This is a genomic window from Rhizobium sp. A22-96 (assembly GCF_053521805.1).
Genome location: NZ_JBNWDQ010000002.1, coordinates 1,179,268 through 1,291,520, shown reverse-complemented (window position 1 = coordinate 1,291,520; position 112,253 = coordinate 1,179,268). Strand labels below are relative to the sequence as shown.

Annotated in this window: 110 protein-coding genes, 2 tRNA genes and 1 pseudogene (2 of these 113 only partly in view); 68 read left to right on the top strand and 45 right to left on the bottom strand. The window is 60.2% G+C overall.

Annotated elements, in window-relative coordinates; translation table 11 throughout:
• A protein-coding gene (locus ACQZ6F_RS12725) for an amino acid ABC transporter substrate-binding protein (RefSeq protein ID WP_449091597.1) crosses the window boundary here: on the bottom strand, positions 1-648 show its 5' portion. It extends 243 nt beyond the left edge of the window; 648 of the gene's 891 nt are visible here — the first part of the coding sequence; its start codon is at positions 646-648; its stop codon lies off the left edge, out of view.
• Between the two features lie 147 nt (positions 649-795).
• A pseudogene (locus tag ACQZ6F_RS12720) lies at positions 796-1,665 on the bottom strand (haloalkane dehalogenase); the annotation flags it as partial.
• A gap of 65 nt (positions 1,666-1,730) precedes the next feature.
• On the opposite strand from ACQZ6F_RS12720, the gene ACQZ6F_RS12715 reads away from it, so the two are divergent.
• Together ACQZ6F_RS12715 and ACQZ6F_RS12710 are read left to right on the top strand one after the other, a co-directional pair.
• Positions 1,731-2,213 carry a MarR family winged helix-turn-helix transcriptional regulator gene (locus tag ACQZ6F_RS12715; protein WP_449091598.1) on the top strand — a complete coding sequence of 161 codons (483 nt, stop codon included), beginning with the start codon at positions 1,731-1,733 and terminating at the stop codon, positions 2,211-2,213.
• Between the two features lie 171 nt (positions 2,214-2,384).
• Positions 2,385-3,050, top strand: a complete 666-nt coding sequence (locus ACQZ6F_RS12710; protein WP_449092382.1) for a cysteine hydrolase family protein — start codon at positions 2,385-2,387, stop codon at positions 3,048-3,050.
• Positions 3,051-3,109: 59 nt separating this feature from the next.
• On the opposite strand, the gene ACQZ6F_RS12705 is transcribed toward ACQZ6F_RS12710, so the two are convergent.
• The gene (locus ACQZ6F_RS12705; protein WP_449091599.1) at positions 3,110-3,844 is read right to left on the bottom strand and encodes a dienelactone hydrolase family protein; all 735 of its coding nucleotides are present in this window, start codon (positions 3,842-3,844) and stop codon (positions 3,110-3,112) included.
• 216 nt (positions 3,845-4,060) lie between these two features.
• On the opposite strand from ACQZ6F_RS12705, the gene ACQZ6F_RS12700 reads away from it, so the two are divergent.
• Positions 4,061-5,590 (top strand): S10 family peptidase, encoded by a 1,530-nt coding sequence (locus ACQZ6F_RS12700; protein WP_449091600.1) that lies wholly within the window; start codon positions 4,061-4,063, stop codon positions 5,588-5,590.
• A 33-nt stretch (positions 5,591-5,623) separates the two neighbouring features.
• On the opposite strand, the gene ACQZ6F_RS12695 is transcribed toward ACQZ6F_RS12700, so the two are convergent.
• Entirely contained in the window at positions 5,624-6,241 is a 618-nt protein-coding gene (locus ACQZ6F_RS12695) for a TetR/AcrR family transcriptional regulator (RefSeq protein ID WP_449091601.1), read from the bottom strand.
• A gap of 79 nt (positions 6,242-6,320) precedes the next feature.
• Between ACQZ6F_RS12695 and ACQZ6F_RS12690 the strand changes: the two genes are divergently transcribed.
• Positions 6,321-6,932: an NAD(P)H-dependent oxidoreductase gene (locus tag ACQZ6F_RS12690; RefSeq protein ID WP_449091602.1), complete on the top strand. Its 612-nt coding sequence runs from the start codon at positions 6,321-6,323 to the stop codon at positions 6,930-6,932.
• A 4-nt stretch (positions 6,933-6,936) separates the two neighbouring features.
• Here the strand turns inward: ACQZ6F_RS12690 and ACQZ6F_RS12685 are convergent, their stop codons facing one another.
• The gene (locus ACQZ6F_RS12685) at positions 6,937-8,451 is read right to left on the bottom strand and encodes a mechanosensitive ion channel family protein (protein WP_449091603.1); all 1,515 of its coding nucleotides are present in this window, start codon (positions 8,449-8,451) and stop codon (positions 6,937-6,939) included.
• Positions 8,452-8,701: 250 nt separating this feature from the next.
• Between ACQZ6F_RS12685 and ACQZ6F_RS12680 the strand changes: the two genes are divergently transcribed.
• Positions 8,702-10,288 (top strand): aldehyde dehydrogenase (NADP(+)), encoded by a 1,587-nt coding sequence (locus tag ACQZ6F_RS12680; RefSeq protein ID WP_449091604.1) that lies wholly within the window; start codon positions 8,702-8,704, stop codon positions 10,286-10,288.
• 64 nt (positions 10,289-10,352) lie between these two features.
• On the opposite strand, the gene ACQZ6F_RS12675 is transcribed toward ACQZ6F_RS12680, so the two are convergent.
• On the bottom strand, positions 10,353-11,513 hold the full coding sequence (locus tag ACQZ6F_RS12675) for an FAD-dependent oxidoreductase (protein ID WP_449091605.1): 1,161 nt from the start codon (positions 11,511-11,513) through the stop codon (positions 10,353-10,355).
• Between the two features lie 74 nt (positions 11,514-11,587).
• Here ACQZ6F_RS12675 and ACQZ6F_RS12670 point away from each other — a divergent pair, with 74 nt between their 5' ends.
• On the top strand, positions 11,588-12,043 hold the full coding sequence (locus tag ACQZ6F_RS12670; RefSeq protein ID WP_449091606.1) for a MarR family winged helix-turn-helix transcriptional regulator: 456 nt from the start codon (positions 11,588-11,590) through the stop codon (positions 12,041-12,043).
• 46 nt (positions 12,044-12,089) lie between these two features.
• Here the strand turns inward: ACQZ6F_RS12670 and ACQZ6F_RS12665 are convergent, their stop codons facing one another.
• Positions 12,090-13,010: a 3-hydroxyacyl-CoA dehydrogenase gene (locus tag ACQZ6F_RS12665; protein WP_449091607.1), complete on the bottom strand. Its 921-nt coding sequence runs from the start codon at positions 13,008-13,010 to the stop codon at positions 12,090-12,092.
• A 250-nt stretch (positions 13,011-13,260) separates the two neighbouring features.
• Here ACQZ6F_RS12665 and ACQZ6F_RS12660 point away from each other — a divergent pair, with 250 nt between their 5' ends.
• Positions 13,261-14,244 carry a substrate-binding domain-containing protein gene (locus ACQZ6F_RS12660; protein WP_449092383.1) on the top strand — a complete coding sequence of 328 codons (984 nt, stop codon included), beginning with the start codon at positions 13,261-13,263 and terminating at the stop codon, positions 14,242-14,244.
• A gap of 69 nt (positions 14,245-14,313) precedes the next feature.
• Here the strand turns inward: ACQZ6F_RS12660 and ACQZ6F_RS12655 are convergent, their stop codons facing one another.
• From ACQZ6F_RS12655 to ACQZ6F_RS12635, 5 genes are read right to left on the bottom strand one after another with little or no spacing between them, the layout of a single operon-like run.
• Positions 14,314-15,579, bottom strand: a complete 1,266-nt coding sequence (locus tag ACQZ6F_RS12655; protein ID WP_174072316.1) for an ABC transporter substrate-binding protein — start codon at positions 15,577-15,579, stop codon at positions 14,314-14,316.
• A 25-nt stretch (positions 15,580-15,604) separates the two neighbouring features.
• Complete coding sequence (locus ACQZ6F_RS12650) at positions 15,605-16,441, bottom strand: carbohydrate ABC transporter permease (RefSeq protein ID WP_449091608.1); 837 nt, start codon at positions 16,439-16,441, stop codon at positions 15,605-15,607.
• Positions 16,438-17,361, bottom strand: coding sequence for a carbohydrate ABC transporter permease (locus ACQZ6F_RS12645; RefSeq protein WP_449091609.1), 924 nt, complete (start codon positions 17,359-17,361; stop codon positions 16,438-16,440). The genes ACQZ6F_RS12650 and ACQZ6F_RS12645 overlap by 4 nt, the downstream gene beginning before the upstream one ends.
• A complete protein-coding gene (locus tag ACQZ6F_RS12640; protein ID WP_449091610.1) occupies positions 17,354-18,517 on the bottom strand; it encodes an ABC transporter ATP-binding protein in 1,164 nt (387 codons plus the stop codon). Before ACQZ6F_RS12640 ends, ACQZ6F_RS12645 begins: the two co-directional genes overlap by 8 nt.
• The gene (locus ACQZ6F_RS12635; protein ID WP_449091611.1) at positions 18,514-19,350 is read right to left on the bottom strand and encodes a metallophosphoesterase family protein; all 837 of its coding nucleotides are present in this window, start codon (positions 19,348-19,350) and stop codon (positions 18,514-18,516) included. Before ACQZ6F_RS12635 ends, ACQZ6F_RS12640 begins: the two co-directional genes overlap by 4 nt.
• A 232-nt stretch (positions 19,351-19,582) precedes the next feature.
• Between ACQZ6F_RS12635 and ACQZ6F_RS12630 the strand changes: the two genes are divergently transcribed.
• The 6 genes from ACQZ6F_RS12630 to ACQZ6F_RS12605 all read left to right on the top strand — a co-directional run bounded on the left by ACQZ6F_RS12630 (position 19,583) and on the right by ACQZ6F_RS12605 (position 23,815).
• Positions 19,583-19,792: a SlyX family protein gene (locus ACQZ6F_RS12630; protein ID WP_449091612.1), complete on the top strand. Its 210-nt coding sequence runs from the start codon at positions 19,583-19,585 to the stop codon at positions 19,790-19,792.
• Between the two features lie 121 nt (positions 19,793-19,913).
• Positions 19,914-20,660, top strand: a complete 747-nt coding sequence (gene msrA / locus ACQZ6F_RS12625; RefSeq protein ID WP_449091613.1) for a peptide-methionine (S)-S-oxide reductase MsrA — start codon at positions 19,914-19,916, stop codon at positions 20,658-20,660.
• Positions 20,661-20,791: 131 nt separating this feature from the next.
• A complete protein-coding gene (locus ACQZ6F_RS12620) occupies positions 20,792-21,715 on the top strand; it encodes a bestrophin family protein (protein ID WP_449091614.1) in 924 nt (307 codons plus the stop codon).
• 64 nt (positions 21,716-21,779) lie between these two features.
• Positions 21,780-22,319, top strand: coding sequence for a sigma-70 family RNA polymerase sigma factor (locus ACQZ6F_RS12615; protein ID WP_068394735.1), 540 nt, complete (start codon positions 21,780-21,782; stop codon positions 22,317-22,319).
• On the top strand, positions 22,306-23,076 hold the full coding sequence (locus ACQZ6F_RS12610) for an anti-sigma factor family protein (RefSeq protein WP_449091615.1): 771 nt from the start codon (positions 22,306-22,308) through the stop codon (positions 23,074-23,076). The genes ACQZ6F_RS12615 and ACQZ6F_RS12610 overlap by 14 nt, the downstream gene beginning before the upstream one ends.
• 22 nt (positions 23,077-23,098) lie before the next feature.
• Positions 23,099-23,815: a Bax inhibitor-1/YccA family protein gene (locus tag ACQZ6F_RS12605; RefSeq protein ID WP_068394737.1), complete on the top strand. Its 717-nt coding sequence runs from the start codon at positions 23,099-23,101 to the stop codon at positions 23,813-23,815.
• A gap of 415 nt (positions 23,816-24,230) precedes the next feature.
• Here the strand turns inward: ACQZ6F_RS12605 and dgoD are convergent, their stop codons facing one another.
• Both dgoD and ACQZ6F_RS12595 read right to left on the bottom strand, forming a co-directional pair.
• Positions 24,231-25,379, bottom strand: coding sequence for a galactonate dehydratase (dgoD, locus tag ACQZ6F_RS12600; protein WP_068394738.1), 1,149 nt, complete (start codon positions 25,377-25,379; stop codon positions 24,231-24,233).
• A 31-nt stretch (positions 25,380-25,410) separates the two neighbouring features.
• Entirely contained in the window at positions 25,411-26,205 is a 795-nt protein-coding gene (locus tag ACQZ6F_RS12595) for a FadR/GntR family transcriptional regulator (RefSeq protein ID WP_077472485.1), read from the bottom strand.
• Positions 26,206-26,569: 364 nt separating this feature from the next.
• Here ACQZ6F_RS12595 and ACQZ6F_RS12590 point away from each other — a divergent pair, with 364 nt between their 5' ends.
• From ACQZ6F_RS12590 to ACQZ6F_RS12565, 6 genes are all read left to right on the top strand, one after another.
• Complete coding sequence (locus ACQZ6F_RS12590) at positions 26,570-27,001, top strand: OsmC family protein (protein WP_449091616.1); 432 nt, start codon at positions 26,570-26,572, stop codon at positions 26,999-27,001.
• Between the two features lie 121 nt (positions 27,002-27,122).
• Positions 27,123-27,602, top strand: a complete 480-nt coding sequence (locus ACQZ6F_RS12585) for a hypothetical protein (protein ID WP_068394740.1) — start codon at positions 27,123-27,125, stop codon at positions 27,600-27,602.
• Positions 27,603-27,831: 229 nt separating this feature from the next.
• Positions 27,832-28,440 (top strand): TetR family transcriptional regulator, encoded by a 609-nt coding sequence (locus tag ACQZ6F_RS12580; RefSeq protein ID WP_068394741.1) that lies wholly within the window; start codon positions 27,832-27,834, stop codon positions 28,438-28,440.
• A 61-nt stretch (positions 28,441-28,501) separates the two neighbouring features.
• Positions 28,502-29,650, top strand: coding sequence for an efflux RND transporter periplasmic adaptor subunit (locus ACQZ6F_RS12575; RefSeq protein ID WP_449091617.1), 1,149 nt, complete (start codon positions 28,502-28,504; stop codon positions 29,648-29,650).
• Between the two features lie 22 nt (positions 29,651-29,672).
• Positions 29,673-32,831 carry an efflux RND transporter permease subunit gene (locus ACQZ6F_RS12570; protein ID WP_449091618.1) on the top strand — a complete coding sequence of 1,053 codons (3,159 nt, stop codon included), beginning with the start codon at positions 29,673-29,675 and terminating at the stop codon, positions 32,829-32,831.
• 124 nt (positions 32,832-32,955) lie between these two features.
• Positions 32,956-33,378 (top strand): ASCH domain-containing protein, encoded by a 423-nt coding sequence (locus tag ACQZ6F_RS12565; protein WP_068394744.1) that lies wholly within the window; start codon positions 32,956-32,958, stop codon positions 33,376-33,378.
• Between the two features lie 25 nt (positions 33,379-33,403).
• Here the strand turns inward: ACQZ6F_RS12565 and ACQZ6F_RS12560 are convergent, their stop codons facing one another.
• Positions 33,404-34,150, bottom strand: coding sequence for a metallophosphoesterase family protein (locus ACQZ6F_RS12560; protein ID WP_449091619.1), 747 nt, complete (start codon positions 34,148-34,150; stop codon positions 33,404-33,406).
• 376 nt (positions 34,151-34,526) lie between these two features.
• Between ACQZ6F_RS12560 and ACQZ6F_RS12555 the strand changes: the two genes are divergently transcribed.
• Entirely contained in the window at positions 34,527-34,964 is a 438-nt protein-coding gene (locus ACQZ6F_RS12555) for a VOC family protein (RefSeq protein WP_077472491.1), read from the top strand.
• A gap of 84 nt (positions 34,965-35,048) precedes the next feature.
• Here the strand turns inward: ACQZ6F_RS12555 and ACQZ6F_RS12550 are convergent, their stop codons facing one another.
• Both ACQZ6F_RS12550 and ACQZ6F_RS12545 read right to left on the bottom strand, forming a co-directional pair.
• Positions 35,049-35,522, bottom strand: coding sequence for a VOC family protein (locus tag ACQZ6F_RS12550; protein ID WP_077472492.1), 474 nt, complete (start codon positions 35,520-35,522; stop codon positions 35,049-35,051).
• A 101-nt stretch (positions 35,523-35,623) separates the two neighbouring features.
• Positions 35,624-36,370: an SDR family oxidoreductase gene (locus ACQZ6F_RS12545; RefSeq protein WP_449091620.1), complete on the bottom strand. Its 747-nt coding sequence runs from the start codon at positions 36,368-36,370 to the stop codon at positions 35,624-35,626.
• 118 nt (positions 36,371-36,488) lie between these two features.
• Between ACQZ6F_RS12545 and ACQZ6F_RS12540 the strand changes: the two genes are divergently transcribed.
• Complete coding sequence (locus ACQZ6F_RS12540) at positions 36,489-37,397, top strand: LysR substrate-binding domain-containing protein (protein ID WP_449091621.1); 909 nt, start codon at positions 36,489-36,491, stop codon at positions 37,395-37,397.
• Positions 37,398-37,402: 5 nt separating this feature from the next.
• On the opposite strand, the gene pdxA is transcribed toward ACQZ6F_RS12540, so the two are convergent.
• Entirely contained in the window at positions 37,403-38,419 is a 1,017-nt protein-coding gene (gene pdxA / locus ACQZ6F_RS12535; RefSeq protein ID WP_449091622.1) for a 4-hydroxythreonine-4-phosphate dehydrogenase PdxA, read from the bottom strand.
• Positions 38,416-39,705 carry a four-carbon acid sugar kinase family protein gene (locus tag ACQZ6F_RS12530; protein ID WP_449091623.1) on the bottom strand — a complete coding sequence of 430 codons (1,290 nt, stop codon included), beginning with the start codon at positions 39,703-39,705 and terminating at the stop codon, positions 38,416-38,418. The genes pdxA and ACQZ6F_RS12530 overlap by 4 nt, the downstream gene beginning before the upstream one ends.
• Positions 39,706-39,956: 251 nt before the next feature.
• Here ACQZ6F_RS12530 and ACQZ6F_RS12525 point away from each other — a divergent pair, with 251 nt between their 5' ends.
• Complete coding sequence (locus ACQZ6F_RS12525; protein ID WP_034483120.1) at positions 39,957-40,304, top strand: CAP-Gly domain-containing protein; 348 nt, start codon at positions 39,957-39,959, stop codon at positions 40,302-40,304.
• A gap of 99 nt (positions 40,305-40,403) precedes the next feature.
• Here ACQZ6F_RS12525 and ACQZ6F_RS12520 read toward each other — a convergent pair whose 3' ends face one another.
• On the bottom strand, positions 40,404-41,468 hold the full coding sequence (locus ACQZ6F_RS12520) for a D-alanine--D-alanine ligase family protein (RefSeq protein WP_449091624.1): 1,065 nt from the start codon (positions 41,466-41,468) through the stop codon (positions 40,404-40,406).
• Between the two features lie 185 nt (positions 41,469-41,653).
• Here ACQZ6F_RS12520 and ACQZ6F_RS12515 point away from each other — a divergent pair, with 185 nt between their 5' ends.
• A complete protein-coding gene (locus ACQZ6F_RS12515) occupies positions 41,654-41,794 on the top strand; it encodes a hypothetical protein (RefSeq protein ID WP_449091625.1) in 141 nt (46 codons plus the stop codon).
• On the opposite strand, the gene ACQZ6F_RS12510 is transcribed toward ACQZ6F_RS12515, so the two are convergent.
• The gene (locus ACQZ6F_RS12510) at positions 41,782-43,347 is read right to left on the bottom strand and encodes an ORC-CDC6 family AAA ATPase (RefSeq protein WP_449091626.1); all 1,566 of its coding nucleotides are present in this window, start codon (positions 43,345-43,347) and stop codon (positions 41,782-41,784) included. The two genes, ACQZ6F_RS12515 and ACQZ6F_RS12510, sit on opposite strands and share 13 nt — an antisense overlap.
• A 324-nt stretch (positions 43,348-43,671) precedes the next feature.
• A tRNA-Thr gene (locus ACQZ6F_RS12505) sits at positions 43,672-43,746 on the bottom strand.
• 154 nt (positions 43,747-43,900) lie between these two features.
• Between ACQZ6F_RS12505 and ACQZ6F_RS12500 the strand changes: the two genes are divergently transcribed.
• The 13 genes from ACQZ6F_RS12500 (at position 43,901) to ACQZ6F_RS12440 (ending at position 55,584) form a co-directional block, all read left to right on the top strand.
• Entirely contained in the window at positions 43,901-44,185 is a 285-nt protein-coding gene (locus ACQZ6F_RS12500) for a hypothetical protein (protein WP_449091627.1), read from the top strand.
• 141 nt (positions 44,186-44,326) lie between these two features.
• Positions 44,327-45,619, top strand: a complete 1,293-nt coding sequence (gene murA, locus ACQZ6F_RS12495; protein ID WP_449091628.1) for a UDP-N-acetylglucosamine 1-carboxyvinyltransferase — start codon at positions 44,327-44,329, stop codon at positions 45,617-45,619.
• A 132-nt stretch (positions 45,620-45,751) separates the two neighbouring features.
• Positions 45,752-46,195 (top strand): DUF2948 family protein, encoded by a 444-nt coding sequence (locus ACQZ6F_RS12490; protein WP_449091629.1) that lies wholly within the window; start codon positions 45,752-45,754, stop codon positions 46,193-46,195.
• Between the two features lie 60 nt (positions 46,196-46,255).
• A complete protein-coding gene (hisD, locus tag ACQZ6F_RS12485; protein ID WP_449091630.1) occupies positions 46,256-47,554 on the top strand; it encodes a histidinol dehydrogenase in 1,299 nt (432 codons plus the stop codon).
• 3 nt (positions 47,555-47,557) lie between these two features.
• A complete protein-coding gene (locus ACQZ6F_RS12480; protein ID WP_068394755.1) occupies positions 47,558-48,031 on the top strand; it encodes a UPF0262 family protein in 474 nt (157 codons plus the stop codon).
• A gap of 5 nt (positions 48,032-48,036) precedes the next feature.
• Positions 48,037-48,504: an arsenate-mycothiol transferase ArsC gene (locus ACQZ6F_RS12475; RefSeq protein WP_068394756.1), complete on the top strand. Its 468-nt coding sequence runs from the start codon at positions 48,037-48,039 to the stop codon at positions 48,502-48,504.
• Positions 48,505-48,646: 142 nt separating this feature from the next.
• Complete coding sequence (gene infA / locus ACQZ6F_RS12470; protein WP_004117876.1) at positions 48,647-48,865, top strand: translation initiation factor IF-1; 219 nt, start codon at positions 48,647-48,649, stop codon at positions 48,863-48,865.
• A gap of 112 nt (positions 48,866-48,977) precedes the next feature.
• Positions 48,978-49,598, top strand: a complete 621-nt coding sequence (locus ACQZ6F_RS12465; RefSeq protein WP_068394757.1) for a Maf-like protein — start codon at positions 48,978-48,980, stop codon at positions 49,596-49,598.
• A 3-nt stretch (positions 49,599-49,601) separates the two neighbouring features.
• Entirely contained in the window at positions 49,602-49,817 is a 216-nt protein-coding gene (yacG, locus tag ACQZ6F_RS12460) for a DNA gyrase inhibitor YacG (protein WP_174072290.1), read from the top strand.
• A 196-nt stretch (positions 49,818-50,013) separates the two neighbouring features.
• Positions 50,014-50,089 (top strand) — tRNA-Phe (locus ACQZ6F_RS12455).
• A gap of 1,051 nt (positions 50,090-51,140) precedes the next feature.
• Complete coding sequence (locus tag ACQZ6F_RS12450; protein WP_449091631.1) at positions 51,141-52,061, top strand: helix-turn-helix domain-containing protein; 921 nt, start codon at positions 51,141-51,143, stop codon at positions 52,059-52,061.
• Between the two features lie 108 nt (positions 52,062-52,169).
• Positions 52,170-53,576, top strand: coding sequence for an aldehyde dehydrogenase family protein (locus ACQZ6F_RS12445; RefSeq protein WP_449091632.1), 1,407 nt, complete (start codon positions 52,170-52,172; stop codon positions 53,574-53,576).
• 31 nt (positions 53,577-53,607) lie between these two features.
• Positions 53,608-55,584 carry a copper amine oxidase gene (locus ACQZ6F_RS12440; protein ID WP_449091633.1) on the top strand — a complete coding sequence of 659 codons (1,977 nt, stop codon included), beginning with the start codon at positions 53,608-53,610 and terminating at the stop codon, positions 55,582-55,584.
• Positions 55,585-55,648: 64 nt separating this feature from the next.
• On the opposite strand, the gene ACQZ6F_RS12435 is transcribed toward ACQZ6F_RS12440, so the two are convergent.
• A complete protein-coding gene (locus ACQZ6F_RS12435; protein WP_068394780.1) occupies positions 55,649-56,335 on the bottom strand; it encodes a GntR family transcriptional regulator in 687 nt (228 codons plus the stop codon).
• A gap of 113 nt (positions 56,336-56,448) precedes the next feature.
• On the opposite strand from ACQZ6F_RS12435, the gene ACQZ6F_RS12430 reads away from it, so the two are divergent.
• From ACQZ6F_RS12430 to ACQZ6F_RS12400, 7 genes are all read left to right on the top strand, one after another.
• Complete coding sequence (locus ACQZ6F_RS12430; protein ID WP_449091634.1) at positions 56,449-57,372, top strand: substrate-binding periplasmic protein; 924 nt, start codon at positions 56,449-56,451, stop codon at positions 57,370-57,372.
• A 15-nt stretch (positions 57,373-57,387) separates the two neighbouring features.
• Positions 57,388-58,128: an amino acid ABC transporter permease gene (locus ACQZ6F_RS12425; protein ID WP_449091635.1), complete on the top strand. Its 741-nt coding sequence runs from the start codon at positions 57,388-57,390 to the stop codon at positions 58,126-58,128.
• Between the two features lie 2 nt (positions 58,129-58,130).
• Positions 58,131-58,931, top strand: coding sequence for an amino acid ABC transporter ATP-binding protein (locus tag ACQZ6F_RS12420; RefSeq protein ID WP_449091636.1), 801 nt, complete (start codon positions 58,131-58,133; stop codon positions 58,929-58,931).
• 77 nt (positions 58,932-59,008) lie between these two features.
• Positions 59,009-60,202, top strand: a complete 1,194-nt coding sequence (locus ACQZ6F_RS12415; protein WP_449091637.1) for an NAD(P)/FAD-dependent oxidoreductase — start codon at positions 59,009-59,011, stop codon at positions 60,200-60,202.
• A 619-nt stretch (positions 60,203-60,821) separates the two neighbouring features.
• Complete coding sequence (locus ACQZ6F_RS12410) at positions 60,822-62,768, top strand: PrkA family serine protein kinase (RefSeq protein WP_077472510.1); 1,947 nt, start codon at positions 60,822-60,824, stop codon at positions 62,766-62,768.
• An 18-nt stretch (positions 62,769-62,786) separates the two neighbouring features.
• On the top strand, positions 62,787-64,058 hold the full coding sequence (locus tag ACQZ6F_RS12405; protein WP_449091638.1) for a YeaH/YhbH family protein: 1,272 nt from the start codon (positions 62,787-62,789) through the stop codon (positions 64,056-64,058).
• Complete coding sequence (locus tag ACQZ6F_RS12400; RefSeq protein WP_449091639.1) at positions 64,058-65,608, top strand: SpoVR family protein; 1,551 nt, start codon at positions 64,058-64,060, stop codon at positions 65,606-65,608. The genes ACQZ6F_RS12405 and ACQZ6F_RS12400 overlap by 1 nt, the downstream gene beginning before the upstream one ends.
• A gap of 20 nt (positions 65,609-65,628) precedes the next feature.
• Here the strand turns inward: ACQZ6F_RS12400 and ACQZ6F_RS12395 are convergent, their stop codons facing one another.
• From ACQZ6F_RS12395 to ACQZ6F_RS12370, 6 genes are all read right to left on the bottom strand, one after another.
• Positions 65,629-67,080 (bottom strand): DHA2 family efflux MFS transporter permease subunit, encoded by a 1,452-nt coding sequence (locus ACQZ6F_RS12395; protein WP_449091640.1) that lies wholly within the window; start codon positions 67,078-67,080, stop codon positions 65,629-65,631.
• 217 nt (positions 67,081-67,297) lie between these two features.
• Entirely contained in the window at positions 67,298-68,197 is a 900-nt protein-coding gene (locus tag ACQZ6F_RS12390; protein ID WP_449091641.1) for a DUF6030 family protein, read from the bottom strand.
• A 127-nt stretch (positions 68,198-68,324) separates the two neighbouring features.
• Positions 68,325-69,047 (bottom strand): copper homeostasis protein CutC, encoded by a 723-nt coding sequence (locus ACQZ6F_RS12385; protein WP_449091642.1) that lies wholly within the window; start codon positions 69,045-69,047, stop codon positions 68,325-68,327.
• Positions 69,037-69,963 carry an ROK family protein gene (locus tag ACQZ6F_RS12380; RefSeq protein ID WP_449091643.1) on the bottom strand — a complete coding sequence of 309 codons (927 nt, stop codon included), beginning with the start codon at positions 69,961-69,963 and terminating at the stop codon, positions 69,037-69,039. Before ACQZ6F_RS12380 ends, ACQZ6F_RS12385 begins: the two co-directional genes overlap by 11 nt.
• Positions 69,964-70,049: 86 nt before the next feature.
• Complete coding sequence (locus ACQZ6F_RS12375; RefSeq protein ID WP_449091644.1) at positions 70,050-71,402, bottom strand: ATP-binding protein; 1,353 nt, start codon at positions 71,400-71,402, stop codon at positions 70,050-70,052.
• Positions 71,399-72,058: a response regulator gene (locus tag ACQZ6F_RS12370; RefSeq protein ID WP_449091645.1), complete on the bottom strand. Its 660-nt coding sequence runs from the start codon at positions 72,056-72,058 to the stop codon at positions 71,399-71,401. The genes ACQZ6F_RS12375 and ACQZ6F_RS12370 overlap by 4 nt, the downstream gene beginning before the upstream one ends.
• 225 nt (positions 72,059-72,283) lie before the next feature.
• Here ACQZ6F_RS12370 and ACQZ6F_RS12365 point away from each other — a divergent pair, with 225 nt between their 5' ends.
• From ACQZ6F_RS12365 to ACQZ6F_RS12325, 9 genes are all read left to right on the top strand, one after another.
• Positions 72,284-72,739 carry an RbsD/FucU family protein gene (locus ACQZ6F_RS12365; protein ID WP_068399776.1) on the top strand — a complete coding sequence of 152 codons (456 nt, stop codon included), beginning with the start codon at positions 72,284-72,286 and terminating at the stop codon, positions 72,737-72,739.
• A gap of 42 nt (positions 72,740-72,781) precedes the next feature.
• The gene (locus ACQZ6F_RS12360) at positions 72,782-73,735 is read left to right on the top strand and encodes a sugar-binding transcriptional regulator (protein ID WP_068399779.1); all 954 of its coding nucleotides are present in this window, start codon (positions 72,782-72,784) and stop codon (positions 73,733-73,735) included.
• 147 nt (positions 73,736-73,882) lie between these two features.
• Positions 73,883-75,199 (top strand): ABC transporter substrate-binding protein, encoded by a 1,317-nt coding sequence (locus ACQZ6F_RS12355; RefSeq protein WP_077472517.1) that lies wholly within the window; start codon positions 73,883-73,885, stop codon positions 75,197-75,199.
• Between the two features lie 144 nt (positions 75,200-75,343).
• Positions 75,344-76,216 carry a carbohydrate ABC transporter permease gene (locus ACQZ6F_RS12350; RefSeq protein ID WP_077472518.1) on the top strand — a complete coding sequence of 291 codons (873 nt, stop codon included), beginning with the start codon at positions 75,344-75,346 and terminating at the stop codon, positions 76,214-76,216.
• Position 76,217: 1 nt separating this feature from the next.
• Positions 76,218-77,060, top strand: coding sequence for a carbohydrate ABC transporter permease (locus ACQZ6F_RS12345; RefSeq protein ID WP_449091646.1), 843 nt, complete (start codon positions 76,218-76,220; stop codon positions 77,058-77,060).
• A gap of 11 nt (positions 77,061-77,071) precedes the next feature.
• The gene (locus ACQZ6F_RS12340) at positions 77,072-78,070 is read left to right on the top strand and encodes an ABC transporter ATP-binding protein (RefSeq protein ID WP_449091647.1); all 999 of its coding nucleotides are present in this window, start codon (positions 77,072-77,074) and stop codon (positions 78,068-78,070) included.
• A gap of 153 nt (positions 78,071-78,223) precedes the next feature.
• The gene (locus tag ACQZ6F_RS12335; RefSeq protein WP_449091648.1) at positions 78,224-79,705 is read left to right on the top strand and encodes a mannitol dehydrogenase family protein; all 1,482 of its coding nucleotides are present in this window, start codon (positions 78,224-78,226) and stop codon (positions 79,703-79,705) included.
• Positions 79,706-79,803: 98 nt separating this feature from the next.
• A complete protein-coding gene (locus ACQZ6F_RS12330; protein WP_077472521.1) occupies positions 79,804-80,478 on the top strand; it encodes an HAD family hydrolase in 675 nt (224 codons plus the stop codon).
• Positions 80,479-80,597: 119 nt separating this feature from the next.
• Positions 80,598-82,181, top strand: a complete 1,584-nt coding sequence (locus tag ACQZ6F_RS12325; protein ID WP_449091649.1) for an FGGY-family carbohydrate kinase — start codon at positions 80,598-80,600, stop codon at positions 82,179-82,181.
• 19 nt (positions 82,182-82,200) lie between these two features.
• Here ACQZ6F_RS12325 and ACQZ6F_RS12320 read toward each other — a convergent pair whose 3' ends face one another.
• On the bottom strand, positions 82,201-83,052 hold the full coding sequence (locus tag ACQZ6F_RS12320; RefSeq protein WP_449092384.1) for a MurR/RpiR family transcriptional regulator: 852 nt from the start codon (positions 83,050-83,052) through the stop codon (positions 82,201-82,203).
• 252 nt (positions 83,053-83,304) lie between these two features.
• Between ACQZ6F_RS12320 and ACQZ6F_RS12315 the strand changes: the two genes are divergently transcribed.
• Positions 83,305-84,021, top strand: a complete 717-nt coding sequence (locus tag ACQZ6F_RS12315) for a sulfate transporter family protein (RefSeq protein WP_449091650.1) — start codon at positions 83,305-83,307, stop codon at positions 84,019-84,021.
• Positions 84,022-84,024: 3 nt separating this feature from the next.
• On the opposite strand, the gene nth is transcribed toward ACQZ6F_RS12315, so the two are convergent.
• The gene (gene nth, locus ACQZ6F_RS12310; RefSeq protein ID WP_449091651.1) at positions 84,025-84,804 is read right to left on the bottom strand and encodes an endonuclease III; all 780 of its coding nucleotides are present in this window, start codon (positions 84,802-84,804) and stop codon (positions 84,025-84,027) included.
• A 22-nt stretch (positions 84,805-84,826) separates the two neighbouring features.
• Here nth and ACQZ6F_RS12305 point away from each other — a divergent pair, with 22 nt between their 5' ends.
• A complete protein-coding gene (locus tag ACQZ6F_RS12305) occupies positions 84,827-85,330 on the top strand; it encodes a DUF2244 domain-containing protein (RefSeq protein ID WP_077472525.1) in 504 nt (167 codons plus the stop codon).
• A gap of 112 nt (positions 85,331-85,442) precedes the next feature.
• Positions 85,443-86,315 (top strand): methylated-DNA--[protein]-cysteine S-methyltransferase, encoded by an 873-nt coding sequence (locus ACQZ6F_RS12300; protein WP_449091652.1) that lies wholly within the window; start codon positions 85,443-85,445, stop codon positions 86,313-86,315.
• Positions 86,316-86,578: 263 nt separating this feature from the next.
• Here the strand turns inward: ACQZ6F_RS12300 and ACQZ6F_RS12295 are convergent, their stop codons facing one another.
• A complete protein-coding gene (locus ACQZ6F_RS12295; protein ID WP_449091653.1) occupies positions 86,579-87,568 on the bottom strand; it encodes a sugar-binding transcriptional regulator in 990 nt (329 codons plus the stop codon).
• 503 nt (positions 87,569-88,071) lie between these two features.
• Here ACQZ6F_RS12295 and tal point away from each other — a divergent pair.
• Positions 88,072-89,037, top strand: a complete 966-nt coding sequence (gene tal / locus ACQZ6F_RS12290; RefSeq protein WP_449091654.1) for a transaldolase — start codon at positions 88,072-88,074, stop codon at positions 89,035-89,037.
• A 337-nt stretch (positions 89,038-89,374) separates the two neighbouring features.
• Here the strand turns inward: tal and ACQZ6F_RS12285 are convergent, their stop codons facing one another.
• The 4 genes from ACQZ6F_RS12285 to ACQZ6F_RS12270 all read right to left on the bottom strand — a co-directional run bounded on the left by ACQZ6F_RS12285 (position 89,375) and on the right by ACQZ6F_RS12270 (position 92,804).
• A complete protein-coding gene (locus ACQZ6F_RS12285) occupies positions 89,375-90,532 on the bottom strand; it encodes a CaiB/BaiF CoA transferase family protein (RefSeq protein ID WP_449091655.1) in 1,158 nt (385 codons plus the stop codon).
• A 1-nt stretch (position 90,533) separates the two neighbouring features.
• Positions 90,534-91,079 carry a MaoC family dehydratase gene (locus ACQZ6F_RS12280; RefSeq protein ID WP_449091656.1) on the bottom strand — a complete coding sequence of 182 codons (546 nt, stop codon included), beginning with the start codon at positions 91,077-91,079 and terminating at the stop codon, positions 90,534-90,536.
• A 31-nt stretch (positions 91,080-91,110) separates the two neighbouring features.
• Entirely contained in the window at positions 91,111-91,947 is an 837-nt protein-coding gene (locus ACQZ6F_RS12275) for an amidohydrolase family protein (RefSeq protein ID WP_449091657.1), read from the bottom strand.
• Positions 91,948-92,012: 65 nt separating this feature from the next.
• Positions 92,013-92,804, bottom strand: coding sequence for an IclR family transcriptional regulator (locus tag ACQZ6F_RS12270; protein WP_449091658.1), 792 nt, complete (start codon positions 92,802-92,804; stop codon positions 92,013-92,015).
• Between the two features lie 212 nt (positions 92,805-93,016).
• Between ACQZ6F_RS12270 and ACQZ6F_RS12265 the strand changes: the two genes are divergently transcribed.
• The 11 genes from ACQZ6F_RS12265 to ACQZ6F_RS12215 all read left to right on the top strand — a co-directional run bounded on the left by ACQZ6F_RS12265 (position 93,017) and on the right by ACQZ6F_RS12215 (position 103,269).
• Positions 93,017-94,300 carry a type 2 periplasmic-binding domain-containing protein gene (locus ACQZ6F_RS12265; protein ID WP_405048770.1) on the top strand — a complete coding sequence of 428 codons (1,284 nt, stop codon included), beginning with the start codon at positions 93,017-93,019 and terminating at the stop codon, positions 94,298-94,300.
• Between the two features lie 176 nt (positions 94,301-94,476).
• Positions 94,477-95,370 (top strand): carbohydrate ABC transporter permease, encoded by an 894-nt coding sequence (locus ACQZ6F_RS12260; RefSeq protein ID WP_034483202.1) that lies wholly within the window; start codon positions 94,477-94,479, stop codon positions 95,368-95,370.
• 2 nt (positions 95,371-95,372) lie between these two features.
• Positions 95,373-96,239 (top strand): carbohydrate ABC transporter permease, encoded by an 867-nt coding sequence (locus ACQZ6F_RS12255; protein WP_449091659.1) that lies wholly within the window; start codon positions 95,373-95,375, stop codon positions 96,237-96,239.
• A 5-nt stretch (positions 96,240-96,244) separates the two neighbouring features.
• Positions 96,245-97,342 (top strand): ABC transporter ATP-binding protein, encoded by a 1,098-nt coding sequence (locus tag ACQZ6F_RS12250; RefSeq protein ID WP_449091660.1) that lies wholly within the window; start codon positions 96,245-96,247, stop codon positions 97,340-97,342.
• Between the two features lie 10 nt (positions 97,343-97,352).
• On the top strand, positions 97,353-98,465 hold the full coding sequence (locus ACQZ6F_RS12245) for a mandelate racemase/muconate lactonizing enzyme family protein (RefSeq protein WP_449091661.1): 1,113 nt from the start codon (positions 97,353-97,355) through the stop codon (positions 98,463-98,465).
• 13 nt (positions 98,466-98,478) lie between these two features.
• The gene (locus ACQZ6F_RS12240; protein ID WP_077472537.1) at positions 98,479-98,808 is read left to right on the top strand and encodes an L-rhamnose mutarotase; all 330 of its coding nucleotides are present in this window, start codon (positions 98,479-98,481) and stop codon (positions 98,806-98,808) included.
• 171 nt (positions 98,809-98,979) lie between these two features.
• Positions 98,980-100,053, top strand: a complete 1,074-nt coding sequence (locus ACQZ6F_RS12235; protein ID WP_449091662.1) for a Gfo/Idh/MocA family protein — start codon at positions 98,980-98,982, stop codon at positions 100,051-100,053.
• Positions 100,054-100,056: 3 nt separating this feature from the next.
• Positions 100,057-100,518, top strand: a complete 462-nt coding sequence (locus ACQZ6F_RS12230; protein ID WP_449091663.1) for a MaoC/PaaZ C-terminal domain-containing protein — start codon at positions 100,057-100,059, stop codon at positions 100,516-100,518.
• A complete protein-coding gene (locus ACQZ6F_RS12225) occupies positions 100,515-101,648 on the top strand; it encodes an extracellular solute-binding protein (RefSeq protein WP_449091664.1) in 1,134 nt (377 codons plus the stop codon). Before ACQZ6F_RS12230 ends, ACQZ6F_RS12225 begins: the two co-directional genes overlap by 4 nt.
• A 107-nt stretch (positions 101,649-101,755) precedes the next feature.
• Positions 101,756-102,487 (top strand): SDR family oxidoreductase, encoded by a 732-nt coding sequence (locus ACQZ6F_RS12220; protein WP_449091665.1) that lies wholly within the window; start codon positions 101,756-101,758, stop codon positions 102,485-102,487.
• Between the two features lie 107 nt (positions 102,488-102,594).
• The gene (locus ACQZ6F_RS12215; protein ID WP_077472542.1) at positions 102,595-103,269 is read left to right on the top strand and encodes a DUF1345 domain-containing protein; all 675 of its coding nucleotides are present in this window, start codon (positions 102,595-102,597) and stop codon (positions 103,267-103,269) included.
• A gap of 32 nt (positions 103,270-103,301) precedes the next feature.
• Here ACQZ6F_RS12215 and ACQZ6F_RS12210 read toward each other — a convergent pair whose 3' ends face one another.
• From ACQZ6F_RS12210 to ACQZ6F_RS12175, 8 genes are all read right to left on the bottom strand, one after another.
• Positions 103,302-103,475 (bottom strand): DUF1328 domain-containing protein, encoded by a 174-nt coding sequence (locus ACQZ6F_RS12210; RefSeq protein ID WP_077472543.1) that lies wholly within the window; start codon positions 103,473-103,475, stop codon positions 103,302-103,304.
• 354 nt (positions 103,476-103,829) lie between these two features.
• On the bottom strand, positions 103,830-105,257 hold the full coding sequence (locus tag ACQZ6F_RS12205) for a gamma-aminobutyraldehyde dehydrogenase (protein WP_449091666.1): 1,428 nt from the start codon (positions 105,255-105,257) through the stop codon (positions 103,830-103,832).
• Between the two features lie 13 nt (positions 105,258-105,270).
• Positions 105,271-106,086 (bottom strand): ABC transporter permease, encoded by an 816-nt coding sequence (locus ACQZ6F_RS12200; protein ID WP_068399856.1) that lies wholly within the window; start codon positions 106,084-106,086, stop codon positions 105,271-105,273.
• Positions 106,076-107,050: an ABC transporter permease gene (locus tag ACQZ6F_RS12195; RefSeq protein ID WP_449091667.1), complete on the bottom strand. Its 975-nt coding sequence runs from the start codon at positions 107,048-107,050 to the stop codon at positions 106,076-106,078. Before ACQZ6F_RS12195 ends, ACQZ6F_RS12200 begins: the two co-directional genes overlap by 11 nt.
• The gene (locus tag ACQZ6F_RS12190) at positions 107,047-108,033 is read right to left on the bottom strand and encodes an ABC transporter ATP-binding protein (protein WP_449091668.1); all 987 of its coding nucleotides are present in this window, start codon (positions 108,031-108,033) and stop codon (positions 107,047-107,049) included. Before ACQZ6F_RS12190 ends, ACQZ6F_RS12195 begins: the two co-directional genes overlap by 4 nt.
• Positions 108,034-108,221: 188 nt before the next feature.
• Positions 108,222-109,382, bottom strand: a complete 1,161-nt coding sequence (locus ACQZ6F_RS12185; protein ID WP_068399864.1) for an ABC transporter substrate-binding protein — start codon at positions 109,380-109,382, stop codon at positions 108,222-108,224.
• A 201-nt stretch (positions 109,383-109,583) separates the two neighbouring features.
• Positions 109,584-110,198: a 3'-5' exonuclease gene (locus ACQZ6F_RS12180; RefSeq protein WP_449091669.1), complete on the bottom strand. Its 615-nt coding sequence runs from the start codon at positions 110,196-110,198 to the stop codon at positions 109,584-109,586.
• 44 nt (positions 110,199-110,242) lie between these two features.
• Positions 110,243-111,151: a LysR substrate-binding domain-containing protein gene (locus ACQZ6F_RS12175; protein WP_068399869.1), complete on the bottom strand. Its 909-nt coding sequence runs from the start codon at positions 111,149-111,151 to the stop codon at positions 110,243-110,245.
• Positions 111,152-111,346: 195 nt separating this feature from the next.
• On the opposite strand from ACQZ6F_RS12175, the gene ACQZ6F_RS12170 reads away from it, so the two are divergent.
• A complete protein-coding gene (locus tag ACQZ6F_RS12170) occupies positions 111,347-112,183 on the top strand; it encodes a hypothetical protein (protein WP_077472550.1) in 837 nt (278 codons plus the stop codon).
• 41 nt (positions 112,184-112,224) lie between these two features.
• On the opposite strand, the gene ACQZ6F_RS12165 is transcribed toward ACQZ6F_RS12170, so the two are convergent.
• On the bottom strand, positions 112,225-112,253 hold the 3' portion of the coding sequence (locus tag ACQZ6F_RS12165) for a hypothetical protein (RefSeq protein WP_449091670.1). It continues 256 nt past the right edge of the window; 29 of the gene's 285 nt are visible here — the last part of the coding sequence; its start codon lies beyond the right edge, outside the window; the stop codon is at positions 112,225-112,227.

Sequence of the window (112,253 nt, the reverse complement as noted above, 5' to 3'; positions counted from 1 at the left end):
CAGCGCGCGGTCGGCAAAATAGGCGTCGATCTTATGGTCTTCGAGCGCGGTCAGGCCGTCCTGATGCGTGGCGAAATCGGCGATCCGTGTTTTGGGCATATCGGGGCCGAGTGCTTCGCGCAGCGTCGCGCCCGTCGTCGTGTCGGCGCGAACGCCGATCGTGCTCGTCGCGGGCGCCTGCCTGGCGGAAACCTGCGTCGGCATCTTGTCGAGGAAAAGCACTTTCAGATAGTCGGGCGAATCCTTGCGCAACAGGGCGCTCGCGCCAGTCAGGAAGATCGGCTGGGAAAAATCGACGTTCTGGCGCCGGCCGAGATTGATGGTGAGGGCGCCACAGAGAAGGTCGACCTGGCCGCTTTTCACTGCATCGAAGCCATCGGCGAGGGTGGTTTCGACATAATCGCGCTTCAGATTGGCGACCTTGGCCCCCACGGCATCGGCTATTTTCCCGCAGAGATCGATGGCATAGCCCGTCGGGTTGCCATCCTTCTTCTTGAAGGAGAAGGGAGCCTCGTCGCTGATATAGCCGATCCGTATCGTGCCTTTTTGCGCGATGAGGTCGAGCGTCTGCGCAGCTGCAGCCGTGTAGGCGGATATGCCGAGCACAATGCCTGCCAGAACCAATCGTCGCATGCAATTCGCCGGCATATCCTGATCTCCGAAAGAAAAATGGGCGATCGCAAAGGCTTAGGCGCAGATTATGGGCTGGCAGGTTTTTGTCAACGGCGGATTGTCTTCGGCACTTTGCTATCGAGCAAAGGTGGCGGAAACTGACCGCTCGAAAGGCCGCATGCCTCACTTCGACAGGGTGTGGCGATCCGCCCAGCCGGAGATGGCAGCGGCGATGGCCTGGGGCTGATCTTCCGGTGCGTTGTGCCGCGCCGGTCCGCAATTCTCGACCTCCAGATTGGCTATATTCGCCCGGCACCAGGCCGTCATCGTCTCTCCGATCAACAATGTTTCGGCCGGGCCGTCGAAGGTCAGGAGAAGCTTGGGAACTTCGGTGCTTTTCGCGAGCCAGGCGTCGTAAGCTTCGATGCGCTCGATCACATCGGCCGGTTCGCCTTCGATCGGCATCGAGCGCGGCCAGGCAAGTAGTGGTCGGCGGCTTTCGCGCGTCGGATAGGGGGCAGCGTAGACGGCATGGTCCGCTTCGCTGAGGCCATTGAGTACGGTGAGCTTCAGCGCCTGCTCGATGAAGAAATTCTCGTCCAATACCTTGGTTTCACCGATACCGGGTGACCGGAGCGCTTCAAAGCGCGGGCGTGCGCCCGGAAAGTCGTCCCAGGTCATCGGCCGAACGATCGCTTCTAAAAAGGCGATGCCACGCACGCGTTCGGGGTGGCGGGCCGCCCAGTCGAAGGCGAGGGCTCCGCCCCAGTCATGGCCGACCAGCACGACATCGTCGAGCGCCAGCGCATCGAACCAGGCATCGAGATAGCGGGTATGATCGGCAAAACTATAGGCGATATCGGGCTTGCCCGAGCGGCCCATGCCGATGAGATCCGGCGCAAGGCGGCGGACTGACGTGGCAATGTGAGGGGAGACATTTCGCCATATGTGCGACGAGGTGGGATTGCCGTGCAGGAACACGAAGGGCGCTCCAGTTCCCGCATCCTCGTAGAAAATTGTCGAATCCAGCACGTTGACCATGGGCATGTGGGTATCCTCTTCTGAAAAGAAATGGTAAGGTACCTGTCTATTATCATAATGGTCAGGTACCTGTCTATATGGAAAATGATGCTCCGGCCCAGCTGTCGCTTGGCCTGCTGTTGCGGCTGGTTCACCAGCACTACGCTCAGGATGTCGATGCTGCCTTGGAAGAGGCCGGCTTTGCCGATATTCGGCCGTCGCATTCCAATGTCTTCACCTTCGCGCGCCCGGAAGGAATCCAGGTGAGCGAGCTGACGCGGCTTGCTCACGTGCGCAAGCAGACGATGACGCAGGCAGTGGAGGAGCTTGAGCGCCTGGGTTATGTCGAGCGCCGGCCGGATCCGAGCGACCGGCGCGCGCGGCTGGTTTTCCTGACCGAGCGCGGCAAGGGTGTGCGGCCGGTCGCGATGGCAGCCGGCCGGCTGGTGGACCGGCGCTGGTCCGACATGGCCGGATCGGAAGAGATCGAGGCGATCAGGCAGGCTTTACAAGGCCTGCTTGAAAAGCTGCGCGGGGGCGACGGAGATGCCGGCGAGCCAGTGGACGGGGCAGGCGGCTAAACCAAATCATTGAGCCGTCCGGGGCTGCTGCTGTATCTCAGTGCGGCCCCCCGATATCACGAAGAGTTTCGTTACCCTGTCGCGGTTTCTGGCCTATCTGTTTTGCACCATCGTCAATCCATGGGAACGCTGATGCAGGAGAGAAACTTGATGCGAACGACAAATGTCAGGATGCGGAAAGCAGGCTTTGTGCTCGGTGCGGTTTTTGCAGTACTTGGCGTGACCAACAGCCCCGCACTGACATCACCGGCGGCGGCGCAGACGATCATCGACGATTGGGCCAAGGTGAAGCCACCGGCGGCACCGGAGCTGAAACCGGTCACGGTCGATCTGAAGACGACCGCCTTGCTGGTGCTCGATTTCAATGGCGCGCAGGACCCGACCAAGGGGCCGTGCAACGAGAAAACCAAGCCGCGTTGCCTGGCCTCCCTGCCGAAGGTCAAAACCTTGCTCGATCAGGCGCGTGCCAAAGATGTGCTCGTGGTTTTCAGCCTAGGTGGCGCCGGCGAGGCACAGGATATCGCAACGGTTCTGGCACCGCTGGCGAGCGAGCCGGTCGTAAAATCCGGTCCAGACAAGTTCATCGGCACCAATCTGCGCAGCATCCTGGCCGACAAGGGCATCAAGACCGTCATCGTGACAGGCACGGCCTCGGAAGGCGCCGTTCTCGATACGGCGACGGACGCAGCCTTGAACGGTATGAACATCATTCTGCCCGTCGACGGCATGTCGTCCACCGAGCCCTATGCCGAGCAATATGTGGCCTGGCACATGGTCAATGCGCCCGGTGTCTCGCAGAAGACGACGCTGACCAGTATCGACAAGATCAAGTTCTGATCCAGTAGTCGATTGGAGGAAGCATCCCGCTTTCGATCGAGAGAGCGGGATGACGATGTTTAAGCCAGTGCTTCGTCGAATAGATTGAGAAGGCGCTTCCAGTGCCTTTCGGCGCCAGTCTCGTTGTAAACGCCATGGTGGTCGGGCACTGTCCATCCATGCGCCATGCCGACATAGTTTTCGACGATGTGGTCGACGCCGCCGGTGCGAAGTGCTTCAGCAAGGCGGGCCGATTGTTCCGGCGGGAAGCTGTTGTCGACACCGGCGACGCCGACATAGACGCGTGCCTTGATATCGGCTGCAAGGCGATGCGGGCTGTCTTCCGCGTCGCTGGCGAGATTGCCGCCATGGAAACTGGCGGCTGCAGCGATGCGATCGGGATAGGCAGCAGCCGCGGTCAGGGCGCGGCCGCCGCCCATGCAATATCCGACCGCGCCGACCGCACCCTTGGCGCCGGCAGCCGATAGGGCATCAAGGAAGGCGGCGCTATCGGCTTTGGTCATTTCCTGCGTCGTGCCACGCAGCATCGTCATAACGGCTTCACGAGATGTCGGGTTGCCGAAGGCACTGCCGTCGAAGGGACCATAGGCGCCGAACCGGTAGAACAGATCCGGAAGCAGCACGATGTGGCCGGCATCGGCCAGCCGTTGCGCCATGCCGTAAAGTGAATCGCGTGGACCCATGGCATCCATGTAGAAGATCACGCCATGCTCGGCCGCAGAACCGTTATCGGGGCGGAAGAGCGCGGCCTTGACAACGCCGTCGGCTGTCTTGATGTCGATGTCCTGTTTCATCGTCGTATCCCTTGCGATGCTTGTTGTCTGATTATCTTCCCCGCGTAGCGGCCACCTTGGCAAATGGCCGGCAGGTGCTCAATAGCAGCCTTCGCTGAAAGTGATGCGACCGGCGGATCGCCGATCAACATCTCTTGAGTTTCCGTGTCCGTCTGCCGTGACATAGTATCGCCAGTAATAATGGCTATGGGCCGGACCTTTGGAGGATATGCCTTGATGTCTTTTCGCCAGACGGTTCCCGGCTTGCTTTTGGCGCTTTCCCTGATGTCGACGCCGGCTTTTGCGGCGGCGCCCGAGCAGCCACATGCCGCGCCGGGTAGCGGTGGTGTGCTCTCGCTGCTGCCGCCGGATGCGGTGAGCGACCATGTGCTGAATGCCGGTGACAAGAGCATTGCCTATACGGCGACGGCCGGCACGCTCGATCTCTTCGGGCAGGATGGCCAGCGCAGCGCGGCGATCTTCTACACCGCCTACGTGGCAAAGAACCGCGATGCCGGCCGGCCCGTCACCTTCATCTTCAATGGTGGACCGGGGGCTGCGTCGGCTTTCCTCAATCTCGGTCTTGTCGGCCCACGCATTGTCGATTTCGGTCCCGATGGCCGCGATGGCGCCAATGCGAAGCTGGTGGACAATCCGCAAAGCTGGCTCGATTTCACCGATCTCGTGTTGATCGATCCGATTGGCACGGGCTGGAGCCGGACGGTGAAGCCGGATGACCAGAATGATTTCTATGCGGTGGACAGCGATGCCGAAAGCCTTTCCAAGGCGATCGCGCTTTACGTCAGCCATAATGGCCGCGCCGTGTCGCCGAAGTATATTCTCGGCGAAAGCTATGGCGGATTTCGCTCGGTCAAGGTCGCCAACAGCCTGCGTGAGGATCAAGGCATACTGATCTCGGGCATCGTCATGCTCTCGCCCTTGCTCGAGGGCCGATATGTCTTCGGCGGCAGCGACGATGCGCTCGGCGCTGCCCTGGAGCTGCCTTCGCTGGCCGCAGCCGAGCTGGAGCGGCAAAATGCGTTTAGCGACAAAGCGGTTCGGGATGCACAGGCGTTCGCCCTGAGCGAATATCTGCCTGCCTTGGCTGGTCCGCCTCCTTCAGGCGATGCCGGTCGGGCCTTCTATGGTCGGGTGGCAAAGCTGACCGGCATCCCCGAAGATGTCGTCGCAAGGAATCAGGGCTTTCTCGGCAGCGTCTATCGGAAACAGTCCGACGGCAGTGGTGGCGAAGTGGCGAGCGCCTATGATGCGTCCTTTCTGGCGCCAGACCCCTATCCGCAGTCGGAGTCCGAGCATGGAGGCGACCCGATCCTCGATGGTTTCGTCCGCGCCTATGGCGGTGCGTTTTCGAGCTACGCGCGCGATGAACTCGGCTTCCACACCGATATGACCTACACGCTGCTGTCGTCATCGGTGAACAGACAATGGAAATGGGGCGGGCGGAACAATGGCGGCTCGCGCCTCAGCGCTGGCGTCACAGACGATCTCAAGGAATTGCTATCGCTATCGCCATCCTTCCGGCTCATGATCGGTCAGGGCTATAGCGATCTCGTGATTCCCTTCGGCGTTAACAAATATGTGCTCGACCATATGCCCCCGTCCCTTGCCGATCGGGTGGCGCTGAAGCTCTACCGTGGCGGCCACATGTTCTACACCCGGCCGACCTCGCGCGAGCAGTTCACCGGGGATGCCAAGGCGTTCTTCGCCACGCAGGCTCAGGCTCAGCCGGCGATTAAGTCGAACTAGCAGGCCTCTAGTGCAACGCCATCGGCCGTGATCTCAGGTGCTTCTCGCGACCATCCCTTTGATGGTCTCGAAGAGCTCATCCTTAGCCTGCTGCGGGGTAATGTCTCCCTTGCTCGCGGCATAGGACAAGGATTCGGCCGCACCCAGCATCGCCCAAAGGCCGGCCGTCGCGATGGAGCGGTTGCTGGCGAAGGGCGCGAGTGTGGCCCGGCACTTCTCGATGAATGCCGTCTCATATTCACGCTTGATCGCTTCGAGTTCCGGAGAGCCTGCGAGTGCGGCGATGATGCCGGGTATCTCGCGGCCCTGCAGCAGCACGCAATCGACATAGGAGGTTGCGATGACCATTGCCTTATCAATCAGGGTTGGCGCGCTCGCCTGAAGCGCTCCATCCATCACGGTATTCTGGCGCTCGTCGAACTCCCGATAGAGCGCTGCCAGCAGGCCAGGGCGGGTGGCAAAGTGGTCATAGACGACAGGCTTCGTCACGCCGGCTCGCTCTGAAAGCCTTCCCAGCGTCAGAGCTTCCGTGCCCTCTTCCCCCACGATCCGCCAGGCGACCTCTATGAGCTGTCGATACCGATCCTCGCGCGACAGGCGGCTGCGCGGCCGTGAACCGGCCGTGTAATTTTTGTCTTCTGCGGTTGACATCGCTATATACCAAAAGTAACTTACCAAAAGTATATAAGGTTAAGTAGCCTTCTGCAATTGGCTCATAGGAGTTTTTCATATGCATGCACTCATCGTTGTCGCGCATCCCGATCCGAAGTCACTCAGTCACAGCGTCGCGGCGCATGTCGCCGAGGGCGTGATCGGTTCGGGCGACACATTCGAGATCGCCGACCTTACCGCCGAAGCGTTCGATCCGAGGTTCAGTGCTGCCGATATTGCCCTTCATCTCAGGGAGGCGTCGGCGCCTGCGGATGTCGCTGCCGAACAGGCGAGGATCGACCGCGCCGATGCGCTGGTGCTCGTCTATCCCGTCTATTGGTGGTCGATGCCGGGGCTTCTTAAGGGATGGATCGATCGGGTGTTCACCAACGGCTGGGCTTATGACGAGATGCCTGGTGACAAGTCGATCAAAAAGCTGGGGCATCTTCGTGTCCATCTGATTGCCATCGGCGGAGCCACCATGCGCACCTATGCGCGCCATGGTTATTTCGGCGCCATGAAGACGCAGATCGACCATGGAATTTTCGGCTATTGCGGCGCATCTGTCGCGACGTCCGAGCTGCTTCTGACGGAAGCGCAGGATGTGGCGTCCCATCTCGATACCGCCCGCACCATCGGGCACAATCTCTTTGCCGCTGCTCAGCGGGATAAGACGGCAGACGCGGCCTAGTGCCCTAGTCGTGCTGCTGCAGCTGGAAGAGATGCTTGATGCGTGAACTCAGCGAACTGACGGGGGCGCCGTGGACCAGCAGATCGGCGTTGGAGAACAGGTGCTGCTCGGCCTCGATGCGCTTCGCCATGATGGCGCCAAGCTCCTCGGCAAGCGCCGGTCTGTCATGCAGCAGCGGCGCCAGGCACTCCTGGCCAATCTCGTAGGTGACGACGAAGGTCAGGGCGCGGACCGTCCCGACTTCGCCTGTTCCCATCAACAGCCCGTTCTCGCCGAAGTAATCGCCGGGAGCTAGACGCGTCAGTTCGATCTGGCGATGTCCTTCGTGGCGGGTGATACTGACGACGCCCGAGCGCACGATCGTCAGTGCGCGAAGCTGGGCGTCCTGTTCGGCAATGATTGCGTCCTTGCGATAGGTGTGTCGTTGCATGCGCGATGCCAGGTGCTCCTTCTCGTCTTCTGTCAACGATGAGAAGAGCGGGATGTTGCTGACCAGCCGCCACGGGGTTCCGGGAGCATGCTGCTGCTCGCCCGACGTTTCCGCCTTGTGTTCCGCCGGTAGCGTGATCGTGCCTGGAGGGCCGGCAAGTTTCAGGCCCGCCGCCTTCGAGTGGCGGTAGAGGAGATCGTAGATCTCGTTCTTTGCAGCCGTTATCAGCGATATGTCCCGCACGCGGAACGAAAGCTGCAGCTCGATTGCCTGCCCGTCGATGGAATTGATGGCGACGCTGGGCTCCGGCGTCTTCTGGATCGAGTTGCAGCTGATCAGCACGTTCTGCATGAGATCTGCGACGATCCGCGGCAGGGTGGTTGGCTGAATGCGGACGGTGACCGTAGCGCCGTGACTTTCGTCGGGAGAGGAGAGATTGGTCAGCCGGGTCTTGGCAAGCACGCTGTTCGGGATCACCACAAGATCGTTGGTGCCGTTCAGGAGCTGCGTCGCCCGCCAGTTGGTTTCCACGACACGGCCCTGGATATCGTTCTCAAGCACGATCCAGTCACCGACCGAATAGGGCCGCCCGAGATTGAGCGCGATGCCGGAGAAGACATCGCTTAACGTACTCTGCAGTGCCAGGCCGAGGATGATGGCGAAGACGCCGGAGGTGGCGATCAGCGTGCCCACCGGAACGCTGAAGACATCGCCGACGATGGAAAGGATCGCGCCGAGATAGATGATGCCGACGATCAGATCCTGCACGAGCCGGCCCTCGCGGGGCTTGCGCTCGAAAATCAGGAACAGGCGCACGCAGGCAATCAGCACCCAGGCACCATTGATCCACCAGATGATCTTGGCGAACCCCGTGAAGCTGCGCAGCGTCACCGAGTCCTGTGGTGGACTCGGCTCGTAGGGGACGATGCCGTGATAGAGCAGAAGTACGGTCAGGCTGACGAAAAAGACGACTTGCCCGATCAAACGACCGGCGCGCTGATGCCGTAGCATGATGCGGCTAACGAATGTGCCGATAACCACCAGCACGCAGAACTGGGCGATCGGGTTATCGAGAAGTGCAAGGAACATGGGGACTTGGCCGCACTCGGTCTTTCGGATGGCTGTTAAATTGGCACGAAAGAGACCACAACGCCATACGGGGATGAATTCGTTGACTTCCTTCGCAACGAGGTTGCGCTCAAGGGCCGCTGACGCTGCAATCTTGTGGATTCAGCCTTGATAATTAGATGACGATTATCATCTTACATCTGTCATCCCATCCTGCTATCTGCTTTTGCGAGTGCACCTTGCGGTGCTTCGATTTCATCAAGGAATATTCATGACACAGTCTTTCGAGATTAGCGGCGATTTGCTGATCGGCGCAGAATCCACCGGTGACAACAAAACCGCGCGTGCCATCAACCCGGCAACCGGCGCCAATCTGGAGCCGGCTTTTGCTATCGCCAGCGAGGCAGAGGTCGCACGGGCCTGCGAACTGGCCGCCGAGGCTTTCGATGTCTACCGCGCTACGAGCCCTGAAGTGCGCGCTGCATTTCTCGAAAAGATTGCCGACAATATCATTGAGATCGGCGATGCGCTGATCGAGCGGGCAACCGAGGAAACCGGTTTGCCGGTGGCCCGCCTGCAGGGCGAGCGGGGCCGCACCGTCGGGCAGCTCCGGCTGTTTGCGCAGGTGGTTCGTTCCGGCGAATGGCTGGATTTGCGTGTCGATCCGGCGTTGCCGGAGCGCAAGCCGCTGCCGCGGCCCGATCTGCGGCTGCGCCAGATCCCGCTCGGCCCGGTCGCCGTCTTCGGCGCGAGCAACTTCCCGCTCGCCTTCTCCGTTGCCGGTGGTGACACCGCATCCGCGCTTGCTGCCGGTTGCCCTGTCGTCGTCAAGGGACACCTTGCCCATCCGGGCACGGGCGAACTTGTGGGACGCGCTATCCGCGCTGCCGTTGCGGCCTGCGGCCTGCCTGAAGGCACGTTCTCGCTGCTGACCGGCGCCAACGAGACCGGCGCGGCGCTGGTGCGCGATCCGCGTATCAAGGCCGTCGGCTTCACCGGCTCGCGTGGCGGCGGTCTGGCGCTGGGCGCTATCGCGGCTGCACGGCCGGAACCGATCCCGGTCTATGCCGAGATGAGCAGCGTCAATCCTGTCTTCCTGTTTCCGGCCGCACTTGCAGCGCGGGCAGAGGCCATCGGAACGGGCTTCATCGATTCCCTGACTCTCGGCGCCGGCCAGTTCTGCACCAATCCCGGTCTGGTCTTTGCCATCGATGGCCCGGATCTCGATCGGTTCGTCCAGGCCGCCAGCAATGCGCTCACCGGACGCGCGCCGGCGCCGATGCTGACGCCGGGCATTCACGCCGCTTTCGACAAGGGCGTTGCCGCTCTTGCGGATCATGAGGCAGTCAAGACGGTTGCCCATGGCGCGCCGGCAGAAGGCGTCAACCGCAGCCCCGGCATCTTCTTCGAGACCGATGTCGAGCAGTTCCTGGCAGATGAGCGCCTGGGACATGAAGTTTTCGGCGCGGCAAGCCTGCTGGTGCGCTGTAAGGATATCGATCAGATGATCGCGGTTGCCGAAAAGCTCGAGGGCCAATTGACTGCCACGCTGCAGATCGAGGCTGGCGACCATGCCGTTGCCGCAAGATTGCTGCCGGTGCTGGAACGCAAGGCCGGGCGCATTCTTGCCAACGGCTGGCCGACCGGTGTGGAAGTTTCCCATGCCATGGTGCATGGCGGACCGTTCCCGGCGACATCGGACAGCCGCACGACCTCGGTCGGCACGCTCGCCATCCGCCGCTTCCTGCGCCCGGTCTCCTATCAGGATTTGCCGGAGGGTCTGCTGCCGACAGAGCTGCGCGACGATGGCGTCAAGACGTTGCCGCATCTGCTCGACGGCGTGCGCAAGGGTAGCTGAGGATAATTTCTATCCCCATGAAACAAGCCAAAGCGGGCCGTACCGGCCCGCTTTTTTATTGAGGCTATGCCGCAGCACCTTGCTGGCGGGCTTCGAGATGCGCCCTGTAATGCTGGAGCGACAGTTCCGCCCCGAGATGGGACAGCTCGGTGGCGACAGCCTCGGCTGCATGTTCGGCCGGCTCGATGACGCGTTCGAACATCTCGGCTTCATAGGCTTTGACGGCATTCTTCCAATCATCACTTTCGAGAAGCTGTCGGCCGAGTTCAGCTGCGTCCAGCATGGCCGCATTCACGCCTTCGCCGCCGAAGGGCGACATTACATGCGCGGCGTCGCCGAGGAGGGTGATGCCGGTGCGATTGTTCCAGCGATGCCCGACCGGCAGCGCATAGATCGGCCTGGAAACGATATGGTCGTTGCTCGCGTGGATGAGGGCGACGATCTTTGGCGCCCAACCCTTGAATTCCGCGGCCAATTGCACGCGGGCCGTTGCCGGCGTGGCGAAGTCGAAGGCCTTGTCGGCCCAATCGGCCGGTACGCGGAAAATCGCGTAGCCCCTGATGTGGGAATTGCCGTTGCGCTGCACGATCATACCGCGCCCATCAGCCTCGATGCCGATCTTGCCGCGGCCGATAAGGGCTGCCAGATCGGGATGGCTGGCGTCGACGTTGTCGATACCGAATTCGATGAAGCTGATGCCGCTATATTGTGGGCGATAGTGCGAGACCAGCGGCCTTACCTTGGACCAGCTGCCATCGGCGCCGACGACGAGATCGAAGGGGCCGATCGTTGCGTTTTCGAAGACGAGGTCGTAGGTGCCGTCGTCGCGAGGGCGCACCTCGCGCAGGCCGTGGTTCCAACGGATGATGTCTGCCGGCAGAGAGGCGAGCAGGATCTGGCGCAGTGCCGTGCGGTCCACTTCGGGCCTGTCGGATTCATCGGCGTCGTCATCGGCAAATAGCAGCGTGCCGTCCTTGTCGTAGAGCCGACTTCCCTGATCTTCGTAGCGGGCGATCTGCAGAAATTCTTCGTAGAGACCGGCTTGGCGCAGCGCCAGCTGGCCGGACTCGACGTGGAGATCGAGCGTACCGCCCTGCGGCCGGGCAAGTGCGTGCTCCTCGCGTTCGAAGACGATGGGTGTCAGTCCGCCGCGATGAAGAATGCGGGCGAGTGTCAGGCCGCCGGGGCCAGCGCCGATGATGGCGATGCGGGGTTGAGATGTCATGGACAAAATTCTCTTCTTTCTGTAGATAGGTACCTATGTAGATTAATATAGGCACCTATTCAAGTGACGAAAATATGACCGATTGGGACTTGTTCGAGAATCCGGCTCCGCTCATCAACATGGCGTCGCGCAGCCTTGCGCGGCTGGGCGAGCGCCGGGTGAAAGCGCTGGGCTTCAATATTGGCCAGCTGCCGGTGCTCTACCTGCTGCGCAACGGAGCGCAGATGTCGCAGAAGGAATTGGCGAAATTTGCCAAGATCGAGCAGCCGTCGATGGCGCAGATGCTGGCCCGCATGGAGCGCGATGGGCTGATCCAACGTACGCCCGACCCCGCAGACGGGCGCAGCAGCCTCGTGTCCTTGACCGAGGCGGCTCTGGCGAGACTTCCCGCTGCCCGCGACGCGCTGGACGAGGGACGGGAGAGAGTTCTGGCGGGGTTCAGCGAGAATGAGGTTCAGACGCTGCTGCAATTGATGCGGCGGCTCAATCGGAACCTGGAGCGGATGATTGTGGAAGAGGATACGCCGTAGACACGCTCTTTTGCGTGTCTACGGTCGCGCTGGTGCAGTCGGGGGATCAGATTTCCGCGTAGACGATGCCGGTGAAGGAGCCGGCGTGGTGCAGAAGTTCGCGCTCGCCCGAGCCATCGAGATCAGCCGAATAGAGATTGCCGCCGATATCGGTGAAGAACATGCGATTGTTCGGCAGGTCGAGCGACAGGCCGATGCCTTCGTCCAGGCCTTCGAGGACGACTTCTGAGGTAGCAGCGAGGTCATCCATGCTGGCGCGGTTGACGGTATTGCCGCGCGGAAGATTGCCGCGGTCGGTCCAGTAAATGGTGCGGGTGGCGAGATCGAGCTCGATGTCGATCGGCTCCGGCAGCTTGTCGAGCAGGGTCTCGATATCGCTGCGTCTCGTGGCCGTCTCGCCTTCGGGAATATCGATGCCGGCGCGCAGGATGCGGCCGAGGCCGGCATCAGGCGGTCCCTTTTGCGTCCAGTAGATCTGCCCGAGCGGCAAATCGAGGGCGATGCCGACGCACCAGCGCTCGATATCGGCGCTGTCTTCCGGGCTGTCGCCGTTCTGCACCAGGGTTTCGATGTCGCTACCGTCGATATTGGCGCGCATGACGCGCATGCCCTCGCGGTCGCACCAGTAGAGCGTGCCGTTGTCATGATCGATCTGGATCTGCTTCGGCGTGACCAGCGTGCTGCCCGGCGGGATCAGCGTGACATGGTTGCTGCCGTCGAGGTCCATGCGCTCGATCGAGCCGTCATGGGCGTTGTAGTCCGTGCCCATTTCCGTCCAGTAGATCCAGCCGTTCTCGCTGTCGACGAGAATGCCGTCCGGGCTGCGGCCTGGGCGCTGGATGATCAGCTTGAGGTCGGTGCCGTCGATGGCGGAGGAAAGAATTCGTCCGTCGTTGATATCGAGGAAGAACAGTCTTTCGGTCTTGTCGGTGGAATTGGCAGGCGTCCGTGCTTCTGCTTCAGACATGAGAGCATCCTTTCAAAGGGTCGGATCTGCGGATCACAGCGCGGCAATCATGGCATCGGTTGATGACAGCTTCATTCGCCGTTGCGATCCCGATGAACATCTGCTGCGCTGCAGCAAAGTCAAGGGCGCAGATGTCGCGGTGAGAGCGGCGCTCCGTCAAATAACTGTCACCGGTTTGATATAAATCCGCGTCATTCCCAATGGCTGTGCCAGTCAGGGCCAAAATCCGAAGCCGAAGGTGCTTGATATCGTGTCGACGCTCCAGCAGGTCGCTTTTCGTGCCGGCTGCTCGGTCGCAACCGCCAGCCGAGTGCTCAATCGCAACGGGCCGGTCAGCGATGAAATGGTGCGGCGCGTGCGCCGGGCGGCGGCAGAAGTCGGCTATCGGGTCGGCTACCGCAACGGTAACGGCCGACCGGCCATCGGCGTGCTTATTCCCAGCATCACCAATCCGGTCTTTGCGGCGTCGCTCTCCAGCATCCAGAATAGGGCTCTTCATGCCGGTCACAGCGTGCTGATTGCGCAATCGAATTACGATCCGGCGCAGGAGGCCGACGCCGTCGCTTCGCTGCTCCAGCAGCAGCCGACCGGCCTCATCCTCACGGTTTGCGACCCCGAACGCAGCTTCGCCCTGCCATCCGCCCTGCCGCCGACCGTGCTGCTCGGCAATCTGCCGACGGCCCGGTTTACCGCCGCCGTCGCGACCGACAATTTCGGCGCGGGCCGGGATCTGACCGATCATCTCCTGCTGAGGGGGCATCGGCGCATCCTGTTCATCTCGGGCCATTTCTCCGCATCGGATCGAGCGAAACTGCGCTATCTCGGTTATTTCAAGGCGATGGAGGCAGCAGGTCAGCAGCCCCTCGAAGCCCTGGAAATTTCCTTCATCAGCAGCCTGGATCAGCTCGATCTCTCCGAGGTTATCTCGCGTCTTTCCCCGACCGCGATCATCGGGTCCAACGATCTTCTCGCGCTCGGGGTGATGGGCGCGCTGCGACGCCAGGGTCTTTCGATCCCGCGGGATATCTCAGTGGCCGGTTTCGATGGAATTTCCCTCGGACTGCTGACGGAAGTTTCCTTGACGACTGTGGAGATACCGGACGGGACGATGGGGGGCGCTGCCGCCTCGCTATTGCTTGATATGGCGGAGAATGCAGCGCCGCCGCGCCATTTGACCTTGCCTTATCGATTGCGGCCAGGCGGCACCGTGCGCGATCTCTCCATTCAATCCTGACGGATCTGCGCGCATGAAAAAGCCGCCTCTCAAGGAGAGGCGGCGCAGATTTCAAACCGGATCCTGCAATTAGCTGCGCGGCAGCATGCCTGCTACGTCGGAAGCGGCGTCGTCGAGTGCTTCCTTCGGCTCGGCCGAGCCGTCGACGATGCGCGACAGGTTGTCAACGATGGTCTGCGTGACCCTGACGCCGTTGGCGCCCGGGAAGGCATACCAGGGGATCATCACCGACATCTGGCTGAGGCCGGCCTGGAACAGCGGGTTCTTCTTGTAGAAGTCGCCGAGATAGTCGGCAGACTTGGCAGCAAGCTCGTTGTTCGGAACGTAGCCGGTGCCGGGAACGACGACTGATGCGCCGTAAGGGCCGGCGGCGAACTTGGCAAACTTCCAGGCAGCTGCTTCCTTGGCCGGATCATGCGTCAGGATGACGACGGCATTGCCGCCGGTGGGAAGGCGGCCGTTGACCGGATCGATCAGCGGGATCTTGGCTGTGCGCAGGTCGAACTTGGTGCCGACATTCTTGATCGTGTTGACCAGAGCACCAGTCGTCTGGAATTCGAAGCCGACCTTGCCGGCTGCGAAAGCCTGTTCGCCGGCAGCCTTGGTGAAGACCGGCATGCCGCCTTCCTTGACGAAGCGCTGGATAAGCTCGACAGCCTTCTGGCCCTCGGGACCATTGAAGGCGACCTTGCTTTCGTCGTCGCTCAGCATCTTGCCGCCGGCGCCGAAGAGAAGGGCGGAGAACATCCAGTCGTCACCCTGCCAACGGAAGTCCATGCCGTCGACGCCGTTGCCGAGCGCCTTGATCTTGCCGGCGAGTGCGATGACTTCATCCCAGGTCTTCGGCGGGTTGTTCGGGTCGCCGCCGGCCGCCTTCACCAGATCGGCATTGTAATACATGATCGGGTTCGAGGTCGCGAAAGCGAGGCCGACCTGCTTGCCCTTGACCTGAGCGAGCTTCAGGATCGTGTCGGAGAAGCCCTGTTCGGCCATGTTGCCGTCCTTCTGGACGAGCGGTCCGAGATCGACGGCGACATTGCGCTCGTCCATCATGCGCAGGCGGTTGAGGCCGATGAAGGTGACATCGGGCATCTCGCTGGTGCCGGCCTGGCGAAGGATGGTCTGGATGCCTTCCTCATACGTGGCCGAGGGAGCTGCGAACTGGATCTTGATATCGGGGTTTTCTTCCATGAACTTCTTCGAGATCGTGTCCATCACGTTCTTGAAGAAGCCGGGCATGGGATAGTGAACCGTCAAGGTCGTCTCGGCATAGGCCGGGACCGACACGACCATCGAAATGGCCGCGGCGGCGAGAATCTGGGTGATATGCTTCATCGCTCGTTCTCCGTTTTCGGACCGGTCAGCCTTTGAGACCGGTCATGGTGATGCCCTCGACGAAACGCTTCTGTGCCAGAAGGAATGCGACGACGAGGGGAAGGGTGATGATCAGGGTTGCCGCCATGAGCGCGCCGTAGTCGTCGCCGGCTTCGGCGGCACGGAAATACATGAGGCCCAATGGCGGCGTGGCATAATCCGGCTTGCTGATGACGATCAGCGGCCAGTAGAGGTCGTTCCAATGCGCCACGACCGAGAAGATCGCGAAGGCCGTGACCGCCGGCCAGGCGTTCGGCACGATGACGCGGGCGACGATGCCGAGTTCCGACATGCCGTCGAGACGGGCGGCATGGATCAGATCGTCAGGCATGGCGCGGAAGAACTGCAGAAACATGAAGATCGCGAACACCGAGATCGAGAAGGGTGCGACCAGGGCCGTGTAGCTGTTCAGCAGCGACAGGCTGTTGAAGCCGACATAAAGCGGCAGCGCTGTCGCGTGGATCGGGATCAGCAGCCCGAGCATGACCAGCACCATCATCGTGCGTGCCGCCGGGAATTTCAGCTTCGCCATGGCATAGGCGCAGGGAATGGCGATCAGCACCTGGAAGAAGAAAATCAGCCCGCAGACGAGGACGCCGTTGAACAGCAGCCTGCCCATATCAACCTTGCTCAGCGCCTTGGTGATATTCTCGATATAGAAGAAATGCGTCGGGATCAGCCGCAGCGCCGAGGTGAAGATATCGTCCTGCGCCTTGCCCGCTGTCGATATCATGAAGATGTAGGGCGCGAGGAAGAGGAGCGAGCCGAAGATCAGCAGTGAGAGGCGCAGCATGCGGCCGGGAGTGAAGCCTGTCGAGGTCATGTGTAATGCACCTGCCGGTCCTGAACGCGATATTGCAGGAAGGTCAGCACCACGAGGATGGCGAGAAACACCGTCGTCATCGCCGAGGCATAGCCGACGCGGAGATAGACGAAGCCTTCCTGGTAGATGGTGAAGAGCAGCACCTCGGAGGCATGGTTCGGGCCGCCGTCGGTCAAGGCCTTGACGGTGTCGAAGACCTTCACCGCGTTGATGATGCTGATTGTGGTGACGAAGAGCGTCGTCGGTCCGAGCATCGGCCAGGTGACGAGCCAGAAGCGGTCCGATGCCGATTTTGCACCGTCGACTTCGGCCGCGGCATAAAGCTCACGCGGGATGGCGGTGAGGCCGGCGAGAAACAGCACCATGTTGAAGCCGACCGACTGCCAGACGCCGATGATCGACAGGCTGTAGAGGGCTGTGGCCGAAGAGCCGAGCCAGTTCGGGCCTTGCAGGCCGAACTCGGCGAGAAGGGCGTTGATCGGGCCGATCGTGGGATGGAAGAGATACTGCCAGACCGTCGCCATCGCGACGATCAGCGAGGCCACGGGCAGGAAGTAGGCGGTGCGGAAGAAGCTGCGGCCGATGCCTTCGCTCTCGATCAGCAGCGCGACGCCAAGGCCGAGAACGATCGAGATCGGCGCGACGATGGCCGTATAGACCGTCGTGTTCCAGAGCGACTTCAGGAAGGTGCGGTCCTTTAGCAGATGCGCGTAGTTCTCGAAGGCGACGAAGCGCAGGCTCTTGTCGCCCAGCTGGAAGTCCGTGAAGCCGAGGACGACGACGGCGACGATCGGCACCAGGATGAACAGCACGATCAGGATGATGGCGGGCAGCGCGAAGAGCAGCGCGGTGCGGGCTTCGCTGCGTTCGCGCGCCGCCGCCGTCTGCATCGGCAGGGAAGTGGCGGCGATGCTAGCCATGCGCCTTCTCCCTGGCGGCATCGACGGTCACCGGGACGGTGCGCAAACGGCGGCCGTCTTCGGCGAAGACCATGGCCTGCTCCGGTGCAAGCGTCAGCGCAACGGGCATGCCGGCGGAGAGACCGGCGGCTTCAGCGGGCGTAAGCTTGACGATCATGGCCTCGCCGATGGCGTCGAGCTTCGTATAGAGGATAACTTCGGAGCCTAAGAATTCCATCCGCTCGATACGGGCGGCAAGGGCATCCTGCCGTCCCTGCGTGAGGCTCACGAATTCCGGGCGGATGCCGAGCGTGACGTTGTTGCCGGCAAAGTTGTCATCTTCCAACGCCAGTCGGATGCCGCCGAAGGCGACGATGCCGTTTTCAGCGAGCGCCGGCAAAAGGTTGATGCGCGGCTGGCCGACGAAGCGGGCGACCTCGATATGGCTCGGGTCGTCGTAGATTACCTGCGGCGAGGCGAGTTGCAGCAACTGCCCGCCGATCATGACGGCGACGCGATCCGCCATTGACAGCGCTTCGGCTTGGTCATGGGTGACGTAGACCGTTGGTACGCCAGCGCGGCGGTGCAGATCGACGATCTCGCCGCGGGCATGGACGCGCAGATTGGCATCGAGATTGGAAAGCGGCTCGTCCATGAGGAAGACGCTCGGGCGGCGCACCATGGCGCGGGCAAGCGCTACGCGCTGACGCTGGCCGCCGGACATCTGACCGGGCTTGCGGTCAAGCAGGTGGTCGATCTTCAGCGAAACAGCCATTTCGCGGACGTCGCGGATGATGCCGCTGCGGGTGCTGCGCTGGCCGGGGATCAGCGAGCCGATGAAGGGCAGGCGCTGGACGCGCGACAGGCGGCGCATGGCGAGCGGCACGGCGATGTTTTCAGACGCCGTCAGATGCGGATAGAGCGCGTAGGACTGGAAGACCATGGCGATGTTGCGGTCTGCGGCCGCGACGCCGGAGACGTCGGTGCCGCCGAGAACGATCTCGCCATTGTCGGCATGCTCGAGACCCGCCAGGATGCGCAGCAGCGTGCTCTTGCCGCAGCCCGATGGGCCGACGAGGGCGATGAATTCGCCCGGCTCGACGTCGAGATCGACGCCTTTAAGGATGGCGTTGCCGCCGAAGGATTTGGCGATGTTGCGAAGCGAGAGTGCGCTCATTCGGTCGCCTCCTTCTGGAGCTTCGGGGCGGCCTGTGGATAGACTTCCATGACGACGTCATCGAGGAAGTAGGCGGTCATGCCCGGTACCGCGACAAGCTCGGTCGAGACGGTTTCGTCGAGATCATGAATGGCGGCGCCGACGAGCCGTTCGCCGGGCATTTCGCGTTCCATCTTGTCGAGGATGAAGGCGGCCGGTGGAGCCCAGACGAGGGCCGTGTCGTTGAAGCGGCCTTCCCAGGTCCAGTGCAGATGGCCGCTGCCGAGCAGGGCTACATCGTGGGCTGCTATCAGATCGTAAAGACGGCGGCGCTGCGCCGGGCGCACGCTCCAGTAACCGGTATCGCCTTCGTCGGGTGCATCGACGAAGAGCGGCTTATGGGCGAAGAGCGCGACGCGGCGATCGCCACGGCCTTCCAGCTTCTCCTGCAGCCATTCGAACTGCTTGGTTTCCTCGGCGTCCTCGAAGCCCATCAGCAGGCTGTTGAGGCCGATCAGCCGCCAATTGTCGACGTCCTTCGCCCAGTAGTCCGGGCCGACGAGGCGGCGCCAGCGCGCCAGCCGCTCGGGATTTACGGGCTGATAGGACCCCGGCAGATGGCCGACATCGTGATTGCCGGGCACGATCAGCATCGGCGCCGAGATCTGGCGCATCAGCTCCATGGAGAAGGTGAGATCCTCGTCCTTGTCGGCTCCGTCGACGCTGAGATCGCCTGTGTGAACGACAAGATCAGCGCCGCTCGCTTCAATCCATTTCGCCAGAGGTTCCCAATTGCCGTTGAAATGCGGCTTGTTCGGGCTCAAATGCGTGTCGGTAATCTGGATGATCTTCAAGGCGCGTCTCCGGAGTCTTCAGAAGCAAAGCGCCTACAAGGGATACCCAAGGCAGGCGCGTTTCTGCGCTCTCTTTAGAAGGTGCCCATGTCAGTTGAGTAACGGGTCTTTTCAGCTGTTTTTCAGTTTTGTCACATCACCGTCAAACGAGGCCGCCGCCGGCTGCATGGTGAATTGAGGCCTGTACGCGCCGAGCCTGGGTGATATAGATCGCTGCCGAAGAGGATTGGACATGTCAGACGAACAGAACCGCATCACGACACTCGAGGAAACGGTCGCCCATCAGGCGAAGATCATCGAAGAACTGTCCGACCAGATTGCGGAGCAATGGAAGATCGTCGAGCAGACGCGCCAGAAGCTCGATCGGCTGACGGAGCGGTTCCTGACGCTGGAGGAGCAGTCGCTCGACACGCCGGCCATTACAAAGCCGCCGCATTATTGATCTGCGCTGATACCTCGTTCACGTTTCGGTGTTTCACGCGGGCGTGTGTAACAAAAGCGCCTGTCTTCCCGTATTTCCTTGTGACCGGAGCATCTACTATCTCGGTCGAGAGGAAATCATCATGAAGACTTTATCGACGGACATGATCCGCAACTATTCGGCACGCATCACTCGCTTCGCCGGCCTCACGGCCGCAGCGGTCCTTGTCGGCGGCATCGCGCTGCAATTTGTCAGCCGGGCTTCTGCCGAGGATGCGCGTGTCATTCCCGCACCGAGCGTGGACGAGAAGGCTGGCTCGGCCGGCACCGAGACCATCGTGCTTGCGGGCGGCTGCTTCTGGGGCGTGCAGGGTGTGTTCCAGCATGTCAACGGCGTGATCAGCGCCACCTCAGGTTATGCCGGCGGCGGCAAGGATGCCGCGCACTACGAATTGGTTAGCAATGGCGATACCGGCCATGCCGAATCCGTGCGCGTTGTCTTCGATCCGCACAAGGTCAGCTACGGACATCTGCTGCAGATCTATTTCTCAGTCGCGCATGATCCGACCGAGTTGAACTATCAGGGGCCGGATACCGGCACGCAATATCGTTCCGCTATCTTCCCGGCGACGCAGGAGCAGGCTGATGTCGCCAAGGCCTATATCGAGCAGCTCAACAAGGCCAAGACCTTTGACGCCGCGATCGTCACCCGCATCGAGCCGGCCAGACAATTCTACGCCGCCGAGGATTATCATCAGGACTTCCTGACGACACATCCGACCTATCCCTATATCGTCATCAACGACCTGCCGAAGATCAAGAATCTTCAGCATCTCTTTCCCAAAGATTATCGCGCCGACCCGGTTCTGGTGACGGCCAGCGCCAACTGACCCGATGTGGGATGAGCTGACCGGCGAGCGATGCCTGTCGGTCAGCTCCGCCTTGCAAGAAATGCTCGTTACTCGCGGCTCGTCTGGTGTATTGCTGGCCCATCAGTCATTCATCGAGAGTGCGTTTTGTCATGATCGTCCGCGACCGGCCGAATCTCTTCCAGCTTTTCTTCATAGTGCGCGGTTCGGTCATTCGGCGCATTCTGCCGCAGATCGTCGTCATCTTCCTGCTGTCGGCCCTCATTGTCTGGGGACATGAGGAGCGGCCGAACCTGGTCGTTTCCTTCAACGGCTCGTCGCTTTCCCTGCTCGGCATCGCGCTTTCAATCTTCCTCGGCTTCCGCAACAATGCCGCCTATGACCGCTGGTGGGAGGGGCGTCGCGACTGGGGCCAGCTCGTCTATGTCGCGCGCGGCTTTGCCCGTCAGACATTGATCCTTGAAGCGAGCGGTGAGGCCGGTATCGCAGCGCGAAAGACCCTGCTGCGCCTGACCATGGCCTTTGCGCAGGCACTGGTCTGCCTTCTCCGGCCGGGCAGCGACGACAGCAAGGTGATGCGGCTTTTGACCTCGAGCGAGGCTGAATTCTATCACGCCGCGCAGAACCGACCCGATCTCATCCTGCGCCTGATGTCAGCCGATCTCGCACGCCTGAAAGCAAGCGGCGCGATTTCGGATATCCAGTATCAGATGCTGGATATCAGTGTCGGCCAGATGGGTGCGGTCCAGGCCGCCTGCGAGCGCATCCGCAATACGCCGCTGCCGTTCGGCTATACGCTGCTCCTGCATCGCACCGCCTATCTCTTCTGCTTCCTGCTGCCGTTCGGTTTCGTCGATACGCTTGGCTGGGGCTCGCCCTTCGTCACCGCTCTCATCGCCTATACTTTCTTCGGGCTCGATGCGCTGGGAGACGAACTGGAGGATCCCTTCGGTCATCGTCCGAACGCGCTCGCCATCGGCGCCCTTGCCGATACGATCGAGATCAATCTGCGTGAAGCGCTCGGCGAAACCGATCTGCCGGCACTGCCGCAGCCCCGGGATTTCGTGCTGATGTAGGCCATCGGCAAAAAATTTCGAAAAGCCATGGAATAGAATCCGGAGTGCTTCCGTATATAGGTGTATGGATCGCAAAGGACGCACATTCGATGTTTTGGGGCAGCTCGGTTCGCTGAGACGTTACGCCCGCTCGCTCGTGCGCAATGCGGACGAGGCCGAAGATCTGGTGCATGACGCGCTGGTCAAGGCATATGAGCGCAAGGCTTCTTTCCGTCACAGCGGCAACTTGCGCACCTGGCTTTTGTCGATCCTGCACAACGTGCATATCGACCGCCTGCGTCAGAAGAAATCGCTGAACCGTCGCCATGAAGAGGCGGCGGCCGAGCTTGAAACAGCATTGCCCGCGTCCCAGGACCATACGGTTCGTCTGAGCCAGGTACGCGAGGCCTTCTTCAGTCTGCCCGAGGAGCAGCGCGAGGCGCTGCACCTCGTGGCGATCGAAGATCTTTCCTACCAGGAAGCGGCGTCCGCGCTTGGCATTCCTGTCGGCACGCTGATGTCCCGCATTTCGCGGGCCCGGGCGAGCCTGCGCAATTTCGAGGAGGCTACCTCCAAGGTTTCACATCTCAGGCTGATCGAGGGAGGCGGCAATGAAAACGGTTGATCCGATCATCGATACCGATCTCGATGCCTATGTCGATGGCGAGCTGTCGGTTGCGCGCCGTGTCGAGGTGGAATCCTATCTCTCGGAGCGTCCGGAGATCGCCGCCAAGGTGATGGCGGATATGAGTATGCGCGGCGAGCTGCGCATGGCCTTGGCCGGCGAGAGCCATGTGCTCAGGGCCGAGACCCGCGAGGCCGCAAGGCGGCTGGAGCGCGGACTGGTCTATGGACGCATGCTGGCGTCTTTCCAGCGTGTTGCAGCCGTTGCCGTGCTGGTGGCGAGCGGCTGGGTGGCGCATACGTCCTTCGGCGCGTTTACCGCGAGCGAAGTCAGCGCCTCCGCACGGCCGCCGGCTTTCGTCGACGACGCGGTGCAGGCCTACAAGACGACGGCCATGCGCGAAGAGATCAAGCCGCAATCGGCGGCCACGAATTACAATCCGGAAGAAATCCGCGCATCGACGGCGATCGTCCTGCCGGAACTGCCGGGTGACTGGCGCGTCACCGATGCCCAGATCTATCCGTCCGAATTCGGTCCGAGCGTCGAAATGATGGTCGATGCCGGCAAGGATGGTCACTTGTCACTTTTCGCCGTTCGCCCGGGAAGTTTCGCCGTCAAGGACGTCAGTCACATCAAGCGTGATGATGTTCAGGCTGCCTATTGGCAGATCGGTGAAGTTGCCTATGCGCTGATCGGCAATGGCCAGGCGGCGCAGCTCGACGGCGATGCCGAAAAGCTTGCCCGCAGCCTGTACTAGTTCGAATTAAAGGAGAACGAGCATGAACCCGACCAATCCGCGATACGGCGCGGGAGCCGCCGCCGGCTCGCAGGCGCTCTTCGACGAAGGTCTGCGTCAGCACATGCTGCGCGTCTACAACTACATGGGCATCGGCCTGGTGCTGACGGGTATCGTCGCCATGGTGGTCGGCACGACGCCGGCGCTCTACGTGCCGATCTTCCAGACGCCGCTGAAGTGGGTCGTCATGCTGGCGCCGCTCGCCTTCGTGTTCTTCTTCTCGTTCCGTATCCAGACCATGTCGGCAAGCACGGCGCAGATGATGTTCTGGGCGTTCTGTGCGGTCATGGGCCTGTCGCTGGCCTCTGTCTTCCTCGTCTTCACCGGCACGAGCATCGCGCGGACCTTCTTCATCGCTGCGACCATGTTCGGCGCGACCAGCCTCTACGGCTATACGACCAAGCGTGATCTTTCCAACATCGGCTCGTTCCTGATGATGGGCCTGTTCGGTGTGATCATCGCCAGCATCGTCAATATCTTCCTTGGCTCCAGCGCCCTGCAGTTCGCCATCTCGGTGATCGGTATCGTCGTCTTCGTCGGCCTGACCGCCTGGGATACGCAGAACATCAAGGAACAGTATGCCGAGAACCATGATCAGGAATCGCAGCAGAAGCTCGCCGTCTTCGGTGCCCTGTCGCTCTACCTGAACTTCGTCAACATCTTCCAGCTGCTGCTGAACCTCACCGGCGAGCGGGAGTAGTTTTGAAATCACCGGCTTGGGCATGGTCGGACCCGAAAGGCACTCCACGCTTTTGGTGATCATGCTCGGGTTATGCGTCTCCCTGGGGGCTTGTTGAGACGCATGAAGCGCCTGCAGTATCTGCGCCGATACTGCAGGCGCAACTTTTTTGGGGATTGGAAAACTGGATTGCGATTGAAGCGGCCGGCTCATGGCGATGAGCGGCAAGATCTTCCTCGCGATATCGAGGGTGGCAAGCCCACTCGATGAAGCACCGGTTTTGCAGCCATCTTCGCCGCAGCGCGGCAAGGGGAAAGGTGCCGGACTAAGAGAGCACCGTTTAAAAGAAAGGGCCCGATAGCGCTAGTCAGCTGCTATCGGGCCCTTGATCATTGGAGATGTGCGGCCCCTCGTTTGTCAGGGCCGCACCGTGGTCCTACCACTCGGCGACGCTGCCGTCCTCGTGACGCCAGACCGGATTGCGCCAGCGATGGCCTTCCTTGGCGCGCTCGATGACATAGGCCTCGTCCACCTCGATGCCGAGGCCCGGTCCCTGTGGAATGCTGACGAAGCCGTCGGCATACTGGAACACTTCCTTGTTGGAGATGTAGTCGAGGATGTCGTTACCCTTGTTGTAGTGGATGCCGAGGCTCTGTTCCTGGATGAAGGCATTGTAGCTCACGGCATCGACCTGCAGGCAGGCGGCAAGCGCGATCGGGCCGAGCGGGCAATGCGGCGCCAGGGCCACGTCATAGGCTTCGGCCATGGCCGCGATCTTGCGGCATTCGGTGATGCCACCGGCATGGGAAAGATCGGGCTGCAGAATGTCGACATAGCCGTCCGACAGAACCTGCTTGAAGTCCCAACGCGAATAGAGGCGTTCGCCGAGCGCAATCGGCGTCGAGCAATGATTGGCGATTTCCTTCAGTGCTTCCCGGTTTTCCGAGAGAACGGGCTCTTCGATGAACAGCAGCTTGTAGGGCTCAAGCTCCTTGGCCAGCACCTTGGCCATCGGGCGGTGGACGCGGCCGTGGAAGTCGACGCCGATGCCGATATAGGGGCCGATCGCCTCGCGGATGGTGGCGATGGTCTCGACCGCTTTCTCCACCTTGTCGTAGGTGTCGACGATCTGCATCTCCTCGCAGCCATTCAGCTTGATCGCCTTGAAGCCGCGGGCGACGACTTCCTTGGCGTTGTTGGCAACGTCGGAGGGGCGGTCGCCGCCGATCCAGGAGTAGACCTTGATCTTGTCGCGCACCTGGCCGCCGAGCAGCGAGTGGATCGGCTGTCCGAGCGCCTTGCCCTTGATGTCCCAGAGCGCCTGGTCGATGCCGGCGATGGCGCTCATGTGCACGGCGCCACCGCGATAGAAGCCGGCGCGATACATGACGTTCCAATGGTCTTCGATCAGGAAGGGATCCTTGCCGATCAGGTAATCTTCCAGCTCGTGGACTGCCGCCTGCACGGTCAGTGCCCGGCCTTCGACCACCGGCTCACCCCAGCCGATAATGCCTTCATCCGTCTCGATCTTTAGGAACAGCCAGCGCGGCGGCACGATGTAGGTCGTCAGTTTCGTGATCTTCATGGGTAGGTTTCCATTTCGGCTTTGGATGATATCAGCGGTCAGCAGCCGCGGATTTCGAGGTTTCTGGTTTGATCCTCCGGCCATCCTCCAACCGTCGTTCGACGGCGAGATCGCGGGCGGCGAGATCGAGCATACGATGGGCACAGTCGCGGGCCGCGGTGCGATTGCGCAGACGCAACGCCTCCACCAGCTCGCCATGAACGATAATTGCCTCGTCGCGGCTGTGGGCGGCGACATTCGAGGCGTGCAGGGCATATTTGAGGCCAGCATGCATGGCGCTGGACAGGCGGCGAAATACCTGGTTGTGGCTGGCGCTCAGCAGTACCTTGTGAAAGGTCACATCGGCTTCGGTAAAGCCCTCCGGATCGTCGCTGCTATCGCGCATCTGCCGCCAAGCATTGTCGAGATCGGCAATTTCCTGAGCGGTGGCACGCTCTGCGGCATATTCGGCGGCGGCCGGCTCGATGGTGCGCCGGGCTTCCAGAATGGAACCGAGAATATCGAACTGCGCGATATAGGGGCCCATCCACTCCAGCACGTCCTGATCGAGGATGTTCCAGTCGTCCTTGTCGCAGACCGTGGTGCCGATACGCGGCTTGCCGCGCACGAGGCCTTTCGATTCCAGTACCTTGAGGGATTCGCGGATGACCGTGCGGCTGACGCCATAAATCGCGCACAGATCGTTTTCGCGCGGCAGGATCGATCCCGAGGGATAGCGCTCGGAGCAGATGTCTTCGGCGATCGACGCCGTCACGTTCCTGCGCACGCGCGGGCGGCGTGCGGGCTGGGCTGACGAGCCATGCTCCTGTCTTTCGAGCGATTCCACCCTATCTCCTCCACTCGATCCCGCATGTCCCCGGGGAGCCTTTCCCGACGAGAGGCAGGCGGGTCTTCCATGCAGCCGATGTCCAGTCAGGCTTTGTGAGCGTGTCGACCTCAATATACGATAATCATCATACATTGGCAACTTCATTGTATGATGATTTAAAAGCCTACGTGTTGTCAGCGGGAACAATCCGCCTCGCCGCGCTTTGTCGAAGACGATGCCCGTCCTGTTACGGCGGCGTCGTCTTCGAGGGATAGAAGGACTATGGTGCCCGTGCGGCTGGCATGAATGCTTTTGCCGCCGGATCATCGCGGGAGGCGAGGATTACGCTTCCGAAGCTCATTTCAACGACAAGGAGGACGATATGCAGATCAATCGTACAGGTTCGGCTCAATGGGCTGGTGGCTTGAAGGACGGCAAGGGCCAGATCTCAACGCAAAGCGGCGCGCTCAATCATTACCCCTATGGTTTCGCCAGCCGTTTCGAAGGCGTCGCCGGCACAAATCCGGAAGAGCTGATCGGTGCTGCGCATGCCGGCTGCTTCACCATGGCCCTGTCGCTCATCCTCAATGAGGCCGGTTTCACCGCCGAGAGCATGGAAACGACGGCCAAGGTCACGCTTGAAAGCGTCGAAGGCGGCTTTGCCATCACCGCAATCCATCTGACGCTGACCGGCAAGGTTCCAGGCGCCGACGAGGCCACTTTCACCGAGCTTGCCAACAAGGCAAAGACCGGTTGCCCGGTTTCGAAGGCGCTGGCTTCCGTTCCGATTTCGCTGGAAGTTCACGCCGCGTAAAACGGACTTTCACGGGTGTCGCGCCGCGCTGGATCGCGCGGCGCGCTTCATGTATATTAGCTATTCCGGGCATTGGGCTGTCATTTTCATCAGGATGAAATGCCCGATGAGAGGGGCAAAAATGTCTGGAATTCTGTTGATTCACGTCGTCATAAGCCTGATCGCCATCATCAGCGGCATTATCGTTGCTGCGGGTTTTCTCACCGCCGATCCTCATGGACGGTCGACGCTGGTCTATATGGTTACGACCATTCTCACCAGCCTGACGGGTTTTCTCTTTCCGTTTCATGTCGTTACGCCGGCGATCATCGTTGGCAGTCTCTGCGTTCTCATCTTCATACCGACCGCACTGGCGCGCTACCGCTTTCATCTTGCCGGCATCTGGCGTCCCGTCTTCATCATCGGCGCCATGGTGCTCCTGTTTTTCAACTGTCTCGTGCTGATCATCCAGTCGTTCCAGAAGATACCCGTGCTCAATGCACTGGCACCGAATGGCAACGAGCCGCCGATACTGGCCGCCCAGGTGGCGCTGCTGGTGGCCTGTGTGCTTGTCGGCTATTTCAGTATCCGCCGCTTCCGCCCCACGCTTCTGGGCGTCTGATCTCGGGCTAAAGGCTCCTGCGACAAAATGTCGGACACATCCGGTCGTTCGGTCGGGCGTGTTGTCGATGATTTAACCCTTGTTTCAGGTTGTTCGGCGCATCCTTGGTTTATTGATTAGCGTCTAAAAACCGCCTGCAGTTGCGGGTGGTTTCTTGACATGGACGTCATGATGATTTACGAGTGACGAAAATTGAAAATCGTCACTCGTAAATCATCAGGTTCTAATCATGCTCGATCTTCCCGATATCAGCGCCGATCCAGCGCGAGAGGAAAACATCGCGCGCATTCTCGAAGCGGCCGAAAGGCTCTTTCGCTACTACGGCTACAGCAAGACGACCGTTGCCGATATCGCTCGCGATCTCGGCATGTCGACGGCGAACATCTACCGGTTTTTCGGCTCCAAAATCGAAATTCACCAGGCTCTGTGCGGGCGCATGCTGGGGCAGAGCTACGAGATGGCCCTCAATATCCGCAATCAGCCGATCAGCGCATCCGAGCGGCTGCGAACCTACGTGCTTGCTCAATACAAGATGACGCTGGAGACCATGCTCGACGAGCAGAAGGTCCATGAGATGGTGGTCATTGCCATCGAGCGGGACTGGCATGTCATCGAAAAACATATTGAGCGTATTCAGGATCTTATTGCCGAGATCATCGCCGAAGGGATCGCTGCCGGCGAGTTCGTCGAGCAGGATCCGGTTGTTGCGGCGAGGTGTTTCGCTGCCGCGACCGTCGATCTCTGTCATCCGCAGATGGTGGCGCAATGCCTTGCCAAGCCATACCAAGCCAAGCCCGAGGATCTCGTCGAGTTCGTCATCAGGGCCTTGAAGAAATAGCAGTTCGTGCGCCGGATGGCCGGCGTGCCCCCACTCTTTTGTTCGACTTTAGGAGAGCGACATGGTTTCGCTGACGACCAACACCCTACGGACCGTTGCCGGCGCGGCTCTCTTTGCCGCCTTGGGGCTCGGGCTTGCGGGCTGCAATGAGAAGAAGGAAGAGGCGGCGGAGGTGGTCCGGCCGGTGAAAGTGGTCGAGATCGCCCAGGCTGACACGACGCGCAAGCTCGACTATTCCGGCTCCGTCAAGGCGCGGACGGACATGAACCTCGGTTTCCGCGTCAGCGGCAAGATCGTCGAGCGCAAGGTGGATATCGGCCAGAAGGTCAAGCCCGGCGATGTGCTCGCCCGTATCGACTCCACCGACTACGTTCTGGCGGTGCGCCGCTCGCAGGCGGATCTGGATTCGGCTGAAAAGCAGGTGCAGACGACTGAGCTTGCCCGCGACCGTGCCCAGAAGCTCTTCGACAAGAACGTCGGCTCCAAATCGCAGCTCGAACAGGCAGAGCTTTCCTATGATCAAGCGTCCTCGACACGGGATTCCGCAGTGTCGGCGCTCGCCGAGGCGAAGAACCAGGTCGCCTACAGCGATCTGACGTCGGACATGAACGGGATCGTGACGACAATCAATGCCGATGTCGGCCAGGTGGTCAGTTCCGGCACACCTGTCATCACCGTTGCCGTCGATGGCGAAAAGGAAGTGCTGATCGCTGTGCCGGAAATGGATATCGCGCAGTTCAAGGTCGGCAAGGCCGTCAAGGCGCGCTTCTGGTCCGACGACGCGCTGGTGCTTGACGGCAAGGTGCGGGAAGTGTCCGGCAGCGCCGATCAGTCGCGCACCTTCGCGGTGCGTGTGAGCCTGCCGGCCGATCAGCGCGTGCTGCTGGGCATGACGGCGACCATCGAAGCTCTTGCCGACAATACCCAACCCTATGTTTCCATTCCGCTAAGCGCCCTTGCCCAGAAGGATGGGCAACAGATCGTCTGGCTTGTCGACCGCAATGCCGGCACCGTGCATTCCCGTGCCATCAAGGTTGCCGATTTCGCCGATGACGGCGTGCGCATTGCCGATGGCCTCAAGACCGGCGACGTCGTCGTCGCGGCGGGCACGCAATTCATGACTGAGAACATGAAGGTCAAGCTTCCGGCTGCTCCAGCTCAGCAGGCCTCCGCAGACACCAATTCCGCTTCGGCGGACGTCGTACGCTGATCCGGATCGAGAGGGCGAAACCATGTCCATCAACAACACTTCCGGTGGGAAGCAGCGGTTCAACCTGTCGCGCTGGGCGATCGGCCATCCGAGCATTGCGCGGTTCCTGTTCGGTCTCATCATCATCGCAGGCGCGCTCGGCCTGACCCACATGGGTCAGAAGGAAGATCCGGATTTCACCTTCCGTGTCATGGTCGTTCAGACCGTATGGCCCGGCGCTTCCCTGCAGGACATGGAAGACCAGGTGGTCAACAAGATCGAGCGCAAGCTGCAGGAAACGCCGCATCTCGACTGGGTCAAATCCTATACCCGCGCCGGCTTTGCCATCACGACGGTCCAGATCAAGGGCGACACCAATACGGCCGAAGTGAAGGACGCCTTCTACCAGATCCGCAAGAAGGTCGGCGATATCGGCAACGAACTGCCCTCCGGCTTGCTCGGCCCTTATTTTAACGATGAGTTCGGCGACACCTTCATCACGCTGCATTCGATCAGCGGCGACGGCTATTCCTATCCGGAGCTGAAGAAATTCGCCATCCAGGCGCGTGATATGCTGCTCTCGACACCCGGTGTCGAGAAGGCCACCATCATCGGCGACCAGGCCGAGCAGATCTATATCGATGTCTCCTCCAAGGTACTGGCTGAGCGCGGCTTGACGCTCAACGACCTGAAGAATGCCGTCGTCGGCCAGAACAATGTCGATCCGGCTGGCAACGTCGATACCAGCACACGCTCGGTGCGCATCTCCGTCGAGGGCGATGTCAACAGGATCGAAGACATCAAGAACCTGCGGCTGACCGCAGGCGGCCAGGTGACACGCCTCGGCGATATCGCCACCGTCACGGCTGGGCTACAGGACCCCTATACCGCCAAATTCCTCTACAATGGTCACGCCAGCGTGCAGCTCGGCGTCGTCATGGCCAACGGTTACAAGGTGACCGACGTCGGCAAGTCGGTGGAGGAAACCTACAAGCGTTTCGAAGCATCGCTGCCGGTCGGCGTTCAGGTCGACCAGATCGCCAATCAGCCCGATGTCGTCACCGACGCGATCAGCGAATTCATGCATGCGCTCGGCGAAGCTCTCGTCATCGTGCTGATCGTCTCCTTCCTGTCGATTGGCTGGCGCTCCGGCCTCGTGATCGCCATCGCCATTCCGCTGGTGCTGGCCGCAACCTTCGCTATCATGTACGAGTTCGGCATCGACCTGCAGCGCATCTCGCTCGGAGCGCTCATCATCGCACTCGGCCTGCTGGTCGACGACGCCATGATCGTGGTCGAGCTCATGGAGCGCAAGTTGGAGGAGGGGCTGGTGAAGCTCGATGCCGCCAGCTTCGCCTATTCCTCGACTGCCTTCCCGATGCTGACCGGCACGCTGATCACCACGGCAGGCTTCATTCCCGTCGGCTTCGCGGCATCGACGGCGGGCGAATATGTCCGTTCGCTCTTTTATGTCGTCGGCATCGCGCTCGTGGTGTCCTGGTTCGTGGCCGTCTATTTCACGCCATGGCTCGGCTACATGATCCTCAAGCAGCGGCACCATGCCGGCGAGCATCATGATGTGTTCGATACGCGCTTCTATCGCCGCCTGCACTCCTCGGTTGCCTGGGCCGTGCGCCACCGCGTCATCGTTCTGCTTCTGACGATCGCCGCCTTCGTCGGCAGCCTCTGGTCGTTCCAGTTCATTCCGCAGAACTTCTTCCCGCAGTCGTCGCGTCCTGAAATTCTCGTCGACCTGTGGCTGCCTGAGGGCACCAGCATCAAGGAAGTCGAACGGCAGGCCCAGGCGCTGGAATCGCGCATGGCCGACGATCCGGACAAGCGCTTCATCGCCACTTATGTCGGGCAGGGCGCGCCGCGCTTCTTCCTGCCGCTCGACCAGCAGCTCACCAATCCGAACTATGCCCAGATGCTGGTCATGGCCAAGGATGAGCCGGCTCGTGAGCGTCTGATCACCAAGCTGCGTGGCATTCTGGCCGCAGACTTCCCGTCCGTCCGTGGCAAGGTCGACCGCCTGTTCCTCGGTCCGCCGACTGGCTGGCCCGTGCAGCTGCGCGTCATGGGTCCGGACCGGCAGGAGGTTCGTCAGATTGCCGACCAGGTGAAGCAGCGCTTCGCCCAGAATCCGCTGCTCGGCGCCATCCACGACGATTGGCTTGAGCCGGTGCCGGCGATGAAGCTGGTGATCGACCAGGACCGCGCCCGTGTGCTCGGCGTTACCTCGCAACGCATTCGCCAGATGCTGCAGGCCTCGATGTCCGGCTTCACGCTCGACAATTATCGCGAAGGCGAAGAGACCGTCGGGATCGTTGCCCGCGAGCCGGACGCAAGCCGCCATCTGCTGACCTCGGTCAATTCCATCTATATCCCGACGGATAGCGGTGGGTTCGTGCCGCTGTCGCAGGTCGCCAAGATCGTGCCTGTCATGGAGCAGAGCATCGAATGGCGACGCGACCGTCTGCCTACCATCACCGTGCGGGCGACCTTGCCTGACGATGTGCAGTCGAACGACGTGACCGCCAAGCTTTATAACGACATGGCGGATCTCAGAAACAGCTTGCCTGCCGGCTACAAGATCGAGATCCAGGGCGGTGCCGAAGACAGCGCCGAGAGCCAGGCCTCGATTGCTGCCAAGGCGCCGATCATGCTCGTCATCATCGTCGTGTTGCTGATGATACAGCTGCAGCACTTCGGCAAGGCGATGCTGGTGCTGGCGACCGGTCCGCTCGGCATCATCGGGGCTGCCGCGGCTCTGCTCATCAGCGGCGCGCCCTTCGGCTTCGTGGCGATCCTCGGCGTCATCGCGCTGCTCGGCATCATCATCCGCAATTCGATCATCCTCGTCGACCAGATCGACCAGGATATCGCGGCGGGCATGGACCGGAAGGAGGCGATCATCGGCTCGGCCGTTCGTCGTTTCCGGCCGATCATGCTGACGGCGCTGACGGCGGTGCTCGCGCTGATCCCGATCTCGCGCGGCGTCTTCTGGGGCCCGCTCGCCTACGCCATGATGGGTGGCATCCTGGTGGCGACGATCCTGACAATCTTCGTCCTGCCTGCCGGCTATGCCTTGTTCTTCGGTCGCGAGCCGAAGAACAAGTCGGCGGAGCCACCAGCGAAGGATCAGGTCGAGGACAACGACGAGAACGCTCTCCACCTCCCGCCGTCGATGGCGGCGGAATAAGGGGCGTCAGTCTAAGTCTGACTCCCATTACAGTGCAGGGTAGCTTTGTTTTTTGTTGTCTGTATCTGTTGCTCATTCCCGGCCCGATCTCGAAGACGGGTCGGTTGCAGACGCGGCGGTTCCGATGACGGCAGATACAGACAATAGTTCCAAGCTGGATTGGCAATCGCTGCAACGCTTCTCGTTTGGCAATAGCCCTGCTTTGGCCGATGAACTGCTCGATCTGGTTTTAAAGGGTAAGAAGACCGGAACGTGTTGGTCTGTGAGAGATGGGCAATTGACCGAGATCGGTCAGCGATCCGTCGTGTGCGACGGTAAAGGCGTGCCGAGGGCGATCATAGAGACCGTATCCCTGGAGCAACGGCCCTTTGATCAGGTCGGTGAAGCCTTTGCGCATAGTGAAGGCGAAGGCGATCTCAGCCTCGAATATTGGCGCCGCGCGCACCGCTCCTATTTCGAGGAGACAGGCGGGTTTGAACCGGCGATGATGCTATGGTGCGAGACTTTCCGTCTCGTTGCGATCCTGGATCAGCCTTTAGCTCTCTAGATAGCTTGCCTCTTCGAAGAATAATTCAGGAGGACGATTCCAGGATTGTCGGCTTGCCGTCGGCGAGCTTGAGGATCGTCAGGGTTCCGCCCATGGAAATGGCGGTGTCGATGCCGATACGATCCTTGCCGAAAACCGGCTGGGAGTCCGGCGTGTGGCCGTGGATCACCAGAAACGGCAACTGCGGGCCATCCCACAAGAATGGCTCGCGGATCCACATCAGATCCTCATCTGTCTGATCCGCGAGCGGTATGCCCGGGCGGATGCCGGCGTGAACGAAGAGGAGCGGGCCGACGGTGACGGCGCCGGCCAGCGAGCGCAGCAGATCGACATGCGCCGCCGGCATCGCCTTCAACGTGAGATCGCGCAGCTCCCTGATGCTGCGGCCTTGTGCCAGCAGCTCTTTCGCATCGATGCCATAGGATGCGAGTGTCGGCAGCGCGCCAAAATCCAGCCAGTGGCGATTGGCCTCGGGGTCATCGAGAAAGCGCAGGAAGACATCGTCATGATTGCCGCAGAGCACGTAGCGATCGAAGCCCTCCGGCGGCGGTGCGCAAAGATGCGACAGCACATCGCTGGAGTGCGGGCCACGATCGACGTAATCACCAAGGAACATCAGCAGCTTTCGGCCGGGAAGGGTGCTGGCATCTTCGACGATGCGCTTTTCTGCTTTCACCATGGGATGGTAACATCCATGGATGTCGCTCAGCGCGTAGATGGCCGTGTAGTCGTGTGCGGAAAGGCTGATGCGTGTGCGTTGGGATTGTTCCATGAACTTCGCCGTTTTCCCCGGTGAAAGGCCGATAAAATAGCCCGATCTTTGCCGTCCGCAAGCGTTGGCACAGCGATATGATCATTTAAAAATATGTAAGTAATTTCCAGTTCTTGAGTGATATGCGAGCTGTCCCAGCCAACGGTCCCTGATGCGCCTAAAAGACGGAGGACGTTAGGTGTGGCGAGGCGTCCGTTTGATCGCGGCAAGCATCTCGGAACATCTTGCAACGGGAATGTGCGATGGCTTGACGGTGCCAATGATCTCACCAATGGTCGGCCCTCGGGGCAGTTTTGCTTCACGGCTGGCTGGGAGGAGATTGCCGAAGCCGTTGATGGTTCTTGCTACGGGAAACGATCCAAGGAGGAGGTACATAGTGAAGCACGTAAAATCGATCGGCCACGTCGCCGTCAGCGTCAAGGATATCGAGCGCTCGCTCGACTTCTATGTCAACAAGCTCGGCTTTGACGAGATGTTCCGGCTGGAGCGCGACGATCGGCTCTGGATCGTCTATCTGCGTATCACCGACACGCAATATATCGAGCTGTTTCCGGATGCGGTGGGCGACAGCGCGCCGCCATTCGCCAATGTCGGCTTCAACCATCTCTGCCTGGAGGTGGACGATATCGATGGCGCCATTGCCGAACTCACCGCAAAGGGCGTCACGCTTACCTCCGAAAAGAAGCTCGGCGTCGATCACAACTACCAGGCCTGGATTGCCGATCCAGAAGGCAATCGTATTGAGTTGATGCAGCTTGGCGAGAAGGCGCTGCAGCTTCAGGCGATCGCCCGGCTGCGGCAGGAGCGGACCTGACTATAAGAGTTCCTTTCGGTTGCCATCGCGTAGATTTATCCACACGACGGCGACCGCGTTTCCAGGTTCGAAACTGCTCGCGCATCACTCCCGATATGCGGCTTCCAGGCCAGCAATATCGAGCTTGACCATCCCCATCAAGGCCTGCATGACGCGGGCAGCCTTTGCCGTATCGGGGTCGGCCAGATATTTGCCAAGCACCGTTGGCACGACCTGCCAGGAGACGCCGTAGCGGTCCGTCACCCAGCCGCATTCCACAGGTGCTCCGCCATCGCAAAGCCCATTCCAGAGGCGATCGACCTCGGCCTGATCGGCGCAATCTATTTCCAGTGAAATCGCATGATTGAACTCGACGCGGCTGCCGCCGTTCAGCGCCATGAAGCGCTGACCGGCAAGCGTGAAGTTGACAACCAGAACCTCGTCGGGTTTGCCTGCCGGCGTATCGACAATGTTCTTCTGTACATGATCGATCCGGGAATCCGGAAAGATCGAAACATAGAAGTTCGCTGCTTCCTCCGCTTCTCGTGCAAACCACAGGCACGGGGCAATCTTCGACATTGGGTACTCCTCTCTCTCGTTGAATGTTCCTAGGACGAACGAGTGGCGCCAAGCCCGACAAGCTTGCGAAGTTTTTTCGAACCCATGCAGATCGTCAACGGCTATACTAGGCGGCCGCCACCATCGATGTGCAGAATCTCTCCGGTCACGAAGCGGTTGGCCATCAGGAAGAGGATGGCCTGCGCAATATCCTCTGGCCGGCCGATATTGCGGCTGGGGAGCGTCGAGGCGGTCTGCTCGAGCACTTGCCGCTTGGCTTCGCCCATAATGCCGTCGAGCAACGGGGTATCCACCCATCCCGGCGAAACCGCGTTGATGCGCATCGGCGACAATTCGAGGGCGAGGGCGCGAACCGTGCTTTCGACCGCGGCGACGGCGGCTGCCACGACCGCACCGACGGCGGCGGGGCGGGAGGCGAATTGTCCTGAGGTCATGGTAATCGAGCTTGCCGGATGCAGGAGTGGGAGAGCAGCCTTAATCGCGAGCAAAGGTCCGACCAGTCGTTCGCTGATGACCTTCGAGAGATCCGCCGCCGACTGATCCTTGAGCGGCTGCAAATGCACCGTCCCGGCCGTGATCAGCAGATGATCGATCCTGTCGATCCCTGCAAATATCGTCGGCTGTGGGGCGGCAATATCAGCGACGATCTCTGTCGCGCCACCGATCGCTTCGGCGGCTTCCCGAAGACGCTCGGGATTGCGGGATATCAGAAAGAGGTTTGCGCCGGCATCCTTTGCCTGCTTTGCCGTCGCCAGGCCGATGCCTGACGAGCCGCCGATGATGACGATGTTCTGCCCCTGGAATGACTGGGCCTGTGTATTGCTCGTTTGAATAGTGCTGGTCTGCAAGGCTGGTTCTCCGATTGGATTGTTGACCAGCTTCAAATTCGTCGATCGGCATATGCTTTAGAAGAGAGCGAATGGCGATGTTATTTATCGTAAAAGACGATAGAATGCGGAGATGGACATGCTTTCCGCCATGCGCATCTTCACCCGTGTCGTCGAGCGCGGCAGCCTTTCGGCCGCTGCGCGCGATCTCGGCCTCGGTCAACCCACAGTCAGCGAACGCGTCGAGAAGCTGGAGAAGCATCTGGGGGTGCGGCTCCTCTACCGGACAACGCGTTCGGTGCAGGCGACCGATGCCGGCGCGCGCTTCTACGAATACGCCAAGCGCGCCATCGAAGCTGCAGAGGAGGCGGAGGCTTCCGTCGCCTCGGCCGAGGCATCACTGACCGGAACGTTTCGGATCGCGGCGCCGCATGGGCTCGGCGAGATGGCATTGCCGAAGCTGCTCATCGAATTCCAGACACGGCATCCGGCTCTGGCCATCGATGTGACCCTGAACGATCGCTTCGTCGATCCGATGACCGAGGGCGTTGATCTCTCCATCCGCATCGGCGAGATCGGCAGCGGCAATTTCATTGCCCGCCGTCTCGGGACGTTGCGCCGGCTCGCGCTGGCCGCTCCCGGCTATCTCGAACGACACGGACCGCTGCGTGAACCGATGGACCTTGCGGCACATCCATTCATCAGGGTCGCCGGTTTCGCGGCGGATGAGCGGCTGCATCTGATCGGTCCCGATGGCGGGTCGGTGGAGGTGCCCATTCGCACCACATGGCGCGTCAGCCACTGGAGGCCGCTCATTGAAGCGGTGCTGGCGGAAAGGGGGATCGGGGCATTGTTCGCGGTCGTCTGCGGCCGGGAAATCGCCGAAGGGAGGCTGGTTCCCGTGCTGCCCTCTTATGCGTTCAGGCGCGTGGACGTCCATGCCATCTATCCGCCTGGACCACGGCCGGCTGCCCGAACGAAAGCCTTCCTTGAGCTGCTCACTGAGCGGATTGATCTCCTTCTTGGCGAAGCGCCTGAGGCTTCCTGAGGGCCTTATCTGCCGACGGCCAGCCTTTCGGCGAATTCGATCGCCTCGATCAGGCTGCGCTCGTTGGCAATGCCCTTGCCGGCGATATCGAAGGCTGTTCCATGATCGACGGAGGTACGCACGATCGGCAGACCGAGGGTGATGTTGACGCCGGACAGATCCATCCACTTGCCTGTGGCAGGGTCGATCTCGAAGCCTAAGAGCTTGACGGGGATATGCCCCTGGTCGTGATACATGGCGATGACGGCATCATACTGGCCGGCACGCAGCTTGACGAAGACGGTGTCGCCAGGAACGGGGCCGACGATATCGAGGCCATCGGACACGGCTTTGGCGATGGTCGGCGCTGATATATCGATATCCTGCCGGCCGAAGAGGCCGCCTTCGCCGGCATGCGGGTTGAGCGCGGCAACCGCGATCTTCGGCCTGGCGATGCCGAGATGCTGGAGCGCCTTGTTGGTGAGATCGATGACGAGGCGCAGCCGCTCAGGCGTCAGGCGCTTCGGCACATCCTCGAGCGCCACATGGGTGGTGACGTGGCTGACGCGCATATTGCCGTGAGCTAGCATCATCACCGAGCCGCGTGCACCGGTAAGTTCTGCCAGAAGCTCGGTGTGGCCGGCATAGTGGAAGCCGGCCTTGTTCAGCGCTTCCTTGTTGAGCGGCGCGGTGACGATGCCGCCGATTTTCCCGGTCATCGCAAGCTGAACGCCCTTCTCGATCGCCTTGAAGGCCATGCGGCCGCCATCGGCGGAAAGCTGGCCGGGCAGGATCGGCTCGCCCTCGGCATCGGCCTGGATGAAGCAGAGGTTCGGCCAATCACTATCCATCTGTGTCTCGGGAATATTAGTATCGAGACCAAGCTGCTGTTCCGCCAGGCGAAGGGAGGGGCCACTGCCGATTATTGTAAGTTTCAACTTACCTTCATCGATCCTGTCCTTCAGCCGTGCCGCGGCCTTTAGGATGATTTCCGGGCCGATGCCGGCGGGGTCACCCATGGTGATTGCCAGATGCCGCGTCATATCCCGTCTCCTTCGTCGATCAATCCGTTTTTCCTGAGCAGATCGCGCCAGAGATCCGGACCGCCAAAGGCACCGGATTTCGAGATCACGTCCACCTTGTCCCAATGGCCGCCTGTCATGACCGAGCGGGGCAGGCCCGGTGAAACCTGGCCGGTTACCGTCAATGCCTCGGCGCCCAGCGAATGACAGAGCCCGCGCAGCGTCTCGCCGCCGGCGACGATCAGCGTGCCGGGGGCGGGCAGTGCCTTTGCGATGCGGGCAAAGCAGGTCTCGATCCGTGCAGCCGCTTCGGCGCGATCGAGCCCCGGCGGCAGATTGACGCTGACGAGGGCGGCACCATCCCGCTCCAGCTGCTTTTCAATGACGGAGGGATCGGTCTCTTCGCCGATATGGAGCCCGCGGCCGCTACAGGCTTTCAGCTGCGCGCGCGTGATGGGCTGATCGGAGCCGAAAAGGCCGAGAACGGGAGGTTTTAGCCTGTGCGATATGGTGAGGGGCCGCAGTCGGTCCGGCGGCGGCTCCAGTGATGTCGGTGGCCATAATCTCGTCAAAAAACTCATTGGTTTGGCTTGTCCGAGCACGAAAGCGCGTGCGCCGGGATCAAACAGACTTACGGAAGCACCGGCCTCCAGTTTGCTTCCGCGCGCCATGGCGCCAGCCAGACCGCCGGTGCCGCTCCATAGAATGGGCCCGCGAGCATTCTGGACCAGGGCGATAATCTCATCGAGATCAGAATCGGTATCAGCGTCAAAAACGCTAATACCATCTAAGAGACGGTGTTCGTACTCTGAATTGTCGAGACGTAAGGGGCTTGGTGCGCGATGCCGCTTGGCTACCCCGGTTGCCTGCAATCCCTCCGCAACCAGAGCCTCCACCAGATCGCCGGTCACATCCTGCCATGTGCCATCCGCCGCGCGCAGCATTTGCCGGCCGTTGCGGGTCACGCGGCCATGATGCGGAAAGGCCGGCGCGAGGATGCAATGCCGCCAGTGTCCCAGCCGGAAGACGGCGGCGAGTTCGGCGGCCCAGGGGCCGCGAAACAGACTGTCGACCTTCTTGAAGGCGATATCGGCATCCTCCAGAAGCGGCGCCAGCTGTTCGATGATACCTACCGCATCGGCGGCTGAGCGCTCGCGCGTGCCGCTGTCTATGGCAAGGCTGGACTTACCCTCGGCATCCGGCTCGCTTCCAAGCGCGATCTCTATCGGCCCGCACAGACCGACGAACTCCACCGCGGTGTCGAGCGCGCCGGTTAGATCGTCAGCAAGGAGGCGGAGGGTGGGCATGATCGGAGGGAGCCTTCAGCGGGCCTTGTTGACATCGGATTTGAACATGGGGGCGCGGTCTCGCGGCCGCTTCGATGAGGGCCAGTCTTCCGCCTTCACTGGTGGTTGTCAACGGCTTGCTTTGCCGCCTTTCGTCTCACCCGAGGTCACAGTTGCGCCATTCGTCGCGTTTACTCCGAAGCCGCTATGCGGCTATGGTTGCCTTTCGGCAATAGGGGCCAGGTGGCGCCTGTCGCTTCAAGGAGAGCAGAGTGAGTTACGATTTCCATGTGGGCCAGAAGGTCGTCTGTATCGATGACAAGTTCAAGCATGTCAGCATCGACCAATTGATCCGCAAGGGCACGATCTACACGATCCGCTGGGTCGGCGAATATACGCATTATGTCGACGGCACCTTCATCGGCGTGAAGCTCGAGGAGATCCATCGCGGCAATGACGACGGCCCCGAAGGCTATGGTGCCGACGACATGCCCTATCGTGCCACCCGCTTCCGCCCGCTGGTGAAGGACAAGATCGCCTCGCTCAGAAAGCTGCTGGCCCCGACACCGGATGCGCCTGTGGAGCCGAAGGTCAAGGTCAAGAAGACGGAAAAGGTCTGACGGGCAGGGATGGGCGGCGGCGAAGCCTCTGCCGCCCTTGCTGTCTCTCTTGACGCAATTGCGGACGGAAAACCGCTCCGCGCTCTTCCTGAACTTGCTCTAGGCCTGCTTTGCTCTGGCAAGCCCATGCTCGATCAGCCGGCCGACTAGCTCCGGATAGGAAATGCCCGAAGCGCCCATGGCCTTGGGATACATGCTGATATTGGTGAAGCCCGGCATGGTGTTGATTTCGTTGATGACGACGCTCTCATCTGGCCGCACGAAGAAATCGACGCGCGCCAGCCCCTCGCATCCCAGCGCCCGGAAGCCGTCGGCCGCCATGCGCCGCAGCGTCTCCGCCGTCTCGGTAGGGATATCCGCCGGAATGGTGACCACAGCGCCGTCCTGATCGATATATTTCGCATCGTAGGAATAGAAGCCATGCGCCGCGGCCGTGGCGATCTCGCCCGGCACGGAGACGAACAGTGTGCCGTCAGGCTGCTCCAGCACGGCGCACTCGATCTCGCGGGCGCGGACGAACTCCTCGACCAGAACCTTGCGGTCATGCTTGAAGGCGTCTGCCAGCGCGCTTTCGAATTCCCCGGCATGATGCGCCTTGCTGACACCCACCGATGACCCCTGGCGGGTGGGCTTGACGAACACGGGCGCGCCGAGCGCGCTGACGATCGCCTTGAAATCCGGCTTTTCGCCGCGCGTGAGCGTGACGGAGCGTGCAACCGGCAGGCCGGCCTCCCGCAACAGCCGCTTGGCGATATCCTTGTCGATCGCGTTTGCCGAGCCCAAGATGCCGCAGCCGACGAGGGGAATGCCGACCATCTGGGCAAGGCCCTGAATGGAGCCATCCTCGCCATAAAGCCCATGCAGCACCGGAAACAGCACATCGACCGCCGCGATCTCCCGCGCGCCGGCACCTTCCAGCGCCAGAAGCCGCCCCTTCGCCCCCGGCAGCAGGCAGACCTCCGTGCCTTCATAGGCAACCGGCTCCGCCAACACGCCGCCCTCCGCCTCCACAAGCAGCCAGCGCCCGACACGATCGATCAGGATCGGCACGACCTCATATGTCCCGGCATCGATCGCCCGGATGACATTGCGGGCCGACATGATGGAAACATCATGCTCGCTGGACTGGCCACCAAACAAAACGGCGACACGGAGTTTCGACATCAGGGCTGCTCTCCCGGGCAAGAAGGATGTGATGGATGGGAGGTTTTAAACGGGGGATTGCAGCGGAATTGGGGAGTGGGGTGCGGAAGAACTAAGATCGGCAAGGATATCACCGGTTCGATGTGCAGCCGCGTCCGCTATTCTTTCGACGCACGCCCATCTACGCAACCGGCAGCAGGACCGCGATGTGCGGCTTCATCAAGGTGCCGGCCGATCTTTCCAGCACTGAGGTTCGCGGCGTTGTCTGCGACAAGCCGACCTACGCGCCGACGCAGCGCATGTCCGATGTCATCCGCCCTATAGACCTGTTTAGTCAACTCGCTTGAGGCAGTCGATCAACGTTGAGTATTGCTCTTCTTATTGAGCGATAATCGTCGACGGGCACGTCAGTATAACCGCCGCCCTCTAGCTCGAACAAGCCTTGGGTTGCCTTCTGTGTGTTTACGAGTTCAACATAGCAGCCGTAGTCGATCTTGAAGGCATCATATCTCTCTCCAGGGGCGTCGCGTGACGAAATATTCTTTTTAAGAACATGTAAAAGCCGAGCGTCAAATAGACGGTCAATAACTTCATGTCTGGTGTTTGATTTTAAAAGGAAAGCTCTTGCGCGCCGTGAGCCTATCACTTCACTGATGATATGCTCTAAGGCGTTATAAAGATTCCCATTTGATTGAACGGAAGCGGCCTTATCCTGTTGATACCAGTCACGAGCCGCGTCACGCACGTCGTTCATGGAAACCGATCGTCCCCAGGCTTTGATAGCTAACTTCGACGCTAGGTTGATGGCATCACGTGGAACGCCCTCGGCTGCCTTTACCAGTTCATCGAAGGCGGGCAATTGAGTAAATGCGACTTGAACCATCTCCTCTGGCGAAGCGACACCAGCCGCTTCAGCCGCTGACTGGATGTGGCGAAACAACAATTTTTTGAAGAAATTCACTGACTTCTGTTGGTTGTTGTCGAATACCAAGAAATCGTCAAGGTTGAGATCTGTCGAAATGTCTGCGCCCAATTCAAGGCCAATGTATTCACCTCGCCCTTTAGCCAGATAGAAATTTGAACGGTGTTCAATCGCAGCAATTTTTACTACCACGTGATCAACCGGAAGTAATGTTCTTCTAAAGAGATCGGCCAGGTATGGTTGCAATTCCAGCGGGACTTCACTCCATTCATCAATGAGTATCCACAGCCGAGAGATCCCGATCACCTCTATCAGACCGCGAAGGGCGCTTTGTAATCTGCCAAAATTTATTGAGAACTGCTCCCGTCCAGACGTCGAACGCGACTGTTCTGCTTCGGCGCCGCTCTCTCTCGCACCACCGAGTGCCACTTTGACTGATTTGCCCTCGTGACTTGAGACACCTTCAATGTCGCCTTTCACGGAAGAAGATGAAGTCGACTTCCGTCGCTCCTCTTGGGTGATCTCTCCTACAATCCTAACTTCGCTGATTGCCGCGTCAAAATCGTCTAATCGCGTCGTAAGCTGTTCTGGATTCTTACAGGAGCTTATCGCTTCTACGGCTGCGCCATAAAGTTCAGCGCCAATCGCCCTTAGTACGTCAACAACGAGCCGCACGCTCCGCTCAGATTGGCTCCTAGTTGGGTCATTGTAGATTGAACCGTCAGATCCTATTGATCGAAGGTCAATGTACATGGTGTGGTCGTCCTTGGCTTTTACAAGTTCGGCTAAATAAAGCAGTGCATGAGTTTTCCCGGTGCCCCGTCGCCCGTAGAGAATTTGATTATTGTGAGTTTGTAGAACCGCCGTTAACGGCTCCGTGTCGACAAAAGTATCACTCAATATCTCGGTTGATACCTTCTCGGCTCGCTTAGCTAGGCTTAAAAACGCTGTGTGGACCGCTACAACTTTATCGGACATTTCGTTCCCTTATGATTCATTTAAAGGTTGCCGGGAACAGGTGGTGTTGTCAACATATCAGACAGACGCCCGGTGAATGTTGGGCGCGGTCCTTCCATAGCAATGTGCGTGTAGTCGGCCTTAAATTCGCTTTAAGCGCGTGCTGCATCTGACGTTAAACGGTTGATTAGCGGTTACAGCCAGTTGGAACAACAGAACGTCAATCGAACATTTTGCATCGATTACCCGTGCAATTCACGATATGTTCCGCATAATTGTGACAAATTATGCGCTCTTGGCATGTGGAGAATAATAGATAAATATATCAAATCATTGAGGAAAAACTGGTGCTGCTAGAGAGATTTGAACTCTCGGCCTCTCCCTTACCAAGGGAGTGCTCTACCCCTGAGCTATAGCAGCAATCCGTGGCGCGGTGATGTGCGCCGTATTGGGCGAGGGGGCTATTGCCATAGGTGAAGGCTGAGCGCAAGCCGCAATTTTCAACTTCTGTGAAAGATCGTGGGAAAAAATGTGTCGGTCTTTTGACAGCTAAGGTTTTAGGCTATGGAAAGTTATGGGTGCGGATAAGACGAAAATCGATGAGGGGCAGGCTTTGCGGGGCGATTTGACCTCCAACCAGTTGGGCGGCGAGGCGTCTGAGCCTGCGGGCGGCAAGCAGGTGACCGAGGCGGACAGGCGGCGTGAGCGCGCGGCGCAGAAGCTGCGCGAGAATCTGTCGCGCCGCAAGCAGCAGGTGCGGGCGCGGCGCGCGGGGCAGGCCGACGAGACGGATGGGCTGCCGGCGGCGAAAACCGGGGATGGGCAGGGCGCTGCCGCAAAATTGGACGAATCGCAGTGATTGATGTCGCTCATCATCAAACGAATTGAAGCCTTAATCTATTTCGTCTAAAGAGCGCCTTTTCTCAGGCACTCTGACTGTGGCGCCCGGATGTGGCGCACGGAACTTCTAGGAAAGGCGGGCCTCGCCCGTATTGCATATATGGATCGTATCAGGATTGTCGGCGGCAACGAGCTTAACGGTATCATTCCGATCTCCGGCGCCAAGAATGCCGCCCTGCCGCTGATGATCGCCTCGCTTTTGACCAGCGATACCCTGACGCTCGAAAATGTGCCGCATCTGGCCGATGTCGAGCTCTTGATGCGCATTCTCGGCAATCATGGCGTCGATGTCGCCGTCAACGGCCGTCGCGAGCGCCAGGAAGACGGTTATTCCCGCACCATCCATTTCACCTGCCGCACCATCGTCGATACCACGGCGCCTTATGAGCTGGTGGCCAAGATGCGCGCCAGCTTCTGGGTCATCGGGCCGCTGCTGGCTCGCGAAGGCCAGGCGCGCGTGTCGCTGCCGGGCGGTTGCGCTATCGGCACACGTCCGGTCGATCTGTTCATCGAAGGTCTCCAGGCGCTCGGCGCCACCATGGAGATTGATGCCGGCTATATCAACGCCACGGCGCCCAAGGGCGGCCTCATCGGCGCGCGTTACGACTTCCCGAAGGTTTCGGTTGGTGCCACGCATGTGATGATGATGGCGGCGACGCTTGCCCGCGGCACGACCGTGATCGGCAATGCGGCCCGCGAGCCTGAAATCGTCGATCTTGCCAATTGCCTGATCGCCATGGGCGCCAAGATTTCCGGCGCCGGCACCAGCACGATCACCATCGAGGGCGTCACCTCGCTTTCCGGCGCGCGCCACCGCGTGTTGCCTGACCGTATCGAAACCGGCACCTATGCCATGGCCGTTGCCATGGCCGGCGGCGATGTCACGCTCGAAAATACCGACATGGCGCTGCTCGACACGGCGCTGGAAAGCCTGCGCCGCGCCGGCGCCGAGATCATGCCGACCAACAATGGCATCCGCGTCAAGCGCAATGGCGGCGGCATCCAGCCTGTGGATGTGACCACCGATCCGTTCCCGGGCTTCCCGACCGACCTGCAGGCGCAGTTCATGGCGCTGATGACGCGCTCGTCCGGCACCTCGCATATCACCGAGACCATCTTCGAAAACCGCTTCATGCATGTGCAGGAGCTGGCTCGTCTCGGCGCCAAGATCTCGCTCTCCGGCCAGACGGCCCGCATCGAAGGCGTCGAGCGGCTTAAGGGCGCGCCTGTCATGGCGACGGACCTTCGTGCCTCCGTCTCGCTCGTCATCGCCGGCCTTGCCGCCGAGGGCGAAACGCTGGTGTCGCGCATCTATCACCTCGATCGCGGCTTCGAGCGGCTGGAAGACAAGCTGACGCGCTGCGGCGCTATCGTCGAGCGCATCAGCGACTAAATTATCTCTTGTCGTGCAGAGAGCGGGCAAGCCCGCTTTCTTCGGTTGCGTCTTTTGCGCTCGCATCCTATGTCCACAGAAGGAAAACGTCTGTCATGGCGTTTCGATTGTGTGATCGGGGATAAAGGGCGAATGGGCGATCTCAAGCTAATGGCACTCGACAACGAGGATCTGGGCGTCATATCCGCGCATATGCAGGATAGCGTCTTCAAGGTCGGCGACATGTCCTTTGCGCCGAAGCTCGAGCAGTTCTCGCTGGCCGCCAACCGTTTCGACTGGGAAAAATCCGAAGAGCGCAGCAAGTCCTATGAGCGCCATCGTTCCGCGCTGGTGTTCAAGCGGGTGCAGGCCGTGCGCTCCAACGGCATCAACCGGCGCAACCGCGACGAGGTGCTGTCCTTGCTCGCCATCCGCTTCGAGCAGAAGGGCGAGGGGCCAGACGGCACGATCGAGCTGACGCTTGCCGGCAACGCCACCATTGCGCTTGATGTCGAATGCATCGAAGTTCAGCTTGCCGATATCGGCGGCACATGGGAAACCGCGCATAAGCCGCGACATCCGGATGCGGGCGAATAGATAAGCGATCGATGAATGCCGGCCGCTGAAGGCGGCCTCGATGGAAGAGGAATATCAGCGTTGGCTATCTGGCTGGATCAGGCGTCGGAAGGGTTCGAGCAGCAGTTCGCCGCTTTCCTGACGACCAAGCGGGAAGTATCCGAAGATGTGAACGCCGTGGTGCGCGGCATCATCGATGATGTGCGGGCACGCGGCGATGCCGCCCTTGCGCATTATTCGCAAAAATTCGAAGGCATCGATTTTGCGACGACGCCGATGCGCGTCAGCGAGGCCGAAATCGATGCGGCGATCGAGGCTGTTCCGGCCGAGGTGCTGGGCGCGCTCAAGGTCGCCGCGACCCGCATTGAATCGCATCATCGCCGGCAGCTGCCGAAGGACGATATCTATGAGGACGATCTCGGCGTCGGCCTCGGCTCGCGCTGGACGGCGATCGAGGCTGTCGGCCTCTATGTGCCGGGGGGTACTGCGAGCTATCCAAGCTCGGTGCTGATGAACGCCGTGCCGGCCAAGGTCGCCGGTGTCGAGCGCGTCGTCATCGTCGTTCCCACGATGAAGGGCGCCATAAACCCGGCCGTGCTTGCCGCCGCCCGCATGGCCGGCGTCGAGGAGATCTACCGCATCGGCGGCGCGCAGGCGATTGCAGCGCTTGCCTATGGCACCGAGACGATCGCCCCCGTCTACAAGATCACCGGCCCGGGCAATGCCTATGTCGCCGCCGCCAAGCGCCATGTGTTCGGCACTGTTGGCATCGACATGATCGCCGGCCCTTCGGAAGTGCTCGTCATTGCCGACAAGAACAACGACCCGGATTGGCTCGCCGCTGACCTGCTGGCCCAGGCCGAGCATGATGAAGGCGCGCAGTCGATCCTGATCACCGACGATGCCGAGTTCGGCAGGGCCGTGGAGGGCGCCGTCGAGCGCCAGCTCAAGCAGCTGAGCCGCTCGCAGACCGCGGCTGCCAGCTGGCGGGATTTCGGCGCCATCATCCTCGTATCCGATCTCAAACAGGCCATCCCGCTCGCCAACCGCATTGCGGCCGAGCATGTGGAGCTTGCGATCGATGATCCCGAGCCGCTGCTTGCGGGCATCCGCAATGCTGGCGCGATCTTCGTCGGCCGTCATACGCCCGAGGTGATCGGCGATTATGTCGGCGGCTCCAACCACGTATTGCCGACGGCGCGCTCTGCCCGCTTCTCGTCGGGCTTGTCCGTGCTCGATTTCGTCAAGCGCACGTCGATCCTGCGGCTTGGGCCGGAGCAGCTTCGCGCGCTTGGACCGGCGGCGATAGCGCTTGCCAATTCCGAAGGGCTGGATGCTCACGCGCGGTCGGTCGCGATCCGCCTCAATCTCGAGGGGTAAGGCATGGCTGAAGGCGTCTTCCGGCTGAGCGACGTTGTCCTGGACGACACGATCGGCCGCTCGACGCCGGATGTCGAGCATGAACGCGCCGTCGCCATCTTCGACCTGATCGAGGAAAACAGCTTTGAGCCGGCCGGGCATGCGGGCGGGCCCTATCTGCTCAACCTGTCGCTGGTCGACCAGAAGCTGGTCTTCGACATCCGCATCGAAGACGGCAGCATCGTCGCCACGCATATCCTGTCGCTGACGCCGTTTCGTCGCATCGTGAAGGATTACTTCATGATCTGCGAGAGCTATTACGAGGCGATCCGCTCGGCCACGCCGAGCCGCATCGAGGCGATCGATATGGGCCGGCGCGGCATTCACAATGAAGGCTCGCAGACGCTGATGGACCGGCTGAACGGCAAGATCACCGTGGATTTCGACACGGCGCGCCGGCTCTTCACGCTGGTCTGCGTGCTCTATTGGCGCGGGTGAGCGTCATGGAGCAGCTGCAGGCGGTCGAGCATAGCAACAAGGCGCCTGGCGCGATCCTCTTCATGTGCGGGCTCAATGCCATCCGTTCGCCGATGGCCGAGGCGATTGCGCGGCATATGCTGCCGCAGGGCACCTATATTGCGTCTGCCGGCGTGCGGGCCGGCGAGCGCAATCCCTTTGTCGATGTCGTGCTTGACGAGATCGGGCTTTCGCTTGGGCGCCGGCAGCCGCAGACCCTGGAGGAGCTGGAGGATGATTTCTTCGATATCATCATCACGCTCTCGCCGGAGGCGCATCACGCAGCCCTGGAGCTGACGCGGGCGAACGCCATCGAGGTCATCTATTGGCCGACCATGGACCCCTCGGCAACGGACGGAACGCGCGATCAGGTTCTCGATGCTTATCGCGAAGTTCGGGACTATCTTCTCGGCCTGATCGAAAGCCGGCTTGTGGAACGTCGCGGCTCGCTTTAGAGCTGCAAATGAAACAAATGCAGAAACCCTTATCAACGAGGTTCACAAAACCGCGGCGATTGTGTAGTTTCCGCGCAATTTCCGGCGACCCCCGGCTTTTTGCCATGGGCGCCGGCCTCAACCGACAGGAAAAGAAGCTTTAATGCCGAAAGAAGAAGTCCTCGAATTTCCCGGTGTCGTCACCGAACTCCTGCCGAACGCGACATTCCGCGTGAAGCTGGAAAACGAGCATGAGATCATCGCCCACACGGCAGGCCGCATGCGCAAGAACCGCATCCGCGTTCTTGCCGGCGACAAGGTGCTGGTGGAAATGACCCCCTATGACCTGACGAAGGGCCGCATCACCTACCGTTTCAAGTAGTCCGGCTCTAGAATCAAACAAGCAGAGCATGATGTCCTCCGAAAACAGCTGATATTTTTCGGCGCCATGCTTTAGAGCCCGTTCTCATTCCCGCATGACAGGTCGAGGTCTGATGGCGTTGAAACACAAGCTGATACTGGCTTCCGGATCGCCGCGACGCGTCGAGCTCCTGCACCAGTCAGGCATCGAACCCGCGCGCCTCATGCCGATGGATATCGACGAGACGCCGAAGAAGTCGGAGCATCCGCGCTCGCTTGCGCGGCGGCTTTCGGCTGAAAAGGGCGAGGCGGCCTTTGCTGCCATCAAGAGCGATGCCGCCTGGCAGGGCAGCTATATCCTGTCCGCCGATACCGTGGTCGCCGTCGGGCGTCGCATCCTGCCGAAGGCGGAGTTTATCGACGAAGCCTCTTCGGCGCTGCATCTGCTCTCCGGCCGCGGCCATGTCGTCTATACCGGCATCTGCCTGATCACGCCGGACAGGAAGCTGCGTCAGAAGGTTGTCGAGACCAAGGTGCGCTTCAAGCGGCTTTCGGGCCGCGATATCGAAATGTATCTGGCCTCGGGCCAATGGCGTGGGAAGGCGGGAGCCTACGGCATCCAGGGGCTTGCCGGCTCCTTCGTGCAGAAGCTGATCGGCTCCTACACCAATGTCGTCGGATTGCCGCTTTATGAGACCATGCTGCTGCTGGCGGGCGAGGGCTTCGATGTCCATGCCGGTTGGCAGGAAGGATAGACAATGGGCAAGGCTGAAGAGATCAAGGTAGGTTCCAAGGTGGAGCCGCTGCGCAAGACCCGTGCTTGCGCGGAATGCGGCCGTCCTTCGGTGCGCGAACATTATCCCTTCTGTTCGGATCGTTGCCGTTCGCTCGATCTTTCGCGATGGCTGAATGGTTCCTACGCCATTCCCGTTACCGAGGATGAGACCAAGGCCGGCGGCTCGGACGACGAATAACCCGCGCATGCCGGCGTTGTCCGGTCTTGCGAAGCCATTCATTTTGTTCGTGAATTGCCAAAATTCCATTTCCTGTCAAAAAAGAGTCATTTGCGGCTGGACATGGACGAACAAGATGCTATAACCCCGCTCGCTTCCGGGGCGCACCAAACGCCCAGAACCCTTCAAGGCTCTTCCTCGGACACGAAGCTCGGTTGCCCAGATAGCTCAGTTGGTAGAGCAGCGGATTGAAAATCCGCGTGTCGCTGGTTCGATTCCGGCTCTGGGCACCACTACAACTCTCAAAAAATCAGTATTTTACCTTCTGCTTTTGGCTTGCGATTTTACCGTCGCGTTGTCGCGTCATATTGCTGGTCAATGAACTCTAACGCGGCGCCGATAATCGTCATCGGTCTCGTCGAAGACTGGAAAACTGCGGCTGGTCGAGATGAGCGCCAAGTTGCAGAACGGTTTCGGCGCAATGACGCATGTCGTCACCGGTTGCACAGACGGTCTCGCATTGACCTCTGTCGTGGATGTTTCCGCAGATCAGCCATAGGCAGGGTTTGGTAAGGTTCACACATTCATGCTGCAGTATATTCCCCCATATTGTGAAGAATGAGGAAAATACACAAGGGGAATATAGCTATGAATTATGATTGGGATGGCGTGAAGACACGCCGCATCAAAGCGTTGAAGATTGGGGTGTCCCTACTATTGGCGGGAATCACTTTGGTGGCTCCAAAACTGTTCATGCTTAAATTCTATTAGGGACGCATTCGGCGTTGAGCTATGCTCGGATTTATTCAGGCTGCTTTCAGGTGCCTGTTGTAGCGGTCGACTGTGCGAAACTGACGCCCCCAATCCAAGTTTCGCATGAGGCGCCATGATAGCGCTGTAGCTCTGCCTCGCGCCAAGAGGCAGAGCTTTCCTCGGCCGCGATGCGCATATGCCACTGCATGGTCCCGTAACACAGGCCAGGTTCGTGGTGTCACGCCTATTGCAAGAAAATGAGCATGAGTATGCCAAGGGCCGTCAGGCCGCCAAAGATCGGCAGCAGTATCCTCATAGTCAGGCGAGCAAGTTTCCTTCGCTCGTTCTGTGTCAAACTAACCCAGTGCGATTTTGGCAATTAAATGAACACCTATCCCCAATCGCAGCGTCGCATTTCAAACTGAAATGACGCTTAAGGTACGGTGGCACTTCATCTCTCGCCAACAGCCGCATGATCAGCCGCAAGCACCATATCCATGATGCCTATTCAAACATCACAAGAATCCAGATGTTTTTGATGGAAATGTGCTAAAAGGAAGGGAACGTTCTGCAAAGGCCAGGGAGGGGACTATGCAGTCTTTGCTTACGCCAGTTCATACATCGGTGCCGGTAGAGGTGCTTGAGGCGGAAATTCGACGGATCTGTGGGGCCTTCACCTTGGAGCCGACGCTCCCGTCGGGCATTGTCGCGGGAGATGTTGCCACTCGTCGCATGGGGCTCTTTGAAACCGCGATCGTTGCGCTTGATGATAGTGATCATGTCGAGCGCAGTGTGAAGGCGATCCGCCGCGACCCCGGCGAACACTTCTTTCTTCTTATTCAGGATGCCGGCCATTGCCGGGTTGAACAGAACGGCCGCATTACCGATCTTGACCCCGGTGACATGCTCCTGGTCGATTCCGTCCGGCCATCGCGCTTTTCCTATGGCGGCGTCCGTTCTTCCCAGGTTTCGATCCACCTTCCGCGTGACGAGATGGTTCACCGTTTTGGCAATAGTTGCGCCGGCGGTGTCTCGATCAGCCGGAGCGATCCGCTTTGGCTCGCGATGCGGGCGGTAGTAACCAAGATGCTCGACAGCTCGGCCAGCCAGCCGCAGCTTGGTGAGGCGTTCCTCTGTCTGATGGGTGCCTATCTCCAGTCGCTCCGCACCGTGGCCGCGCCGGAAACCCTGCTATCTCGGGCGCTTGCCCTCATCGATCGCCACAGGGCCGATCCCGCTTTCGGCCCGCGAGAGCTTGCAACCCGTCTCAATGTTTCCGAGCGCATGTTGCAGCGCCATTTCCAGGTACTTGGCGAAACGCCTGGTCACCGGCTTTTGAGCCGCCGCCTCGAGATTGCGCATGATCGGCTTTCGGCCCGAAAGGCGGAGGTTGCCGGCGACGGTATCGCGGCCATCGCCTATGATGCAGGCTTCAACGATCTCTCCTATTTCTACCGCGAGTTCCGCAAGAAATACGGGGTAACGCCGGGCGCCGTCGCCCGCTGCCATTGACGTTTTTGTCCAATAGTCCGGACGCTCCTGTCCAAGCTCCGAATTCGTTCCTGGCTTAGTCTTCCGCCAATTCCCGGCCTCGACCGGGTTTCAGCGGAGGAGGTGGCAATGGCGTTTTATTCTGCAACCATCGGCGGGACGCAGGTGACGGGCGAGACAAATTTTGCGGTGCTCAATCCGGCAACCGGCGAAGAGGCGGGCCGAGCGCCTAATCTGGGCGCTGTCGAACTTGATCGCGCGGTCGAAGCTGCCCGTGCGGCATTTCCGGAATGGTCGGCGCGCGGTGATAAGGAGCAGCAGCGCATTTGTGCTGCCGTTACCTCCCATATCGAGCAACATGCAGGTGAACTTGCCACGATCATCACGCTTGAGCAGGGCAAGCCGCTCAACGGTCTCGGTTCACGTTGGGAAATGGGCGGTGCCGTTGCCTGGTCAGGCTACACGACCGGGCTTTCGCTGCCGGTGAAGGTGCTTCAGGACAATGCCGAAGGTCGCGTTGAACTGCATCGCAAGCCCATCGGCGTGGTCGGGTCGATCACGCCTTGGAACTTCCCGGTCATGATCGCGATCTGGCATGTGATGCCGGCGTTGCGCACGGGCAATACTGTCATCATCAAGCCGTCGCCTTTCACCCCGCTCTCGACACTGCGTCTGGTGGAGATCATGAACGAGGTGCTGCCGCCCGGCGTGCTGAACGTCGTGACATCGGATGACAAGAGCTTCAATCTCGGCGCGGCCATGGCCTCTCACCCGGGCATCAACAAGATCGTTTTCACCGGTTCCATCGCCACCGGCCAGAAGGTCATGCAATCGGCCGCCTCCAACATGAAGCGGTTGACGCTGGAGCTTGGCGGCAATGATGCCGGCATCGTCCTGCCGGACGCTGATCCTGCCAAGATCGCCGAAGGCCTCTTCTGGGGCGCCTTCATCAACAATGGGCAGACCTGCGCCGCGATGAAGCGTCTCTATGTGCATGAGTCGATCCATGACGCCGTCTGCGAGGCGCTGGTCGCCTATGCCCGCAATATTCCGGTCGGCAACGGCATGGAGGAAACGAGCGTTCTCGGACCTGTTCAAAACCGTATGCAATTCGAGAAGCTGAGCCGGCTGGTTGCCGATGCGACCAGCCGTGGCAAGGTGCTGTTCGGCGGCGCGCCGGGCGAGGGGCTGTTCTTTCCGCCGACGATTGTCGCCGGGCTTTCGAATGGCGATCCCTTGGTTGACGAAGAGCAGTTCGGTCCCGCTCTGCCTGTTATCAAATACGCCAATGTCGAAGACGCCCTTCGCATGGCGAACGACAGCCCGAACGGTTTGGGCGGTTCCGTCTGGTCTTCGGATATATCGGCGGCGAAGGCCGTGGCTGCGCGCATGGAATGTGGCTCCGTCTGGATCAACAGGCACGGTGCGATCCAGCCGAACGCCCCATTCGGCGGTGTCAAAGCTTCCGGCTTTGGTGTCGAATTCGCCGAGGAGGGGCTGCACGAATACACGGATATCCAGGTGATATTCGCGTGATCCAGGAATGCATGAGACAGGGAGGATGGAAATGAACATGAAGCACTATCTGGCTTCGGCCGGGCTGCTGCTGACGCTTGGCGCGTCTGCGGCGATGAGTCACCCGCTCGACGGGCTGACGGCGGACGAATATCAGAAGATCAACCAGATCCTGCGCGAGCAGAAGGTCGTCGACGACCACACGCTCTATCCGCTGATCGAACTGAAGGAGCCGGCCAAGGCCGACGTTCTCAAATGGAAGGAAGGCGACAAGCCGCTCGATCGTGAGGCGAAGGTACAGCTGACGAGCCCGCAGGGCTTCAAGGAAGCTGTCGTCAACATCACCAAGGGCACGGTCGAAAGCACGGCACCGATCAAGGGGCAGCCCATGGTGCTCTTCACCGAGTTCATGGACGCGCTGCAGGGCGTGCTTGGCGACCCGCAAATGGTCGCGGGTCTGAAGAAGCGCGGGTTGACGCCGGACCAAGCCTTCTGCCTGCCATTGACCGCCGGCAACTTCTTTACCGAGGAATATCAGAATTCTCGCCTGATGAAGGTGCCTTGCTATCATGTTCCCGAGGGCTCTAACTATTATGCCAAGCCGATCGAGGGCCTGTTTGCCGTCTATGATATCGGCAAGAAGAAGGTGTTGAAGGTCATCGACACTGGAGCGATTACCGGCCCGAAGGACAATTGGGGCTATTCCGAGAAGGAAGTGGCCGAGCGCGAGACGCTGCGTCCGCAGACCAATCTCGCCACCCTCTCGCAGCAGGGCGGGCCGAACTACAAGATCACTGGCAGCCATCTCGAATGGGATATGTGGCGCTTCAATTTCCGCGTCGACAAGCGCCCGGGCCTCGTTCTCTCTAATCTCGACGTGAAGGATGGCGACACCTGGCGTTCGGTGATCTACCAGTCGCATCTCTCGGAGGTTTTCGTCCCCTATATGGACCCGACAGAGGGCTGGTACTGGCGCACTTACATGGATAGTGGGGAATACGGCTTCGGTCTGTTCCTGAGCCCGCTGCGCGCAGGCGTCGATTGCCCGAGCTACGCGACCTTCCTGCCGGCGACGATCGCCGACGACAAGGGCAACCCGCTGACCATCCCCGATGCCATCTGCGTCTTCGAGCGCAGTATCGGCGATCCGGCTTGGCGACATTTCGAGGTCTTCGCGCAGACGCCTGAAAAGCCCATCCCGGCGGAAGGCCGGCCGGCAAGCGAACTGGTCGTGCGCACGGCCTCGGAAGTCGGAAATTACGACTACCTGATCGATTACCGGCTGCAGCCCGATGGTCAGATCCGTATCATGATCGGCGCGACCGGCCTCGATGCGGTCAAGGGTGTCCAGTCGACCTCGATGGACGATCCGACGGCTGCGGCAGACACGGCGCATGGCACGCTGATCGCGCCGAACCTGGTGGCTGCCAACCACGACCACTACTTCAACTTCCGTATCGACTTCGACATCGACCAGCCGGCCAACCACTTCGGTACGATGGACATCGTTCCAGCCAAGGTCGATCCGAAGAACCCGCGCCGCTCCATGTGGACGGTCCAGCATACGATGCCGAAGACGGAGATGGAGGCGCGCTACCAGCTTTCGGCGATGAAGCCGCGTTATTTCATGATCTCGGATCCCTCGCGCAAGGGCTATCTCGGTCAGGAACCTGGCTGGATGATCCATCACGGTGATGTCGCCTACGGTCCCTTCGACTTCGTCAAGGACCCGCCGATGAAGCGCAATGCCTATATCGAATATTCGGTATGGAACACGGTCTACGATCCGGACCAGCAATATGCCGGCGGCAAGTTCGCCATGCAGAGCGACGGCTCGGATACGCTGCCGGAATGGGTGAAGGCCAACAAGCCGCTGATGGGCAAGGATATCGTCACCTGGTTTACTGCCGGCTTCCACCATATTCCGCGTATGGAGGACTGGCCCGTGATGTCGACCGAGTGGAAAACGATCCACATCGAGCCGCATAACTTCTTCGCGCATAATCCAGCATTGACGCTGCGAAATTGATCACTGCCCACCAGCGCCGTTCAAACGGTGCTGGTGGCTTTCATCCCCTTGCTTTCCCAGTCGATCAGATGACCTTGCGCACTTCCTGTTCGAAGCTGAGAACATGATGCAGGGCGATCCGTTCGGCGGTATCGGCATCTCCGCGGCAGACGGCTTCGAGCATAAGTATCTGCTCCTGTACCACCTTATCGAGTTCCGGCGTCAGCTCGGGAAACCGGCGCATCGCGACATGAAGAATCCGGAGCGAGAGGTTGTGGTAATGGTCGAGCGTGTCGAAGAGATACCTGTTCTTGGCGCATCGGTAGATGAAGCGATGGATGCGTCGGTCGAGTGTAAGAAGCGCATCGAGCTCCGAAGGAAGGGAAAGCGCCTTTAGCGCTTCTATCAATTTGCCGGCTTCGTGCCGCTCGGGCTCCCGCAGCCGTTCGGCAGCCAGCCGCGTAGCCCAGGATTCGATCCGCGCCCGGGCCTCGTAGATTGCCGTAAGGTCGCTGATATCGATCCGGCTGACGAAAGTGCCCCGGCGCGCGTTGACATCGACGAAACCATCGCGCTGCAGCCGCAGGAACGCTTCACGTACGGGCGTGCGACCAACGTCGAGCCGCCGCATCACATCGTTTTCCCGCAATATGGTACCCGGCGCCAGCTGTACCGTGATGATATCCTCGCGTAGCTGCAAATAGGTGCGCTCCGCCAATGTCAGCGTCGCTTCCGGATCGTCGATCATTTCTTCCGACATCCAAGTGTCCATCCGCGTTGTCTCCATCCTGAGAGTGGTCTGCTTTGTCCGGCGGCAGAATCACTTGACAAGGCGCATCAATAATATACTAAGTAATATATTACAAAAATATAAGGAGGGTGAACATGATTAGCAACGATATTTTCGCGCATTCGCCATTCAGGCGCGGCGTGGCGGCGATTTTGGGCTTTGGGTTTGGGCTGTTCGCCGCAATTACGGCTGCGCAGGCCGAAGACCTGGAAACGCTGAAGCCTGGCGTACTTCAGGTGGCCATCGAGGCCTACATGCCCTACACGGCGCTGAAGGATGACAAGTTGGTCGGGCTCGACAGCGACATTCTCGATGCGGTCGCCAAGAAGCTTGGCCTCAAGATCGAGACGGTCGTGACCGATTTCCCCGGCATGCTTGCCGCGGTACAGTCACAACGCGCCGATATCACGATCGGCGGCATCGCATGGTCCGATGCGCGTCAGAAGGCGGGCCTGTTCACCGATCCGCCCTATTACTCGCCACCGGCCATGGCCGTGCATGGTGGCGCTTCCTATCCCGACGTGAAGAGCCTCGAGGGCAAGGCCCTCGGCACCGTCACCGGATATGTCTGGGCCAAGTCGATCGCCGAAGTTCCGAAGGCCGATGCTCGCACCTATCCGACGGCCGACAGCGTCTTTTCGGATCTTTCGTCGGGAAGGCTCGATGTCGGCTTTCTCGATCCCCTGCTGATCATCTATCAGCAGCAGCAACGGCCCGACATGAAGTTTCGGGTTGCCTATCTCGATGCGCCGACAGCAGAGCAGGTTGACGCCCATCCCGATTATAAATATTTCCAGCCCTACATGACCGGCTTCTATCTCCCCAAGCAGGCTCCGAAGCTCACCCAGGCGATCTCAGACCAGATCGATGCGATGTACAAGGATGGCTCGCTTGCCACGCTTGTGACGAAATGGGGCGGCGATCCCAAGCAGTTCCTGGTCCCGTCGCCTGACATGGCGGCCCAGCGCCGCGGCGTTGACCGCCCGCAGACCTGGTCACCACCGTCCGTCGCCAATTGATCGGGGGGAACGGACATGAGCTTTTGGCAACCTCTTGCTCAATTGTTTCAAGTTCCCTGGGGCGACTATGCAGGCAATCTTGGTGAGGGTCTCTTACGGACCCTTGCCTATACGCTCGCCAGTTTCATTGGGGCAGCTATCCTTGGCTTGGTACTTGCCCTGATGCGCCTCAATCGGGTTCGCATCGTAAGACTGCCGGCCACGCTGTACACGGAGGTGTTCAAGAACGTCCCTCTGCTTGCCATCATCTTCGTCACCTATTTCGGCCTGCCCTCCGTCGGGATAAGGTTCAGCGTCTTTGTCGCCGGCGTGCTGAGCCTTGTGCTGTTCTATGCCGCCTATCTGTCGGAGATCTTCCGTGCGGCCATTGCCGGCATCCATCCGGGCCAGAACGAGGCGGCACATGCATTGGGCCTTGGCCGGGTCAAGACTTTCGGCCATGTGATCTTGCCGCAGGCGCTTCGCCTCGCGCTGCCCGGCACCAACACGATGTTTGTGGACCTGCTGAAATCGACATCGCTGCTGGTCACGATCTCGGCGGCGGAGCTTATGACCAGGGCGCAATTGATTGCGTCCGAGACCTTTCGCTCGCTCGAAGTCTATCTGGTGATCGCAGCACTCTATTTCGCCGTCTGCTATCCCGTCTCGCAATGTCTCCTCTGGCTCGAGCGTACCATTCATGCGGGCGTGCCCTTGTCGTTGGGCCGGCGCCGGCGGCTGAGATTGGCAAGAGCCCTGATCCAGGCGGGGAGCTAGAAATGGCCCAGATAACAGTCGAAACAACACGCATCGCGTCCTCGCCCGATAACGGCTCGGCCATCAAGATCCGGGGGCTGCGGAAATCCTTCGATGGAAGGCTCGTGCTCGACGGCATAGATCTGGATGTTCCGCGCGGCCGGATTGTCAGCATCATTGGCCAGAGCGGCGGCGGCAAGACAACCCTCATGCGGTGCGTCAACCTGCTCGAGCAGCCAGAAGACGGCTCCATTGAGATAAATGGCGAGGCGATCTTCTCAAAGGGCATGCTGACCTGCAAGGATCTCGCCAAGCTGCGCCAGCGCGTCGGCATGGTGTTCCAGCGCTTCAATCTCTTCCCGCATCTGACGGCCGTGGAAAATGTCGTGCTGGCGCAGATGCACGCTGCCGCCATTGACGAGCGTGAGGCGGTGGAGCGTGCCGTGCGGTTGCTGACCCGTGTCGGTCTTGTCCATCGTGCTCTGGCCTATCCGGAGCAAATGTCGGGCGGCGAGCAGCAGCGCGTTGCGATCGCACGGGCTCTTGCGCTCTCTCCGACCGTGCTGCTCTTTGACGAGCCGACCTCCGCGCTCGATCCGGAATCGACCGGCGAAGTGCTGCGCGTCATGCGCGAACTTGCAAGCGACGGGATGACGATGATCATCGTCACGCACGAACTCCCGTTTGCGCGTGAAGTATCCGACTGGGTCGTCTTCATCGATGGCGGTCGGATCATCGAGCAAGGGCCGGCCGCGGATGTGCTGGATAGTCCCAGGGAGCCTCGCACCGTTGCCTATGTCGCCCGGTACGCGAAACCAGGCTAAGCGTGAGGCTTTTCACCGGGCCGCCTTAAAATCCGGCCGCACGCCAACAGCTCCCCCCCGCAGAAAATATGGATGAGATGAACAGGATTTCGACAGATATCGTCGTTGTGGGCGGCGGGGTCATTGGGCTGGCGATCGCCCTTCGGCTTCGCGCCGATGGGCGAGAGGTTGTCGTCGTCGAGCCGAATGAACCGGGATCCGGTGCCTCCTACGGGAATGCGGGGACCGTCGCCGACTATGCGATCATACCGGTGGGAACCCCGGCGGTGCTCCGGAATTTCCTGTCGCTCGTCCTTAGCCCGGATAGTCCTCTTGCAGTCCGCAGGTCGGCATTGCCGACCCTGCTTCCCTGGCTCGCCCGCTTTGCCTACGAATCCCTGCCGCATCGCTATCGCGAGAATGCCGGCCGAATTGCCGAACTTGTTTCGGACGCTTCGCCGGCCTGGACTGAATTTGCCGCCGAGATCGGTGCCTCGCAGTTCCTGTCGGCGAAAGGTTGTCTCTACCTTTACGAAACGCGAAAGGCGTTCCGGGCAGCCGGCGCCGACATAGCGTTGCGCCGCAATTATGGTGTTTCACAGGAGCTTCTTTCGGCTGATGACGTGGCCCGGCTCGAGCCGCGCCTCACCCGATTTGAGGGTGGCCTGTTCTTTCCCAAAGCCATCAACCTCAGTGATCCCGGCGAGGTGATGCGTCTCCTCACTGTTGCGGTCAGGCGGGCGGGCGTGGAATTTGTGCAGGCGTCCGTTGGCAGTATCGTGCGGGAACAAAGTGGCCTGCGGATCGTTGCGGCAGCTTGCGAGCTGCGTGCCCGCACGGTCGTCATTGCCGCTGGCGCTCATTCGCGCAAGCTGGCGGCTTCCCTTGGCGATCCGGTGCGGCTCGATACCGAGCGGGGCTATCATGTCGAATATGACATGCCCGATCTGCCTATCGAGCGGCCGGTCTGTCCGACGGCGCATGGCTTTTACTTCTGCCCGATGCGAGGGCGGCTAAGGGTTGCCGGCCTGGTGGAACTTGGCGGATTGACTGCTCCGAAAAACCTGCGGCTTACACAGGCTCTCGTGAGGAATGCGCGCCGTTATTTCCCCGAACTTGGCGAGCCGAGCCGTTCCTGGTTGGGGTTTCGGCCTTCAATGCCCGATTCCGTGCCGATCATCAGGCCCTCAAGAGGCGGGAAGGATGTCATTCTTGCCTTCGGACATGGGCACATTGGGTTGACCTTGGCGCCCCGTACCGCTCAGCTCGTCAGCGAGATGCTGGCCAGATGAAAAGTCTGTGAGAGTGTTGGCCTCTGCCAGAGAGCGATCCAATCATGGTTCACGATACATGATATCCAAGTCTATATATAAAATTTATGAGGGAATTAATATTCTGGTACACGTTTAGCGATTTCCGCCCAGGAGAGTCGACCCGCATTGGATGCTACGCTAGCTCTCGATCTGGTGAAGGGCACTCTTTGGAGCGATGGTAAGCTGTCAGCAAGATGATGAAGCACCTTCGCGACGTGTAGGGTATGCCACGCCGCTACCTCAATTCTGCAGAGAACGACCATCTTTTCTCCCAAATCATGCAGACAATGGGTCTCAATGCTGGGTTAGATCAATCCATCATCGAAGCGGGTTTCCACATGGAGGGCCAGGTGGAACTCCTTTGGCAAGAGTGTGCATCCTGTGATGGGTATATGCCAATCACGACAACTTGAAGGCGGCCATACATTAATTCAGTGCATGAGCAGTTCAAGATGTTGATGGTATTTACAATCAGGCGTACGAATTATTGACAGATCACTATTGATTCGAAGCGAGTGATACCGCACTTTAGATACTAGCGGGATAAGTGATCTCGTTAAGTCCAACGTTTATTGCAATAGCAAGCTAACGGGGCGCCATGTTAAACAACGATGTTCTATTCAACACCTTCGCACGCTCTTTCGAAGCGCGGCGCGAAGTCGAGATGTCATTCTCCGAATACCTGGAAGGGTGCCGGGAAGACCCGCTCATGTACTCAAATGCAGCCGAGCGGCTTCTGGCAGCCATGGGAGAACCATTGCTGATCGATACGGCCAAGGACACAAGACTTGGGCGTATCTTCATGAACCGGACGATCCGGACTTATCCGGCGTTTTCAGGCTTTTTCGGCATGGAAGAGACGATCGAACGGATCGTCGCCTTCTTCCGCCATGCGGCGCAGGGGCTGGAGGAGCGAAAGCAGATCCTCTATCTGCTCGGACCTGTCGGTGGCGGCAAGTCTTCGCTCGCCGAGCGGTTGAAATCGCTGATGGAAGTCCATCCGATCTATGTGCTCAAGGCCGGCAACGAGCTGAGCCCCGTCTTCGAAAGTCCGCTCAGCCTGTTCGACCCCGTCACCATGGGGCCGATGATCGAGGAGCGCTACGGCATTCCCCGCCGCCGCCTGACCGGGCTGATGAGCCCGTGGTGCCTGAAGCGGCTCGAAGAGTTCGAGGGCGATATCTCCCGCTTCCGCGTCGTTCGATTGCAGCCGTCGAGACTGCGGCAAATCGCCGTCGCCAAGACGGAGCCCGGAGACGAGAACAACCAGGATATCTCCTCGCTGGTCGGCAAGGTGGATATCCGCAAACTCGAAAGCCTGGCGCAGAACGATCCCGATGCCTACAGCTATTCGGGCGGGCTGAACCGCGCCAATCAGGGCATTCTTGAATTCGTCGAGATGTTCAAGGCGCCGATCAAGATGCTGCACCCGTTGCTGACCGCAACCCAGGAGGGCAATTATATCGGCACCGAAAATATCGGCGCCATTCCCTTCTCCGGCATCATTCTTGCCCATTCCAACGAGTCCGAGTGGCAGACCTTCAAATCCAACAAGAACAATGAGGCCTTCATCGACCGCATCTGCGTCGTCAAGGTGCCTTATTGCCTGCGGGTCACCGAAGAGCAGAAGATCTACGAGAAGCTGATTGAGGAATCCGAACTCAGCGACGCGCCCTGCGCGCCGTCGACGCTGGAGACGCTCGCCCGCTTCACGGTTCTGACACGGCTTTCCAAGCACGAGAATTCCACCGCCTTCTCCAAGCTTCGGGTCTATGATGGCGAGAGCCTGAAGGAGACCGATCCGAGAGCGCGCAGCGTGCAGGAATATCGCGACACTGCCGGCGTCGATGAAGGCATGGATGGAGCATCCACCCGCTTTGCCTTCAAGGTTCTGGCGGCGACCTTCAACTACGATACGACCGAGATCGGTGCCGATCCGGTGCATCTGATGTACATGCTGGAGCAGTCGATCCGCAGGGAGCAACTGCCGCTCGAAACCGAGAAGCTCTATATCGAGTTCATCAAGAGCGAGCTCGGGCCGCGCTATGCGGAATTCATCGGGCATGAGATCCAGAAGGCCTATCTGGAATCCTATTCGGATTACGGACAGAACCTGTTCGATCGCTACGTCGACTATGCCGACGCCTGGATCGAAGACGTCGACTTCAAGGATCCGGATACGGGCCAGCTTCTGGACCGCGAGCTTCTCAACCAGGAGCTCACCAAGATCGAGAAGCCGGCCGGCATCGCCAATCCCAAGGATTTCCGCAACGAGATCGTCAAGTTCTGCTTGAGAGCAAGGGCGAGCCACGGCGGCAAGAACCCCTCCTGGACGAGCTACGAGAAGATCCGCGAAGTTATCGAAAAGCGGATGTTCTCCCAGGTCGAGGATCTTCTGCCCGTCATCTCGTTCGGCTCCAAGAAGGATGGCGAGAGCGAAAAGAAACATGCCGAATTCGTCGATCGCATGATGGCCCGGGGCTATACCGAGCGGCAGGTTCGACGGCTTGTGGAATGGTACATGCGAGTGAAACAGGCGGGATGAGCCACCAAGGAAGAAGGAATGCACATTGTTGACCGACGCCTGAACCCAGGCGGCAAAAGTCTGGAAAATCGTCAACGGTTTTTGCGAAGAGCAAAGGCGCTGGTGCAGAGAGCGGTGTTTGAATCCTCTCAAAATCGCGACATTCAGGACATTCTGAAAGGTGGCGAAATCAGCATTCCACTGGATGGAACCGAGGAGCCTCGGTTCCATCGCGGCCCCGAGGGGCTGAAAGAGCATATACTTCCCGGCAACAAAGACTTCCTTGAGGGCGATATCCTGCCACGACCGGAGAGCGGTGGCGGCAAACCACGCGCCGGCGGCGATGGCACGGGCGAGGACGCCTTCCGCTTCATCCTGACGCGAGAGGAGTTCCTCGATCTCTTCCTTGACGATCTCGAACTGCCTGACCTTGCCAAGCGGCGGCTGGTATCGACGGATCAGATGAATCCGGTCCGTGCCGGCTATTCGGTGACCGGATCACCCGCCAATCTCGCAATCAACCGCACCATGCGCCTGGCGATGATGCGCCGCGTTGCCCTACATCGCCCGAAACCGGAAACCGTCGCCAAGCTTGCCGCCGAGGCGGAGGAGTGCAAGGACGAGACGCGCCGGGCCGAGCTTGAGGCAGAGATCAAGATGCTGGAATCCAAAGTCCGGCGCATTCCATACATCGATCCCATCGACATCCGCTATCGCCGTTTCGACAATGAACCGAAGCCGGTGGCGCAGGCCGTGATGTTCTGCCTGATGGACGTGTCCGGCTCGATGTCTGAGCACATGAAGGATCTCGCCAAGCGCTTCTACATGCTGCTTTATATCTTTCTCACCCGGCAATATCGCCGTGTCGAGATCGTCTTCATCCGGCATACCGATGTCGCCGAAGAGGTGGATGAGGAGACATTCTTCCGCAGTCCGGCAACTGGCGGCACGCAGGTATCCAGCGCGCTCGAAGCCATGCGGCGGATCGTGCATGACCGTTTCCCGCCGTCAGACTGGAATATTTATGCTGCACAGGCATCGGACGGCGACAATGCCTATTCCGACAATGCGACGGCTGCGGCCCTGATGACCGGCGAGATCCTGCCGGCATGCCAGTATTTCGCCTATCTGGAAGTAGGTGAAGCGCGCAGCGCGGCGATCTCTTCCGGTTCGGCGCTCTGGTCGCTCTACGAGCGCATACAGGCGGGTTGGCCGGTGCTGTCGATGCGGCGCGTCAGCGATCGCAGCCAGATCTATCCGGTCTTCCACGACCTATTCCAGCGGCGGACGGCGGAAACAAGGAGCGGCTGATGGCGAAGAAGGCATCGATGGAACGGCTTTTTGAAGGTGCGGACTGGGATTTCGCTACCATCCAGCGCATCCACGATGCCTGCGAACGCATCGCCGTCGACGAGCTTGGCCTCGACGTTTACCCGAACCAGATCGAGATCATTACGGCCGAGCAGATGCTCGACGTCTACTCCTCGATCGGCATGCCGCTGTTTTACAAGCACTGGTCCTTCGGCAAGCATTTCGCCCATCACGAGGCCTTCTATCGCAAGGGTCTTCGCGGTCTTGCCTATGAGATCGTCATCAACAGCTCGCCCTGCATCTCCTACCTGATGGAAGAGAATACGGCGACGATGCAGGCGCTCGTCATTGCGCATGCGGCCTTCGGCCACAACCATTTCTTCAAGAACAACTATCTGTTCAAGCTCTGGACGGATGCAGAGGGCATTCTCGACTACCTCAATTTCGCCAAGAGCTATGTTGCCCGCTGTGAGGAGCGCTATGGCCCTGCAGCCGTCGAGCGGACGCTGGACGCGGCACACGCGCTGATGTCGCATGGCGTCCATCGTTACGCCGGCAAGAAGACGCCGGATCTGCGTGAGGAAGAAAAGCGCGAGCGCGAGCGGCGCGAATATGACGAGCGGATCTTCAACGATCTATGGCGCACGATCCCCGTCGGTGCAGGCAAGAAGATGCCGGATCTCGATCTAGAGCGTAGACGTGCGCTCGCCGGTCTGCCGCAAGAAAACCTCCTCTATTTCCTGGAAAAGATGGCGCCGCGGCTAAGGCCCTGGCAGCGGGAGATCATTCGCATCGTCCGGCACGTCGCCCAGTATTTCTACCCGCAGAGCCAGACGAAGGTGATGAACGAGGGCACGGCGACCTATGTGCACTATCGCATCATGACGCGGCTGCATGAGCTGGGCGGTATCGGCGACGGCGATTTCCTGGAGTTCCTGAAATCACACACCAATGTGGTCTTCCAGCCTACTTTCAACGACCAGCGTTATTCCGGCCTCAATCCCTATGCGATCGGCTTTGCCATGATGCAGGACCTCGAGCGTATCGTGACGAAGCCGAAGGAGGAGGACCGTCAGTGGTTCCCAGAGATCGCTGGGACCGGGGATGCCATGGCGGTGCTGCGCGATCTCTGGGCCAATTATCGCGACGAGAGCTTCATATCGCAATTCCTCAGCCCGCATCTGATGCGCAAGATGCGGATGTTCCATCTGACCGACAATCCCGAAGAGGAAGAGGGCTTGCGGGTGGCGGCGATCCATGACGAGCGCGGCTATCGGCGCATTCGGCGGGAGCTTGCCCGGCAATATGACGTTGGCTGGATCGACCCGCATATCGAGATCGTTGATGTCGATCTTGCGGGCGATAGAAAGCTGATCGTCAGGCACACGGTGCTGAATGGCGCGTTGCTCGACGATATGGATGCCAAGCGGGTGCTGCAGCATCTTGCCGATCTCTGGAGCTACGACGTGCTGATGCAGGAAGTCGACGGCTCCGGGACCGTGCTTCGCGATCACCTCGTGCATCCGCGAGCGTCAGCGGTCGCAGCATAAGAGGCGGGTATAAGCGCAACCTATGACGGGCTTTTAGACCGGCGCTGGTGGCCGCTTACCTGAGCGCCGTCTTCTGGCTGCAGCTTCAGGAAGCCGGGTATGCCGAGCAGCGGGATTACCGCCATCAACAAAAATGCAATGTGGAATTTCTCCGGCGTCAGCGGCGAGCCATCCAGCGTGACGACACCGAGCAGCATGGCGGCGACAGAGACGCCGAAGCTGACGCTTAGCTGTTGCAGCACGCCGCCGAGGCTGGTCGCGCGGCTGAGCTGGACTGCCGGCGTATCGGAATATGAGAGGGTGTTGGACGTCATGAATTGTGATGCCCGCGCCAGCCCGAAGATGAAGACGTAGACAATGATGAACCAGTGCGGCGTGTCGGGTGTGATCAGGGCGAAGCCGGCGACGACGGCGGCGCCGAAAACGGCGCTCCAGGTCAGTATACGGTCGAAGCCGTAAAGTTTCAGCAATCTCGTCGACACTGGCCGCACGATAAGGCTGCTCAGCGCACTGACGAAAGTCAGCGTGCCTGACACGATCGGGCTCAGGCCGAAGCCGACCTGCAGCATGAGCGGCAGCAGGAAGGGTACACCGTTCAGCCCGACGCGGCAGATACCACCCGCAAGCGTGCCGACGCGGAATGTGCGCAGCTTGAACAGCGTGAGGTCGACGGCCGGGGATTCGGCCGTTCTCGCATAGCGGATGAAGCCGACGAGCAGCAGACCGGCGGCGGCGAGGGAAAGGAAGATCGCCCAAAGAGGAATGGTGGGCCGGCCGATATTCTCGATCCCGTATTGCAGCAGCACGCAGCCGAGGCCAACCATGACGAAGCCGGGAAAGTCGAACCTGATCGAGGTATCGCGGTCGGTATCCTCGACATAGCGCAGCGCCATGATCATGCCAATCACGCCGAAGGGCAGGTTGACCCAGAAGATCCAGCGCCAGGAGAGGTAGGTGGTGAGGAAGCCGCCGAGCACCGGCCCGATGACAGGGCCGATGACGGCAGGCAGGGTCATATAGGTCATCGCGGTTACCAGCTGGCTGCGCGGAAAGCTGCGGATGAGAATGAGCCGCCCGACCGGCGTCATCATCGCGCCGCCGAACCCCTGAAGCGCGCGCATGGCGATCAGCATGGGCAGGCTGGTCGCCAGGCCGCAGAGGATGGAGCCGAGCGTGAAGATGAAAAGGGAAAGCGCGAAGATGCGGCGGGCGCCAAAGCGATCCGCGAACCAGCCGCTCACCGGGATGAACATGGCAAGCGTCAGGATATAGGCTGTGACCGCCAGATTCATGCGCACCGGGGTGGTGCCGAGGCTCTTGGCAATATCCGGAACGGCGGTGATGAGAATGGTCGAATCGAGCTGTTCCATCAGGAAGGCGACGGCAACGACGGCGGGGATGATGTAGCGCAGGCGAGGGTTACGTTCGACCGCGAAAGTCTGGCCCTGCGGATGGGGATCTGTGGAATCCATGGACTATAATTGCTTTCCACCGCCGAACCAGGCGATCCGGCACTTTTGCGATGCGCATGAATCCCTGCGGAAACCGCCTTGTGCTTTCGGGGGACTTGTTGCTACCGGCCGGTGATCCGCCGACCCTCGGAATCGCTGCTCATATGATCACCATCCATGGCGCAGTGCAACAAAAACCGGGTCACAAAAACCGGCGCAGGCAAGCTTGGAAAGAGGCCTAGTTGGTCAAGGAGGGAGAGGGCAGGGTCCAGCGTGCCTTGTCGAAGACGATGGCTGTTCGGAGCTGTTCCGGTGCAGTTCTTCGCAATTCCAGCTGCAGGTTGAAATTATTGTTGCTCTGGAATTCCTTGAAGAAACTGAGCTTGGCGCCGAAGGCTTGCAGCGTTACGTCCTGCAGCGAGCCAATGGCATCCAGCGCGCTTTGGAAGTCGAGCCAGTGCGTTTTGCTCAGCAGCAGCACGACGGTATCGACGAACGTGCTGGCGATCGCCTTGCCGTCGGCATTGTCGGGCATGATCACCTTGATGCGGATCGTGTCAAGTTCGCCGGTTGGCTTGCCGCGCGCAATGATGAAGAAGGACGCCGCATTCGCATCGCCATAGGCGCCCTTTTGAACCGCATAGCTGCATTCCGATGTGCCGCCGCCCAATTCGCTTTGCCGCCATTCGCCGACAGGCAGGCCAAATGTCACCAGGTCGCTGCATAGGGTTGGGCCTGAAACCCTCCAGCTCCGCACGAAGGCGCTCAGCAGCGCGTCGACGGGAGTATCGAAAAGGTGGGAGGTCTTGACCGGCCGTGGTTTGATGGCCGCCGCCTTGGGCGGTGTCGCCGCGGCATGTGCTGGCGTTCCGGCTATCGCGAGCGCAGCATTTCCAGCGTTATTGGCGGGAGTGGTCCTGGCAGGCGGAGGGCGCTTGGCCTCGACAGCTTTTGCCGGCGGCGGGGCGGCCTGTTGGACTGGCTTTGGAAACAGATTGAGATGATAGCGGTTGTCCAGCGCTCTCAGGTTCCGCATGTCATTGGCAAGCAGCGCTGTCACAAGGATGATCGAGCCGATGACGACAGCCGCAATCCAGAAGACAGCCCAGCTTTTCTTGCGAGGTGGCGCCACCGACATGATCGAGATCTACAGCTACTCCCGAGGAAACCCGTCTTGCTGCAATGACTGTATGTTGTGCAGCCCATCCTTGGCTACAGCATATGCGTTTATGAACGATTGATCATTCTAATGTTTCTTTGTCAATTCATGATGTTGCCGCAGAGAAGTGGGACTTCAGCGCCTGGACGGTAGCCGTGTCCGTGCGGCGTGCCGATGGCGACGAGAATCCAAGGGCGAGCAAGCGTTCGTCGGTCTCTGTTAGCGTGACGGCGCAAGAGGAGTGAATTTCGCCGATCGGCAAGCGCGGCCATAGCTGCTCGATCGTCGCCAGTGTGACGCCGGAGCCGGGCATGATGGAGATGCGGCCGGCAGCGATGGCAATTGCCTGCTCGATCGTCGCGATGCCTTCCGCTGCCGTCTTTGCGCCACCTGAGGTCAAGATACGCTCAAAGCCGAGGGATACGGCTATTTCCACGGCTTCTGTGATATCCGGGACAAGGTCGACTGCGCGATGCAGCGTCTTGCCGAGGGTGCCTGCGTGGGTGACCAGGGCGGCCAGCGTCTCGAAATCGAGCCGTCCGTCGGGCAACGATGCACCAAGAACGACACCCGGCAAGCCGGCGTCCCGGGCCACATCGATATCCCGCTTCATGATTTCGAGCTCATCGGCCGAATAGACGAAGCTGCCCGCGCGTGGACGGATGATGGCATAGGCGGGAACGGGCATGTTGGCTGCAGCCGCCATCAGGCCCGTGCTCGGTGTCAAGCCGCCGAGAGGGAGCGCGCTGCAAAGCTCGATGCGATCTGCACCGCCGGCAACGGCTGCCTTGAGGCCGGCAATATCTTCGACACAGACCTCAAGCAGCATGGTTGCGCTCTCCGGAATATTGCAGCCCCAGCAAGGCGGCGCCGATGAGGCCAGGTTCGAGCTTGCACTCGCTCGGCACCACGAGCGGCCGGCCGAATTTGCGCAGGGTGCGCGTGCGTACGACCTCGTCGAGCCGCGCCAGGAGCGGTTCGACATTGGAAAGACCGCCGCCAACGGGCACGATCGTTGCGCCGGTTATGTTGATCGTGAGGGCCAGCGGGGAGGCGACGAGATCGATCATCACGTCGATCGTGCGCTGGGCTTGCGCATCGTCCTTCAGCCAGCGGTCGATGATCTCTTCGCTGGTCAGTTCCAGTCCGTGCAGCGTCTTGTGCAGGCGCTCGATGCCGCGGGCGCCGCCGACGGTGTCGACGCAGCCTTTCTGGCCGCAGCCGCAGAGATAGGAGGGGATAGCGACCGGCGGGTTGCCGGCGTGAGAAGAAATGATGGGTCCATGACCCCATTCGCCGGCAAAGCCACCGGCCGCATTGACGAGACGACCGTCGGCCACGAGGCCGCCGCCAACGCCGGTACCGAGAATTGCACCGAAGACGATACGATGGCCACGACCGGCGCCGGACATGGCTTCCGCCATGGCGAAGCAATCGGCATCATTGGCAACCAGCACGGGATAGCCAAGTTCAGCTTCAAGCTCTGCGGCCAGATGCCGGCCATGAATGCAGGGAATGTTGGCGCAAGTCAGCGCCTGCGTATCGGGATCGACTACCCCGGCAATGGAAAACGATAGGCAATCCGGCCTTTCGTCCGCTTCGGCGATAACAGCGCGCAGGGCTTCAACGAATTCTGTGAAATTGTGCTTGGGCGTCGGGCGCCGCGCCAGCGGCAGAATATCGGTCACGGAGCGGGCGATGCCGCCTTTGATGGCGCTGCCGCCGATGTCGAAGGAAACGATCATGAATACAGACCTGCAGGGAACATGCGGCACTTGCTCGCACCCTTTGCGGGTCTTTGCAAGATCTATCCGCGCTGATCGGGAGCCTATCAGCCGGTCGGCAGCGTGATCCTGGCTTCGAAACCATCGGTTCTGCCGGTGGCGGGAGACATGAGATCGATGCGCCCGCCGATCTGGTCGACGATCCGCTCGACAATGGAAAGCCCAAGGCCGGAACCAGCCGCCTTCGTCTTGCCGCGCCAGAAACGCTTCTTCAGACCGGCCAGCTCCTCATACGAAAGCACGGTACCACCATTGATGATGCGGACGGTGCCGGCTTCGACACTTACGGTCACTTCATCGTCGACCGGGCCATGGATGAGCGCGTTTTCGATCAGATTGCGCATGACGATGGCGAAGGCATCGATATCGACGTTGCGGATCAGCTTTTCCTTCGCATCGTTTTCCAGCAGCACGCGGCCGGCAGTGCCGGTGTCGCGGTCGTAATCGCCGATCACTGTTTCGATAACCGCGATCAGATCGATCGGCTTGTCGCCGGTGCCAATACCGGCCTGGGCGCGAGAAAGCTGCAGCAGTTTTTCCGCAAGGCGGCCGAGATTGGAGAGCGATGTCTCGATGCGGCCGGCGCGTTCGGTGAGTTGCCCCGGCGGCAGTTCCGCGATCAGCCGCTGGGTCTGCGCCAGCGCACCGGCAATCGGCGTGCGCAGCTCATGAGCGCTGTTGGCGGTGAATTCGCGTTCGGCTTCAAGGGCCAGACGCAGGCGATCGAGCAGGAGATTGACCGAACGGGCGATCGGCTGCAGCTCGCGCGGCAAGGTTTCGCTCTCCAGCGGCATCATGTTGCCGCTGTCCTTGGTGGCGATCTCCGCCCGCAAGCGGTCGATCGGCCGCAGCGAACGACCGACAATGATGCCGATGGCAATAATGCTGGCAGGTATGAGGGCAAGGAGCGGCCAGAGCAGCGCGACCCCGCTTTCGCGCGAGGCTTCGCGGCGGTTCTTGAAGGCATCGGCAACATGCAGGAAGATCGTGCCGTCAGCCGATGATTCCGTATAGATCCGGTAGCGCGGCGTGTTGTGGAAGCCGATCTTCAGTGGCACATCATAGGTAGTCGCCGGAGCATCGTGCGAATGCAGGATCACCTTGCCGTTGGCGTCGAGCACCTGGTAGGTCAGATATTCGCGGTTGAGCCCCTTGTTGAGCTCTTCCAGGCTTTGCGGATCACCGGAATTGTCGCGGTTGGCGAGGTCATCGAGCACCAATGGCAGCAATCGCTCGGCGGTTTCCTGCAGCGCGCCGTCGAAGGTCTCGGAGAGTTCCTTGTTGACGACATAGACGCCGATGCCGACGGCAATCAGCCAGAAGACTACGACTGTGCCTGTTAGAGCGGCGATCAGCCGGCGGGTGATGCTGGCGCGGCTTGGCTCCTTGCGTTCGCTCATCGGTCACCCAGTGAATAGCCGACGCCGCGGGCGGTGCGGATTCGGTCCTTGCCGATCTTCTTGCGCAGCCGGCTGACATAGACTTCGACCGTATTGCTCTCGATCTCGGAGCCGAAGGCATAGAGCGCTTCTTCTATCTTGTCCTTCGAGACGATGGCGCCCGGCCGCGCCACGAGCAGATCGAGCACGGCCCATTCGCGCCCCGTCAGAACGACATCCTTGCCTTCCAGCTTGACGCGCCGTTGCGGCTGGTCGATTTCGAGATCGCCGAAGCGGGCGGTCGGTTGCGGGCTGCCGGTGTAACGGCGGGCCACAGCCAGGATGCGGGCTGTCAGTTCGCCGAGATTGAAGGGCTTGACGAGGTAGTCGTCGGCACCGCTGTTCAGGCCCTCGATGCGATCGGAAATCTGGTCGCGCGCGGTGAGGATGATGACCGGGGTTTCGTCCGGTTTGCGGCGCAACCGTTTGAGAAAGTCGATACCGCTGCCATCGGGAAGCTGTAGATCCAGGAGGATCAGGCCGTAATTCACGGCGCTGGTGACTTCGTCGGCGTCGGCCAGATTTTTCACCCAGTCGACGGCATGGGGACCGGCCGCGATATGGTCGCGAACGGCGCTGCCGATCGTATCATCGTCTTCCACCAGAAGAATCCGCACCTGTGCCCCTCAACCATTGACCGTGCTTCAGTTAATGCCGGCGAACCTATCGGGTCAATAAGGGCCGAAATAAGCCTTGTGGGCATATGCATTTTAACGGTCCGGCCCCTTTGCCGAAAACGTTCCCGGTGCCTATGGACAGAGAGGAACGCCGTGGTTACTTCTTTGCCCGGAATGCGAAGCGGCCGCAGGGTGCCGCCACTGATCATTGAAGGATGCTCGACCATGCTGAAGGGAATTTCGCCGCTGTTGAATGCGGACGTGCTCTATGCGCTAAAGTCGATGGGACATGGCGACATGCTCGTCGTCGTCGATACGAACTTCCCGGCGGAAGCCATCGCGAGCCAGACGGTTTTGGGTGAATTGCTCCGCATCGACAACGTGCCGGCGGCCGATGCTGTTGCGGCGATATTGTCACTGATGCCCCTCGACACATTTATCGACGATGCGGCGACGCGCATGGAAGTTGTGGGAGCACCGGACGAGGTGCCGCAGGTCCAGGCCGAGGTGCAGGCGGTCATCGACAAGGCCGAAGGCAAGCATTGGCCGCTGTCGCCCGTTGAGCGCTTCGCCTTTTATGAGCGGGCAAAGGATGCCTTTTGCATCGTCCAGACCGGCGAGCGGCGCTTCTACGGTTGTTTCACCTTGACCAAGGGCGTCATCCCGCCGGAAACTGAGTGATCCGATAGGCTGGGAACAGCGCTGTTTCGATAAAGGAATGCGATGGCGAAGAAGCTGGATTCCCAAGGGCGGCTTGACGACGCGGCGCGAGCCGGATGGCTTTATTATGTCGCCGGGCGGACGCAGGACGAGATTGCCGTCGCCATGGGGATCTCCCGCCAGTCGGCCCAAAGACTGGTGTCGCTGGCCGTAGCCGAACGGCTGATCAAGGTGCGGCTGGATCATCCGATTGCAGCCTGTCTGGAATATGCTGCAGCGCTACGCGAAAAATACGATCTGCGGCATGTCGATGTCGTGCCGAGCGATACAGACGGTGCGTCGTCGACCGTGGGTATCGCCCAGGCGGGGGCCGCCGAGATCGAGCGCTGGCTGCGGCATAGCGATCCGATCGTGCTAGCCATCGGCACCGGTCGCACGCTGAAAGCGGCTGTCGATCAGTTGCCGGCCATCGAATGTCTGCAGCACCGCGTGGTATCGCTGACGGGTAATATCGGCCCGGACGGCTCGGCCGCCTATTACAACGTCATCTTCAGCATGGCCGACGTCGTCAAGGCGCGGCACTTCCCGATGCCGCTGCCGGTACTTGTGTCATCGGCCGAAGAACGTGAATTGCTGCACGCGCAAGCGCTTGTCCGCTCGACGCTCGATATCAGTGCGCAGGCCGACGTGACTTTCGTCGGCATCGGCGAAATGGGCATAGAAGCACCTCTGTGTCTCGACGGCTTTCTCGAGAAAGACGAGATGCTGGCCTTGATGGAGCGCGGCGCTGCGGGCGAGATCTGCGGCTGGGTGTTCGACGGCAAGGGCAAGCTCATGCCCGATGATGTCAATGATCGCGTCGCAAGCGCTCCGCTGCCGTCGCGCGATACGTCTTCCGTCATTGGAATCGCCAAGGGAAAACGCAAATTCGAGGCGATCAAAGCGGCCGTTGCCGGCCGCCAAATCAACGGTTTGATCACCGATGAGGCGGTTGCCGAATTTTTGCTCAAAGGCTGAGCAAAAAATATAATCCGTAAAAACAAGATGATAGGTTGCTTGCTCGGCAATGCAGCAACGAATCCGCATTGACATTTTGTCGCAAGCGGTGAGTAATTGCCCACGAGCAAAGCGAATGCTCATCTTTTGGTCTTCTGGGAGGAAGATATGAAATTGAAAACTTTATTGCTGGGCGCCTGCTCGGCCCTGATGTTTGCCGGCTTGGCGTCCGCCGAAACCCTGACAATTGCGACAGTCAACAATGGCGACATGATCCGTATGCAGAAGCTTACGGACGATTTCAAAGCCAAGAACCCCGGTATCGACCTGCAGTGGGTTACGCTTGAAGAAAACGTATTGCGCCAGAAGGTTACGACCGACATCGCCACCAAGGCCGGCCAATACGACGTGCTGACGATCGGCACCTATGAAGTGCCGATCTGGAGCAAGCTCGGCTGGCTCGCCCCGCTCGACAAGCTTTCCGCCGACAAGGACTATGATGTTGATGACCTTCTCCCGGCCATCCGCAGCGGTCTGACCACGGACGGCAAGCTCTATGCGGCGCCGTTCTACGGCGAAAGCTCGATGGTGATGTACCGCAAGGACCTGTTCGACAAGGCCGGCCTGAAGATGCCGGATGCGCCGACCTGGGATTTCATCGCCGATGCGGCCCGCAAGATCACCGACAAGGACCATGAAGTCTACGGCATTTGCCTTCGCGGCAAGGCTGGCTGGGGCGAAAACATGGCGTTCCTGACGGCGATGTCGAATTCGTTCGGCGCTCGCTGGTTCGATGAAAAGTGGAAGGCACAGTTCGACCAGCCGGAATGGAAGGACACGCTCGACTTCTACGTCAAGCTGATGAAGGATGCAGGTCCTCCGGGCGCTTCCTCCAACGGCTTCAACGAAAACCTGTCGCTCTTCCAGACCGGCAAGTGCGGCATGTGGATCGACGCGACGGTTGCTGCTTCCTTCGTAGCCGATCCGAAGCAGTCGAAGGTGGCTGACAAGGTCGGCTTCGCACTGGCTCCGGACAAGGGCCTTGGCAAGCGCGGCAACTGGCTCTGGGCATGGAACCTCGCTATCCCGGCTTCTTCGAAGAAGACCGATGCTGCCGAGAAGTTCGTCGCCTGGGCAACCAGCAAGGAATACACCAACCTTGTTGCTCAGAAGGAAGGTTGGCTGAATGCACCTCCCGGCACCCGCAGCTCGCTCTATGCAAGTGCGGATTACCAGAAGGCTGCTTCCTTCGCGAAGATGACGCTCGACTCGATCAACTCGGCCGATCCGACGCATCCGACTGTGAAGCCGGTTCCCTATGTCGGCGTCCAGTTCGTCGCTATCCCTGAATTCCAGGGTATCGGTACGGCCGTCGGCCAGCAGTTCTCCGCAGCTCTTGCCGGCCAGATCTCCGTCGATCAGGCTCTCAAGGCAGCACAACAGCTGACGACCCGCGAAATGACGAAGGCCGGTTACCCGAAATAAGGCCTTTGAGGTACGGAAAGCAGTGCCCCTCTCGAGCATTGCTTTCCCCTAGGCCGCCGAGCGCCCGAATGCCCTTGGCGGCCCTTTTTGTTTCAGCCGGTCCGCGGCCACCCCTTCCGCTTAAAAGATAGGTTGGTACTTGCCATGGCAACGTTGCACACCCGTTCCGCTGCGCGCATCATGATGGCGCCTTCGGTTCTCCTGCTTTTCGCGTGGATGATCGTCCCGCTCGTGATGACGATCTATTTCTCGACGCTGAACTACAATCTGCTATCTCCCGGCGCCAATGACTTCATCGGCTGGCTGAACTACGAATATTTCATTAGCGATCCGGCCTTCCTGAGCTCGTTGATCGTGACGCTGCTGCTCGTCGGTGGTGCGTTGGTGATCACCGTCGTCGGCGGCATTTTGCTGGCGCTCCTTCTTGATCAGCCGATCTTCGGCCAGGGCATCGTGCGCATGCTGGTGCTTGCGCCCTTCTTCGTGATGCCGACGGTCGCCGCCCTCATCTGGAAGCACATGTTCATGAACCCGGTGAACGGACTTCTGGCGCATCTGTTCCGGTTGTTCGGACTTGATCCGCTGACCTGGCTGGAGACGGTTCCGCTTCTGTCGATCATCATCATCGTCGCCTGGCAATGGCTGCCTTTCGCAACGCTCATCCTGCTCACTGCCCTGCAGTCGCTGGACGAGGAGCAGAAGGAAGCTGCCGAGATGGACGGTGCTGGACCAATTTCGAAGTTCATCTACATCATCCTGCCGCACCTGGCGCGCGCCATCACCGTTGTGATCCTGATCGAGACGATCTTCCTGCTTTCCGCCTTCGCCGAAATCCTCGTGACCACCAATGGCGGTCCCGGCACGGCGACGACCAATCTCACCTATCTGGTCTATTCGCAGATCGTCCTGTCGCAGGATGTCGGCGGCGCATCGGCAGGCGGCATCATCGCTGTCATCCTCGCCAATATCGTCGCGATCTTCCTGATGCGCGCGGTCGGCAAGAATCTGGAGGCTTAAGATGGCACGCCAAGTCAGCACGCAACGCAAGGTGTTCGTGTCGGTGATCGCCTGGATCATCGCCCTGCTCATCTTCTTCCCGATCCTCTGGACGGTTCTGACGAGCTTCAAGACGGAAGGCGACGCGATCGCTTCGCCGCCGCAGTTCCTCTTCTTCCATTGGACGCTGGAGAATTATGTCGAGGTGCAGTCACGCTCGAACTATTTCCTCCATTTCGCCAACTCCGTCATCATCGCGTTCGGTTCGACGATCCTCGGTCTGATCGTTGCCGTGCCGGCCGCCTGGGCCATGGCCTTTTCGCCGACGAAGCGCACCAAGGATGTGCTGATGTGGATGTTGTCCACCAAGATGATGCCGCCCGTCGGCGCCTTCATTCCGATCTATCTGCTGTTTCAGGGTTTCGGCTTGTTGAACAATCAGTTCGCCAGCCGTCTTGGCATGGTGGTGGTGCTGATGCTCATCAATCTGCCGATCATTGTCTGGATGCTCTATACCTACTTTAAAGAGATCCCCGGCGAGATCCTCGAAGCGGCCCGCATGGACGGTGCGACACTTGCCAAGGAGATCATCTACGTGCTCACGCCGATGGCGATCCCCGGGCTCGCCTCGACGATGCTGCTCAACATCATCCTTGCCTGGAACGAGGCCTTCTGGACGCTCAACCTCTCGTCGGTCGACGCAGCTCCGCTCAGCACTTTCATCGCCTCCTATTCGAGCCCGGAGGGCCTGTTCTATGCCAAGCTTTCGGCCGCATCGACCATGGCGATCGCTCCGATCCTGATCCTCGGCTGGTTCAGCCAGAAACAACTCGTTCGCGGCCTCACCTTCGGCGCGGTTAAGTAAGGAAGAGAAACATGGGTAGCATTGTCCTTAAGAAGGTTTCTAAGGTCTTTGGCGAAGCCAAGGTCATCCCTTCCATCGACCTCGAAATCAACAATGGTGAGTTCGTGGTGTTCGTCGGCCCGTCGGGCTGTGGCAAGTCCACGCTGCTGCGTCTGATCGCCGGCCTCGAAGACGTCTCCGGCGGCCAGATCCTGATCGACGGCAAGGATGGCACAAATTTGAAGCCGTCCGACCGTGGTCTCGCCATGGTGTTCCAGTCCTATGCGCTCTATCCGCATATGAGTGTGCGCAAGAACATCGCCTTCCCGCTGAAGATGGCGAACATGCCGCAGGCGGAGATCGACAAGAAGGTTGCGGACGCCGCGCGTGTCCTCAATCTCACCGACTATCTGGAACGCAAGCCGCGCCAGCTCTCGGGCGGCCAGCGCCAGCGCGTCGCTATCGGCCGTGCCATCGTGCGCCAGCCGGCGGCCTTCCTGTTCGACGAGCCCTTGTCGAACCTCGATGCGGCGCTGCGCGTCAACATGCGCCTCGAGATCAGCGAGCTGCACCAGCAGCTGAAGACGACGATGGTCTATGTGACGCATGACCAGGTCGAAGCCATGACCATGGCCGACAAGATCGTTGTGCTCAACCGCGGCAATATCGAGCAGGTCGGCTCGCCGTTGGAGCTCTATCGCTCTCCGCGCAACCTCTTTGTCGCCGGCTTCATAGGCTCGCCGAAGATGAATTTCGTCAAGGGCGCCTATGCGCAGAGCCTTGGCGGCGAGACGATCGGCGTGCGGCCGGAACATACGCTACTGTCTACGACGGCTGGCGACTGGCAGGGTAAGGTCATCGTCGCCGAGCATCTCGGCTCCGACACCTTCCTGCATATCGACGTCGACGGTATCGGCACGGTGACGGCACGCGGCTCCGGCGATTTCCCGGCCCGGGCCGGCGACACCGTCTACCTGACGCCCGACAAGGCGCATATCCATCGGTTCAACGCCGAGGGATTGTCGATCTGAGCCACAAGCCGGTGCCGTGCGCGCCGCCCGCGCATGGCGAACGCATCGATCCCGGCCCGCTTGGATGGATATCTGCGGGCCGGACAGCATACCAGCCGGAGCGGCCTTTCCCAGTCGTCCGGAGCCAGAGACCTTTCCAGAAGGACTAGAGACATGACGTGCAAATTATCGCTCGCAACTCTCCAGGAAGCGGCTGCAACGGCAGCCATTCCTGCCTACGATCCGAAGTCGCTTTCGGCGGGCATCGTGCATTTCGGTGTCGGCAATTTCCATCGCGCCCATCAGGCAATCTACCTCGACGATCTGTTCAACGGCGGTCACGACCATGACTGGGCGATCGTCGGCGCCGGCGTGCTGCCGTCCGATGCCGCCATGCGGGAAAAGCTCGCGGCGCAGGACTTTCTGACGACCGTGGTCGAGCAGGACAATAATCGCACGGCTGCCCGCGTCACCGCGCCGATGGTCGGTATCCTGCCGGTCGGCGATGCCAAGGCGATCATCGCCAAGCTGGCCGATCCCACCATCCGCATCGTCTCGATGACGATTACCGAAGGCGGCTATTTCATCGATGCGTCAGGCAAATTCAATCCCGCTCATCCAGCGATATCAGCCGACGGGCAGAACCAGGATGCGCCGAAGACTGTGTTCGGCCTGATCGTCGCGGGCCTCAAGGCGCGCCGCGCCGCAGGCTTGCAGCCCTTCACGGTCATGTCCTGCGACAACATTCCCCACAATGGCGGTGTCACCAAAGCCGCCGTCGTCGGGACCGCGCGCCTTTCCGACGCTGCCTTTGCCGACTGGATCGCTGCCAACGTCGCCTTCCCGAACGGCATGGTCGACCGCATCACGCCGGCAACCGGTACGCGCGAGATCGATCTGCTGAAGCAAGTCTTCGATATCGAGGACAATTGGCCCGTCTATTGTGAGGAATTCAAGCAGTGGGTGCTTGAAGACAATTTCCCGGCGGGCCGGCCTGCGCTGGAAAAGGTCGGCGTCACGTTCGTCCCGGATGTAACCCCCTATGAGCATATGAAGATCCGCATCCTCAATGGCGGCCATGCGGCCATCGCCTATCCGGCAGCGTTGATGGATATCCATTTCGTGCATGAGGCCATGGAAGAACCGTTGATCCGCGATTTCCTCGCCAAGCTCGAGAATGACGAGATCATCCCCGTGATCCCGCCGGTGCCGAATACCGTGCTGGCGGATTATTTCAAGCTGATCGAGCGGCGCTTCGCCAATCCGAAGATCGCCGACACCATTCCGCGCCTGGCGCAGGATGGCTCCAACCGCCAGCCGAAGTTTATCCTGCCGTCCACGGCCGATCGGCTCAGCCGCGGGGAAGACGTCGTCGGCCTCGCGCTCGTCTCGGCGCTCTGGTGCCGCTATTTCGCCGGCAAGAGCGACAGCGGCAAGGACATCGTCTTCAACGATGCCAGCGCCGAGCGCCTGCATGAGGCCGCTCTCAAGGCAAAGGACGATCCAAATGCCTTCCTGGTGTTCGAGGATATCTTCGGCGATGTCGCGAAATCGGATCTCTTCCGCAAACGCTTCGCTCATGCCCTGAAAACGCTGTGGGAAAAGGGTACTCGCGTCACCCTGCAGCTATACTTGGACAACAAACTCGCGGGATAATCCTCAAGCGGCCGGAGTTTTCTGCTCCGGCCGTTTTCCATTGTAACGCCCGCATTGCGAGCAGGCGGCACGGCAACAGAATTCAGGTTGGATCTACGATGACCGATGCGGAGAAGGGACTCGTAATCTTCGATTGCGATGGCGTGCTTGTGGACAGCGAGCCGCTGTCGGTCAGCGTGCTCATCCAGGCGATGCATGATGTCGGCGTGGATATGAGCGAGGAGGATGTCTACAGCCGCTTCCTCGGCAAGAGCCTCGCGACGCTCGTCGATACGATGCTGACCGAGTTCGATGTATTCATCGATCAGGCGTTCCTCGATCGCATCCGCAACGATCTCTATGAGCGGTTCAAGCATGAGCTGAAGCCGATCGATGGTATCGCCGCGACGCTGGATGCGCTTCCGCTTCCGCGCTGTGTGGCCTCTTCAAGCCAGCTGGAGCGCATCCGGCTCTCGCTCGGTGTCACCGGCCTGCTGGAGCGGCTGGAGCCGAATATTTTCAGCGCCAGCATGGTGAAGCGGGGCAAGCCCGCACCGGATCTTTTCCTCTTTGCCGCCGAGCGGATGGGGGTTGCGCCGGCAGACTGCATCGTCGTGGAAGACAGCCCCGCGGGGATCATGGCGGCGCGTGCGGCCGGCATGACAGTGTTCGCTTTCAACGGCGGTTCGCATGCGCATTCCCCTAGCTATCGTGCTGAACTGGAGCAGCTTTCACCGGAAGTCGTGTTTGACGCGATGCCGGATTTGATACAACTTGTCCGCAACAAGAGTTAGAGCATTTCCAGGAAAAGTGCGCAGCGGTTTTCCGTCCGGAATGCGTAAAGAAAAAAATAGAACGTTTTCGCGATTCAAAGAAACGTGGAAATGCTCTGAGTGGTCGGGACCCCTTTTGCATGCGTGATCACGTGGTTGCGGTCGATATTGGCACAGGCAGCGCACGCGCCGGTGTCTTCACGGCGGGCGGCTCACTGCTGGGCAAAAGCGAATATCCGATCCTGATGAATCGCCCGCGTGAAAACCACGCCGAGCATGATTCCGAGGATATATGGGCTGCCGTCTGCGCCGTCGTTCGCGCTGCCGTTGCAGCTTCGGGCGTCGACGCATCCGTCATCGGCGCCATCGGTTTCGACGCGACCTGTTCGCTGGTCGTGCGTGATCGGGAAGGCGGGCAATTGACCGTGTCCACCGGAGGCGAGAGCCGCTTCGATACCATCGTCTGGCTCGATCACCGTGCGCTGGCCGAGGCGGATTACTGCACGGCGACGCGGCACGAGGTTCTCGCCTATTCCGGCGAGTTCATGTCGCCCGAAATGGAAATGCCCAAGCTGATGTGGCTGAAGGAGAACCTTCCCGAGAGCTGGGCGCAGGCCGGTTATTTCTTCGACCTTGCCGATTTCATGACCTGGAAGGCGACCGGCTCGTTGGCCCGGTCACGATCGACGCTGGTGGCGAAGTGGAATTATCTCGCCCATCGTGAACCGGGCTGGCAGGCGGATTTCCTGAATGTGATCGGTCTCGGCGATGTGCGGGAGCGCGGAGGGCTGCCGGAGGACAGTGTTCCGGTCGGCAAGAGCATCGGAACGTTGACAGCCGAAGCTGCGGAAGCGCTGGGGCTCGATCGGGATTGCCATGTCGGCGCGGGGATGATCGACGCCTATGCGGGTGCGCTCGGCGCTCTTGCGGCTCATGCTGGCGATCCAGGCTCCCTGGAGCACCAGCTCGCGCTCATCGCCGGAACCTCGAGCTGCGTCGTTTCCTTCTCGCGGGAGCGCAAGCGCAGCACGGGCATGTGGGGGCCTTATTATGAGGCGGTTTTCCCGGAAATGTGGCTGGCAGAAGCCGGGCAGTCGGCAACGGGAGCGTTGCTCGATCACATTGTCAGCATGCATGCAGCTGGGGGAGCGCCGACCGCCGCGTTGCACGATCGTATCGTCAAGCGCATTGCGGAGCTGCGACTGGCCGAGGGTGAATTGCTGGGCGGCCGCATCCATGTGTTGCCCGATTTTCACGGCAATCGTTCACCGCTTGCAGATCCGCATGCCTTGGGCGTCATCAGCGGGATGACGCTGGACGCATCCTTCGACGGCCTCTGCCGGCTCTACTGGCGCACCAGCGTCGGAATAGCGCTTGGTATCCGCCACATCCTGGAGCGGATGCGGGATTATGGCTACGTGCCCGATACGCTGCATGTCGCGGGCGGTCATGTGAAGAATTCGGTGCTGATGGAGCTCTATTCCGATGTGACCGGCTGCAAGGTCGTGATCCCCAAGATGAACGAGACCGTGCTGCTGGGCACGGCGATCGCTGCTTCGGTTTCCTGCGGGCTCCATGAGAACCTGGGGGTGGCGGGTGCCGCCATGTATCCCGGTGGTCATGAACGCCTGCCGGATGCGGCCAAGAATACGCTCTACGATCGCGACTACCGGCGCTTCCTCGCGATGTATCGCCATCGGGCAGAATTGGACGGAATGGATTAGGCCTTTGGTTTGCGCTTGCTTACCTTAGGGGCGCATGTGCGAATATGGCTTGCAGTTCCTCGATCCGGCGAATCCTGTTTTCCGCCGTTTCACCGGCCGCCTGCGTCGCGGCGATAGCGATCATTTCCAGCAGCGCCATCATGCCCGAGAGGCTTTCGCGGCTATTGGCTCGCTGGGGTGGCAAAGACAGGGTGATATTCGCAAATTCATGCGCCCATTCGGTGAATTGGCCGGTCGCGAGCAGCACTTTGTGTCCGGCGCGGCGAGCGGAGCGGGCTAGCAGCCGCGATGCGACGAAGCGCGGGGAATCGATGATGATGAGCAAGCTGTCTTCCGACCGTGCGCCCAGCATTTCGACGTAGCTGCCATTAGCCCCATCGAGAAAGAGGACGTGGTCGCGAGCGAAAGTCAGCCGGTCGCAGAGATGCCTTCCAAGCCCTGCAAGGCTCGGATGGGTGGTGATGAAGACGTTGCCGGCCGACAGGATTGCCGTCACCGCGTCCTGCCATTGGGGCTGGTTGGCGAGATTGTAGATATGCTGCAGCATCTCAACCTGTTCGACGATTTGTGCTGCCAGGGGGCGGCTTTCACCGGCATCCTTCTGGAGCTGCTCGAGGACGTTAGGCAATTGTAACGTAACAGGCCCCGTGTTCTCCTTCAGATGAACCTTGATTCCGTCGAGGCCGTGATAGCCGAGGGACCGCAGGAACCGGCCAACCGTCATCGGGCTCAATTCGAGCCTATCGGCGACCGAGGAGGCGGTTTCGAACGGTAGTTCATTCAGATGTTCAGAGAAATACTTTGCAATTCGACGTTCGGCGGGCGTACCAACCTTGATATATTCTCTAAGTTTCTGGCTAAGGTCTTCCAAATTCACGCCTCCCTGAGTTTCCTTCTGATATTCTATGCACCAATTGTTGGAACAATGGGGTGCTTGGATCTCGGAAGGCCGCCGATGTTGTTTCGGTTGTTGTTCTTAATATGACCTACAAAATATATTAGCTTAGGCTTTATTACAACGATACATTTTTTTAATTGAGCATACTCGCATATCAGGTGGGATATTGATATCCGCATGAATGCTACCTAGGTGTCGGATTACCAACCAGGGGAGCCCGACCGAATGATTGTCCTTGCTGCGCGCCTTTCTTTCGAAAACCTCTTCGCGCCGGAAACGCGCAAGGTTTTCTGGAAGGTTCTTGGCCTGACATTGCTGGCGCTTGTCGTGCTCTGGTTCGTGCTGCGCGGCATTTTCAATTCCTTCGCCTTGCCCTGGCTGCAGGGCTTCATGCCGGCCACTGCGGATTGGACGGGTTGGCTTACGCTCTTTCTGGCTATCTTTGCGGGCATTGCGCTCGCGCTCGCAATGGCGCTGCTGATATCGCCGATCACGGCGCTGATTGCCGGCCTCTTTCTCGACGATGTCGCCGAGGTCGTGGAGAAGCGGGACTATCCCGGCGATGCACCCGGAACGGCGATGCCGATCGCAGCGGCCATGAAAAGCTCGGTGCGGTTTGTCGGCGTCGTCATCGTCGGCAATATCGTCGCCCTGTTTCTGCTGTTCATTCCAGGCGTCAATCTGATCGCCTTCTTTCTGGTGAATGGCTACCTGCTTGGCCGCGAATTCTTCGAGTTTGCCGCCATGCGCTTCCGTTCGCCGGACGAGGCGCGGCAGTTCCGCATCAAGCACGCCTTCACGGTCTTTTTGGCCGGTCTGGTGATTGCCGCCTTCCTTGCCATCCCGCTTCTCAATCTGCTGACACCGCTGTTTGCCGCCGGGATGATGGTGCATCTGCACAAGCTCATCTCGCGGAAAGAAGCCGGCCTGCGTGCATATTAAAAGCTAGCTGGCGGTTTCGGCGCTGATGTTTTGCTGGGGCAGTTCGACCAGCGGCGCCGGTATGTCCCAGATCTTTTCCGGCGATCGACAGAGATCGGCAATGATGCAATGTTCGCATTCCGGCTTGCGCGCCTTGCAGCAATAGCGCCCGTGCAGGATCAGCCAGTGATGGGCGTGGTAGAGATATTGATCGGGGATCAGCTTCAACAGCCTCTGCTCGACTTCGTCCGGCGTCTTGCCGGGCGCCAGCAGCAGCCGATTGGCGATGCGGAAGATGTGGGTATCGACCGCGAGCGTTGCCTGGCCGAATGCCATCGATAGGACGACATTAGCGGTTTTGCGCCCGACTCCCGGCAGGGTCATCAACTCTTCTCGCGTGCGCGGCACCTCGCCACCGAAATCAGCGATGAGCTTTTCCGAGAGCGCGACGACATTCTTCGCCTTGTTGCGGTAGAGGCCGATGGTCTTGATGTATTCGCGGATGCGTTCCTCGCCGAGGTCGAGCATCTTTTGCGGCGTGTCGGCAATGGCGAAGAGCGCGCGCGTCGCTTTGTTGACGCCGACGTCAGTCGCCTGCGCCGACAACGCCACCGCAACAACGAGGGTGAAGGGATTGACGTGTTCCAGCTCGCCCTTCGGTTCGGGCCGCTGGATGGAGAAGCGACGGAAGATCTCTTCCAGGTCCGCCTTTGAATAAAGGCTCTTCGTGGCCGGCTTGCGACCTGCGGTCGCATTTGACTTTTTCGCCGTTTGGGCGCTGGATTTGATCTTAGGATTTGCCATGAACGACCTATACTCAAGTCCAATGACCGAACGCAACGCCGATACTGCGGCAGACGGCAACAAGCCGGTTTTCGCTGCCGAACTGTTCCCCCATCGCTCTCTCGGACGAAAGGGGTTCAAGGTCATGCTGGCCTTGGCCGGCGCCTTCTGCCTCTTCTACACCATTCTTTTCGTCACGCGCGGGGCGTGGCCTGTGGGCTTGTTCTTCGGCGCCGATTTTCTGCTGCTCTACGGCGCCTTCTGGCTGAACTACCGTTCCGGGCGTGTGCGTGAGGAAGTGACGGTATCGCGCACCAATGTGTCCATCCGCAAGTTTTCGCCGACCGGGCGGATGATCGAACATCGCTTCAATCCGTTCTGGACACGGTTCCTCGTACGCCGCCATCGCGAAATCGGCGTCGTATCGATGCATGTTCGCGACAGGAGCCACGATACGGATGTCGGCTCGTTCCTCAACCCGGATGATCGCGAGAGCTTCGCCAAGGCTTTCAAACGTGCGCTGGCCACAGTCACGCAGCGGATATGAGCGGGTCTCGCAGAACCAGTGACATCACATTTTCGCAGCCAGCCTTTCTGCGCAAGAAACGGGTGGTTTTAGCTCTGCTGACGTGGTTTTCTCCTTTTTAAGGAGAAAGACCATGAATGCGATTGCACAGCTGAAAAAAGACATCACTCCGCAAGGCCCGGATTACGAGACTGTGCGGCAAGTGATTGAGCTCATCACCGAGGAGTATCGCGATCAGCCGTCGCTGGAGACGCTCGCCGATCGGCTCGGCCAGTCGCCCACCCAATTGCAGAAGACATTTACGCGCTGGGCTGGGCTTTCACCCAAGGCTTTTCTTCAGGCGGTAACGCTCGATCATGCCAAACGGCTCCTGCGCAAGGAGGATCTGCCGCTGCTGGAGACCTCTTTCGAAGTCGGCCTTTCCGGCCCCAGCCGCCTGCATGATCTGTTCGTCACGCACGAGGCGATGTCGCCGGGCGAATGGAAGGCCAGGGGCAGCGGCCTGGTGATGCGCTATAGCTTCCACATTTCACCATTTGGTCTTGCCCTGATCATGGTCACAGATCGCGGTCTTGCCGGTCTCGCCTTCAGCGATTCCGGCAATGAGCGGGCTTGCCTGGAAGACATGACCTGCCGCTGGCCGAATGCGCAATTCATCGAGGATGCCCAGGCGACGGCACCTTACGCAGCCCGCATTTTCGAACGATCAAACTGGTCGAGCGATCAGCCGCTGCGGGTGGTGCTGATCGGCTCGGATTTCCAGCTGCGCGTCTGGGAGAGCCTGTTGAAGATCCCGATGGGCCGGGCCGTGACCTATTCCGATATCGCCAGCGATATCGGCCAGCCAAAGGCCATGCGGGCCGTGGGAGCCGCCGTCGGCCGCAACCCGATCTCCTTCGTCGTGCCCTGCCACCGTGCGCTCGGCAAGAATGGTCAGCTTACCGGCTATCATTGGGGGCTGACGCGCAAGCGAGCGATGCTGGGTTGGGAATCGGGGGACGCTTGAGGGGTGTGTTCTTGGAGAGCTGGAGTCTGCCGGGCGTCCGTGAACCCCCTCTGTAACTGTCGTGACATCTCCCCCACATGGGGGGAGATTGGTAACCCGCAGTGGTCTCTCGCTTCAAATGAACGTAGAATCTGCTGAAACTGCAATTTAGTGTTTCGGAGAGGACGGGCGGCAGGCTCCCAATGATCTCCCCCCATGTGGGGGAGATGTCCCGAAAGGGACAGAGGGGGGTGTGAACCCTCCGCAAACACGGAATGAATTAATCAAGCAGCCTTCGCCATAGCCATCTGCAGCAGCGCCTTGGCGGCACTTTCGTCGGTGATCAAAGTGTTGCAGCCGATTCGCTTGATGGTGGCGCTGATTGCCTGGGCGCGGTGCGCGCCGCCGGAGGAGATCACAATGTGCTTGGCTTTTTTCAACGTATCGAGATCGACGGACATGACGCGCTTGTTGATGGGGTGATCGACGGAATTGCCCTCGGAATCGAGGAAGTTGAACATGGTATCGCAGACGCAGCCCATGTCGATCAACTCTTGCAGCTCGCGCTTGGAGATGAAACCCTCCGACAGCGACGTCGATTGCGGCCCAATGTCGCCGCAGCTGACGATGGCGAGGTCCAGATTTTCCGCCAGCCGATAAATGGCTTCAAGGCCGCATTTTTCGATGAGATTGCGCTTGGTCTCGATGGAATCGACCAGCAGCGGCGCCAGGAACATGTAGCATTCCGCACCGAGCTGGCTTGCCAGCCGCCACGTATAATCGATCGGGTTGGTCTGTTGGACGGCGACGATGCCGCCGAGCAAGGACACCACCTTGCAATTGTCGCGGCGGGGAGGGCGGAAGCTTGCAAGCGAAGCCGTCATCGTCCGGCCCCAGCCGACGCCGATCGTGTAATTGTCGGGGATGGCTTCGGTGAGGAATTGGCCGAGCGCCAGGCCGACGCTCTTTGCCTGAGCGTTTACATTGCCGCCAGCGGGCTCCGGAACCACGATTGCTTCATCCAGCCCATAAATGCGTTCCAGCTTGATCGCCAGTTCGACGCAATCGTCGATGCCTTCGGTGATCCAGATTTGCACCTCGGCGCGACGCATCGCCTCATCCAGCAGGCGGATGACCGTGGTGCGGCTGATGCCGAGTTGTTCGGCGACATCCTTCTGCGTCAGGCCCTGGTTATAATAGAGCCATGCGGCGCGAAGCCTCAGGGACGAGGTCTCCGAATAGGCGGTGTGTGTTCCGCGTCTCAGTTTGGCCACAGGTCCTCCAGCATGATTGTCGCCTGCGCCTTTTAGCGTCATGATCGCCGGGAATTGGAATTGTGGCGATGACGGATGACAGGAGCGGGCGAGATCGGCTCTTCTGCTGGCGATATTCTATGACATGAAACTTATGTCAATTGAATTGCACAAATGTCCTTGACTTTTCCTTGCGAGATTGCTGATAGTCGGTGCTGAGGAATTCGGTCTTGTCCAATCGAGGAGGACAATGTGCGAGTGTTGCTCCGAGCAAGTGCCAGACCGGACAGGATGCCATATAGGGCGCCCGGTGCCGGTGGAAAGCTTGTCGTCGGAAGGTTGTTTCTTCATCGCTCGGCCGTTCACCGGAAATGGAACTTTCGCGCTTTTTACCCCGTTACCGACACATAGAAGATGGAAGGGCATATTCCGCCTGACGCCTTCAAATCGTCCATCGACCGGACGGAATTTGCCGCCCGACATCTCCGCATCCCAATGGGCCTCATTCAACAAGGATACCTGTTATGACTTCCAAGCTTGATCAACTCCGCGCCATGACCACGGTCGTCGCCGATACAGGCGACATCGAGGCAGTCGCACGCCTGAAGCCGGTGGATTGCACCACCAACCCGACCATCGTCCTGAAGGCGCTCGGCACGCCGATGTTTGCCGACGCGATCAAAGAAGCCGTTGCTTGGGGCAAGAAGCAGGGCGGCAACTCGGAAGCCGTCGTTCACGCGGTTGCCGACCGCCTGGCCATTTCCGTCGGTGCCGCGCTTTCCGGGCTCGTTCCGGGCCGTGTCTCGACCGAAGTCGACGCCGATCTCTCCTTCAATACCGAAGCATCGCTGACCAAGGCCCGCGCGATCATCGCCTCCTACAAGGAGCGCGGCATCGAGCGCGACCGCATCCTGATCAAGCTTGCTTCCACCTGGGAAGGCATTCGTGCCGCCGAAGTGCTGCAGAAGGAAGGCATCGACTGCAACCTGACTCTGCTCTTCAGCAAGGCCCAAGCGATTGCCTGCGCCGATGCCAAGGCCTTCCTGATTTCGCCCTTCGTCGGCCGCATCCTCGACTGGTACAAGAAGGCGACCGGCAAGGACTACACGGCTGAGGAAGATCCGGGCGTCGTTTCCGTTCGCGACATCTACCACTACTACAAGTCCAACGACATCAAGACGATCGTCATGGGCGCCTCGTTCCGCAACACCGGCGAAATCGAAGCGCTGGCCGGCTGCGACCGCCTGACGATCAGCCCGAACCTGCTCGACGACCTTTCCAAGGACGAAGGCAAGCTGGAGCGCAAGCTCTCGCCGGAGAACAAGGGTTCCGTCGAAAAGATCGCCGTCGACGAAAAGACATTCCGCTGGATGATGAACGAAGACGCAATGGCAACCGAGAAGCTCTCGGAAGGCATCCGCGCCTTCGCCAAGGACCTCGGCACGCTGCGCGCCATGGTCAGCAAGGAGCTGCAGCTCGCTGCTGCGTAAGGTGATTTTGCTTCTCTCCTGGTAGAGGAGCGTTTCAGTTGGAAGGGGTGTCGCAGGGATGCGGCGCCCCTTTTTTCGATGATAGTCGAGGCTTCGATGACGCCGCACCCGCAACACCCCCCTCTGTCACTTCGTGACATCTCTCCCACAAGGGGGGAGATCATTGGGAGTTTGACGCTCGTTCCCTTCAAGTCCTCAAACTGCAATTTCAACAGATTGGATGTTCTTTTGAGGCGAGTGAGTGCTGCGAGCTGCCAATCTCCCCCCTTGTGGGGGAGATGTCACGAAGTGACAGAGGGGGGTGAACAGGTGCCGCAAACACAAAATGCGCGATAGGTTACCGAAGGAACTCCGCCCTGATCTTATCCGACTGACCACCGATCGTGGGCGCCGCCAGGTCATTCTTGGCTCTGATACCATTAACTCGGATCGGGCTTGCCATCGTGCGCACGGAGGTGCCGTCGTCACGGCTCACCGTCTGCAGCATGTCGAGCTGGCGGAAGGCGGCGGTTTGCAGCAGCTTCGGCCAGTCGAGCACTTCCGCTGCCCATATGTCGGCGGGTTCCAATATGGCGAGCCATTCCGGAGCCGTCTTTTCCAGCAGGCGATCGGCGATCAGGCTCTTGATCTCATCGCGGCGCTGGAAGGCATCATCAGGTGTGTAGTCGGCGAGGACCGGCAGGTCCAGCAGCGGGGCAAGCTTCGCCAGCGGCATCATCGCCAGCGCCAGCCAGTCATCGGCGCAACGGTAGACGCCGTAGGGGGCTGCGAGATAGGCGTGGGCATTGCGCACGGCGGATTTCTGCGGCAGGCGGCCGCCGTCGTTCAGATGCGTGGTCAGCACCTCGAACTGGAAATCGACCATTGCTTCCAGCAGGCTTGTCTCCACATGCACACCACGTCCGGTAACGCCGCGTCGCACGAGGCCCGCGAGAATGGCCTGAACGAGAAGATTGCCGGCCAGCATGTCTGCGACGGCAAGGCCGAAGGGTACAGGCCCATCATTCGCCTCGCCGTTCAGCCACATGACGCCGGAGCGGGCCTGGGCCAAAAGATCCTGCCCGGGGAAGTGCCGCCATTCATTATCGGGGCCGTAGCCGGTGATGCTGCCATAGACGATGCGCGGGTTGATGGCGGTGACGGAGGCGTAATCGAGGCCGAGCCTTTCGATGACGCCGGGGCGGAAATTCTGGATGATGACGTCGGCCTTGGCGATCAGCGTGCGCAACTCCCGCAGATCGCTCTCATCCTTCATGTTGACGGCAAAGCTCTCCTTGCCGCGGTTGATGGCGTGAAACAGGGTGGAATCGCCACCGATCTCGGTGTCGCTGAGATAAAGCCGGCGACAGAGATCGCCGCCATCGGGCCGCTCGATCTTGATGATCCTCGCGCCGAGATCGCCGAGCCTGAGGGCGGCCATCGGGCCGGCAAGAAACTGGCTCATATCAAGCACGGTGATGTCGGAGAGCAGACCCTCTTCGTTACTAGTATTCATGTCAGGCCTTCAGCGGCGGCGCGTCCGCCGGCCGGCCGTTCTTGTAGCGCACGGTCTGGATATGCTCACAATAGAGCACAAGCTCGCCTTCGCCCTTGAAGACTTCATAGGAGGAGCGGATCAGGCCGAGTTCGGCATATTTCGGCTGCTTATCGAGATTGGTGCGGATGGTGTAGATGGTGTCGCCGATGAAGGTCGGCTTGATGAAGCGCAGCTTGTCGTAGCCATAGGAAAAGGCGTTGACGCAATTGGTGGCGACGAGCCCCAGGCCGGCGGAAAAGACGAAGGCGCCGGCAACCAGCCGCTTGCCGAACAGGCCCTCGGTCTCGGCGAAGATCTGATCGCTGACGTAAGGGTGCATGTCGAGCACCAGCGCGTTGAACTGCTGGGATTCCCCTTCGGAGATCGTGCGGCGCAGGGAGCGGATCTTGTGGCCGACTTCGAAATCCTCATAGAACCAATTTTCCGCGTTCCAAACCGGAATTTCGGCGTGATCGGCCGGCATGGTTTTCGGATGGGTGCTGGATACGCCGACGGTGGCGGTCATGGCATTCACTTTCGATGGAAATCCTCCGGTCTCAGAGAGACCAGAGGCGTTTGGCGTTGAGATGATAAAGCCTGTCGCGTTCGTCGGCGCTGACCCCTTGCGTCAGCGCATGGGTGGCGGCGACCCAGGTGGAGAGATTGCCGCCGAGGGTGCAGACCGGCCAGTCGCTGCCCCAGATGACGCGGTCCCAGCCGAAGCTTGCAATGCAATGCTCGACGAAGGGACGCAGCGTTTCAGGTGTCCAATCGTCCGGATCGGCATAGGCGACGACGCCGGAAATTTTGACGATGACATTCGGCCGTTTTGCGACTTCCCTGATCCCCGACGACCAGCTCTCGCTAAGCCCATCCTGCACTGCGGGTACGCCGCAATGGTCGAGAATGAACCGAACGTTCGGATTGAGATCGATCAGCGCGATCGCCTTGGATATTTGATGCGGGAGGACACAGAGATCGAAGGTGAGCCTCGTATCACTGAGCCGCTTCAGGTTCTCGCGGAACGATGCGCCTTCAGAGACATCGTCAGGCACGACATGCAGTACGCGGCGGAATCCCTTGACGAAGGGATCGGCAAGCACGCGTTCGAAATAGGCGGGAAAATCTTTGCTCTCGGGGCGGCAGGCGGCAATGGCGCCGCGCAGCAGGCTGCCAGACTCGCGGCTGAGGCCTCTGACATAGTCGGTTTCCCGCTCGATATCGCTTTCGGCGACATCGACTTCCATGTGAAGCGTGTCGGTGATCCCAAGTCGCTTGGCCTCGCGGGCATAGTCCTCATAGAGGCTGTCGCGATTGAGCGCACCGGCTTCCGCCAGCCAGGGATAGGCGAGCCGATTCCGGTCGACGATATGCAAGTGGCTGTCGAAAAGCATGGCGTTCCTCCCATACCTGCTTGCTCAACATATACTCACAGAAGAATAGTTTATTCAAATAAAAATTATAGCTCCGCCTTATCAACCGTGCCGGCTACCGTTTCCGAGATCAGTTTTGCCGCTTCCCGTGCATATTCGACGACCTGTTCACGCGTCGGCGCCTTAGGGTTCACAGGCTCGATATAGGGGCAGGTGAGTGCGGCAAGCGCATTGCCGTCCATCGCCAGCACGGGTGCGGAAATGTTGTGCACGCCGCTGGTCTGCAGGCTGTCCATGGTCTCATAGCCCTTTTCGCGGATGGCCAGCAGCTTCTCCTCGAGATCGGCAGGCGGCTCCTCGGCGTCCTGCTCCTGACGTCTCTGCTCGTTGATCATCATCTGCCGCTGCTTGTCATCCCGGAATGCCAGGAGGATGTGGCCGGAGCCGGTATTGTAGAGATTGATCTGGGCGCCGACGCGGATCGAGATGCCCCAATAGGTCGGCGAATCCTGCTGGGCGATGACGACGACTGAGCCGCGGTCGTAGATCGCCAGATGGCAGGCCTGCTCGGCGCGGTTGGAGAATTCGCGCATCAGCGGCGTTGCGAAGGACACCAGCCGGCGCACCGGCGCGTGGTAATGCGCGAGGCCGAAGAGCTTGAGCGTCAGATAGAAGCGATCGCCATCCTGCCTCTGCACGTAGCCACGCCGCACCAGCCGGTCGAGCATGCGGTAGAATTCGTTCGGGCTTTTGTTGAGCGCCTTGGCGATTTCCGCCTGCGTCAGGCCGCCATCGATCGTTGCGAGCAACTCCAATATGTCGAGCCCCTTGTCGAGCGCCGGCGCGCGGTAGCGATCACTGTCGTCTTCTACACTCATCAATGAGTCCCCCAACGAATAAACATGAATCATCATTCATATATAAATGAATGCATTTGACAAGCGCGCGATCACGGCTTGACGGCCAATGAATAAGATGTTTACTTATAAATTATTGATCCATATTTGGGTCGAGAGGGCAATCGGACAAGGGGTCCGGTTTTTTGGGAGGAATTTCGATGAGGAAATTGAAGGCCGGTCTTGCCGCCGGCATGATGGCATTGCTTGCGAGCACCTCGGTCTTCGCTGCCGATCTGCCGGGCAAGTTTCCGGGCGTGACGATCGACGCCAAGCTCATCGGCGGCCAGCAATATGAGCCGCTTTATGCGCGCATTTCCGAGTGGGAGAAGGAAACGGGCGCCAAGGTCAACATTCTGTCCAAGAAGAACCATTTCGAGCTCGACAAGGAAATCAAGTCCGACATGGCGTCGGGCAGCATCTCCTGGTGCGTTGGCTCGAACCATTCGTCCTTCGCGCCTCAGTATCCTGACCTCTACACGGATCTTTCAAAGCTTCTGCCGAAGGAAGAAATCGGCCAGTTCGTCGATTCCACCATTCAGGCCTCGACCATCGATGGCCGCCTGATCATGCTGCCGCGCGCCCAGTTCGACGTGTCGGCGCTCTACTATCAGAAGAGCCTTTACAACGACGACGCCAAGAAGACGGCGTTCAAGGCGAAGTATGGCTATGATCTGGCGCCGCCGAAGACCTGGAAGGAAGTGTCCGATCAGGCGATCTTCTTCTCCAACCCGCCGAATTTCTTCGGCACGCAGTTCCCCGGCAAGGAAGAGGCGATCAACGGTCGCTTCTTTGAAATGCTGGTCGCCGAAGGCGGTGACTATCTCGACAAGGACGGCAAGCCCGCCTTCAATTCCGAAGCCGGCGTGCGTGCGCTCGACTGGTTCGTCAACATGTACAAGGCCAAGGCAGTTCCCGCCGGCACGACCAACTATCTGTGGGACGATCTCGGTGCGGGCTTTGCGTCCGGTTCGATCGCGCTTGATCTCGACTGGCCGGGCTGGGCGACCTATTTCAACGATCCGAAGTCTTCCAAGGTCGCGGGCAATGTCGGCGTCGTCGTGCAGCCTGTCGGCTCGTCCGGCAAGCACACCGGCTGGTCCGGCCATCATGGCTTCTCGGTGACCGAGGCTTGCGCCCACAAGGATGCTGCCGCTTCGCTCGTCTGGTTCCTGACCAACGACGACTCGCAGAAGCTCGAAGCTGCCAACGGCACACTGCCGACCCGCAAGGCTGTCTGGGAGTGGGACATCCAGCAGGCTGCTTCCGACCCTTACAAGAAGGAAGTGCTGAGCACCTTCCAGGAATCGATGAAGTACGCCTTCCCGGTCCCGCGCACGCCGCAATGGATCGAGATTTCTAACGTCGTCTATCCTGAGCTCCAGGCCGCCATCCTCGGCGACAAGACCTCCAAGCAGGCGCTCGACGCTGCCGCCCAGAAGGCGACCGATGTCCTGAAGGACGCCGGCGCGCTCTAAGCGATGCAATCGAAGTCCCGCGCCCCGAAATGCGCGGGACTTCCACAATCTGACTCCGAGAATGGCTTTCGACCGCTGCTGCAAGGCACTGGCCGGCGCTGCCGGTTTCTCGTCCCAAGCAATCCATTCCACGCAGTCCGGGCCACGCTGCCGAGGAATGCCGACAGGTGCAAACCATGTTCAAAAAGATATCCCCACCGGTCCTGCTTCTTCTGCCGGCGATCATCGTCCTTGCGGCCGTGGTGTTGTTTCCGCTGCTCTTGTCCTTCTATTCCAGCTTCACGCCGTTTCGTCTGACGCGGCCGGCGACGCTCTTCACTTTCATCGGCCTGCGCAACTACATCCGCATCCTGACGGACCCGGTGTTTCTGGCCGCTTTCGTGCGCACCGTCGTGCTGCTGACGATTGCGCTCAATCTGGAAATGCTGCTCGGCCTCGGATTGGCTCTCCTGGTCAACAAGGCGACGCATGGCAAGCGCATCCTGCGCACGCTGATGATGTTCCCGATGATGTTTTCGCCTGTGCTCGTCGGCTTCCAGTTCAAATTCATGTTCAACGACAATGTCGGCATCATCAACAATGCGCTGCAGTCGCTTGGTATCACCAACGATGCCATACCGTGGCTGATCGACGGCAATCTGGCGCTGTTTTCGATCATCGTCGCGGAAGTCTGGTCGTCGACTTCAGTCTTCGCCATCCTCATTCTGGCCGGCCTCTTCGCCATGCCGCAAGAGCCGGTCGAGGCCGCCAAGGTCGACGGCTGTACGGGCTGGCAGACCTTCCGCTACGTCACCTGGCCGTTCCTGATGCCCTTTGCCTTCATCGCAATGACGATCCGCTCGCTCGACGTCGCCCGCGCCTATGACATCGTCAAGATCATGACCGATGGCGGTCCGGCGCGGCGCACGGAGCTGATCTGGACGCTGGTCGGGCGTACCGCCTATGCCGATGCGCAGATGGGGCTAGCCAACGCCATGGCCTATGTCTCGATCATTCTTTCGATCGCCTTCACAGTCTATTTCTTCCGTAAGCTGGCGCTTGCCCGCACCCAGATCGGAGCGGAGTGGTAATCATGGATCGCAACGCTCAACAACGCCTGCAGCGCCGCCTGCGCAAAGTCGCCTATCTCATCGGCCTCTTCATCGCGATGCTCATCATCTGCCTGCCGGGCCTGTGGATCATCATCAGCTCGCTGCGCCCGACCGTGGAGATCATGGCGAAGCCCCCGGTCTGGATCCCGCAGGAGCTTTCGCTGGAAGCCTATCGCTCGATGTTCAGCGGCGTGGGGCAGGGCGGCATTCCCGTCTGGGATTACTTCCGCAATTCGCTGATCATTTCGATCACCTCGACTGCCATCGCACTCATCATCGGCATGTCCGGCGGCTATGCTTTCGCCCGCTTCCGTTTCAGAGGCAAGTCGACGGTGTTCCTCGGGCTTATGCTGACGCGCTCCGTGCCCGGCGTCGCCCTGTCGCTGCCGCTCTTCATGGTCTATGCGCGGCTCGGCATCATCGACACGCATTTCGGCCTCATCCTCACCTATGTCGCGCTGAATGTGCCCTTCACCATCTGGCTGATCGACGGCTTCTTCCGGCAGGTGCCGAAGGATCTCGCCGAAGCCGCGCAGATCGACGGCTGCACGCGCTGGCAGGCATTCTGGCAGGTGGAATTTCCGCTTGCCGGCCCCGGCATCGCGTCGGCCGGCATTTTCGCCTTCCTTACCTGCTGGAACGAATATGCACTGGCCTCGCAGCTGACGCGCTCGGTCGATTCGAAGACGCTGCCTGTGGGCCTGCTCGACTATACGTCCGAGTTCACCATCGACTGGCGCGGCATGTGCGCGCTCGCGGTCGTGATGATCATTCCGGCGCTCGCTCTCACTTTCATCATTCAGAAGCATCTGGTGTCGGGTCTGACATTCGGTGCGGTCAAAGGTTGATCCTCATGGCTCAGGTTTCTCTCAAAAAACTCGTCAAGCGCTACGGCGCGCTGGAAATCGTCCACGGCATCGATCTCGACATCGCCGACAAGGAGTTCATCGCGCTCGTCGGCCCTTCCGGCTGCGGCAAGTCGACGACGCTACGCATGATCGCCGGCCTCGAGGAAGTCTCAGGTGGCACGATCGAGATCGGCAACACCGTCGTCAACGACCTACCGCCACGCGACCGCAACATCTCGATGGTGTTCCAGTCCTATGCGCTCTATCCGCATATGACGGTGCGCGAGAACATGGGTTTCTCGCTGAAGATCGCCAAGCAGCCACAGAGCGAGATCGATCGACGCGTCAACGAAGCGGCCACCATTCTGAGCCTTGAAGCCCTGATGGACCGCCGCCCGGCACAGCTTTCCGGCGGCCAGCGCCAGCGCGTCGCCATGGGCCGCGCCATCGTGCGCCAGCCAGAGGTCTTCCTGTTCGACGAGCCATTGTCGAACCTCGACGCCAAGCTGCGCACGCAGATGCGCACCGAGATCAAGAAGCTGCATGCCAAGGTGCAGTCGACGGTGGTCTACGTCACGCACGACCAGGTCGAGGCCATGACGCTGGCCGACCGCATCGTCATCATGCGCGACGGCTATATCGAGCAGGTTGGCACGCCGGACGAAGTGTTCAAGCGGCCGGCCACGCGTTTCGTCGCCGGCTTTATCGGCTCGCCGCCGATGAATATCGAAGAGGCGACGCTGAAGGCGGGCGAGCTGGTGTTCAAGAACGGTGACCGGCTGCCGCTGCCGAGCCAGTTTGCCGGCAAGGTCAAGGATGGCGAGAAGGTCGCTTTCGGTCTCCGGCCCGACGATATCTTCCCGACCGGCCACGGTCTGCACTCGGGCGCGGAATCCGCCGTCTACGAGCTGACTCTACCTGTCGCCATCACCGAGCCGCTCGGCAACGAAACGCTCGTCTTCGTCGAATTCGCCGGCCGCGAATGGGTGTCGCGCATGCTCAATCCGCGCTCTCTGAAGAGCGGGGAACGGCTGAAAATGAGCTTCGACCTTAGTCAGGCGCATCTCTTTTCCGTCGAGACCGGCAAGAGCCTGGCAATCTAAGGAATACCCCATGGCACGCATCGAGAAAATAGAACTGCGCATGGTCGACCTGCCGCCGAAGGTGAAGCGGACGGATGCGATCCAGAGTTTCGTCAGCCAGGAAACGCCGATCGTCACCATCACCGACAGCGACGGCGCGGTCGGCACGGGCTACAGCTATACGATCGGCACCGGCGGCTCGTCTGTCATGCGGCTGCTGTCAGATCATCTGGTGCCGCTTCTGATCGGCGAGGATGCCGATCGCATCGAGGCGATCTGGCACAAGCTTGAGTTTGCTACCCATGCGACGACCATCGGGCCTATCACCGCTCTGGCGCTCGCCGCTGTGGATACGGCATTGTGGGACCTGCGGGCCAAGAAGCAAGGCCTGCCACTTTGGAAGCTGGCCGGCGGCGCCAAGGACCGTTGCCCGCTCTACACGACCGAGGGTGGCTGGCTGCATATCGAGAAGGAAGCCTTGGTCGAGGACGCCCTGCAGGCAAAGGCCAAGGGCTTTTCCGGCTCGAAGGTGAAGATCGGCAAGCCACATGGCTCCGAGGATTACGACCGGTTGGCCGCGATGCGGCTGGCGCTCGGCTCCGGCTTCGAGATCATGACAGATTGCAATCAGGGCTTTACCGTCGATGAGGCGATCCGCAGGGCGGCACGCCTCAAGGAACTGGACCTCGCCTGGATCGAGGAGCCGCTACCGGCCGACGATCTCGATGGCCATATCCGGCTGACACGGTCGACGCCGACGCCGATTGCGGTCGGGGAATCCATGTATTCGATCCGGCATTTCCGTGAATACATGCAGAAGGGCGCCTGCTCGATTGTCCAGGTCGATGTTGCCCGCATCGGCGGCATCACGCCCTGGCTGAAGGTGGCGCATGCGGCCGAAGCCTTCGATATTCCCGTCTGCCCGCACTTCCTGATGGAGCTGCATGTCAGCCTCGCCTGCGCCGTGCCGAACGGCAAATATGTCGAATATATTCCGCAGCTCGACGATCTCACGACCAAGGGCATGGAGATCGTCGACGGTATGGCACTTGCGCCCTCCGAGCCCGGCATCGGTATCGAGTGGGATTGGGAGGCCGTGAAGGCGCGCTCAATCAGCGAATTCACCCGGGAAATCCACGGCTGAGGAGGAACTGGCCATGCAACGGATGGGTATGGTGATCGGCCTGGAGCCGGCCAAGATCGCGGAATACAAGGCGCTTCACGCGGCCGTCTGGCCGGAGATCCTGGCGCTGATCTCGGACTGCAACATCACCAACTATTCTATCTTCCTGAAGGAGCCGGAAAACCTGCTCTTCGGTTACTGGGAATATGTCGGCACCGATTTCGAGGCCGATATGCGCAAGATGGCCGCGAGCCCGAAGAACCAGGAATGGTGGTCGGTTTGCATCCCCTGCCAAAAGCCGCTTGATACTCGCAAGGAAGGTGAGTGGTGGGCCATGATGGAGGAGGTGTTTCATCATGACTAGAGATTGGAATAGGGCGGACAGTGGAGCAGTCACCTCCCCCTTGAGGGGGGAGGTCGCGCGGGACGCGCGGGTGGGGGTGATGCTCCCGGCAAATAATACTGCTTTTCTTGCGGGCGGGATCACCCCACCCCGGACCGTTGGTCCGCCCCTTCCCCTCAAGGGGAGGGTAAGATGACCTTCGATCCCAAATCCCTCCGCCAATGGTGGCCTAAGCCCTCGAATCCCCGTCCGATCGTGATCTTCGGTGCCGGCAGCATCGTCGGTGACGCGCATCTTCCGGCCTACAAGCAAGCTGGCTTCCCGGTCGCGGGTCTTTACGACCCGAATGCTGAGAAAGCGGCGGCGCTAGCCACGCAATGGGGCATTCGAGCCTTCGCTACAGAGGCCGAGGCATTGGCCGTTGACGGCGCGATCTTCGATCTGGCGACACCGCCGGCGGCGCATGCGCCAATCCTGGCGAAGCTGCCGCGCGGCTCCTTCGCGTTGATCCAGAAGCCAATGGGCAGCGATCTCACGGGTGCCACCAACATCCTGCGGGTCTGCCGCGAGCGTGACATCAAGGCGGCGGTGAATTTCCAGCTGCGTTTCGCGCCGATGATGTTGGCGCTCTATGATGCTGTGGAGAAAGGCTATCTCGGCGAGGTCGTCGATTTCGATGCCTGGCTGGCGCTGGCGACGCCATGGGGGCTCTGGCCTTTTCTGAAGGGGTTGCCGCGGATCGAGATCGCCATGCACTCGATTCACTATCTGGATTTTGTTCGAGGGCTGCTCGGCAATCCGCTTGGCGTGCATGCGAAGACCATCGGTCATCCCAATCACGAAGTCGCCCAGACGCGGACAGCAGCGATCCTCGACTATGGCGACAGGGTCCGCTGCGTCCTCTCGGTCAATCACGACCATGATTTCGGCCGCAAGTTCCAGGCCTGCGAATTCCGCATCGCCGGCACCAAGGGCGCGGCCTATGTGAAGCTCGGCGTCAATCTCGACTATCCGCGGGGCGAGCCGGACGAGCTGTGGATCCGCCCCGAGGGTGGCAGCGATTGGGTCGAGGTGAAGCTCGAGGGCGCCTGGTTCCCGGATGCTTTCGTCAATCGCATGGCCAACCTGCAGCGCTTTGCCTCGGGCGAGGACAAGGTGCTGGTCGGCTCGGTCGAAGATGCCTGGCAGACCATGGCGCTGGTCGAAGCCGCCTATCAGTCGAGTGCCGCTCCGGCGACGCCGATTGCCGAAATTCCGAAGGCTTGAGGAATGTCTGAACAAACCATCTATTTCGAAGACTATGAACTCGGCCATGTCAGGGTGACCACCGGACGGACGATTACCGAGACAGATTTCGTTGTCCATGCCGGCCATACCGGCGATTTCTTTCCGCACCATATGGATGCGGAATTTGCTAAGACCTTGCCCGGCGGTCAGCGCATCGCACATGGCACGATGATCTTTGCGATCGGCGTCGGCCTCACGGCTTCGCTGATCAATCCCGTCGCCTTTTCCTACGGCTATGACCGGCTCCGCTTCGTCCGGCCGGTGCATATCGGCGATACGATCCGCACGCGTGTCACCATTTCGGCGAAAGAAGATGATCCGAAGCGGCCGGGGGCCGGCCGTGTGGTCGAGCGTTGCGAGGTGCTGAACCAGCGCGATGAAGTCGTGCTTGCTGCCGATCACATTCTTGTCGTCGAGCGCAAGCCGGCTGCGGAGACGGCATGATGGTGAGGCTGAAGGGAATGACCTGGTCGCATCCGCGTGGCTACGATCCGATGATCGCCTGCTCGAAAGTGTGGCAAGAAAAGACCGGTGCCGAGATCAGCTGGGAGAAGCGCTCGCTGCAGGATTTCGAGACTTTCCCGGTGGAGGAGCTTGCCGCCCAATACGACCTGATTGTCATCGATCACCCGCATGTCGGCCAGATTACGCGCGAAAACTGCCTGCTGCCACTCGATGATGCCTCGCATGCCGATGAGATCGCCGCAATCGCAGCCGGCACGGTCGGCCGCTCCTATCCGAGCTACAACTGGCAGGGCCGGCAATGGGCCTTTCCGATCGATGCGGCGACGCAGGTGCAGGCCTACCGTCCCGACGGGTTGAGCGGGCCGGTCAAGGATCTCACAGAGTTCGTGACGCTCGCCAAAGAGGGCGGGGCGATCCTGCCGATGCGGCCGCCACATTCGCTGATGACCTTCATCACGCTTGCTGCTCATCTCGGCACGCCCTGCAGCATCGAAGGTCCGGATTTCATTGCGAAAGCTGATGGTGGGGCGGTGCTCGACTGGATGGCGCGGATCGTCGCCGCGATGGATATCAGCTGCTACGAAATGGACCCGATCGCCGTGCTCGACCTGATGAGCCAGCCCGATAGCCCATACGTGGCCTCGCCCTTCATCTATGGTTACGTCAACTATTCCTTTGCGGGCTTCCGACCAGCCCGGATCGCCTTTGCGGATATGCCCGTCATCGACGGTCGCCAGCCGAATGGCTCGGCGCTTGGCGGCACGGGCATTGCCGTATCCGCCCGAACGCAGGCGCCGGAGGAGGCAAAGGCCTTTGCGCGCTGGATCGCCGGCGGGCCGGTACAGGCAGGTATTTATGCCGGCAGCAACGGTCAGCCGGGTCATGCCGATGCCTGGGTTAGCGATGGGGTCAATGGCCCGGCGCTCGATTTCTATCGCAATACGCGCGCGACGCTGGAAGGCGCCTATGTGAGGCCGCGACATGACGGCTACATGGCATTCCAAAGCGACGCATCCGAGGTGATTAGCGATGGACTGCGAAGCGGCGAGCGGCATACAGTCCTTATCGAAAAGCTCAACCGGCGCTTCGCGCAATCGTTCGAAGGGTAAGGCAAAGGCTGCGCCATCTGTTTGTTATTGCATGATCTTATCCTATGTCGGCTATGCGGCCGGCCGAAATGGATGGGATCATAGTCCCCGAGGAAAGGATCAGAACTATGGGTCACGGGTTGGAAGGCAAAAAGGTCGTCATCACGGCGGCCGGGCAGGGCATCGGCCGGGCTTCGGCGGAGCGCTTCATCTCGCTCGGCGCGCATGTCCACGCCACCGACATCAACGAGCAGACGCTCTCGACGCTGGACGGCGCTACCAAGCATGTGCTGAACGTGCTCGACGGTGCGGCGGTCAAGGCTTACGCCGAGGAACTCGGCCCCATCGACGTGCTCTTCAATTGCGCCGGCTTCGTGCATTCCGGCACGATCCTGGACTGCGAGGAAAAGGACTGGGACTTCTCGTTCAACCTCAATGCCAAGGCGATGTACACGACCTGCCGCGCCTTCCTGCCGGGCATGCTGGAGAAGGGCAAGGGCTCGATCGTCAACATGTCCTCCGTCGCTTCCAGCGTGAAAGGCGTGCCCAATCGCTTCGCCTATGGTGCTTCCAAGGCTGCGGTCATCGGGCTTACCAAGGCGATCGCCGCCGACTTCGTCGCCAAGGGCATTCGCGCCAACGCCATTTGCCCCGGCACGGTTGACAGCCCGTCGCTTCATGAGCGGCTGAAGGCAACCGGCGACTACGATAAGGCGATGAAGGACTTCATCGCCCGCCAGCCGATGGGCCGCATCGCGACGGCCGAAGAGATCGCCGCGCTGGTGACCTATCTGGCGGGCGACGAGGCTGGCTTCACGACCGGCCAGATTCATGTCGTCGACGGTGGCTGGACCGGCTGAACCTCGGTTCCATGGCTCGGAGGCCCTGTATTGCGGGGCCTCCCTTTATTTGTCACTCTATCGGCGAATCGGTTCTGCAAGACGATTTTCGATCGGGAGAACGACGCATGGGCACCAACGGACTTTTGCATCGTTCCAGAGGGCTCGTGCTGTTGCGCAAGCATCAGGTGATCCTGATTGCCGTGCTTGTCGGCATCGCGGTTTTTCTGCTGCTGACATCAAGGGATCTCAACACAGGCAACCTGCTCATCGCCTGGGATACGACGGCTATAGTCTATATCCTCTACAGCCTCTATCGGATGCTGACGGCCGATGTGCAACGCATCCGCAAGCGCTCAGCCGACCTCGATTTCTCCGATGTGCTGCTGCTGATCCTGTCGATCGGGGCGGCAGTTGCCAGTATCGGCGGCATTGTCCTTGATCTGATCGGTGTGAAGGATGCCTCGCCGGAGGTGGCATTTTTCCGCGTGATGATGGCGATCGTGACGATCCTGATCTCATGGGCGTTCCTGCACATGCTGTTCACGATCCACTATGCGCACCGCTTCTACGCCAATCCCGGCAAGGGGCAGGGGCTTAAATTCGCCGAGCCGGTGGAAGAGCCGATCTACTGGGACTTTCTCTATTTTTCCTTCACGATCGGCGTTGCCGCGCAAACCGCCGATATCGGCGTTTCCACCGTCGGCATGCGTAAGCTGGTGCTTTTGCACGCCATCCTGTCATTCCTGTTCAATACGACGATCCTGGCGCTGGCCATAAATGTCGGGGCGAGCCTGATCTAGGCCCGCCCCTTCAACAATAGCGGCTTATATCGTCAGACGACGGCGTTGCCGGCCATGACGGCCAGAACCAGGAACACCAGGAAGACGATCAGGAAGATGGCGAAGAGAACGCGCGCTATGGTTGCGGTTGCCGCCGATACGCCTGAAAAGCCGAAAAAGCCGCTGATCAGCGAAACTACAAAGAAAATAAGAGCCCATTTCAGCATTTAGCAGTCTCCTCTGCGTTGTACTTCTTAAAGACGCGGGAGATGGGAAATTGTTCCGAAGCCGTTTCGACTAATGGGGTGTTGGTGTCTTTCGCGGGAGTTTACGGAGAGTGCGGCACCCCCCTCTGTCCCTTTCGGGACATCTCCCCCACAAGGGGGGAGATTGGTAACTCGCGGTAGCCTTTTGTATCTAAACCAGCACCGTATCTGCTGAAGCTGAGGCTCAACGTCTTCGCTCGGCTGGCGTCAAACGCCCAACGATCTCCCCCCTTGTGGGGGAGATGTCACGACAGTGACAGAGGGGGTATTCTCATCACGAACTCGAGAAAGCCGACTGTCATCGACAGCTGCATCTCACCCATGATTGATCATCACATGCCGCACGGCCGTATAGTCTTCGATAGCGTAGACTGACATATCCTTGCCGTAGCCGGATTGTTTCAGGCCGCCATGCGGCATCTCGTTGACCAGCATGAAGTGGGTATTGATCCAGGTGCAGCCATATTGCAGCCGGGCGGCGGTTTGCATGCCGCGGCTGATGTCCTTGGTCCACACCGAGGAGGCGAGGCCGTAGTCGCTGTCATTGGCCCAGGTGACGGCATCGTCGGGGTTGGTGAAGCGTGTCACCGAGACGACGGGGCCGAAGACCTCGCGGCGCACGATTTCGTCATCCTGCGTCGCGCCAGCGACGATGGTCGGGGCGTAGAAGAAGCCGCGGTCGCCTGATGTTTTGCCGCCGGTGGTGATTTCCATGTGTTTGTGTTCGGAGGCGCGTGCAACGAAGCTTTCGACACGGTCGCGCTGGCGCTTGGAGATCAGCGGGCCGATCTCGTTTTCGGTATCGTCTGTGAGGTTGAACTTGATGCTCGATACGGCGGAGGTCAGGTCGGCGACGAAGTTGTCGTAGACCTTCGCGTCGGCATAGATGCGGCAGGCGGCGGTGCAATCCTGGCCGGCATTGTAATAGCCGAAGGTCCTGATACCGGCGACGACGGCGTCGATATCAGCATCGTCGAAGATGATGACGGGCGCCTTGCCGCCAAGTTCGAGATGCGTGCGCTTCACCGTCTTGGCGGCGGCTTGCAACACCTTCTTGCCGGTGGCGACATCGCCTGTGATGGAGACCATGCCGATCTTCGGGTGGTTGATCAGCGCATTGCCGACGCTCTCGCCGCGGCCGAGGATGACGTTGACGACGCCTTCGGGCAGGATATCGGCCAGCAGTTTCGCCATTTTCAACGCCGTCAGTGGTGTCTGTTCGGAGGGCTTGAAGACCACGGTGTTGCCGCCGGCAATCGCCGGCGCCAGCTTCCAGGCCATCATCATCAGCGGATAGTTCCACGGCGCGATCGAGCCGACGATGCCGATCGGGTCGCGGCGGATCATCGAGGTGTGGCCGGGGAGATATTCGCCGGCGACCGGGCCATGCAGGTTGCGCACCGCACCGGCAAAGAAGCGGTAGCAATCGACGATGGCCGGGATTTCGTCATTGAGGACGGCATTGATCGGCTTGCCGCAGTTGAGCGCCTCAAGTGCTGCAAAACCCTCGGCATCCCGCTCGATGGCGTCGGCGATCTTGAGGAGATAGGCCGAGCGCTGGCTTGGCGTCGTCTGCGACCAGCTCGTGAAGGCTTTTTCCGCGGCGTCGACGGCGGCATCGATCTGGCCAAGTGACGCCTCAGGCAGATTGAGCACTTTCTCCCCGGTCTTCGGGTTTAGCACTTGCTCTTCCGTTTCGGTGCCGGCCTCGAAGCGGGAGCCGATCAGCATCTGGGTATCCATTATTCTCTCCCTTTCATTTGCCGCCGCCGGCGATCTGGTCGCCGTCGCGGGTAAGATAGTAGGCTGCCAGGATCGGCAGGAAGGTGACGAGCACGACGACCATGGCGACGACATTAGTCACGGGTCGCTGGCGCGGGCGGATGAGCTCCTCGAGCATCCAGATCGGCAGAGTCATCTGCTGGCCGCCGGTGAAGGTGGTGACGATGACTTCATCGAAGGACAGCGCGAAGGCAAGCATGCCGCCGGCAAGCAGCGCCGTACCGATGTTCGGCAGGATGATATGCCGGAAGGTCTGGAAGCCGTCTGCACCGAGATCCATCGACGCTTCGATGAGCGAGCCGGAGGTGCGACGGAAACGGGCGACGGCATTGTTATAGACCACGACGACGCAGAAGGTTGCATGGCCGAGAACGATCGTCCAGACTGAGAAGGGAATATCGAACAGGCTGAAGGCCGAGCGCAATGCGATACCGGTGATAATGCCCGGGAGCGCGATCGGCAGGATGACCAGCAGCGAGATCGCCTCGCGGCCGAAGAATTTCGTCTGGCTGACGGCGGCGGCGCAGAGTGTGCCGAGCAAGAGGGCGATTGCGGTCGCGATTGTCGCCACCTGCACCGATAGCGCCAGTGACGACCAGACATCCGGTCGGTTCCAGGCAATGCCGAACCATTGCAGGGTGAAGCCCGGTGGCGGCCACTGATAGCTCTTTTCCTCCGTGGTGAAGGCATAGACGAAGATCAGCAGGATCGGCAGATGCAGGAAGAGCAGGCCACCGGCGGCGGCGATCTTCAAGGGGAAAGAGGCGCGTTGGCCGCGATCAGAGCGCATCGAAAGCTCCCTGTTTCTTGGCGATCCAGAGATAGATGGCCATGATGACGATGGGCACCACCGAGAAGGCGGCGGCAAGCGGTACGTTGCCGGCGGTGCCCTGCTGTGCATAGACGGCCTGGCCGATGAAGAGGCGTGAGGAGCCGATGATCTGCGGGATGATGTAATCGCCCAATGTCAGGGAGAAGGTGAAGATCGAGCCGGCGACGATACCGGGCAATGCCAGCGGCAGCAGCACGGTGCGGAAGGTCTGGTTCGGCGTTGCGCCGAGATCGGACGAGGCTTCCAGCAGATTGGCCGGCACGCGCTCGAGAGCGGCCTGCGTCGGCAGGATCATATAGGGCAGCCAGACATAGACGAAGACGAGGAAGGTGCCGATATAGCTCACCGAGAGCGAGTTGCCGCCGATGATGGGCAGAGCAAGTATGCCATCAAGCAGCCAGCCGAGATGCAGTCCTTCGAAAATCCAGGTGAGGATGCCTTCCTTGGCGAGGATCAGCTTCCAGGCATAGACCTTGACCAGATAGCTGGACCAGAGCGGCAGCATGACGCCAAGATAGAACAGCGCCTTCCATTTGCCCTGCGCATAACGCGCTGCGTAATAGGCGATGGGAAAGGCGACGAAGGCGGAAGCTACCGTGACGAGGGCAGCCATGATCACCGTGCGGACGATGATGTCGAAATTGGCCGAATTCAGCAGTTGCGCGTAGGTCGAGAGCGTGAACTGGTAGTTCACCATCCCCGAGAAGTCGTCGATCGAGAAGAAGCTTTGCAGCAGCAGCGCAATCAGCGAGCCGATATAGATGATGCCGAGCCAGAGCAGCGGCGGCGTCAGCATCAAGAAGAGCAGCAGTTTCGGACGGCGCCAGAAGAGATCCGAGAGACGGCCGAAGAAGCCGCCGCGGCTCGGCAGGATCGAGGCCGGCGCCTGGCTCGACGAAGCGGGGAAGGCGGCGGCGTTCATGCGGCGTCATCCATATAGTGCACATCCGCCGGCAGCCATGCGAGGCGAACGGCGGCGCCGGTATCGGGCGCCGACTGGCCCGCCGGTACAGTGACATGCAGGCGCGCGCCATTCGCTTCCACCGAGAGGCGGGTAGCAGCACCGAGAAAGCTCGCCGCCTTCACGGTTGCTGCCACGCCGCTCTCCTCAGTCAACCGTATGGCTTCGGGGCGCAGGCTTGCCCAGCGCCGCTCACCGCCGAGCGACGACATGGTTTCAGGCGCAATGACATTGGAGGAGCCGACGAAATCGGCAACGAAGCGGGTTTTGGGCCGCTGATAGATCTCATGCGGCGTGCCCTGCTGCACGATGCGGCCATCATTGAAGACGGCGACGCGGTCGGCCATCGAAAGCGCTTCGCCCTGATCATGGGTGACGAAGACGAAGGTGATGCCGAGTGCGCGCTGCAGGCTCTTCAGCTCCTCCTGCATCTGCTCACGCAGCTTCAGGTCGAGAGCGCCAAGCGGTTCGTCGAGGAGCAGGACTTTCGGCTTGTTGACCAGGGCTCGGGCCAGCGCCACGCGCTGGCGCTGGCCGCCGGAGAGCTGGCCGGGGCGGCGGCTGCCATAGCCTGGCAGCTTCACCAGTTCCAGCGCCTGCTCGGCTGCACGTACGCGTTCGGCCTTGCCGACACCCTTGACCATCAACCCGTAAGCGACATTGTCGAGAATGTTGAGATGCGGAAAGAGCGCATAGTCCTGGAAGACGGTGTTGACGTTGCGCCTGTAGGGCGGCACGCCTTCGGCCGTCTCGCCGAAGATTTCGATATGGCCGCCCGTGGGCTGCTCGAAGCCGGCAATCAGCCTGAGGCAGGTGGTCTTGCCGGAACCGGAAGGGCCGAGCATGGCGAAGAATTCGCCGGGCGCGATTTCCAGATCGACACGATCCACAGCGCGGACCTGGCCGAAATGGCGCGACACCTGCTGGAAACGAACGGCGGTCATGGGGTGCTCCAGGGAAAAGTTGTCTTGCCTTCTCCCCCCACGGGGAGAAGGTGGCCCGAAGGGTCGGATGAGGGGGCGGCCTATGTTGTCCTGAGCTCACGGCTCAGGACATTCGTCGCTTCGCTCGTCATACCCCCTAATCTGCCCTGTCGGGCATCTTCTCCCCGTCGGGGAGAAGAAGGGAAGGTTTATCTACCGCCAATCACGCCGATATAGTCCGATACCCAGCGGTGATAGGGCACGCACTCGCTCTGGCTCGTGCACTTGGCGACAGGCGTCTTCCAGAATTTGATCTTGTCGAAATGGTCGTAGCCGTTGGTGGCGCAACCGCTATCGGTCAAGAGTTCGTTGCCCTTGCAGGCTGCAGGAACCGAAGGCACGGCGCCGAACCAGGCGGCGGCGTCGCCCTGAACCTTGGCCTGGAGGGAATGTTCCATCCACATATAGGCGCAGTTCGGATGTTCGCTGTCGGCATGCAGCATGGTGGTATCGGCCCAGCCGGTCGTTCCCTCATCCGGGAAGGTCGAGGCGATCTTCTGCTTGTCTGATTGCAGCAGGTTCACCTGGAACGGCCATGAGCCCGAAGCAACGACGCCTTCGTTCTTGAAGTCGTCGGTCTGGATCATCGCATCATGCCAATAGCGGCTGACGATCTTGCGCTGGCCGCGCAGCAGCTCAAGAGCGGCCTTGTACTGGTCTTCGTTGAGTTCGTAGGGGTCCTTGATACCGAGTTCCGGCTTGTGCGCCATGAGGTAAAGGGCGGCATCGGCAATATAGATCGGACCGTCATAGGCCTGGACGCGGCCCTTGTTGGACTTGCCGTCGGGCAGGGTCATCTCTTCGAAGACGACGTTCCAGCTCTTCGGCGCTTCACCCTTGAAGGCATCGGTATTGTACATCAGTACGTTCGGTCCCCAGAGATAGGGAACGCCGTAGTGGACGCCGTTGACCGTGTGCCAGGGCGCATTCTTCAGGCGGTCGTCGAGGTTCTTCCAGCTTGGGATCAGGTCGGTGTTGATCGGCTGGACGCGCTTGCCGGCGACGAGACGCAGCGATGCATCGCCAGAAGCCGTCACGAGGTCGAAGCCGCCCTCGTTCATCAGCGCGACCATTTCGTCCGATGTCGCCGCGGTCTTGACGCTGACCTTGCAGCCGGTTTCCTTTTCGAAGCCGGTGACCCAGTCGTAATTCTTGTCGCTTTCACCGCGCTCGATATAGCCGGCCCATGCGACGATGCTGACGGCGCCTTCGCCCTTGCCGAGCGTCTTCAGCGGCTCGGCGGCGATGACCTGCGTGGCAAAACTTAGGCATGCGAGTGCGGCCGTGCATGAATTCAGCAGATGCTTCATCGAACTCTCCCGGTTTTTGAGCCTTGATATTGTGGAGCCAGTGGCTGGCTTTTTGTTCCCGGAAGAAAAGGTGACCCGATTTCGCCGCATTCGCAAATTCATTTATCAGAAAGGCGATATCGGAAATTCCGATTCCAGAAGGCACGATCATCTTGCGGGAGCGGTAACGACTCGAGGGCGTTGACCTGGAGGCAGGCGGAACTAGGAGTTGCCGAAGACTTCCGGCTGCAATTCCCCAGCCTTCATAAGATGTTGCAGGGTGTAGGAGACAGAAAGCGCATCGTCGAGCGCGTCGTGTCCCTGCAGGGGAGGGTGATCCACACCATAGTAGTCGGCAAGCTTGTTGCTCGGTGTCCTCGCCAGATCTTCGACCGGCATTCCCGCTGCAAGCAGCAGCTTGACCGCATTGTCGAAGCGATGCGCGGGGATCAAGGGCTGAATTCCGGCAACATAGCAGCTGATCGCCATCATGTTCAGCTCGTCCTTGCCCCAGGACCAGAAACCCGCGCCGTCCGAGAAGCTGTCAAGGCCGGCAAGCGCCTCCTGCAAGGACATCCCTTCGGCGCTGATAACCTCTTCGGTGATACCGGTCAGCGCGGTGAAGAACGGGTCGAGCGCATATTGGTTGCCGAACCGATCGATGGGGCGGATATAGGCCTTATAGGTCGCTAGAATGGGAAAATCGCCTTCCAGGCCCAGCTTCACCGCTCCGATCTCGGCGATCACCGGATCAGGGTCATGGGCCGCACACCAGAATCGGCGTTGCGAGCCTTCAAGGCAAAGAAATTCGCAGTCGAATATGATGATGGTCTTCATAATCTATCCTCCAATCCTCTTGATGCCTATGAAATAGCCTCCTGCTATCGCTGCCGCCCCGAGCGCATGCTTTCGGCGACGCCGACGAAATCGCGGGCCGCCTGCGGCAGGCTCGATCCCTTGCGCCAGACCATGCCCACCTGCACGACCGGCAGCGAGCCGGAAACGTCGCGGCTTTCGATGCGGTCGCCTTCCAGCGACCAGGGGCGATAGACGAGATCTGGCAGCAGCGCCACGCCAGCGCCTGTTGCCACGAGGCTGCGCACGGCCTCGACGGAGCGCGTGCGGAAGGCCACATGGGGTCGTGCGCCGAGCGCCGTCAGCAGCTTGCCGGTATTCTCCTCGATTTCGTCGATGGTCAGCATGATCAGCGGTTCGCGGGTGATATCGGCGACGCTGATGATGTCGGCCGAGACGAGGGGATGGCCCATGGGCAGCCAGAGCCGATAGGGCGACGTCTCGAGGATTTCGGCCTGCAGAGCCATGCGGTCCCGCAGGTTGGAGATGACCATGACGGCGACGTCGAGCTCGCCACCAACCAGAAGATGTTCCAGATAGCTGCCATTGTCCTCGATGGCGCTGACTTCGACGCCGGGGCAGGCGCGGCGATAGCGCGCCAGAAGATCGGACAGGACATAGCCGGCGACGAGCGATGTCACGCCGATGTTCAGTGTGCCGCCGGTCGCGTTCCGCTGGCCGGAAAAGCTGGTGCGCGCGTCGGAAACCGTCGCCAGAATCTTCGTCGCATGGCGCAGGAATTGATGGCCGTTATGCGTGATCGATAGCCCGCGCGGATGCCGGTCGAAGAGCTCGACGCCGAGGTCGCCCTCCAGCTCCTTCAGCGCCTCGGTAACGGAGGATTGAGAAATCGAAAGGTTCTGCGCCGCGCGGGTCACCGAACCCTGTTCCGCCACGGCAACGAAGTACTGCAACTGTCTCAAGGTGAAGGCCATGAAAAGGTTAGAGCATGGCCCCGCCACCGAAAGCAAGCGCTCGTCATAGCTGTGAAATTTTGGACCTTTTTTGGTAAAGATACCACGTGAGATATAAGTTTCACCTTGGCTTTAAGTATTCAGAAACGCCAATTCCCTAACGTGAGGGTTGATCATCTTTATCACCTTGGAGTGGTCTATGCTGGAGCAGTTGGCGTGAGCGCCTTACTGCACATTTTCCGGTTGCCCCGGAAGTTTGTCGTCATCATCGGCGGAGTGGCTTTACTCATAGGCTGCTCCGGCGTTTTGGCGCTTTCTATCGGCAAGGACAGACTGCTCGGATTTGCGTCCGCTTCCTCCAACGGATTGCAGTGCACGGACATCAATCTCGTTACCATTCGCAAGGAAAACCGCTTCTGGGTGCGCAAATATATCCGCACCGATCCGACCGATGGCCTGACACGCGTGAGGACGGCGCTGCGCGTGGCCAAGGCTGTCTATCAGGAACAGAAGCCAGATCTCGTTCAGGTTGTAGTCCTCGACAAGAACGGCCCGATCTTGCGTTCCGATATACGCGGCCGGGCGTTGGGCGCCGATGTCGTCTATGTGCCGCACCCCGACAAGCTTGCCGACGGCAGCGCAGAGGCTCCGCTGACGGCACGTTATTATGATGGCAACGCCAGCACGGCAGGTCTCTTCTACGGCGAGCAGATCACCATGCAGCCGGAGGATATCGATACGGCTCTTGCCGGCTTGAAGGATTTCAGCGATTGCGACAATGCCCTGGCCGCCGACAATGGTGCCGGCGGCGATGCCAAGAAAGACAAGCTGAAGGCGGCGATGGCCGCAGAACAGAAGGCGGCTGCCAAGCAGGCAGAGGATCACAATGCCAAGTCTGCTCTGCCGGAGCCGAAATCGACGGGCAACGTGCGGCCCGGATATGACGAGAATGGCGAATTTATCGGAGCGGACGCCAAGGATAAGAGCCCATCACCAGGCCTCGACCCGACCATGACAGGGGCTGCCGACCGGCGTTCGCCGGTCACCAACTGATCGGAGTTTGCCTTGCGCCACCGGGCGCAAAGGCAATGGCCTCAATCCACCAGATGTTTCTCGCCGATCG

Excerpts from the sequence above, each read along its gene's own strand:
- ACQZ6F_RS12715 (WP_449091598.1), top strand. The coding sequence starts at position 1,731 with ATGGAAAATGATGCTCCGGCCCAGCTGTCGCTTGGCCTGCTGTTGCGG.
- ACQZ6F_RS12710 (WP_449092382.1), top strand. The coding sequence starts at position 2,385 with ATGCGGAAAGCAGGCTTTGTGCTCGGTGCGGTTTTTGCAGTACTTGGC.
- ACQZ6F_RS12705 (WP_449091599.1), bottom strand. The coding sequence starts at position 3,844 with ATGAAACAGGACATCGACATCAAGACAGCCGACGGCGTTGTCAAGGCC.
- ACQZ6F_RS12700 (WP_449091600.1), top strand. The coding sequence starts at position 4,061 with ATGTCTTTTCGCCAGACGGTTCCCGGCTTGCTTTTGGCGCTTTCCCTG.
- ACQZ6F_RS12695 (WP_449091601.1), bottom strand. The coding sequence starts at position 6,241 with ATGTCAACCGCAGAAGACAAAAATTACACGGCCGGTTCACGGCCGCGC.
- ACQZ6F_RS12690 (WP_449091602.1), top strand. The coding sequence starts at position 6,321 with ATGCATGCACTCATCGTTGTCGCGCATCCCGATCCGAAGTCACTCAGT.
- ACQZ6F_RS12685 (WP_449091603.1), bottom strand. The coding sequence starts at position 8,451 with ATGTTCCTTGCACTTCTCGATAACCCGATCGCCCAGTTCTGCGTGCTG.
- ACQZ6F_RS12680 (WP_449091604.1), top strand. The coding sequence starts at position 8,702 with ATGACACAGTCTTTCGAGATTAGCGGCGATTTGCTGATCGGCGCAGAA.
- ACQZ6F_RS12675 (WP_449091605.1), bottom strand. The coding sequence starts at position 11,513 with ATGACATCTCAACCCCGCATCGCCATCATCGGCGCTGGCCCCGGCGGC.
- ACQZ6F_RS12670 (WP_449091606.1), top strand. The coding sequence starts at position 11,588 with ATGACCGATTGGGACTTGTTCGAGAATCCGGCTCCGCTCATCAACATG.
- ACQZ6F_RS12665 (WP_449091607.1), bottom strand. The coding sequence starts at position 13,010 with ATGTCTGAAGCAGAAGCACGGACGCCTGCCAATTCCACCGACAAGACC.
- ACQZ6F_RS12655 (WP_174072316.1), bottom strand. The coding sequence starts at position 15,579 with ATGAAGCATATCACCCAGATTCTCGCCGCCGCGGCCATTTCGATGGTC.
- ACQZ6F_RS12650 (WP_449091608.1), bottom strand. The coding sequence starts at position 16,441 with ATGACCTCGACAGGCTTCACTCCCGGCCGCATGCTGCGCCTCTCACTG.
- ACQZ6F_RS12645 (WP_449091609.1), bottom strand. The coding sequence starts at position 17,361 with ATGGCTAGCATCGCCGCCACTTCCCTGCCGATGCAGACGGCGGCGGCG.
- ACQZ6F_RS12640 (WP_449091610.1), bottom strand. The coding sequence starts at position 18,517 with ATGAGCGCACTCTCGCTTCGCAACATCGCCAAATCCTTCGGCGGCAAC.
- ACQZ6F_RS12630 (WP_449091612.1), top strand. The coding sequence starts at position 19,583 with ATGTCAGACGAACAGAACCGCATCACGACACTCGAGGAAACGGTCGCC.
- msrA (WP_449091613.1), top strand. The coding sequence starts at position 19,914 with ATGAAGACTTTATCGACGGACATGATCCGCAACTATTCGGCACGCATC.
- ACQZ6F_RS12620 (WP_449091614.1), top strand. The coding sequence starts at position 20,792 with ATGATCGTCCGCGACCGGCCGAATCTCTTCCAGCTTTTCTTCATAGTG.
- ACQZ6F_RS12615 (WP_068394735.1), top strand. The coding sequence starts at position 21,780 with ATGGATCGCAAAGGACGCACATTCGATGTTTTGGGGCAGCTCGGTTCG.
- ACQZ6F_RS12610 (WP_449091615.1), top strand. The coding sequence starts at position 22,306 with ATGAAAACGGTTGATCCGATCATCGATACCGATCTCGATGCCTATGTC.
- ACQZ6F_RS12605 (WP_068394737.1), top strand. The coding sequence starts at position 23,099 with ATGAACCCGACCAATCCGCGATACGGCGCGGGAGCCGCCGCCGGCTCG.
- dgoD (WP_068394738.1), bottom strand. The coding sequence starts at position 25,379 with ATGAAGATCACGAAACTGACGACCTACATCGTGCCGCCGCGCTGGCTG.
- ACQZ6F_RS12590 (WP_449091616.1), top strand. The coding sequence starts at position 26,570 with ATGCAGATCAATCGTACAGGTTCGGCTCAATGGGCTGGTGGCTTGAAG.
- ACQZ6F_RS12585 (WP_068394740.1), top strand. The coding sequence starts at position 27,123 with ATGTCTGGAATTCTGTTGATTCACGTCGTCATAAGCCTGATCGCCATC.
- ACQZ6F_RS12580 (WP_068394741.1), top strand. The coding sequence starts at position 27,832 with ATGCTCGATCTTCCCGATATCAGCGCCGATCCAGCGCGAGAGGAAAAC.
- ACQZ6F_RS12575 (WP_449091617.1), top strand. The coding sequence starts at position 28,502 with ATGGTTTCGCTGACGACCAACACCCTACGGACCGTTGCCGGCGCGGCT.
- ACQZ6F_RS12570 (WP_449091618.1), top strand. The coding sequence starts at position 29,673 with ATGTCCATCAACAACACTTCCGGTGGGAAGCAGCGGTTCAACCTGTCG.
- ACQZ6F_RS12565 (WP_068394744.1), top strand. The coding sequence starts at position 32,956 with ATGACGGCAGATACAGACAATAGTTCCAAGCTGGATTGGCAATCGCTG.
- ACQZ6F_RS12560 (WP_449091619.1), bottom strand. The coding sequence starts at position 34,150 with ATGGAACAATCCCAACGCACACGCATCAGCCTTTCCGCACACGACTAC.
- ACQZ6F_RS12550 (WP_077472492.1), bottom strand. The coding sequence starts at position 35,522 with ATGTCGAAGATTGCCCCGTGCCTGTGGTTTGCACGAGAAGCGGAGGAA.
- ACQZ6F_RS12540 (WP_449091621.1), top strand. The coding sequence starts at position 36,489 with ATGCTTTCCGCCATGCGCATCTTCACCCGTGTCGTCGAGCGCGGCAGC.
- pdxA (WP_449091622.1), bottom strand. The coding sequence starts at position 38,419 with ATGACGCGGCATCTGGCAATCACCATGGGTGACCCCGCCGGCATCGGC.
- ACQZ6F_RS12530 (WP_449091623.1), bottom strand. The coding sequence starts at position 39,705 with ATGCCCACCCTCCGCCTCCTTGCTGACGATCTAACCGGCGCGCTCGAC.
- ACQZ6F_RS12520 (WP_449091624.1), bottom strand. The coding sequence starts at position 41,468 with ATGTCGAAACTCCGTGTCGCCGTTTTGTTTGGTGGCCAGTCCAGCGAG.
- ACQZ6F_RS12515 (WP_449091625.1), top strand. The coding sequence starts at position 41,654 with ATGTGCGGCTTCATCAAGGTGCCGGCCGATCTTTCCAGCACTGAGGTT.
- ACQZ6F_RS12510 (WP_449091626.1), bottom strand. The coding sequence starts at position 43,347 with ATGTCCGATAAAGTTGTAGCGGTCCACACAGCGTTTTTAAGCCTAGCT.
- ACQZ6F_RS12500 (WP_449091627.1), top strand. The coding sequence starts at position 43,901 with ATGGGTGCGGATAAGACGAAAATCGATGAGGGGCAGGCTTTGCGGGGC.
- murA (WP_449091628.1), top strand. The coding sequence starts at position 44,327 with ATGGATCGTATCAGGATTGTCGGCGGCAACGAGCTTAACGGTATCATT.
- ACQZ6F_RS12490 (WP_449091629.1), top strand. The coding sequence starts at position 45,752 with ATGGGCGATCTCAAGCTAATGGCACTCGACAACGAGGATCTGGGCGTC.
- ACQZ6F_RS12480 (WP_068394755.1), top strand. The coding sequence starts at position 47,558 with ATGGCTGAAGGCGTCTTCCGGCTGAGCGACGTTGTCCTGGACGACACG.
- ACQZ6F_RS12475 (WP_068394756.1), top strand. The coding sequence starts at position 48,037 with ATGGAGCAGCTGCAGGCGGTCGAGCATAGCAACAAGGCGCCTGGCGCG.
- infA (WP_004117876.1), top strand. The coding sequence starts at position 48,647 with ATGCCGAAAGAAGAAGTCCTCGAATTTCCCGGTGTCGTCACCGAACTC.
- ACQZ6F_RS12465 (WP_068394757.1), top strand. The coding sequence starts at position 48,978 with ATGGCGTTGAAACACAAGCTGATACTGGCTTCCGGATCGCCGCGACGC.
- yacG (WP_174072290.1), top strand. The coding sequence starts at position 49,602 with ATGGGCAAGGCTGAAGAGATCAAGGTAGGTTCCAAGGTGGAGCCGCTG.
- ACQZ6F_RS12450 (WP_449091631.1), top strand. The coding sequence starts at position 51,141 with ATGCAGTCTTTGCTTACGCCAGTTCATACATCGGTGCCGGTAGAGGTG.
- ACQZ6F_RS12445 (WP_449091632.1), top strand. The coding sequence starts at position 52,170 with ATGGCGTTTTATTCTGCAACCATCGGCGGGACGCAGGTGACGGGCGAG.
- ACQZ6F_RS12440 (WP_449091633.1), top strand. The coding sequence starts at position 53,608 with ATGAACATGAAGCACTATCTGGCTTCGGCCGGGCTGCTGCTGACGCTT.
- ACQZ6F_RS12435 (WP_068394780.1), bottom strand. The coding sequence starts at position 56,335 with ATGGACACTTGGATGTCGGAAGAAATGATCGACGATCCGGAAGCGACG.
- ACQZ6F_RS12430 (WP_449091634.1), top strand. The coding sequence starts at position 56,449 with ATGATTAGCAACGATATTTTCGCGCATTCGCCATTCAGGCGCGGCGTG.
- ACQZ6F_RS12425 (WP_449091635.1), top strand. The coding sequence starts at position 57,388 with ATGAGCTTTTGGCAACCTCTTGCTCAATTGTTTCAAGTTCCCTGGGGC.
- ACQZ6F_RS12420 (WP_449091636.1), top strand. The coding sequence starts at position 58,131 with ATGGCCCAGATAACAGTCGAAACAACACGCATCGCGTCCTCGCCCGAT.
- ACQZ6F_RS12415 (WP_449091637.1), top strand. The coding sequence starts at position 59,009 with ATGAACAGGATTTCGACAGATATCGTCGTTGTGGGCGGCGGGGTCATT.
- ACQZ6F_RS12410 (WP_077472510.1), top strand. The coding sequence starts at position 60,822 with ATGTTAAACAACGATGTTCTATTCAACACCTTCGCACGCTCTTTCGAA.
- ACQZ6F_RS12405 (WP_449091638.1), top strand. The coding sequence starts at position 62,787 with ATGCACATTGTTGACCGACGCCTGAACCCAGGCGGCAAAAGTCTGGAA.
- ACQZ6F_RS12400 (WP_449091639.1), top strand. The coding sequence starts at position 64,058 with ATGGCGAAGAAGGCATCGATGGAACGGCTTTTTGAAGGTGCGGACTGG.
- ACQZ6F_RS12395 (WP_449091640.1), bottom strand. The coding sequence starts at position 67,080 with ATGGATTCCACAGATCCCCATCCGCAGGGCCAGACTTTCGCGGTCGAA.
- ACQZ6F_RS12390 (WP_449091641.1), bottom strand. The coding sequence starts at position 68,197 with ATGTCGGTGGCGCCACCTCGCAAGAAAAGCTGGGCTGTCTTCTGGATT.
- ACQZ6F_RS12385 (WP_449091642.1), bottom strand. The coding sequence starts at position 69,047 with ATGCTGCTTGAGGTCTGTGTCGAAGATATTGCCGGCCTCAAGGCAGCC.
- ACQZ6F_RS12380 (WP_449091643.1), bottom strand. The coding sequence starts at position 69,963 with ATGATCGTTTCCTTCGACATCGGCGGCAGCGCCATCAAAGGCGGCATC.
- ACQZ6F_RS12375 (WP_449091644.1), bottom strand. The coding sequence starts at position 71,402 with ATGAGCGAACGCAAGGAGCCAAGCCGCGCCAGCATCACCCGCCGGCTG.
- ACQZ6F_RS12365 (WP_068399776.1), top strand. The coding sequence starts at position 72,284 with ATGCTGAAGGGAATTTCGCCGCTGTTGAATGCGGACGTGCTCTATGCG.
- ACQZ6F_RS12360 (WP_068399779.1), top strand. The coding sequence starts at position 72,782 with ATGGCGAAGAAGCTGGATTCCCAAGGGCGGCTTGACGACGCGGCGCGA.
- ACQZ6F_RS12355 (WP_077472517.1), top strand. The coding sequence starts at position 73,883 with ATGAAATTGAAAACTTTATTGCTGGGCGCCTGCTCGGCCCTGATGTTT.
- ACQZ6F_RS12350 (WP_077472518.1), top strand. The coding sequence starts at position 75,344 with ATGGCAACGTTGCACACCCGTTCCGCTGCGCGCATCATGATGGCGCCT.
- ACQZ6F_RS12345 (WP_449091646.1), top strand. The coding sequence starts at position 76,218 with ATGGCACGCCAAGTCAGCACGCAACGCAAGGTGTTCGTGTCGGTGATC.
- ACQZ6F_RS12340 (WP_449091647.1), top strand. The coding sequence starts at position 77,072 with ATGGGTAGCATTGTCCTTAAGAAGGTTTCTAAGGTCTTTGGCGAAGCC.
- ACQZ6F_RS12335 (WP_449091648.1), top strand. The coding sequence starts at position 78,224 with ATGACGTGCAAATTATCGCTCGCAACTCTCCAGGAAGCGGCTGCAACG.
- ACQZ6F_RS12330 (WP_077472521.1), top strand. The coding sequence starts at position 79,804 with ATGACCGATGCGGAGAAGGGACTCGTAATCTTCGATTGCGATGGCGTG.
- ACQZ6F_RS12325 (WP_449091649.1), top strand. The coding sequence starts at position 80,598 with ATGCGTGATCACGTGGTTGCGGTCGATATTGGCACAGGCAGCGCACGC.
- ACQZ6F_RS12315 (WP_449091650.1), top strand. The coding sequence starts at position 83,305 with ATGATTGTCCTTGCTGCGCGCCTTTCTTTCGAAAACCTCTTCGCGCCG.
- nth (WP_449091651.1), bottom strand. The coding sequence starts at position 84,804 with ATGGCAAATCCTAAGATCAAATCCAGCGCCCAAACGGCGAAAAAGTCA.
- ACQZ6F_RS12305 (WP_077472525.1), top strand. The coding sequence starts at position 84,827 with ATGACCGAACGCAACGCCGATACTGCGGCAGACGGCAACAAGCCGGTT.
- ACQZ6F_RS12300 (WP_449091652.1), top strand. The coding sequence starts at position 85,443 with ATGAATGCGATTGCACAGCTGAAAAAAGACATCACTCCGCAAGGCCCG.
- tal (WP_449091654.1), top strand. The coding sequence starts at position 88,072 with ATGACTTCCAAGCTTGATCAACTCCGCGCCATGACCACGGTCGTCGCC.
- ACQZ6F_RS12285 (WP_449091655.1), bottom strand. The coding sequence starts at position 90,532 with ATGAATACTAGTAACGAAGAGGGTCTGCTCTCCGACATCACCGTGCTT.
- ACQZ6F_RS12280 (WP_449091656.1), bottom strand. The coding sequence starts at position 91,079 with ATGACCGCCACCGTCGGCGTATCCAGCACCCATCCGAAAACCATGCCG.
- ACQZ6F_RS12275 (WP_449091657.1), bottom strand. The coding sequence starts at position 91,947 with ATGCTTTTCGACAGCCACTTGCATATCGTCGACCGGAATCGGCTCGCC.
- ACQZ6F_RS12270 (WP_449091658.1), bottom strand. The coding sequence starts at position 92,804 with ATGAGTGTAGAAGACGACAGTGATCGCTACCGCGCGCCGGCGCTCGAC.
- ACQZ6F_RS12265 (WP_405048770.1), top strand. The coding sequence starts at position 93,017 with ATGATGGCATTGCTTGCGAGCACCTCGGTCTTCGCTGCCGATCTGCCG.
- ACQZ6F_RS12260 (WP_034483202.1), top strand. The coding sequence starts at position 94,477 with ATGTTCAAAAAGATATCCCCACCGGTCCTGCTTCTTCTGCCGGCGATC.
- ACQZ6F_RS12255 (WP_449091659.1), top strand. The coding sequence starts at position 95,373 with ATGGATCGCAACGCTCAACAACGCCTGCAGCGCCGCCTGCGCAAAGTC.
- ACQZ6F_RS12250 (WP_449091660.1), top strand. The coding sequence starts at position 96,245 with ATGGCTCAGGTTTCTCTCAAAAAACTCGTCAAGCGCTACGGCGCGCTG.
- ACQZ6F_RS12245 (WP_449091661.1), top strand. The coding sequence starts at position 97,353 with ATGGCACGCATCGAGAAAATAGAACTGCGCATGGTCGACCTGCCGCCG.
- ACQZ6F_RS12240 (WP_077472537.1), top strand. The coding sequence starts at position 98,479 with ATGCAACGGATGGGTATGGTGATCGGCCTGGAGCCGGCCAAGATCGCG.
- ACQZ6F_RS12235 (WP_449091662.1), top strand. The coding sequence starts at position 98,980 with ATGACCTTCGATCCCAAATCCCTCCGCCAATGGTGGCCTAAGCCCTCG.
- ACQZ6F_RS12230 (WP_449091663.1), top strand. The coding sequence starts at position 100,057 with ATGTCTGAACAAACCATCTATTTCGAAGACTATGAACTCGGCCATGTC.
- ACQZ6F_RS12225 (WP_449091664.1), top strand. The coding sequence starts at position 100,515 with ATGATGGTGAGGCTGAAGGGAATGACCTGGTCGCATCCGCGTGGCTAC.
- ACQZ6F_RS12220 (WP_449091665.1), top strand. The coding sequence starts at position 101,756 with ATGGGTCACGGGTTGGAAGGCAAAAAGGTCGTCATCACGGCGGCCGGG.
- ACQZ6F_RS12215 (WP_077472542.1), top strand. The coding sequence starts at position 102,595 with ATGGGCACCAACGGACTTTTGCATCGTTCCAGAGGGCTCGTGCTGTTG.
- ACQZ6F_RS12210 (WP_077472543.1), bottom strand. The coding sequence starts at position 103,475 with ATGCTGAAATGGGCTCTTATTTTCTTTGTAGTTTCGCTGATCAGCGGC.
- ACQZ6F_RS12205 (WP_449091666.1), bottom strand. The coding sequence starts at position 105,257 with ATGGATACCCAGATGCTGATCGGCTCCCGCTTCGAGGCCGGCACCGAA.
- ACQZ6F_RS12200 (WP_068399856.1), bottom strand. The coding sequence starts at position 106,086 with ATGCGCTCTGATCGCGGCCAACGCGCCTCTTTCCCCTTGAAGATCGCC.
- ACQZ6F_RS12195 (WP_449091667.1), bottom strand. The coding sequence starts at position 107,050 with ATGAACGCCGCCGCCTTCCCCGCTTCGTCGAGCCAGGCGCCGGCCTCG.
- ACQZ6F_RS12190 (WP_449091668.1), bottom strand. The coding sequence starts at position 108,033 with ATGACCGCCGTTCGTTTCCAGCAGGTGTCGCGCCATTTCGGCCAGGTC.
- ACQZ6F_RS12185 (WP_068399864.1), bottom strand. The coding sequence starts at position 109,382 with ATGAAGCATCTGCTGAATTCATGCACGGCCGCACTCGCATGCCTAAGT.
- ACQZ6F_RS12180 (WP_449091669.1), bottom strand. The coding sequence starts at position 110,198 with ATGAAGACCATCATCATATTCGACTGCGAATTTCTTTGCCTTGAAGGC.
- ACQZ6F_RS12175 (WP_068399869.1), bottom strand. The coding sequence starts at position 111,151 with ATGGCCTTCACCTTGAGACAGTTGCAGTACTTCGTTGCCGTGGCGGAA.